The following is a 113,804-nucleotide window of genomic DNA, read 5'->3' on the forward strand; positions in this document are numbered from 1 at the left end:
GAAGAACAGGCCACCGATCACTTTGGTTTCCAGGCTGTATTTCAGGTCGCGCGGGTCGAAGTAGTCGTACTCGATGGCGTAGCCCGGACGCACGATGTGCGCGTTTTCCATACCGCGAATCGACTGCACGATCTGGATTTGCACATCGAACGGCAGCGAAGTGGAAATTCCGTTGGGGTACAGCTCGTGGGTGGTCAGGCCTTCGGGTTCGATAAAGACCTGGTGGCTTTCCTTGTCGGCAAAGCGGTGGATCTTGTCTTCGATCGACGGGCAATACCGCGGGCCAATGCCTTCGATCACCCCGGAATACATCGGCGAACGATCAAGGTTCGCGGCAATGATTTCGTGGGTACGGGCGTTGGTGTGGGTAATCCAGCAGCTGACCTGTTTCGGGTGCTGTTCTTTGGAACCCATGAACGACATGACCGGGATCGGCGTGTCGCCGGCTTGCTCGGTCATCATCGAGAAATCCACAGAACGCCCATCAATGCGTGGCGGGGTCCCGGTTTTCAAGCGGCCGACGCGCAGCGGTAGTTCACGCAGACGTTTTGCCAGGGCGATCGACGGCGGGTCACCGGCACGGCCACCGGAATAATTTTGCATACCGATGTGGATAAGTCCGCCCAGGAACGTGCCCGTGGTCAGTACGACCGAATCTGCATGAAAACGCAGACCCATTTGCGTAACAACACCGCGTACCTGGTCCTGCTCGACGATCAAGTCATCGGCGGCCTGCTGAAATATCCACAGGTTCGGCTGGTTTTCCAGGGTTTCGCGTACCGCAGCCTTGTACAGGATACGGTCGGCCTGAGCCCGGGTAGCACGTACGGCCGGGCCTTTACGGCTGTTGAGCACGCGAAATTGAATACCACCCTTGTCGGTGGCCATCGCCATTACCCCGCCAAGGGCATCGATTTCCTTGACCAGATGGCTTTTGCCAATCCCGCCAATTGCGGGGTTGCAACTCATGGCACCGAGGGTTTCCACGTTATGCGTCAGCAACAGGGTTTTTACACCCATGCGTGCTGACGCCAGTGCTGCCTCGGTACCGGCATGACCGCCGCCGATGACGATCACTTCAAAACGGGAAGGGAAATCCACCACGCACCTCGTGCCTGCTTATGTAGGTAATCAGGAATTGTTTGTTGAAAGGGTTTTAGAGCTTTGCGGGCAAGTATAGGGACTTAGGGCTTCCTAAAGAACCCTTTGCACAAAATTTAACCAGCTGTGGATGAATCACAGGCAATAGAAATTAAAAGAGAGAAATTTATTAAATCTTTGTTTTTATGTTTATTTATACTGAGCAACATTTCTGTGGATAGATCTCTACAGGCCTTTATTTACAATGTGTACAGAGATTCAAAACGTTGTGATCATCTGCCAATGAGGCCCTTGGATAAGTGCTTTAAGCCTGTGGGTTAAACGACTGGTTATCCACAGATGGGTTTTTACGCAGGTTTCACGCCCTGTTATCAACTGGGCACAGGAGCGGTTATTCACAGGGCTTAATCCACAGAAACGGCCGATTTCGTCCACGGCAAAGCTGGGAATTAATTCCGGGTGGGACGAAAACAGATCTATTGTGGGAAAACACTGGGCCAGTTAATAATAGCGATTATCATTAACCTGCCTTGTCGCGCCTATGCCTCCCTCCTCACATACCGCAGCGGTCCAGCACATCTATGAACAGCACCATTCGTGGTTGCGCGGATGGCTCAAGGGAAAATTGCATAACGCCAGCGATGCAGCCGATGTGGCCCACGACACGTTCGTGCGCATGCTCGGTGGACGACATGCGGCGCAGATCCTCGAACCACGGGACTATCTGGCCACCATCGCCAGGGGCCTGGTGATTGATCGGTATCGCCGGCATGCCATCGAGCAGGCCTACAGGCAGACCCTGGCAGAGCGTCCTGAAGCCACGGCTATCAGTGAGGAAGACAAGGCAATCATCATCGAAACCCTGGTGGCTGTGGATAAAGCGCTGTCTGGGCTGGGTGAGCGTGCACGGCGAATTTTCGTGCTCGCACAGATTGAAGGGCTGACTTATCAACAGATCGCCGATCTACTGCAGGTATCGCTGACCACGGTGAAGAAACACATGATCCGTGCCCTCACCGAGTGCTCCCTGATCATGGCCAGCCGGTAATGGTCAGCCCTGACCGCAAGACGTTCGAGGTCGCTGCCAGTTGGTATGTGCAATTCCAGTCGCAATCACCGACGCCCGCACAACATCAAGCCTGGCAGCAGTGGCTTAATCATGACCCGTCCCACCAGGCGGCTTGGGACCAGATGGAGCAGTTGCAACGCAGCCTCGGTGGCCTGCCCCCGGATCTCACACGCCGCGCGTTATCCACCACGCAACAGCGGCGCCAGGTACTCAAGTGGATGCTGGTGCTTGGCGGCAGTGGCTACCTGGGCTGGAACGTCCAGCAACATACGTCGTTGGGTAACGCATGGGCTGATTACCGCACGTCGGTGGGCCAGAGGCGGCGCATCGAGTTGGCGGATGGCACGCAGATCAATCTCAATACTCATACCGCTATCGATGTGGCCTTTGATGGGCACCAACGTTTGATCCGTCTGCGCGAGGGTGAAGTACTTATCCACACCGGCACACGGGGTGGGCACTTACCGTTTTATGTAGAAACTCACCAAGGCCGCGTCCAGGCGCTGGGCACTCGGTTTACTGTGCGCCAACTGCCGGACGCCACGCGGGTGGGCGTCTTGGAAGAACGGGTTGAGATATCCCCCGGCGACCAACCCGAACTTCGCCGCACTATTGGCGCGGCTGAGAGCGCAGAGTTTGATCGGCGCAATGTGCGCCCTGCCCAGCGATATGGCGGTGTACAGGCCGCCTGGGTCGATGGCCAACTGATCGTGCTCGATGCTCGGCTGGGAGAAGTTATCGATGAGTTGGCGCGCTATCGGCCGGGCGTATTGCACTGCGACCCAGCCTCTGCGGGCCTACGCGTTTCCGGGACCTTCCGTCTGGACTCAACCGATGCCGTCCTCGCTAACCTGCAAGCGAGCCTGCCGATTCAAGTGAAATACTTTACGCGCTATTGGGTGTCGGTCACCCGGATCGGCTAATCGAAAAATAATCCACAGAGGGGTTATCTTTTTTTGACCTGGTGCGGCCCTACAGGTAATCACGACGCTACCTTCAGGGCTTACTCACCTATGCGCCTTCCCACCCCGCTCCGCAAACGACTTTCCTGCCATGGCATGACGTACGGTCTGCAGTTCATCACCGCTACGACCGGTGTGTTGTTATCCACCACCGTCATGGCCGCCAGCGCAACGCAACACTTTGCCATTGCCGCAGGCCCGCTGGACAACGCCTTGAGCCAGTTTGCCGCCAAGGCCAATGTGATTCTGTCCTTCTCGCCACAGCAAACGGCGCGTTTGAATACGCCAGGGCTGCAAGGTGACTATTCGGTGGACCAGGGCTTTGCGCTACTGTTGCAGAACTCGGACCTGCAGGCGGTCGCACAGGCTCCCGGCAGCTATGTATTACAGGCGGCACCTGCTGGCCAATTGACCTTGGCCCCTACCACCGTGAGCGCCTATCAACAGGGCGGCTTCAATCAAGAGATCGCCGGGGATGTAGGCTACAAGGCTCAGAACAGCCGGATCGGCACGAAGACCAGCACACCGCTGTCCGAGACCCCGCGTTCGGTGTCCGTTGTCACTGGCCAGCGTATCAAGGACCAGAAGTCCCAGACCCTGACAGAAGTGCTGGGCTACGTACCGGGAATCTTCGCCCCACCGTTCGCGGCGGGCGACGGCTTGGCAGGCGATCTGTTTTTCATACGCGGTTTCAACGCCACGGATTACGGTTACGGCCTGCTGCGAGATGGCCTGCGAGTTCAAGGCAATCGATACGACACCACCAGCGAACCCTACGGCCTGGAACGGGTCGAGATTTTCCGCGGTCCTTCTTCCCTGCTCTACGGTGAAAACGCACCCGGTGGCTTGGTTAATCTGGTGAGTAAACACCCGACTGCAACCCCGCAAGGCGAGGTGCAGGTGAGTTATGGTTCGAATAATCGACGCCAGTTGGCTGTGGATATCTCGGGCCCGCTCAACGACAGTGACACTGTCCTGGGCCGGGTGGTGATGCTGGGGCGTAAATCCGACACACAGATCGATCACGTCCCGGACGATCGTCTGTATATCGCGCCATCCCTGACCCTGAACTTCGACGACTACAACACCCTGACGCTGCTGGCCAACTACCAGAAAGACCATACCAACCTGGAACTTGGCCTACCCGCCGCCGGTACGCTGCTTACAAATCCCAACGGGAAGCTGTCCAAACACACCCTGCTGGGCAATCCGGACTGGAACACCTTTGAACGCGAAGCGTGGAGCACCGGCTATGAGTTCAGCCACAGCTTCAATGATGACTGGCAGTTCCGTCAGAACTCGCGCTATATGCAGTCACGCATCAACCGACACGAAACCTGGCCTGGATCATTGAATAACGGTGGCTTCGGCACCCGGCTGAACATGAACGCCTATGACCGCTACAACAAGTCGATGGTTTATTCCCTGGATAACCAGCTCGAAGGCAAGTTTCAGGTGGGCGGCCTGGAAAACACAGTGCTATTGGGCGCCAGCTATGACCGAACCTCGTTCAATCAAGACTGGGATGCGGGTTTCGCCGGCACCATCGATGTGTATAACCCAGTGTACCTGCGCGACCCGCTCACTCCCCTGGCAGTGCAAAACACTTTGCTTGAACAGCAGATGAAAGGGGTTTATGCACAGATCCAAAGCAAATACGAGCATTGGCTCTTTCTGCTCGGAGGCCGCCAGGATTGGGTCGACAGCGACTACCGTGACAAGGTCAAGCCATCGAGCAATATCAACTCACAGGATCGTAAATTCACTTACCAGGGCGGGGTGATGTACCAGTTCGACAACGGCCTTACGCCGTATGTCAGCTATTCCACCGCGTTTGTCCCCGTGCAGCAGATCTCCAACGCCGGCTCGCCGTTGAAACCGATCACCAGCAGCCAATACGAAGTGGGCGTTAAGTACGAACCGATCGGCTGGGATACGGCGATGACCGTGTCGGTGTATGACCTGCGCAAGCAGGACGATACCTACCTCGATGCCACCACCAACAGCTATCGCCAAGTCGGTGAAAGTCGCGCCAAGGGCGTGGAAGTCGAGGTCAACAGTAACATCAGCTCCAACTTCAACGTGACGGCAGCCTATACCTACACCGACGCCCGGATAACCAAGGATTCGGCCACTTCGCTGGTAGAAGGCCGTCAGATGACAGGCGTGCCGCGTAACCAGGCTTCGGTGTGGGGCAAATATCGCTTTCTCGACGGCCAACTCAAGGGTTTCTCCGTGGGCGGCGGGGTGCGCTATTTCGACAGTACCTTTTCCTACACCTCGCCTACGCTCTACGGGAAGCTGGACGCAGGTAGCGTCACCTTGGTGGATGCGGCACTGGGTTATCAGATCAACCCACACTGGTCGGTGGACCTGAACGCCAAGAACCTGTTCGACAAGGAATATGTATCCGGTTGCAACGATGCGGGGCGTTGCTATTGGGGCGACAGCCGTACCTTGCTCGGTACGGTGTCTTACAACTGGTAGACGGTGTGGATAACTCGGTTACTTGCCAATGCAAAAGCTGGAGAAAATCCGCCCCAGCAAATCATCCGAGCTGAAAGCGCCGGTGATTTCACCCAACAGCTGCTGCGCCTGACGCAGATCTTCAGCCAGCAGCTCCCCAGCCCCCGCCAAGGTCAGCTGGGCCCGCCCGTGCTCCAGGGCCGCGCTGGCATGACGCAACGCTTCCAGGTGCCTGCGCCGCGCACTGAAGCTACTTTCGGACGTCTGTTCGTAGCCCATGCAGGCTTTAAGGTGCTCGCGCAGCAACTCCAGACCGTCACCTGCCGATTTCGCGCTCAAGCTGATAGTGACGTGGCCATCTTCACTGGTTTCCAGGGCGATGGCTTCACCCGTAAGGTCGGCCTTGTTACGGATCAAGGTGACTTTGGCCGGGTCTGGCCGTTGTTCAAGAAATTCCGGCCACAAGGCAAAAGGATCCACAGCTTCCGGTGCAGTGGCATCCACTACCAGCAACACACGATCGGCTTCGCTGATCGCCTTGAGCGCACGTTCCACGCCGATCTTTTCCACCTGGTCGTCGGTGTCGCGCAGACCAGCGGTGTCGACCACGTGCAGCGGCATACCGTCTATGTGGATATGCTCGCGCAAGATATCCCGGGTAGTGCCGGCGATCTCGGTGACGATGGCCGCCTCGCGCCCTGCCAGAGCATTGAGCAGGCTGGATTTACCGGCATTTGGTCGGCCGGCAATCACCACCGTCATTCCATCGCGCAGCAAGGCGCCCTGCCCGGCTTCGCGCAGCACTGTGGATAACTCAGCGCGGACTTTATCCAGCATCGCCAATACGTGGCCATCCGCCAGGAAGTCGATTTCTTCTTCCGGAAAATCAATCGCGGCTTCGACGTAGATGCGCAGGCTGATCAGTTGCTCGGTCAAGTTATGCACACGCAGGGAAAAAGCCCCCTGCAACGAACGCAATGCGTTACGTGCAGCCTGTGCAGAACTGGCTTCGATCAAATCGGCGATAGCTTCGGCCTGGGCCAGGTCGAGCTTATCGTTCAAGAATGCGCGTTCGCTGAATTCCCCTGGTCTGGCCAGGCGGCAACCCAATTGCAAGCAGCGCTGCAGCAGCATGTCCAACACCACAGGACCACCGTGCCCTTGTAGTTCAAGGACATCTTCACCAGTGAACGAGTTAGGCCCTGGAAAATAGATGGCCAGCCCCTCGTCCAATACGCTGTGGTCGGCATCCAGGAACTGGCCGTAATGGGCATAACGGGGTTTCAGCTCCCGGCCGCTGATGGCCCTGGCTGCCACGCCCGCCAATGGCCCGGAAATTCGAACGATACCGACGCCGCCCCGACCTTGAGCGGTGGCGACAGCAGCGATGGTTTCACGAGGAGCGCTCATCAGCAGGTTCCAGAACAAAAGTGACGGAAAGCAAAACGCCCCACTAGGGGGCGTCTTGAGTGGTTATCCACAGAGTAAATTACGCCTCGGCTTTTTTGGTAGCCGCTTCGATTTTACGCGTGATGTACCACTGTTGAGAGATCGACAACACGTTGTTGACCACCCAGTACAGTACCAAGCCAGCAGGGAACCACAGGAAGAAGAAGGTGAAGATGATTGGCATCATTTTCATTACCTTGGCCTGCATCGGATCCGGCGGGGTTGGGTTCAGACGCTGCTGGATAAACATGGTCGCGCCCATGATGATCGGCAGGATAAAGAACGGGTCTTTGATCGACAGGTCAGTTATCCACAGCATGAACGGCGCCTGGCGCATTTCCACGCTTTCCAGGAGTACCCAGTAAAGCGAGAGGAACACCGGCATCTGTACCAGAATCGGCAAGCATCCACCCAGCGGGTTGATCTTCTCTTTCTTGTACAGCTCCATCATGGCCTGCGACATTTTCTGCCGGTCATCACCATGTTGTTCTTTCAGCGCGGCCAGTTTCGGAGCCACGGCACGCATACGCGCCATCGACTTGTAGCTGGCTGCCGACAGAGGGAAGAAAAGCCCTTTGATCAGCATGGTCAGGAAGATGATCGACCAGCCCCAGTTACCGACGATGCTGTGGATATGTTGCAACAGCCAGAAGATCGGCTGGGCAATGAACCACAGGAAGCCGTAGTCCACAGTCAATTCCAGGCCTGGGGACAACTCTTTCAGTACCGCCTGGCTTTTAGGGCCGGCGTACAGGGTAGCGCTGGTTTCAGCCTTGGCACCTGGAGCGACGGTCAACGCCGGGCCAGTGAAGCCAATGATGTAATTGCCCTGGCTGTCCTTGCGGGTTTGAACCAGGTTCGCGTCACCCTTGTTCGGAATCCAGGCGGTCACGAAATAGTGCTGCAGCCACGCTACCCAGCCACCTTGGACGGTTTCTTTCAGCGTGCCCTTGTCGATATCTTTCATCGACACTTTTTTGTACGGCTCGTTACTTGTCCACAGGGCGGCGCCCAGGTAAGTGGCGGTGCCGGTGGCGGTGCTGGAAGACGGATCGGAGCTGGCGTCACGCTTGAGCTGGGCAAACAGGTTGCCGCTCCAGGCTTTGTCGCTGGTGTTGTCGATCAGGTAAGTGACCTTCAAATCGTACAAACCGCGGGTAAAGCTGAAACGCTTGATGTAGTTGACACCGTCGAGGCTGAATTTCAGGTCGACGTTCAACTGGTTCTGGCCGTCTGCCAGTTGATAAGTCTTTTGTTCGGTCGAATAAACCGGACGACCGGTAGCACGTGCATCCGGACCATTGGTACCAGTCAGGCCGCTTTGTGCCAGATAAGTACGTTCACCGCCGTTATCAAACAGTTGGAACGGCACATCCGGATGGTCTTGGCGACGTGGATACAGCGGCAGCTTCAGCTGTGCGATATCACCACCCTGTGGGTCGATAGCCAACTCGAGCACATCCGTTTTCACGTGGATGAGGTCTTTGTTGGTGACCACTGGCGTTTCTAACGGGGCACTTGTCTCGCCATTCGCGCTGGGTACATCGGCACTCGCGGACGCATTGTTACCCAGCGGGGTGTCCGGAATAGCCGGCGCAGCCTGATTGGTAGCAACATTCTGAGTCGGCAGGGCAGCCTGACCGTAGTCCTGGTTCCATTTAAGGACCATGACATAGGACACGATTGCCAGGGCGACGATCAGGATTGTGCGTTTAATATCCATGATTACTCGGCCATCGAAGAAGAACGGGAGGTAGGGATAGGTGGAACCGGGTCATAACCACCGGGATTCCACGGATGACAGCGACCTAAACGACGAAAGGTCAGCCAGCCACCGCGCAGAAGACCATGATTTTCTATGGCCTCTAACGCGTAGCAGGAACAACTGGGGTAGAAACGACAGTGACTGGCCATCAGAGGACTAATGGCATAGCGATAAAACTGGATCGGAACGATTGCCAGTTTACGCATCAAGGCTGTCTACCCCTACAGTTTCGGTGCTGACTGCTGGTGCTGGCTTGTGGGTACGCGCCAAACGTTTCCAGAGCTTGCCGAAATGCTGAATCAATTCGGGGTTTTCTACATCACCCAAGCCTTTGCGCGCGACGATAACAATATCCCAACCAACCAGAGTGTCCTGGTGGAGGCGAAACGATTCGCGCATCAGACGCTTGAGGCGATTGCGCTCAACGGAGAGCTTTACGCTCTTCTTGCCGATCACCAACCCGAGACGGGGGTGATCAAGATCGTTGTTACGCGCAAGGAGCAGGAGATTTTTCCCCGGAACCTTGCCGGTGGGGGAGTCAAAGACTGCCTTGAAATGCCGGGGGGTTAGCAGACGCTTTTCCCGACTGAAGTCCTGACTCACCACCAGTACCGGATTATCAAACTGCCAGACGCGCACGACCTTTGGCGCGGCGACGCGACAGGACAGCACGGCCGTTCTTGGTAGCCATGCGAGCACGGAAGCCGTGAGTACGGGCGCGTTTGATGGTGCTTGGTTGGAAAGTACGTTTCATGGCGTTGTTACCTGGTTCGTCCACAACGGGCCGGAATGGCCCCCGTTTTAAGAGACCGGCGATTCTAGAGAAAGCAAGCCTCTAGGTCAATTTCCAACCAGCTTTTCCTTTAATTAGATGTCGACGGGGTCCTGACGCCCTTCTCCCCGTTTGGCTTCCATCCGACATGCCATAGATATAAAAATAAAGAAGGAAGTTATTTAAAGCTTTTCTGTAAAGCTTATAAAAGCTAGAGGCTTGATCATCTGTGGATAACTGCCTTTAGCCCTTGTTCCACGTGTTGTACAGAGAATGACAACACGGGGGAGAAGCAGTGCTCTGCCTGTGCTGCGCTATCGGATAAGCTGTGTGTGGAACCGGTAGTTATCCACAGGCTGGTTACCCACAGACTTTCGACCCCACTTGTACAACGAGCTCAGGTGGGTTTATCCACAGAGCTTATGCACAGACCACTGGTCGCATTTTTTGCGGTTAAGGCATTGATTTTGGGTGGCCTGTGAGCAACCTACATGTGGATAAGTGGACGGCTGGCCGCTACAATGGCGGCTGTTTTTGCCTCACCGGCTTTCAACTTAGGGGATATCCGTGTCAGTGGAACTTTGGCAGCAGTGCGTGGAGCTTTTGCGCGATGAGCTGCCTGCCCAGCAATTCAACACCTGGATCCGTCCGCTACAGGTCGAAGCCGAAGGCGACGAGTTGCGTGTCTATGCGCCCAATCGTTTTGTCCTCGACTGGGTCAACGAGAAGTACCTGAGCCGCGTTCTCGAATTGCTCGATGAACATGGCAACGGTCTGGCGCCTGCTCTCTCTTTGTTAATAGGCAGCAAGCGCAGCTCGGCTCCCCGCGCCGCGCCGAATGCGCCATTGGCCGCCGCCGCGTCGCAAGCCCAGGCCGCAGTGGCGCCTGTCGCCGCAGCACCTGCACCGGCAGCTGCGCCATCCAAGCCGTCCTCGCGCAAAAATGCGCCAGAGAATGAGGAGCCGTCCCGCGACAGCTTCGACCCGATGGCCGGTGCCAGCTCCCAACAGGCACCTGTGCGCTCCGAGCAACGTACTGTGCAGGTAGAAGGCGCGCTCAAGCACACCAGTTACCTGAACCGCACGTTTACCTTCGAGAACTTTGTCGAAGGCAAGTCCAACCAACTGGCCCGAGCGGCCGCCTGGCAGGTCGCCGATAATCCCAAGCATGGTTACAACCCGCTCTTCCTTTATGGCGGCGTGGGCTTGGGTAAGACGCACTTGATGCACGCCGTCGGTAACCACCTATTAAAGAAGAACCCGAATGCCAAGGTGGTTTACCTGCATTCGGAGCGCTTCGTGGCCGACATGGTCAAGGCCTTGCAGCTCAACGCCATCAACGAGTTCAAACGTTTCTACCGCTCCGTTGATGCCCTGTTGATCGATGACATTCAGTTCTTCGCCCGCAAGGAACGTTCCCAAGAGGAGTTCTTCCACACCTTCAACGCCCTGCTCGAAGGTGGCCAGCAGGTCATCTTGACCAGTGACCGTTATCCGAAGGAAATCGAAGGCCTGGAAGAACGTCTGAAGTCGCGTTTCGGCTGGGGCCTGACGGTTGCAGTCGAGCCACCGGAGTTGGAAACCCGTGTTGCGATCCTGATGAAGAAGGCCGACCAGGCTAAAGTCGATCTGCCGCACGATGCTGCGTTCTTCATCGCCCAACGCATCCGTTCCAACGTGCGTGAGCTGGAAGGCGCGCTCAAGCGGGTCATCGCCCACTCACACTTCATGGGCCGCGATATCACCATCGAGCTGATTCGCGAGTCCTTGAAAGACTTGTTGGCCTTGCAGGACAAGCTGGTGAGTGTGGATAACATCCAGCGCACCGTGGCCGAGTACTACAAGATCAAGATTTCCGACCTGCTGTCCAAGCGCCGTTCGCGCTCGGTCGCACGTCCACGCCAGGTTGCCATGGCCCTCTCCAAGGAGTTGACCAACCACAGCCTGCCGGAAATCGGTGATGTGTTCGGCGGACGCGACCACACCACGGTCTTGCACGCATGCCGCAAGATCAATGAACTTAAGGAATCCGACGCGGATATTCGCGAGGACTACAAGAACCTGCTGCGTACACTGACTACGTGATGACACCAGCGCAGCTTATTAAGGCAAGGGACTAGACCATGCATTTCACCATTCAACGCGAAGCCCTGTTGAAACCCCTGCAACTGGTCGCAGGCGTCGTCGAGCGCCGACAGACCTTGCCGGTGCTTTCCAACGTATTACTGGTGGTCGAGGGGCAACAGTTGTCCTTGACCGGTACCGACCTGGAAGTCGAACTGGTGGGTCGCGTCCAGCTCGAAGAGCCCGCCGAACCTGGCGAGATCACCGTGCCGGCGCGCAAGCTGATGGATATCTGCAAAAGCCTGCCCAACGATGCGCTGATCGACATCAAGGTGGATGAGCAGAAATTGGTGGTCAAGGCAGGCCGTAGCCGTTTCACCCTGTCGACCTTGCCGGCCAATGACTTTCCAACCGTGGAAGAAGGCCCGGGCTCGCTGACGTGCAGCCTGGAGCAAAGCAAGCTGCGTCGTTTGATCGAGCGCACCAGCTTCGCAATGGCCCAGCAGGACGTGCGTTACTACCTCAACGGTATGCTGCTGGAAGTCTCGGAAGGCATCATCCGTGCTGTAGCCACCGACGGTCACCGCCTGGCGATGTGCTCGATGCGTGCCGATATCGGTCAGCCGGATCGGCACCAGGTGATTGTTCCACGCAAAGGTATCCTTGAACTGGCGCGTTTGCTCACCGAGCCGGACGGCAACGTCAGCATCGTGTTGGGCCAGCACCACATTCGTGCCACCACCGGCGAGTTCACCTTCACCTCCAAGCTGGTCGACGGCAAGTTCCCGGACTACGAGCGTGTGTTGCCTAAAGGTGGCGACAAGCTGGTGGTCGGTGATCGTCAGGCCCTGCGTGAAGCCTTCAGCCGTACTGCGATTCTGTCCAACGAGAAGTACCGTGGTATTCGCCTGCAACTGGCCAACGGCCAACTGAAAATCCAGGCCAACAACCCGGAACAGGAAGAGGCGGAAGAAGAAGTGGGTGTCGACTACAACGGCGCATCGCTGGAAATCGGCTTTAACGTGAGCTACCTGTTGGACGTGCTGGGTGTCATGACCACCGAACAGGTTCGTCTGATCCTGTCGGACTCCAACAGCAGCGCCCTGGTGCAAGAATCTGACAACGACGACTCGGCTTACGTTGTCATGCCGATGCGTCTGTAATCATGCTCAGCAGAAGCTAGATGTCCCTTAGTCGCGTCTCGGTCACCGCGGTGCGCAATCTGCACCCGGTGACCTTCTCCCCTTCCCCCCGCATCAACATCCTCCATGGCGCCAACGGCAGTGGTAAAACCAGCGTGCTGGAAGCCATCCACCTGCTGGGGCTTGCGCGTTCTTTCCGCAGTGCGCGCCTGTTACCCGTGATCCAGTACGAACAATTGGCCTGCACCGTATTTGGCCAAGTGGAACTGGCTGAGGGCGGTCACAGCAGCCTGGGCATATCGCGTGATCGCGGTGGGGAATTTCAGATCCGAATCGACGGGCAAAATGCGCGCAGCGCAGCGCAACTGGCAGAGATCCTGCCGTTGCAACTGATCAACCCCGACAGCTTTCGATTGTTGGAGGGGGCCCCGAAAATTCGTCGGCAGTTTCTCGACTGGGGCGTGTTCCACGTGGAACCACGCTTCATGGCCACTTGGCAGCGCCTGCAGAAGGCCCTGCGGCAGCGGAACTCATGGCTGCGGCATGGTACACTTGACGCCGCTTCGCAAGCAGCCTGGGACCGTGAACTGTGCCTGGCCAGCGACGAAATAGATGAATACCGCCGCGCCTATATCAAAGCCTTGAAACCAGTCTTTGAGCAGACCTTGAGCGAGTTGTTGGACCTCGAGGGGCTGACGCTGAGTTATTACCGGGGTTGGGACAAAGAACGTGAGCTGAGTGCAGTGCTCGCAACGACCTTGCAACGGGATCAGCAAATCGGACACACCCAGGCCGGCCCCCAGCGCGCTGATTTGCGCCTTAGATTAGGTGCACACAATGCTGCGGATATCTTGTCCCGCGGCCAGCAGAAGTTGGTGGTCTGTGCATTGCGTATCGCGCAGGGCCATTTGGTTAGCCAGGCTCGACGCGGTCAGTGTATTTATTTGGTGGATGACTTGCCGTCAGAACTCGACGAGCAGCACCGCCGCTCGCTATGCCGCTTGTTGGAAGACTTACGCTGCCAGGTGTTTATCACCTGTGTAGACCACGAATTATTGAGGGAAGGCTGGCAGACGGAAACGCCAGTCGCTTTGTTCCACGTGGAACAAGGCCGTATCACCCAGACCCACGACCATCGGGAGTGAAGGCATGAGCGAAGAAAACACGTACGACTCGACCAGCATTAAAGTGCTGAAAGGTTTGGATGCCGTACGCAAACGTCCCGGTATGTACATTGGCGACACCGATGATGGTAGCGGTCTGCACCACATGGTGTTCGAGGTGGTCGATAACTCCATCGACGAAGCTCTGGCCGGTCACTGCGACGACATCAGCATTATCATCCACCCGGATGAATCCATCACCGTGCGTGACAACGGTCGTGGCATCCCGGTAGATGTGCACAAAGAAGAAGGCGTTTCGGCGGCAGAGGTCATCATGACCGTGCTCCACGCTGGCGGTAAGTTCGACGACAACTCCTATAAAGTATCCGGCGGTTTGCACGGTGTAGGTGTGTCGGTAGTGAACGCCCTGTCCGAAGAACTGATCCTTACTGTTCGCCGTAGCGGCAAGATTTGGGAGCAGACCTACGTCCATGGCGTACCACAGGAACCGATGAAAATCGTCGGTGACAGTGAAACCACCGGTACCCAGATCCACTTCAAGCCATCGGAAGAAACCTTCAAGAACATCCACTTCAGCTGGGACATCCTGGCCAAGCGGATTCGTGAACTGTCTTTCCTTAACTCCGGTGTCGGCATCGTCCTCAAGGATGAGCGCAGCGGCAAGGAAGAGCTGTTCAAGTACGAAGGTGGTCTTCGTGCGTTCGTTGAATACCTGAACACCAACAAGACCGCGGTCAATCAGGTGTTCCACTTCAACATCCAGCGTGAAGACGGCATCGGCGTGGAAATCGCCCTGCAGTGGAACGACAGCTTCAACGAGAACCTGTTGTGCTTCACCAACAACATTCCACAACGCGATGGCGGTACTCACCTGGTGGGTTTCCGTTCCGCGCTGACGCGTAACCTGAACACCTACATCGAAGCGGAAGGCTTGGCGAAGAAACATAAAGTCGCCACCACCGGTGACGATGCCCGTGAAGGCCTGACGGCGATTATCTCGGTCAAGGTACCGGATCCGAAGTTCAGCTCCCAGACCAAAGACAAGCTGGTGTCTTCCGAAGTGAAGACTGCGGTTGAACAGGAAATGGGCAAGTACTTCTCCGACTTCCTGTTGGAAAACCCGAACGAAGCCAAGCTGGTCGTCGGCAAGATGATCGATGCTGCACGCGCCCGTGAAGCCGCGCGGAAGGCCCGTGAAATGACCCGCCGCAAAGGCGCGCTGGATATCGCCGGCCTGCCAGGCAAATTGGCTGACTGCCAGGAGAAGGACCCTGCCCTCTCCGAACTGTACCTGGTGGAAGGTGACTCTGCTGGCGGTTCCGCCAAGCAGGGTCGTAACCGTCGCACCCAGGCCATCCTGCCGTTGAAGGGTAAGATCCTTAACGTTGAGAAGGCCCGCTTCGACAAGATGATTTCCTCCCAGGAAGTCGGCACCTTGATCACGGCGTTGGGCTGCGGTATTGGCCGCGATGAGTACAACATCGACAAGCTGCGCTACCACAACATCATCATCATGACCGATGCTGACGTCGACGGTTCGCACATCCGCACCCTGCTGCTGACCTTCTTCTTCCGTCAGTTGCCGGAGCTGATCGAGCGTGGCTACATCTACATCGCCCAGCCGCCGTTGTACAAAGTGAAAAAGGGCAAGCAAGAGCAATACATCAAAGACGACGACGCCATGGAAGAGTACATGACGCAGTCGGCCCTGGAAGATGCCAGCCTGCACTTGAATGACGAAGCGCCGGGTATCTCGGGTGAGTCGCTGGAGCGCCTGGTCAATGACTTCCGTATGGTCATGAAGACGCTCAAGCGTTTGTCGCGCCTGTACCCTCAGGAGCTGACCGAGCACTTCATCTACCTGCCAGCCGTGAGCCTGGAGCAGTTGGGCGATCACGTCGCCATGCAAGATTGGCTGGCCCAGTACGAAGTGCGCCTGCGTACTGTGGAGAAGTCTGGCCTGGTATACAAAGCCAGCCTGCGTGAAGACCGTGAGCGTAACGTATGGCTGCCGGAGGTCGAACTGATCTCCCACGGCCTGTCCAACTACGTCACCTTCAACCGCGACTTCTTCGGCAGCAACGACTACAAGACCGTAGTCACCCTCGGCGCTCAACTGAGCACCCTGCTGGACGACGGTGCTTACATTCAGCGTGGCGAACGCAAGAAGCAGGTCAAGGAGTTCAAGGAAGCCTTGGACTGGTTGATGGCGGAAAGCACCAAGCGTCATACCATCCAGCGCTATAAAGGTCTGGGCGAGATGAACCCTGATCAACTGTGGGAAACCACCATGGACCCTGCTCAACGTCGCATGCTGCGCGTGACCATCGAAGACGCCATTGGCGCAGACCAGATCTTCAACACCCTGATGGGTGATGCGGTCGAGCCTCGTCGTGACTTCATTGAGAGCAATGCCTTGGCGGTGTCTAACCTGGATTTCTGATCAGGCACATCAGCTAAAAACAAAAGGCCAACGCTTAGCGTTGGCCTTTTTTATTGGTCTGCAGACTCGAATTCTTAAATGCTCCACGTGGAACATCTGCGTACTCAACTTTGCGCGGCGGGTGTCACACTCTCCAACCGATACCCGTACCCATAGATCGTCAACAGCTGCCAACCGCGATCAGCTGTCAGCCCTAGCTTGTTACGCAGGCGGTAGATATGCGTGTCCAACGGCCGCGACGACACCATTTCTTCGTGGCTCCAGAATCGCTCATACAGGTACTCGCGAGACAACGGTCGGGCCAGGTTGGCAAATAGACAACTTGCCAAACGGTATTCTCGTTCTGTCAGGTTGATGGGTTTGCCCGCTCGGGTGACGGTCAGTTCGGCATCGTCGAACGTCAGATCGTTAAAGCTTTGCACTTCCTGGGTAGCCGACTTTTGCAAACCGTGGCGCCGCAGCACGGCGCTGACTCGGGCTTTGAGTTCGTTGGGCCGAAACGGCTTGCTGACATAATCATCCGCCCCACTATTCAACGCCGTTACGATGTCACTCTCGGCATCGCGACTGGTGAGCATGATCACGGCAGGGGGCGATTCCATGTGCTCGCGAGTCCAGCGCAATAACGCGATCCCGGAGATGTCCGGCAGTTGCCAGTCAAGAATCAGCAGGTCAAAGGTTTCCCGGCGTAGCTGGCGCAGCAGGTCTTCACCACGTTCGAAAAAATGCAGCGACCAAGGCTGTTCAGCCGGGCCGGGAATCTGTCGCAGTGTCTGTTCCACCCGTCGCAACTCCGCGGGTTCGTCATCCAGTATTGCGACACGCATGGGTGGGGTCCTTCCTACAAAAAACGAGAGCTTGGATAGGGGCACATGCTGTACAAATGCCGGCCTCTGAATCTGAATAATTATGGGCGGATTTTACGGTGCTCGTATCTCTCGATACGCTGAAAGCGCCGTAAACGCCACCCACTACGTCCTCAAAGAAAGATACCGGCTCCAGTCGGTCAGGAAAAGGGTCGGTGCCGATCGCCTCGCTGGTGCGTAATGCCTGCTTGAATGTGCGGTATCGTTCATTGCGCGGCCGCGGGAACTCCTCCAATGAGACCCAAATAAGCTTCACTGGTTTCAGAACACCGTATGCACTTCATCGCAACCCCATGGAGAGGGATCCTGGGCTTATGAAATCTTTACTCAATGACCATCGACTCCTTGGCAACCTTTTGGCGGTAGCCCTGTGAACCTATGGCGCAAAGCCGAGAAACGCCAACCTACTCAGGCGCAGCTTTTGTTTCATGGGCTGGTTCGTGAATGGCTGTTGATCGGTTTGGTGCTCCTGCCCTTCACCGCCTACTTATCCTTGAGCGCGGGGTTGGCACTCAACAATCCGCTCTATGACAGCCTGCGCCGCCTGACGCCGTTACCGGCAGATCCACGGATCGTTCTGGTGACCATTGATACGCCCAGCCTGGAAGCACTCGGCCCGTGGCCCTGGCCGCGCAGCGTGCATGCCGAGCTGATTGAACGCCTGAACGCCGCACGGCCAGCGGGCATTTTGTTTGACGTGATCTTCAGTGAGCCCGGCGACAATAATGACGACCAACAACTGGCCGATGCCGTCTGCAAAGCCGGCAATGTATTGCTGCCCATCGCCGGGGACAGCAGCGTCAGCCCCAAGGCCCAGGTAACGCCGTTGTCGCCACTGCTCAAGTGCGCCAAGGGCGTCGGGCACATCAACGTCGAAGCGGATAACGACGGAGTGGTGCGCAGCGTGTATCTACGTGAAGGCCCTCCGGGAAGCACACTTCCTCAGTTGGCGTGGCTGGCATTCGCCATGAGCGAGCACGCCGAGACGATGCCGGGCCTGCCGCAAGAGCCTACTGGAGGTCACTGGCACCAGGAACATGAAATCCGTGTGCCGTTCACTTCGGAACCAGACCATTTTCCCAGTGTGTCCTACGTCAGCGTATTGCGGGGCGAGGTACCTCCCGAGTCTCTGCGTGGTCGCCTGGTTCTGATCGGCGCCTCAGCCTATGGCATGGCCGATCGTTTCGTGACGCCGCTCTCTTCCACCGTAGGTACCACAGCGGGCGTTGAGATCCAGGCGGACGTACTGAATGGTTTATTGCAGGGCCGCAGCATCGTCGATTTGCCCGGCTGGCTGGCGGCGTTGCTGGCAACGTCCCTGGTGGCCCTGCTGTTGGGCCTTCTGCTTGTGCGCCCACGCTACGCCCTGTGGATGACCTTGGCAGGCATGGCCGTGGCTTTGCTGGGCTCATGGGCCTTATTGCGCCTGGGCCACTGGTGGAGCCCCGCAGCGTGCCTGATCGGTTTGTTGCTGAGTTACCTGATCTGGAATTGGCGACGTCTGAGCGTAATCCTCGCCTACTTTGGCTGGGAACTGGCACGCCTGGATAACGAACCCAAGGTGCTTCCGGAACGTCGTCGCGCGCCTGCCAGTAAGGGCGATGTGCTGCAAGGGCGGATCTTTGCCCTTGAACAAGCCGTCAGCCGTACCCGCGATACGCGGCGCTTTATGGCTGATGGCTTGGAGTGCCTGCCGGTAGCGACCCTGATTACCGATCCCCAGGGCAGTATCCTGTTGGCCAACCGCGTGGCCCGTGAAGTATTCGGCAATGACCTGGTCGGCGAAAACCTCGTCGAACAGCTCGCCGATCTGGGTTATCCCCCGCTGCATAATGGTGTACGCCCTGCCCTCTCGGCGTTGGAGCTGGTGGAGTTTCGCGATATCCACCAACGCAGTTTGCGCATGGAACTGGCCCCATTGCTGCCTGCCGAAGGGGATTTCGCCCTCGGCTGGTTGTTGAGCCTGACGGACCTGAGCAAGGAGCGTGAAGCCCAGCAGCATCGCGAGACGATGCTGCGTTTCCTTTCCCACGACCTGCGTGCGCCGCATTCAGCGATCCTCGCCCTGCTGGACGTGAACAACGAGGAGTCCCCGGTGTTTACTCAGATCGAACAGCAGGTACGGCGAGCCTTGAGTCTGACCGAATCCTTTGTGCAATTGGCCAAGGCTGAAGCGGACGGTTACCAGTTCCAGCCCACCCTGTTTGCCATGCTGGTGATGGACGCTTTTGATCAAGTGGCGGTGATTGCGCAGTTGAAGGGCATCCATTTGGTCCACGACCTGGATGAGGCGGATGAAGCCATGGTCTATGCCGACCAATCGCTGCTCACACGGGCATTGTTCAACGTGCTGGAGAATGCGATCAAATACTCCCCATCCGGCACCACCGTCAGGTTAAGGCATGGCAGTGCGCAAGGCTGGTTGGAATGCGGGATAAGTGATCAGGGGCCGGGGATTGCGCCGAAGGATCTACCGGAGTTGTTCAACCAATACCGACGTTTCGATTCGGCCCAGGGCAGTGAAGGTCTTGGGTTGGGCCTGACCATGGTCAAGGCGGTAGTAGAACGGCATGGAGGGCGGATCGTGTGCGAAAGTGAGCTAGGCAAGGGCTCGACGTTTATCCTGCTGCTGCCGCTATTGGAGGACTGAAAAAAGCGGCTTTTCTGCTGTGCATAAAAAACCGGTCACAAGGACCGGTTTTTTTATGAAGAAAAAACTTATGCACGTTTTTCTGAATTTTATGAGCTTCAGAAATATGTAAGTAAATCAGCTTGTTATGAAGCAAAAAAGCCAATTCGCCAACAAAGCGTACACAGGTTATCCACAGATGCTCAAACGGCCGGCGTCTCCACCACCACCGGTTCCGGAGGCAGGGAGCCCATGGCCCGTTGCTGCGCCTCATTCCACGCCGCAGCGCGGTCGTTCAGGGCGGCGATGGCACGTGGTCCTTCGCCTTCTGCGTACATCGGTTCGCCGATCACTACGGTGATAGTGCCTGGGCGTTTAGCCCAGCCAGTCTTGGGCCAGAACTTGCCGGCGTTATGCGCAATTGGCAGCACAGGCAGGTTGGCGTTGACCGCCAGGGCGGTACCACCCCGTGAGAACTTGCCCACGGTGCCGTAGGGCACCCGCGTGCCCTCCGGGAAGATCAGCACCCAGACGCCGTCCTTGAGCAACTCATCGCCCTTCTTGGCGACATGCTTGAGCGCAGCCTTGGGGTTGTCCCGGTCGATGGCGATCGGACGCAACATGGCCATGGCCCAGCCGAAGAATGGCACATACAGCAACTCGCGCTTGAGCACCTGGCTCAACGGCGAGAAATACGCAGAGAGGAAGAACGTCTCCCAAGTGCTCTGGTGGTTCGAGAGAATCACGCACGGCTGATCAGGAACGTTTTCAGCGCCCTTGACCTCGAAACGAATATTCAGGAACACCTTGCTCAGCCACAACGCGCAGCGGCACCAGTAGACGTTGATAAAGCGATAGCGCGCCTTGAAGGGCAGGAAGGGTGCAATAAAAAAGCTCAGGGTGCACCAGAGAAACGAACTGGTGCCCAGCAGCAGGTAAAAGAAAAAGGTTCTGATGGCCTGCAAGATCGACATGGCGGCATTTACCGTTGCGGGACACGGCCCGCCTGTTAAAAGCGCACTCCCGAACAGTCCTTGGTCAGGAAGTCGAGGGCGGCTAGTTGTTGATAAGTTCTGCGGCAACGGCCGCCAGATCGTCAAAAATCAAGGTGCCTACCGGCAGGTTTTTAGCCTGGGTCTTTTCGCCTTTTCCGGTTTTAACCAAAACTGGCTGAGAGTCGACGGCTTTGGCCGCCTCCAGGTCACCGACGCTGTCCCCGACGAACCATATCCCAGCCAAGGGCACCTTGTAATGTTCTGAAATAATTTTCAACATGCCAGGCTTGGGCTTGCGGCAATCGCAGCCTTCGTCCGGCCCGTGGGGGCAGTAGACCACCAGCCCCACCTCACCGCCCTGTTCGGCCACTAACGTGCGCAACCGCGCGTGCATGGCGTCCAGGGTGGCGATGTCGTAGTAACCGCGGGCGATGCCGGACTGGTTGGTGGCGATGGCCACTGTCCAGCCGGCTTTGCTCAACTGCGCGATGGCCTCGATCGAACCAGGCAGCGGGATCCACTCCTCCACCGACTTGATGTAAGCGTCGGAGTCATAGTTGATCACCCCGTCCCGATCGAGAATCAGCAGTTTCAACATGATCAGCCCAGTACGGAAATGTCGGCGATATTGATGAACAGGCCACGCAGACGCGCGAGCATGGCGTAACGGTTTTTTCGCACGCCTGCATCGTCGGCATTGATCATCACCGCTTCGAAGAACGCATCCACCGGCTCACGCAACGACGCCAGGCGCGCCAACGCTTGCGCGTAGTCACGCTCGGCGATCAGCGGCTTCACGGCGTTCTCTGCCTTGGCGATGGCCGAGTTCAGCGAGAACTCCTTGGCGTCGGCAAACAGGCTAGGGTCGACTTCGGCACTGCCGAGGTTATCGGCCTTGCTCAGCAGGTTCGACACGCGCTTGTTCACGGCGGCCAGGGCATCGGCTTCCGGCAGCTTGCGGAACGCTTGCACGGCTTGTACACGCTGGTCGAAGTCCAGTGCCGAACCCGGTTGCAGGGCACGTACCGACAGGTAGACGGAAACGTCCACGCCTTCGTCTTCGTAACGCGCACGCAGGCGGTCGAACACGAACTCCAGCACTTGCTCGGCCAGGCCGGCTTGCTTGACCTTGGTGCCGAACTGGCCGACGGCGAATACCACGGCCTGGGTCAGGTCGAGGTCCAGCTTCTTGTCGATCAGGATACGCAGCACGCCCAATGCCGCACGGCGCAGGGCATACGGGTCTTTGCTGCCGGTGGGCAGCATGCCGATACCGAAGATACCCACCAGCGTATCGAGCTTGTCGGCAATCGCCACAGCCGCACCCGTCAGGGTGCTCGGCAGTTCTGCACCGGCACCGCGCGGCATGTACTGCTCGTTCAGGGCCAGGGCGACATCGTCCGGCTCGCCGTCGTTGAGGGCGTAGTAGTAACCGGCAACACCTTGCATCTCAGGGAACTCGCCGACCATTTCGGTGGCCAGATCGCACTTGGACAGCAAGCCGGCACGCGCAGCCCATGCGGCATCACCGCCAATACGTGGGGCAATGTAGGCCGCCAGCTTGGACACACGCACGGCCTTGTCGTAGACGCTGCCGAGTTTTTCCTGGAACACCACGTTTTGCAGGCGCAGGTTGAAGTCTTCCAGCTTCTGCTTCTTGTCTTGCTTGAAGAAGAACTCGGCGTCGGTCAGGCGCGGGCGCACGACTTTTTCGTTACCGGCGATGATCTGCTGCGGGTCTTTGCTTTCGATGTTGGCCACGGTGATAAAACGCGGCAACAACTTACCGTCCACATCCAGCAGGCAGAAGTATTTCTGGTTGTCCTGCATCGTGGTGATCAAGGCTTCTTGCGGCACATCGAGGAAACGCTCTTCGAACGAGCACACCAGCGGCACCGGCCATTCCACCAGGGCGGTCACTTCGTCCAGCAGGCTTGGCGGCACGATGGCGGTGCCTTCCTGCAGACGGGCCAATTCTTCGGTGCGCTTGCTGATCAGCTCGCGACGCTCATTGGCGTCGGCCAGCACATAAGCAGCGCGCAGGTCGTTGAGGTAATTGGCCGGCGAAGTGATACGCACGCTTTCTGGATGATGGAAGCGGTGACCACGGGACTCACGACCGGCCTTCTGGGCGAGGATGGTGCAATCGATGACCTGATCACCGAGCAGCATCACCAGCCATTGGGTTGGGCGCACGAACTCTTCCTTGCGCGCACCCCAGCGCATGCGCTTGGGGATAGGCAGGTCGTTCAGGGAATCTTCAACGATTGTCGGCAACAGGCTGGCGGTCGGCTTGCCGGTGATGACCTGGCTGAAACGCAGTTTCGGGCCGCTCTGGTCGATCTCGCTCAACTCCACGCCACACTTCTTGGCAAAGCCAAGAGCGGCCTGTGTCGGGTTGCCTTCGGCGTCGAAAGCCGCCTGGCGCGGTGGGCCGTCCAGGTTGATGCTGCGGTCCGGCTGCTGGGTTTCCAGCGCGGTCAACAGTACCGCCAGGCGGCGTGGCGCGGCATAGACCTTCTTGGCTTGAAACTTCAGGCCAGCGGTCTGCAGGCCTTTTTCGATACCGGCCAGGAATGCATCGGCCAGGGTATTGAGGGCCTTGGGTGGCAGCTCTTCGGTGCCCAGTTCAACCAGGAAATCTTGAGCACTCATTGTGCAGCCTCCAGCTTAGCCAACACTTCATCACGCAAATCCGGGGTTGCCATCGGGAAGCCCAGCTTGGCGCGAGCCAGCAGGTAGGCTTGGGCGACGGAACGCGCCAGGGTGCGCACACGCAGTATGTATTGCTGGCGCGCAGTAACCGAAATGGCACGGCGGGCGTCCAGCAGGTTGAAGGTATGGGAGGCCTTCAACACCATTTCATAGCTTGGCAACGGCAGCGGCTGGTCGAGTTCGATCAGGCGCTTGGCTTCGCTTTCATAGAAGTCGAACAGTTCGAACAGTTTGTCGACGTTGGCGTGTTCGAAGTTGTAGGTGGACTGCTCCACCTCGTTCTGATGGAACACATCGCCGTAGGTCACCTTGCCGAACGGGCCGTCAGCCCATACCAGGTCGTAGACCGAGTCCACGCCTTGCAGGTACATGGCCAGGCGCTCAAGGCCATAGGTGATTTCGCCGGTGACCGGGTAGCACTCGATGCCGCCGGCTTGCTGGAAGTAGGTGAACTGCGTCACTTCCATGCCATTGAGCCAGACTTCCCAGCCCAGGCCCCAAGCGCCCAGGGTTGGCGATTCCCAGTTGTCTTCGACGAAACGAATGTCGTGCACCAGTGGGTCCAGGCCGACATGTTTCAGCGAGCCCAGGTACAGCTCCTGGAAGTTGTCCGGGTTGGGCTTCAATACCACCTGGAACTGGTAGTAGTGCTGCAGACGGTTCGGGTTTTCGCCGTAGCGGCCGTCAGTCGGGCGGCGACTGGGCTGCACATAAGCGGCGTTCCAGGTTTCCGGGCCGATGGCCCGCAGGAATGTAGCGGTGTGGAAAGTGCCGGCGCCTACTTCCATATCGTAGGGCTGAAGTACCACACAACCTTGCTCGGCCCAGTATTGCTGGAGGGCGAGGATCAAGTCTTGGAAGGTACGCACGGCTGGCGTAGGCTGGCTCACGAAATTCACCTGTTACTTGGGCTGCGATTTAAAGAGCGGGAGTATACCCGATTCGGCCCCGCCACCACTCCCTGGAGCCTTATGCCACGCTGCTTTTGGTGTTCTGAAGATCCGCTGTACATGGCTTATCACGATCAAGAGTGGGGAACGCCGCTGCGCGATGCGCAGGGTTTGTTCGAGTTGCTTTTGCTCGAAGGGTTCCAGGCAGGCCTGTCCTGGATCACCGTTTTACGCAAACGCGAGCATTATCGAAAGGTGTTGTTCGGCTTTGACGCGCAGCGTCTGGCGCAATTGAGCGATGAAGAAATCGAGGTGCTGATGCAGGACCCGGGCATCGTGCGCAATCGCTTGAAGCTCAACGCTACCCGGCGCAACGCCGCGGCCTGGCTGGCGCTGGAAGACCCGGTGGGGTTGCTGTGGTCGTTTGTCGGCGGCAAACCCAAGGTCAATCACTTCAAGGATCGCAGCGACGTCCCGGCGATCACGCCCGAAGCCCAAGCCATGAGCAAAGCCTTGAAAAAGGCCGGCTTCACTTTCGTCGGGCCGACCATCTGCTACGCCTTCATGCAGGCCTCGGGCATGGTCATGGACCACACCCAGGACTGCGACCGTTACGCGGACTTGGTCAACGCCGGTTAGAATGCCGGCTTTGCGCACCACACACGATCAGGAGTGAACTGTGGAAAAGTTTAAAGGCGCCTTGCTGGTAGGCGCTCTTCGGTTGTTTGCCCTGCTGCCCTGGCGCGCTGTACAAGCCGTCGGCACAGGGATCGGCTGGATCATGTGGAAAACCCCCAACCGTTCCCGCGATACGGTGCGGATCAACCTCTCCAAATGCTTCCCGGACATGGACCCGGCAGAGCGCGAGCGCCTGGTGGGCCGCAGCCTGATGGACATCGGCAAGTCCCTCACTGAAAGCGCCTGTGCGTGGATCTGGCCGGCGCAGCGCTCCATCGACCTGGTCCGCGAAGTCGAGGGCCTGGAAGTGCTGCACGAGGCCCTGGCTTCTGGCAAAGGCGTGGTGGGCATCACCAGCCACCTGGGCAACTGGGAAGTGTTGAATCACTTCTACTGCAGCCAGTGCAAACCGATCATTTTCTATCGCCCGCCCAAGCTCAAGGCCGTGGACGAGTTGCTGCGCAAGCAGCGCGTGCAGTTGGGCAACCGCGTGGCGGCTTCCACCAAGGAAGGCATTCTCAGCGTGATCAAGGAAGTGCGCAAAGGCGGCCAGGTGGGCATTCCTGCCGACCCGGAGCCGGCTGAGTCCGCCGGGATCTTCGTACCGTTTTTTGCCACCCAGGCGCTTACCAGCAAGTTCGTGCCGAACATGCTCGCGGGCCACAAGGCCGTGGGTGTATTCCTGCACGCCCTGCGCCTGCCGGACGGCTCGGGCTACAAGGTGATCCTGGAAGCGGCGCCGGAGGACATGTACAGCACCGACACCGCGACGTCCTGTGCGGCGATGAGCAAGGTAGTTGAGCGCTATGTAGGTGCTTACCCAAGCCAGTACATGTGGAGCATGAAGCGCTTCAAGAAACGCCCGCCGGGTGAGGCGCGGTGGTACTGACTCACCGCTGACCTCCAGCCCAATGGAGATCAAGTGTGGGAGCTGGCTTGCCTGCGATAGCATCACCTCGGAGTGCCTGATATACCGAGGTGTCTGCATCGCAGGCAAGCCAGCTCCCACAGATGATCTCCTCAGGTTTGGCGATCAAGTTTCTTCAGGAACACCGTCATTTCTTTTTCGGCCTGTTTGTCGCCATGGGCCTGGGCGGCTTCGATGCCCTTCTCCCATGCCAGGTGTGCTGCCGCGCGATCTTCCAATCCCAGCCGCGCCTTGCCCAACAACTTCCACGCCGCCGAATACTTCGGATCGAACTCGACGCATCGCTGCAAATGCTCGGCCGCCTTTGCGTTGTCCTTCAGGTCCAGATAACCCTTGCCCAGGCCAAAGCGCAGCAGCGAATTATCCACACCCTTGGCGAGCATTTTTTCCAGGGATTCGAGCATGACTGTGCGTCCTTTAGCTATATAGCGGTTTCGATATCGTCATCGCGGGCTCACACAATTTTCAAATCAGAAAAAGCTCAACCCCACGTGGAACAGCTTCTCCACATCGCGGATATGTTTCTTATCCACAAGGAACAAAATCACGTGGTCTCCGGTGGCAATCACCGTGTCGTCGTGGGCAATGATCACTTCTTCATCGCGAATGATCGCGCCAATGGTGGTACCGGGCGGCAGGCCGATATCGCGGATCGCCTTGCCAATCACTTTGCTGGACTTGGAGTCACCGTGGGCAATCGCCTCGATGGCTTCCGCTGCGCCACGGCGCAACGAGTGCACGCTGACAATGTCGCCACGGCGTACGTGGGCGAGCAAGGTACCGATGGTCGCCAACTGCGGGCTGATGGCAATGTCGATATCGCCGCCCTGGATCAGGTCCACATAGGCCGGGTTGTTGATGATGGTCATCACCTTCTTCGCCCCCAGCCGCTTGGCCAGCAAGGACGACATGATATTGGCTTCATCATCGTTGGTCAGGGCCAGGAAGATATCGGCGTCGGCGATGTTTTCTTCCATCAGCAGGTCACGGTCCGAGGCGCTGCCTTGCAGTACGACAGTGCTGTCGAGGGTATCGGACAAATGCCGGCACCGCGTCGGGCTCATCTCGATGATCTTCACCTGATAGCGGCTTTCGATGGCTTCGGCCAAACGCTCGCCAATCTGCCCACCGCCGGCGATGACGATGCGTTTGTAGCTCTCGTCGAGCCTGCGCATTTCGCTCATGACCGCACGAATGTTCGCCTTGGCGGCGATGAAAAACACTTCGTCGTCAGCCTCGATCACCGTATCGCCCTGGGGCAGGATCGGCCGGTCACGGCGGAAAATCGCGGCGACGCGGGTTTCCACATTCGGCATGTGCTCACGCAGCTGGCGCAATTGCTGGCCAACCAGCGGCCCGCCGTAATAGGCCTTCACGGCTACCAGTTGCGCTTTGCCTTCAGCGAAGTCGATAACCTGTAGCGCACCTGGAATTTCGATCAGGCGCTTGATGTAGTGGGTCACCACCTGTTCCGGGCTGATCAGGACGTCTACCGGGATGGCGTCGTTGTCGAACAGCCCGGCGCGGGTCAGGTAAGCCGCTTCGCGCACCCGAGCGATCTTGGTCGGGGTGTGGAACAGGGTGTGGGCGACCTGGCAGGCGACCATGTTGGTCTCGTCGCTGTTGGTCACAGCCACCAGCATGTCGGCATCGTCGGCACCGGCCTGGCGCAGCACCGTCGGAAACGACGCGCGGCCTTGCACCGTACGAATGTCCAGGCGGTCGCCCAGGTTGCGCAAGCGCTCGGCATCGGTGTCGACCACGGTAATGTCGTTGGCTTCACCGGCCAAATGTTCGGCCAGCGTGCCACCCACCTGCCCTGCTCCAAGGATGATGATTTTCATCCGGTCACTCCCTTAAAACCATTCAGCCGCGCACGGCGGCAATCTTGATCAGTTTGGCGTAGTAGAAGCCATCGTGCCCGCCTTCCTGCGCGAGCAGTTGGCGGCCGTGGGGCTGCTTGATGCCGGCGCTGGTGGCAAGGTCCAGTTCGCGCGCGCCGCTGGTGCGGGCGAGGAAGGCTTGGATGACCTCGGTATTTTCGGTGGGCAGCGTGGAGCAGGTGGCGTAAAGCAGGATGCCGCCGACTTCCAGAGTCGGCCACAGCGCGTCGAGCAGTTCGCCTTGCAACACCGCCAGGGCGGCGATGTCGTCGGGCTGGCGGGTCAGCTTGATGTCAGGATGACGGCGGATCACGCCGGTGGCGGAGCAAGGAGCGTCCAGCAGGATGCGCTGGAATGGCTTGCCGTCCCACCACGTCGCGGTGTCACGGCCGTCGGCGGCGATCAGGTCGGCGTTGAGGCCCAGGCGTGCAAGGTTTTCCCGCACACGCACCAGGCGCTTGGCCTCAAGGTCCACAGCCACCACACCGGCCAGTTCTTTTTCAACCTCAAGGATGTGACACGTCTTACCGCCTGGCGCGCAGCAGGCGTCGAGTACGCGCTGGCCTGGGGCCAAATCGAGCAGATCGGCAGCCAATTGCGCGGCCTCGTCCTGCACGCTGATCCAGCCTTCGGCAAAGCCCGGCAGGCTGCGTACATCGGCGGCGACTTCCAGCACGATACCGTCCGTGCTGTACACGCACGGGGTGGCGTTGATGGCCGCGTCGGCTAGTAATTGCAGGTATGCATCCCGGCTGTGGTGGCGACGGTTGACCCGCAGGATCATCGGCGGGTGCGCGTTGTTGGCCGCGCAGATAGCCTCCCATTGCTCGGGCCAAAAGGCCTTCAGGGATTTTTGCAGCCAGCGCGGGTGGGCGGTGCGCACCACCGGATCATGTTCCAGCTCGGCCAACAGCGTTTCGCTTTCACGCTGGGCGCGGCGCAGCACGGCATTGAGCAGCGCCTTGGCCCAGGGCTTTTTCAGCTTGTCGGCGCAACCGACGGTTTCACCGATAGCGGCGTGGGCCGGCACGCGGGTGTAGAGCAACTGGTAGAGACCCACCAGCAACAGCGCCTCGACATCCGCGTCCGCCGTTTTGAACGGTTTTTGCAGCAGCTTGGCGGCCAACGCAGACAACCGTGGCTGCCAACGGGCGGTGCCAAAGGCCAGGTCCTGGGTAAACCCGCGGTCGCGGTCTTCAACCTTATCCAACTGCGTGGGCAATGAACTGTTCAGCGAAGCCTTGCCGTTGAGCACGGCGGCGAGAGCCTTGGCGGCGGCCAGACGTGGGTTCATTGAGTGACCACTCCAAGCGTGGTGCCCAGAGCGAATTTCTCACGACGACTGTTGAACAAATCGCTGAAGTTCAGCGCCTTGCCGCCGGGCAATTGCAGACGCGTCAGGCACAGCGCCTGTTCACCGCAAGCCACCAACAGGCCGTCTTTGCTGGCGCCGATGATCTCGCCGGGAGCGCCTGCACCATCGGCCAGGGTCGCGGCCAACACTTTCAAAGCCTCGCCGTTCAGGGTGCTGTGGCAGATCGGCCACGGGTTGAAGGCACGTACCAGGCGCTCAAGCTCCACGGCTGGGCGGCTCCAGTCGATGCGTGCTTCGTCTTTGTTCAATTTGTGCGCGTAGGTGGCCAGGCTGTCGTCCTGTACCTCGCCTTCCAGTGTGCCGGCAGCCAGGCCGGCGATGGCCTGGATCACGGCGGGCGGCCCCAGTTCAGCGAGGCGGTCGTGCAGGCTGCCGCCGGTGTCTTGGGCGGTGATCGGTGTGGTGACTTTGAGCAGCATCGGCCCGGTATCCAGGCCGGCCTCCATGCGCATCACGGTCACGCCGCTTTCACTGTCGCCTGCTTCAACGGCGCGCTGAATCGGCGCCGCACCGCGCCAGCGTGGCAGCAGTGAAGCATGACTGTTGATGCAACCCAGGCGCGGGATATCCAGCACAGCCTGAGGCAGGATCAAACCGTAAGCCACCACCACCAGCAGGTCCGGCTTCAGCGCGGCCATTTCGGCCTGGGCGTCGGCGTTACGCAGGGTCGGCGGCTGCAGCACGGGAATGTTGTGCTCCAGCGCTAATTGCTTGACCGGGCTCGGCATCAGTTTTTGCCCGCGACCGGCCGGGCGATCCGGCTGGGTGTACACCGCGACGATGTCGTAAGGGCTGGCAAGCAGCGCCTTGAGGTGTTCGGCGGCAAATTCAGGAGTGCCGGCAAAAACAATGCGCAATGGCTCGGTCATGGGAGTTCTCGGTTAAAAAACAGTCACAAAAGAAAAAGGCTTGCCGCAGCAAGCCTTTGGAAGAAGGGCATCAGGCTTGCTGGCGATGCTTTTTTTCCAGCTTCTTCTTGATGCGGTCACGCTTGAGCGTGGACAGGTAATCGACAAACAGCTTGCCGTTGAGGTGGTCGCATTCATGCTGGATACACACCGCCAGCAGGCCTTCGGCAACCAGTTCGAAAGGCTTGCCGTCACGGTCCAGCGCCTTGATCTTCACGCGCAGCGGGCGTTCCACATTTTCGTAGAACTCCGGCACCGACAGGCAGCCTTCCTGGTATTCGCCCATCTCTTCGGTCAGCGGTTCGAACTCAGGGTTGATGTACACCCGAGGTTCGCTGCGATCTTCCGACAGGTCCATGACCACGACACGCAGATGCACGTTGACCTGGGTAGCGGCGAGGCCGATGCCCGGGGCTTCATACATTGTTTCAAACATGTCATCGACCAACTGACGAACCTTGTCGTCCACTACGGCCACCGGCTTGGCGATCGTGCGCAGGCGCGAGTCGGGAAATTCGAGGATGTTCAAAATAGCCATAAGCGTAATTGCTGCACATGTGAGGAAGAGACAAATCGGCGGTGGGATGGACCCATACGGCCGGTGTGAAACGCTCGGAAGCCGCGAAGGCCATGGCATTTCACGCGAACGCACATAATAAAGGAGATTCACCCCATGAGGAAATCGCTACTCGTCTTGCTGCTGTGGGCCCCGTTCGCCACGGCGTTGATTGCGCAACCTACTGAGCGCCTGGATCAGGCAGCGCAACAGGCCATCCAGCATTTTTTACTGCACAACCATATTTTTGACTCACCCCAGGACCTGGACAACGCGCCTTACATTATTGCGGCGCAAGGCGGGCGCGTGCTGGGTGCCAACGACGAGCGTGTGCATGCGCGCGGGCGTCTGGACCCGGCCCAGCCGAGCTACGGGATCTTTCGGCGAGGCAAGGCCTACACCGACCCCGTTACCCAGGAGTTACTCGGCATCAATGCCGACGACATCGGCACTGCGCGCTTTGTGCTTGCCGACAACCTCACCACCCTCGCAGTGCAACGGGTGACCCAGGAAATCCGCCCAGGCGACCGCTTGTTGCGCGCCGAGCCTCCCGTTGCTTTGGTCAGCCTGGAGCCCGCCAAACCTGCACCCTTGATTACAGGGCACATCATCGACATCCCCAAGGGCGTCACGCAGATTGGCGTGCTCGACGCTGTGACCCTGAACAAGGGCCGCCGCGATGGCCTGGTGGAGGGCCAACTGCTGACGGTGATCAAGGCTGGTGCCACCGTTCGAGACGCCCTCACCGGCACGCCCACACCACTTCCGGATGAGCGAGCCGGCACCCTTCTGGTGTTTCGCACCTACGAAAAGCTCAGCTATGCCCTGGTGCTCAGTGCTTCAAGGTCGTTGGCCGTGCAAGACCGTTTCGAGACGGCTCAACAAGCGCAATAAATAGCCTGCTAAATAAGTTACCAACAGAGTTATCCACAGCTTGTTCCGGTCAAGGATGATCATATGAATCCGATAAACAGTAGCGATATTTCCCCGGCAGAGCTGGAAGCCCGGCTACGCTTGCACAGGCTGCCAGAACTGGGGCCCAAGCGTTTTCACGTGTTGATCGAAGCCTTTGGTTGCGCTTCCAAGGCCCTGAGTGCTCCCGCCAGCGCCTGGCGTTCCCTCGGTTTGCCCGCCATCAGTGCCGAGGCCCGACGTAGCCCAAAAGTCCGTGACGGTGCCAGTGAGGCGTTAGCGTGGCTGGCGCGCCCGGCCCAGCATTTGCTGATGTGGGACCAACCAGAGTACCCGGCGTTGCTCGCGCAGATCGACGATGCGCCGCCGTTGTTATTCGTGGCGGGCGACCCCGGCATTCTGGAAAAACCACAGTTGGCCATGGTCGGAAGCCGGCGTGCCTCTCGCCCAGGTATGGACACGGCAGCGGCCTTTTCCCGCAGCCTGGCGAGCGCCGGTTTTGTCATCACCAGTGGGCTGGCGGTGGGCATTGACGGCGCAGCGCACCAGGCGGCATTGGACGTGGGCGGCCATACCATCGGCGTGCTTGGCACTGGCCTGGAAAATTTTTATCCACAGCGCCATCGCAAGCTTGCTGCGGCGATGATCGCCCAAGGCAGCGCCGTGGTTTCCGAGTTTCCGCTGGATACCGCGCCCCAGGCCGGTAATTTCCCACGGCGCAACCGGATTATCAGCGGGTTGTCGTTAGGCGTGCTGGTGGTGGAGGCCAGTATGTCCAGCGGCTCGCTGATCACCGCACGCCTGGCGGCGGAGCAAGGGCGTGAGGTGTACGCGATTCCGGGTTCTATCCACCACCCCGCCGCCAAGGGCTGTCATCAACTGATCCGTGATGGCGCGGTGCTGGTGGAAACCATCGAGCACATTCTTGAAGGCCTGCGCGGTTGGCAGCGGTTGCCCCCTGCTGCGCCGGTGCCCGTGACCCATCCGCTGGTGGCGCTGCTGCACGCGGCACCGCATAGCAGCGAAGCCTTGGCGATTGCCAGCGGCCGGCCGTTGTCCCAAGTGCTGGCCACCCTGACGGAGCTGGAGTTGGAGGGCCAGGTGATTTGCGAAAGCGGGCGCTGGCTGGCGCGGTGTCCGCTTTTGTAGTGGACGTTTTTGGCGCTAGGTTTTGTAACGAAGATCGGTAAACTGCCCAGAGCTTTAGTCCGGAGAGTAAACAATGGTCAACAGGTGGCGTGTGCTGGAAGCCGCACGGGAAATTCGCGCAGGCGCGGTGATCGCCTATCCGACCGAAGCGGTCTGGGGCCTGGGCTGCGACCCGTGGAACGAAGAAGCAGTGGATCGGCTGCTGGCGATCAAGAACCGCTCGGTCGACAAAGGCCTGATCCTGGTGGCGGACAATATTCGTCAGTTCGACTTTCTGTTTGAAGATTTCCCGGACACATGGATCGAACGCATGGCCAGCACCTGGCCAGGGCCGAATACCTGGCTGGTGCCCCATCAAGACTTGCTGCCCGAATGGATCACGGGTGTGCATGACACCGTAGCGTTGCGCGTCAGTGATCATCCGTTGGTGAGAGATTTGTGCGCCGAGGTCGGCCCGTTGATTTCCACCTCGGCCAACCCACAGGGCCGTCCGGCAGCCCGCACGCGGATTCGCGTGGAGCAGTATTTTCGCGGGCAAGTGGACCTGGTGTTGGGCGGCGCCTTGGGTGGGCGCAAGAACCCGAGCCTGATTCGGGACCTGGTGACGGGTGATGTGGTGCGCCCCTCCTAGGTGCAGCTCGTTCCCACGCTCTGCGTGGGAACGCCGCATTGGACGCTCTGCGTCCGCTTGTGACGCAGAGCGTCACGGTATGCATTCCCACGCAGAGCGTGGGTACGATCTTAAGGCAGCAGGATGGTCGATCCAGTCGTGCGCCGCCCCGACAACTCCGTCTGCGCTTTGGCCGCCTCTGCCAGCGAGTAGCGCTGGTTGATATCAATGCGCACCTTGCCACTTTTGATCATCGAAAACAGATCGTCCGCCATCGCCTGCAAGTTCGCCGGGTTGTTCGCGTAGGTCGCCAAAGTAGGCCGGGTCACGTACAGCGATCCTTTCGCCGACAGAATTCCCAGGTTCACCCCATCCACTGCACCCGACGCATTGCCGAAGCTCACCAACAAGCCCCGTGGCGACACGCTGTCGAGCGAGGTCAGCCAGGTGTCTTTGCCGACGCCGTCATATACCACCGGGCACTTCTTGCCGTCAGTCAATTCCAGTACGCGTTGTGCGACATCTTCCTTGCTGTAGTCGATGGTTTCCCAGGCGCCCAGCGATTTGGCCAAAGCGGCCTTTTCCGGGGAGCTGACCGTACCGATCAACTTCACGCCCAGGGCCTTGGCCCATTGGCAGGCCAGGGAACCCACGCCACCGGCGGCGGCGTGGAACAAAATGGTTTCACCGCCTTTGAGCTCATAGGTCTGGCGCAACAGGTATTGCACGGTCAGGCCTTTGAGCATGGCACCGGCGGCCTGTTCGAAGCTGATCTCATCCGGCAGGTGCACCAGGTTGGCGGCAGGCAACACATGCAGCTCGCTGTAGGCACCCAGCGGACCGCTGCCGTAGGCCACGCGGTCGCCAACTTTGAATTGGCTGACTTCACTGCCCACCGCGTCCACCACGCCAGCGCCTTCCGCACCCAGGCCCGATGGCAGGGCGGGCGGCGCGTAGAGACCGCTGCGGAAATAGGTGTCGATGAAGTTCAGGCCGATGGCCTCGTTGCGCACCCGAACCTGCTGTGGGCCAGGCTCCGCTGGCGTGTAGTCCACATATTCAAGTACTTCGGGGCCGCCATGGGCGCTGAACTGGATACGTTTGGCCATCTGCACTTCTCCTTGGGTTCGAATCTGCGTAGCCCCCTATCGGACTCCTAAGCTTGATCTTCGTCAACTGCTGCGCACCTAAGTGCAGTGGCATGTAGGCGCAGTGGTATCCTGTGCGCCCATTTGCCGCCGACGCCCCATGGGCCTCGCGTAGCTTTGCCCGATTCAAGGTGATGCCATGACTACCCGCACCGAGGCCGTTAAAGCCTACCTGCTTGACCTGCAAGACCGCATTTGCAGCGCCCTGGAAACCTTCGAGACGGACACTCGCTTTATCGAAGACGCCTGGACCCGGCCAGCCGGCGGTGGCGGTCGTACCCGTGTGATGGAAAACGGTTCGGTGATCGAAAAAGGCGGTGTCAACTTTTCCCACGTGTTCGGCAGCGGTCTGCCCCCGTCTGCCAGTGCCCATCGCCCTGAACTGGCGGGCCGTGGGTTTGAGGCCCTGGGTGTGTCGCTGGTGATCCATCCGCATAACCCTCATGTACCGACTTCCCACGCCAATGTGCGGTTTTTCATCGCTGAAAAAGAAGGTGAAGAACCGGTGTGGTGGTTCGGTGGTGGCTTCGATCTCACCCCGTATTACGGCAATGAAGAAGACTGCATTCACTGGCACCGCGTGGCCGAGCAGGCCTGTGCACCGTTTGGCCCGGACGTGTACTCCCGCTACAAGGCCTGGTGTGACACCTACTTCCACATCAAGCACCGCAACGAGCCCCGTGGCATCGGTGGGCTGTTCTTCGATGACTTGAACGAGTGGGGCTTTGACACCTGCTTCGCCTTCATCCGCGCCATCGGCGATGCCTACATCGATGCCTACCTGCCGATTGTGCAGCGTCGCAAGGCCATGGCGTACACCGAGCAACAACGCCAGTTCCAGGAGTTCCGCCGGGGCCGCTACGTTGAGTTCAACCTGGTCTATGACCGTGGCACCCTGTTCGGCCTGCAATCGGGCGGGCGTACGGAGTCGATCCTGATGTCGCTGCCACCTCAGGTACGCTGGAGCTACGACTGGAAGGCCGAAGCCGGCAGCGAAGAGGCGCGCCTCACCGACTACTTCCTGCAAGACCGTGACTGGCTCGGCGTTGCCGCGCCCAAGGCGGCGGTGTGATGGACCGTTATGTTGTGTTCGGCAACCCCATCGGCCATAGCAAATCGCCGCTGATTCATCGTCTGTTCGCTGCCCAGACCGGCGAACAACTGGACTACAGCACGATGCTCGCGCCGTTGGAGGACTTCACCGCCTGTGCCCGTGAGTTCTTCCAACACGGCCGTGGCGCCAACGTGACCGTGCCGTTCAAGGAAGAGGCCTATCGCCTCGCCAATACCCTGACCGAACGTGCCCAGCGCGCCGGCGCCGTAAACACTTTGAGCAAATTGGCTGACGGCACGTTGTTGGGCGACAACACCGACGGCGCGGGCCTGGTGCGCGACTTGACGGTCAATGCCGGGCTGAGCCTGCAAGGTAAACGCATCCTGTTGTTGGGCGCCGGTGGCGCGGTACGCGGTGCGCTGGAGCCGTTGCTGGCGCAGCAACCCTCGTCGTTGATCATCGCCAACCGCACCGTGGAAAAGGCCGAGCGGCTGGCTGAGCTGTTCGATGACCTGGGCCCGGTGTCTGCCAGTGGTTTCGACTGGTTGCGTGAGCCGGTGGATGTGATCATCAATGCCACGTCGGCCAGCCTGTCAGGCGATGTACCGCCGATTGCCGGCAGCCTGATCGAGCCGGGCAAGACCTTCTGCTACGACATGATGTACGCCAAGGAACCCACCGCATTCTGCCGCTGGGCGAGCGAGCAAGGCGCGGCGGTGGCGATGGATGGCCTGGGCATGCTGGTGGAACAAGCGGCGGAAGCCTTCTTGCTGTGGCGCGGTGTGCGTCCGGATTCGGCGCCCGTACTGGCCGAACTGCGCCGGCAATTGGCCTGATCCCACACGCTGATGTGGGCACACTTAATGTGGGAGCTGGCTTGCCTGCGATAGCAATAGGTCAGTTACCCATGTGCTGGCTGATCCACCGCTATCGCAGGCAAGCCAGCTCCCACAGTTGATCGGGTTTAATCTTCGAAATGGAGGGGGCAGTTATCCGGCCCCTCCAGCTTCATCAATTCCTCGACCACCTGCGGCCTGGCCCCACGCAACGTCAAGCTACGGCCCAACCCCGCCAACCGCCGCGCCTCCTGGTGCAGCATCTCCACCCCGGAATAGTCGATAAAGTTGATCTGCTGCGCCTCGATCACCACCCGCTCACCCTGCAGACGTTGCAGGCGCACTTGCAGGTAATGGCTGGCGCCAAAAAAGATCGAGCCGCCCACCCGCAACACATCCGCTTCACCGTCGCGCCAGTGTTGCACCCGTGGCTGCGAGGTGCGCTTGAGGTAGAAAAACAGCGACGCCAGTACCCCGGCATAGATCGCCGTTTGCAGCTCCAGCAACAATGTGGCGACACAGGTCAGGCTCATCACCACAAACTCGGCGCGACTGACCCGGAACAGCGCACGAATGCCGCGGTGGTCCACCAGGCCCCAGCAGATCAGCAGGATACTCGCCGCCATGCTCGGGATCGGAATGTGCGCAATCAACGCTGCGCCAAATAACGCGAATAACGCCACCCACAGGGCCGAAAATACCCCCGCCAATGGCGAACAGGCACCCGCCTCATAACTGAGGCCCGAGCGGGTGAACGATCCGGCTGACAGGTAGCCGGAAAAAAATCCGCCCACGATGTTGGATAAACCCTGGGCGCGTACTTCCTGGTTGGCGTCGAGCAGTTGTTGCGAGCGGGCGGACAGCGAACGGGCAATCGACAGGCTGGTCACCAACCCCAGCATTCCCACCGCCACGGCACTGGGCAGCAGGCGCAGCACCAGATCCAGATCCATCGGCAACGGGCTGAACGGCGGCAGTTTGCCAATAAACGAACTGACCCGTGCCACATGCCCGAACATCGCCGGCAACAGCCATGCCGCCAGGCTGCCCAACACCAAGGCGATCAACAATGTCGGCCAACGTGGCACGAGGTACTTGAGCAGCATACCTGCCAGCAATGTACCCAGCCCCAGGGCCAGGGACGCGTGGTCCCACTCGCCACGATGGTCGATCAGCGCCAGCAGGCCATTGATAGCCGTGGCCTGGCTCGGTAAATCCAAGCCGAGCAGGTTGGGCAGTTGCCCCAAGGCGATCACTACGGCGGCACCCAGGGTGAAACCCAGCACCACCGAATGGGAGACAAAGTTCACCAACGCGCCGAAGCGCAGCAGGCCGAGCAACCATTGGAATACCCCGGCGAGGAAGGTCAGCAACAGGATGAGGGTGATGTAGTCCTGGGAGCCTGGCACGGCCAGTGGGCTGATGCTGGCGTAAAGCACGATGGAGATGGCGGCCGTGGGCCCGCAGATCAGGTGCCAGGACGAGCCCCACAGGCAGGCGATCAATACTGGGATGATGGCTGCGTAGAGCCCATATTCGGGTGGGAGACCGGCGATCAGTGCGTAGGCAATCGACTGCGGCAGCGCAAGCACAGCGCCGCTGAGGCCGACGATCGCGTCCCGGCCGACGCTGGCGCGGGTTTGGCGCGGCAGCCAGCGCAGGAAGGGCAAAAGTGTATGGCGGTTGGGCCGGGGCATCGCAGGCTCGGGTAAAGGGTTTTGGCAAGAGTATCAATGCATGGGTACTTGTGGGAGCTGGCTTGCCTGCGATGCTGGCGCCTCGGTGTGACAGGCATACCGGGGTGATGCTATCGCAGGCAAGCCAGCTCCCACAGGGTCGCCGGCAAGCGTCAGAGTGATCGTTCCCACGCTCTGCGTGGGAATGCTGCTCGGGACGCTCTGCGTCCGATTTTAACGTCAGAGTTTGGCTTTTACCGCTGGCAACGCCTCCTGGCCGTCCAGGGTTTTCACCCCCTCCAGCCATTGGTCCAGGACCGCCGGGTTGGCCTTGATCCACGTCTTCGCCGCCTGCGCATTGCTGACCTTGTTGTTCGCCACGTCAGCCATGATGCTGTTCTCCATGGCCTGGGTAAAACTCAGGTTGGTCAGCAGTTTGCCGACATTGGGGCACGCTTGTGCGTAACCCTTGCGAGTCAAGGTATAGACGCTGCCGGTGGCACCAAAGTACTGCTCGCCGCCCTTGAGGTAGCGCATTTTCAGTTGCACGTTCATCGGGTGCGGGGTCCAGCCGAGAAAGGTGATAAAACGCTGTTTCTTCACCGCTCGCGAGACCTCTGCGAGCATCGCCTGTTCGCTTGACTCGATCAGCTTCCACTGCCCAAGGTCGAAATCATTCTTCTTGATGATCTCCTGCAGCGAGATATTGGCTGGCGCGCCGGAGCCAATGCCGTAGATTTTCTTGTCGAACTTGTCGGCAAATTTATTCAGGTCGGCAAAGTCATGCACCCCGGCGTCCCACACATAGTCCGGCACGGCGAGGGTGAACTCGGTGCCCTCCAGGTTCTTCGCCAGTTGCACCACATCGCCGTTGGCCACGAACTTGTCGTAGAAGCCTTGCTGCGCCGGCATCCAGTTGCCGAGGAAGACATCCACCTGGCCGTCCTTGAGCCCGCCGAAGGTAATCGGCACCGCCAGGGTGTCGACCTTGGGTTGATAGCCCATGCCCGTCAGCAGGAAACTGGTGATAGCGTTGGTGGCGGCAATATCGCTCCAGCCTGGGTCGGCCATCTTTACCGTTTCGCAGCGCGTGTCTGCGTACACCTGGGCGCTGCTGAGCATCACCAAACTCAGTACCACGTTCAACTTTTGCATGGCCTTCCCTCTGTCTACTTATTGGTTTTGGCAGGGTTGTGGAAAACGTGCTTTGCGCTCCAGGTCATCAAGGTCGATATGGTTGCGCATGTACTGCTGACTGGCGTCTACCAGTGGCTGGTGATCCCAGCTCTTGAGCTTGCCATGGGTCAGCGCATCAAACACCAGGCGGCGACGGCGTTGGCTGGCGAGCACCTGTTGATGGATCGCCGGGATATCCCATTTAGCCCGCGCTTCACGCAAGAACGCCTCGAACAATGGCCGATGTTCAGCTGACTGGCTGAGGTTTTCCTGCTCGCTCGGGTCGTTGTGCACATCGAACAATAGGCAAGGATCGTCCTCGCTGTAGATGAATTTGTAGGCGCCCCGGCGAATCATCATCAATGGGCTGACGGTGCCTTCGGCCATGTATTCGCCAAACACTTCGTCATGCCCGCCCTGCCCCTGCAAGTGCGGGACCAGTGAGCGGCCGTCCAGCGGCAAGTGCGGGTCCAGTTCGCCGCCGGCCAATTCCACCAGGGTCGGCAACAAGTCGGCGGTCGACACGGCCTGGGTGACGCGGCCAGCGGCGAACTGCCCCGGCGCACTGATCAGCAGCGGCACGCGGGCGGCCATTTCAAACCAGTGCATTTTGTACCAGAGGCCGCGCTCGCCAAGCATGTCGCCGTGGTCGCCAGAGAAAATGATCAGGGTGTCGTCGGCCAGGCCGGTGTCTTCCAGGGTCTGCAGCAGCTTGCCGACGTTGCTGTCGATGTAGCTGCAGGCACCGAAGTAGGCGCGGCGGGCGTCGCGGATCTTATCCACAGGCAGCGGTTTGTCCCACAAGTCATAAACCTTGAGCAGCCGCTGGGAATGCGGGTCGAGGTCGGCCTGGGGCGGCGTCGCGGGCATTGGGATGTCGGTGTCTGCGTACAAGTCCCAGAACGGCTTGGGAATGGTGTAAGGGTCGTGGGGATGGGTCATCGACACCGTCAGGCAAAATGGCTGGTCACCTTCCTCACGGATATGGTCGAACAGATATTGCTGGGCCTTGAACACCACCTCTTCGTCGAAATCCAGCTGGTTGGTGCGTACACACGGACCGGCTTGCAGCACCGAGGACATGTTGTGATACCAGGTAGGGCGTACGTCTGGCTCATCCCAGCTCACCGCCCAGCCGTAGTCGGCGGGGTAGATGTCGCTGGTCAGGCGCTCCTCATAGCCGTGCAACTGGTCGGGGCCACAGAAATGCATCTTGCCCGACAGCGCGGTGCGGTAGCCGAGGCGGCGCAAGTAGTGGGCATAGGTCGGCACGTCGGCGGGGAAATCGGCGGCGTTGTCGTAGGCGCCGATCTTGCTCGGCAACTGGCCGCTGACCAAGGTGAAGCGCGACGGTGCGCACAACGGGCTGTTGCAATAGGCGGCGTCGAACACCACGCCTTGTGCCGCCAGGCGGCTGAGGTTGGGCAGCTTGATCGGGGAAGGCCCGTAGAACGGCAGCATCGGCGCGGCCATCTGATCGGCCATGATAAAAAGAATGTTCTTGCGCTTCATGGTTTCTCGGCATTCCATAGGCAGTGTTTATGCCAATGAGCATGCGGTCCATAAATTATGGGGTAAAGCCCATACGCAGCAATGACTAGGATAAGTTGAGCTTATGTATGAAGCGCTGGGTGACCTCTCTCTCGATTTGCTGCGCGCCTTTGAGGCGGCGGCGCGTCATCGCAGTTTCACCGCGGCCGCGATGGAGCTGGGTACCACCCAACCGGCGGTCAGCCAGCAAATCAAACGCCTTGAAGAGCAACTGGCGATCCGCCTCTTTGATCGCATTTACCGCGGCATCGAACTGACCGACGCCGGTGCCCTGCTGTTCGAGCATGTGCAGGGCGGCCTGCAGAATATCAACCAGGGGCTCGGCGCCATCACTCAACAAAGCCAGCATGAAGTGCTGCAAGTCGCCACCGACTTTGCCTTCGCCGCCTATTGGCTGATGCCGCGCTTGCATCGCTTTCACCAGGCCAACCCGCAGGTGGATGTCAGCCTGGTCACCAGTGAGCGCAACCACGCCACCCTGCGCAGCGATATTGATGTGGCGGTGCTGTTCGGCGATGGCCGTTTCAAGCAGGGCGAGAGCCTGTGGTTGTTCAATGAGGAAGTGTTCCCGGTGTGCAGCCCACAGTGGCTCAAGGAGCAGGTCGCGCCCCTGACGGTGCAGGCCTTGCAAGACTGCCCGTTGCTGCACCTGCGTCAGGAAAACAACAGCCAGTGGTTCGACTGGAACGGCGTGTTCCGCGAACTGGGTATCACGGCTGCGCCGACCCCTGGGCAATTGCGCTTTGACAACTACACCTTGCTAATCCAGGCCGCGATTGCCGGCCAGGGCGTCGCCATCGGCTGGCGCCACCTGGTGGATAACCTGCTGGAGCAGAATTGGCTGTGCCGGCCGATCAGCCACACGGTGACGTCGCGCTTGGGCTATTACGTGGTGCAGCCCCAGCGCAAACGCCGCGGACAGTTGGTGGACCGCTTTGTCGAGTGGCTGGTGGCGGAACAGGCCAACAGTGCGCACTCGTTGACCGGGCTGGCCCTGCCGTCGATTGCGGTCTAGGATCGGCGCACAGTGGAACCGGAGTCTGTCATGCAACGTATCAAGGGCTACCACGCCCATATCTACTTCGACGCCAGCACGATTGAGCAGGCGCGCACGCTCTGTGAAGACGCCGCCAAGTTGTTCCCGCTGCGCATGGGCCGCGTGCACGAGCGGCCCGTGGGCCCGCACCCGGATTGGAGTTGCCAGTTGGCGTTCGAGCCGGAATATATCGGCGTGGTGTTGCCGTGGCTGGCGCTGCATCGCAATGGTCTGGTGGTGTTCCTGCACCCTGAAACCGGTGACGACCTCAAGGACCACACCGATTACGCCATCTGGATGGGTGCGATGCGCGAACTGGACCTGTCTATTTTTTAGCCTTTCCTACCCGATAATCCTGCGTCTTTCCCTAAGTAAAAACAGGATGAGTTGTAGGATTAATCTTGTCTTGTCTCATTATATGGGATTGACATTTATATATTGAGATATTCCGCGCCCTAGGTTTATATTCGCCCATCTGCTTTTTTCAGCACCCACTCATTTCAGGTGAAGCGATGCAGGCGCAATTGATCGCGCTCGATTGGGGGACCAGCTCCCTTCGTGCTTACAAACTCGGCCCCGCGGGGGTTGTGCTGGAACAGCGCTCGCAAGCCTGGGGCATCATGCATTTGCCCACAGAGCCCCGGGAAATAGCCGGTGTGCTGTGCACTGAGGGCTTTGAACTGGCGTTCGATAGCGCCTGCGGCGATTGGCTTGATGCCCAGCCCGAGCTGCCGGTGATCGCTTGCGGCATGGTCGGCAGCGCACAGGGTTGGAGCGAGGCGGCCTATCGCAGCACGCCCGTGGATGTCGCCAGTCTCGGCCAGGCGTTGCATGGCATACGCAGCCTGCGCGGGGTGCAGGTGCATATCGTGCCGGGGGTGATCGAGCAAGTGGGTCTGCCCAATGTCATGCGTGGCGAAGAAACCCAAGTACTCGGCGTACTGCAAGGCCTTGGGCCCCAGGTGTTGATCGGCCTGCCCGGCAGCCATTCCAAGTGGGTCGAGGTGGTGGAAGGCCGCATTACCCATTTCGATACCTTCATGACTGGCGAAGTGTTTGCGGTGTTGAGCAAGCACAGCATCCTGGGGCGTACCCAACAAGCAAGCGAGCAGTTCCAGGCCGAGGCGTTTGATCGAGGCGTGCGCGTGGCGCTGTCCAACGATGGTCAGCGTGGCGTGCTTTCGACCCTGTTCAGTGCCCGTACCCTTGGGCTGACCGCGCAGCTGGCGTCCGACCAGCAACCCGATTACCTGTCTGGCCTGCTCATCGGCCATGAGCTCGCCGGCTTGCCAGATTCGGCCAAACATCAGCCGATCATCCTGGTCGGCGCTGCTGCACTTTGCGCCCGCTATCAACGCGCCCTCGCCCTTTGCGGATTTGCCCACGTCAGCCTGGCGCAAGAAGCCACTGAGCGTGGCCTGTGGCAACTGGCGCAAGCCGCCGGGCTCATTCGACCTGTACTGGAGGCCTGACATGCTCAAGCAAGCACTCGCACAAAACGGTTTGATCGCCATCCTGCGCGGCCTACGCCCCGACGAAGCCCAGGCGGTCGGCCAGGTGCTGTACGACGCGGGGTTTCGCGTGATCGAAGTGCCGCTCAACTCGCCAGACCCTTACACCAGCATCCGCATCCTGCGCGACAGCTTGCCCGCCGATTGCCTGATCGGTGCCGGCACGGTGTTGACGCCTGAGCAGGTCGAACAGGTCAAGGCCGCCGGAGGCCAGGTGATCGTCATGCCCCACAGCGATGCCAAGGTGCTGCGTGCCGCCAAAGCGGCGGGCCTGTACTTGTCGCCTGGGGTAGCCACGCCTACCGAAGCCTTTGCCGCACTGGCCGAAGGCGCCGATGTGTTGAAGCTGTTCCCGGCCGAGCAGATGGGCCCTTCAGTGATCAAGGCATGGCTGGCGGTATTGCCGGCGGGCACATTGCTGCTGCCGGTGGGCGGCATCACCCCGGACAACATGCAGGTGTTTACCGACGCCGGCGCCAAGGGCTTCGGATTGGGTTCCGGGCTGTTCAAGCCGGGCATGACAGTGGATCAGGTTGCGAGCCGTGCCCAGGCTTATGTCGCCGCCTGGAAAGCCCTGAGCTGAGAGCATATTCCGCGCCCACAGGCGCTGCATCTATAAGAGAGACAAGAGATGAAAATCACCAAACTGACGACCTTTATCGTTCCGCCGCGCTGGTGCTTCCTCAAGGTCGAAACCGACCAGGGTGTGACCGGCTGGGGCGAGCCGGTGGTCGAGGGCCGCGCTCACACGGTGGCCGCCGCCGTCGAAGAACTGTCCGACTACCTGATCGGCAAAGACCCTCGCAATATCGAAGATATCTGGACCGTGCTCTATCGCGGCGGCTTCTACCGAGGCGGCGCGGTGCATATGAGCGCCCTCGCCGGCATCGACCAGGCGTTGTGGGACATCAAGGGCAAGGCCCTCGGTGTATCGGTCAGCGATCTGCTGGGCGGCCAGGTGCGTGACAAGATCCGTGTGTACTCATGGATCGGCGGTGACCGCCCCGCCGATACTGCCCGTGCCGCCAAAGAGGCGGTGGCCCGTGGCTTTACAGCCGTGAAAATGAATGGCACCGAAGAATTGCAGTTTGTCGACAGCTTCGAAAAAGTCGACCTGGCCCTGGCCAACGTCGCTGCCGTGCGCGATGCGGTCGGCCCTAACGTGGGTATTGGCGTCGACTTCCATGGCCGCGTGCACAAGCCGATGGCCAAGGTGCTGATGAAAGAGCTCGACCCGTACAAACTGATGTTCATTGAAGAGCCGGTGCTCAGCGAAAACTACGAAGCGCTGAAAGAACTGGCGCCGCTGACCAGTACGCCGATCGCCTTGGGCGAGCGCCTGTTCTCGCGCTGGGATTTCAAGCGGGTGCTCAGCGAAGGCTACGTCGACATCATTCAGCCGGACGCCTCCCACGCCGGTGGGATTACCGAAACCCGCAAGATCGCCAACATGGCCGAAGCCTACGACGTGGCCCTGGCCCTGCACTGCCCGCTGGGCCCGATTGCCTTGGCGGCATGCCTGCAACTGGATGCGGTTTGCTACAACGCGTTTATCCAGGAGCAGAGCCTGGGTATTCACTACAATGAAAGCAACGATTTGCTCGACTACGTGCGAGACCCGGGCGTATTCGACTATGACCAGGGCTTTGTGAAGATCCCCAACGGCCCGGGGTTGGGCATTGAGATCAACGAGGAGTATGTGGTTGAGCGCGCGGCCATCGGCCATCGCTGGCGCAACCCGATCTGGCGCCATGCCGATGGCAGTTTTGCCGAGTGGTGATTTCCACCTGATTGAAACGCGCTAAAAAATGTGGGAGCTGGCTTGCCTGCGATGGCGGTGGGTCAGTCACTGCAGTGGTGCCATTCATGCCGCCATCGCAGGCAAGCCAGCTCCCACATTGAGCGCGTTCCTTCCTCAACAAATATAAAAAGAGGCACCCCCATGCACCCTGAATCCCTCACCGGGCAGGCTTCTTTAGTCACGCCTAGCAGAAAGCGCTTTTTCATCATGGTGCTGCTGTTTATCACCGTGGTCATCAACTATCTCGACCGTAGCAACCTGTCGATTGCCGCGCCCGCGCTGACCAGCGAGCTGGGGATCGACCCGGTGCAAGTCGGGCTGATTTTCTCTGCCTTCGGCTGGACGTACGCGGCCATGCAAATCCCGGGTGGCTGGCTGGTAGATCGGGTGCCGCCGCGCATTCTCTACACGGCCGCCCTGCTGCTGTGGTCGATTGCCACCGTGATGCTAGGTTTCGCCGCCAGCTTTATCGCGCTGTTCGTGCTGCGCATGGCCGTGGGCGCCTTGGAGGCGCCGGCCTATCCCATCAACAGCCGTGTGGTCACCACCTGGTTTCCCGAGCGCGAGCGTGCCACGGCTATCGGCGTCTATACCTCCGGGCAATTCGTCGGCCTGGCGTTCCTCACTCCGGTACTGGCGTGGCTGCAGCACCAGTACGGCTGGCACATGGTGTTTGTGGTGACCGGGGGCGTCGGCATCCTGTGGGCCGCGATCTGGTACGCGGTGTACCGCGAGCCCAAGGATTTCAAAGGCGCCAACGAAGCCGAAATCCAACTGATCCGCGACGGTGGCGGGCTGGTGGACATGCAGGCTAAAACCGTCAAGGCACCCTTCAGCTGGACCGACCTCGGCATCGTGCTGAGCAAACGCAAGCTGTGGGGCATCTACCTGGGCCAGTTTTGCCTGAACTCCACGCTGTGGTTCTTCCTGACCTGGTTCCCGACGTACCTGGTGAAATATCGCGGCATGGACTTTATCCAGTCTGGCTTGCTGGCCTCCTTGCCGTTCCTGGCCGCGTTTGTGGGCGTGCTGTGTTCGGGGGTGTTTTCCGATTGGCTGATTCGGCGTGGGGCGTCAGTGGGCTTTGCGCGCAAGTTGCCGATCATCAGCGGGCTGCTGATTTCCACGGCGATCATCGGGGCCAACTACGTGGACTCGACGGGGTGGGTCATCGCGTTTCTGGCGGTGGCGTTTTTCGGCAATGGCCTGGCGTCGATCACCTGGTCGTTGGTGTCGACCTTGGCGCCTGCCCGTCTGCTGGGGCTGACCGGCGGGGTGTTCAACTTCATTGGCAACCTGGCGGCGATTGCCACACCTATCGTGATTGGCTTTCTGGCCAGTGGCTCATCGTTTGCGCCGGCCATCACCTATATCGCGGTCTTGGCGTTGCTCGGTGCGCTTTCCTACATAGTGCTGGTCGGCAAAGTAGAGCGGATAGAACTGTAAAGAGGGCGACCTTCGGGTCGCCCTTTTTTCGTTCTACGGCACCGACATCTCGTTGCGAAATATATTGTGCGGGTCCCAGCGCTGCTTGGTACGGCGCAAGCGGCTTTCGATCATCAGATCGGGAAAGAAGATTTTGTACCACTGGGGGTTTTTGCCGTTGGCCGGGTTACCGCCTTTGTAAGTCATGTCGAGGTCGGGGTAATTGATGTAGCAGCCTTCGAACGCATCGTTGAGCGGCACGCCTTGAGCGTCGGCAAACGCGTTGAAGTACAGCCCTCGGATCCAGTCAGCATGGACTTGGTCCGCAGCGGCGCTGTCGCCGTGCCAGTAACATTGGGGTTGCCACTTGAGGAAGGACGAACGCTGGGCGGCCGACGACTCCTTGCGCACGGGCGCGCTGGCGGCGTTGATCTGGCCGCCGAAGGACTGGATCTGGATCAGGCTTTGTGTCAGGTGGTTGTCAGGGTCCGGCCAGGTCAAGGCCCGCCAGATGGCCTCTAATACGTGAGGGCTGAATTCACCTTTCTGATAGGCCGATTTATAGCGCCCACGCTGATTGTCTCCCGAACCATTCAATGTTTGCTGGCACGCCAGCCAATCCAGGCGCCGCGCCGCAGCCTGGGCGGATGACACTGAGTCGATGGGGCGCCCGCCGACTGTGCCAGGCGGCAAATGGACCACATGAAACGGCACCAGCGACTCGGTGGCAGGTAAGCCGATGGCCTTGAGTATCTTGTCGACAAAATCATCGAAGGGCGCAAGGTCGTTCAGCTCACCCTCCTTGTCCACATAATGGATGCCCAGGGTGATATTGCCTGTGTGCTCGTGGCGCATTTCCAGTTTGGTCGCCAGGCCCCAGGTGTCCGGGTTGTTCTGATGGCTGGCAAACCATAGCTGGTAAGCCGCCAGCAGATTGTTCAGTGCATCCTGGGTCAGTACTGACCAACCCCATTCCAACACCAGCCACAGTACTTCTTTGGGGGCCGGTGGCAGGTCTTCGAAGTAATAGCTGGTAATAATGCCGAATTGCCCACCCCCCGCACCGCAGCACGCGGCGAACAGGTCCAATTCGTCCTGTTGGGTGCTGTCCCGGCTGACATGGCGCGGTTCGAGCTCTTTGCCTTGGCTGTCAGGCACCAGGATATCGACCCCACTGAGCCAGTCACACACCAGTCCATACTTGCGCGACAGCAGCCCGTAGCCGCCACCACAAATGTGCCCGCCCAGGCCCACTGAGTAACATGAGCCGCCGGGCAGGGTCTTGTTGGCCTGCTTGTACAACGCGCTATAGCTGTCCCAGACCTGGCTGCCGGCCTCTAGGCGAAAGCGGTAGCGAAAGGGCTGCGTCGGGCTCAGCTCTGAGCCGATTTGCCCGCTGGCGTCGTACACCTCTCGGTTCAGCGCGCTGATATCCAGGATCGACAGCACCTCATTCGGGCTGTCGGGCATCTTGTTGGCGACAAACCCTTCGTAGCAATGACCGCCGCTGCGTACGGTGATGCGCCCATTGGGCAGGGCCAATGCCTGGGCGGCGGCGTCCATGATGTCTTGCGGGCTGCGGCACAGGTAAATCAGATTGGCGCCCTTGGTCGACGACTGGCCCTGCACGTTTCCCAAGGGCCAGCGCAGGTTGAAGCCTTTTTGTAGGGCTGAGTGACGACGGTCTGAAACCGTGACGAGATCAAATGCCATGATGTACTCCTTAAAGAGACAAGAATGACTTCTGATGCGGCTAACTTAACGACCGAGGGGCAAGGACTGCAGGACTTGCGAAGGTGGTTAGACGGCAAAGGGCACGAAGTGCGATAAAAAAGGAGGTGGGCGACATGCCCACCTCCTTTGAAGCCTAGCGTATGAGCTGCGGTCGTTGTGCAGTTTACTTGCGTGCGTTGCGAACACCTTCCGACAGCGCCGCGCACAGGGTCAGTACGCCATCAATGGCTTGCTGGTCGTTCTTGGCCGTGGCGATGTGATCGATCAGCGCCGAACCCACTACCACCCCGTCTGCCAGGCGTGCGATGGCCGCTGCCTGGTCCGGTGTGCGGATACCAAAGCCGATGCTGATCGGCAGGTCGGTATGACGGCGCAGGCGGGTCACGGCTTCTTCGACGTGTTCCAGAGTGGCGGCGCCCGCCCCGGTGACACCGGCGACCGACACGTAATACACAAACCCGGAGCTGCCATTGAGCACAGTAGGCAGGCGCACATCATCGGTGGTCGGCGTGGTCAGGCGGATAAAGTCGATGCCTGCGGCCTGGGCCGGGTCGCACAGCTCGCCGTTGTGCTCGGGGGGCATGTCCACCACGATCAGGCCGTCGACGCCAGCTGCCTTGGCATCGGCAATGAACTGCGACACGCCATATTTATGGATCGGGTTGAAATAGCCCATCAACACCAGCGGCGTGTCGTTGTTGTCCTGGCGGAACTCGCGAACCATCTGCAGGGTTTTCAACAGGTTCTGTTTGGCAGCCAGCGCGCGGATATTGGCCAGTTGAATGGCCGGGCCGTCGGCCATCGGGTCGGTGAAGGGCATGCCCAGTTCGATGACGTCGGCGCCAGCGGCCGGCAAGCCCTTGAGGATCGCCAGCGAGGTGTCATAGCCGGGGTCGCCAGCGGTGACGAAGGTCACCAGGGCGGCGCGGTTTTGTTCTTTAAGTTGCGCAAAGCGCGTTTGCAGGCGGCTCATCAGTGTTTCTCCTGCTTGGACTGTTCCATATGGTGCATCACGGTCTGCATGTCTTTGTCGCCACGGCCCGAGAGATTGACCACCATCAGATGATCCTTGGGCAAGTTTGGCGCGCGCTTGAATACTTCAGCCAGGGCATGGGCGCTTTCCAGGGCAGGAATGATCCCTTCCAGGCGGCAGCATTTGTGGAAGGCTTCCAGGGCTTCGTCGTCCGTTACCGAGGTGTATTGGACGCGGCCAATGTCATGCAACCAGGCGTGTTCCGGGCCGATGCCGGGGTAGTCCAGGCCTGCGGAAATCGAGTGGGCGTCGATGATCTGGCCGTCGTCGTCCTGCAGCAGGAAGGTGCGATTGCCGTGCAGCACGCCCGGGACGCCGCCGTTGAGGCTGGCGGCGTGCTTGCCGGTTTCGATGCCATGGCCTGCGGCTTCAACGCCGATGATCTCGACGCTGGTGTCATCCAGGAACGGGTGGAACAGGCCCATGGCGTTGGAACCGCCGCCGATGCACGCCACCAGGCTGTCCGGCAGGCGGCCTTCCTGGGCTTGCAGCTGGGTGCGGGTTTCCTTGCCGATCACTGCCTGGAAGTCGCGCACCATCGCCGGGTATGGGTGTGGGCCGGCCACGGTGCCGATCAGGTAGAAGGTGCTGTCGACGTTGGTGACCCAGTCGCGCAGGGCTTCGTTCATGGCGTCTTTGAGGGTGCCGGTGCCGGCGACCACGGGGATGACCTCGGCGCCCAGCAGCTTCATGCGAAACACGTTGGCCTGCTGGCGCTCGATGTCGGTGGTGCCCATGTAGATCACGCATTGCAGGCCAAAGCGCGCCGCCACAGTTGCGGTGGCCACGCCGTGCATGCCGGCGCCGGTCTCGGCGATGATGCGTTTTTTGCCCATGCGCCGGGCCAGCAGGATCTGGCCGATGCAGTTGTTGATCTTGTGCGCGCCGGTGTGGTTGAGCTCTTCACGCTTGAGGTAGATCTTGGCGCCGCCGCAGAACTCGGTGAGGCGTTCGGCAAAGTACAGCGGGCTTGGGCGTCCGACATAATCGCGCTGAAAGTAGGCCAATTCTTCGTTAAACGCCGGATCTACCTTCGCCGCTTCGTATTCACGGGCCAGGTCGAGAATCAACGGCATCAGGGTTTCAGCGACGTAGCGGCCGCCGAACGCACCAAACAGGCCGTTGGCGTCGGGGCCGTTGCGTAGATCGGTCTGGGACTGAGTCATGGGACGCTCCAGGAAAGAATGTGTTTAAAGGCAATGACGGTCACTCTACTCGTGACGCCCTGGCCTGAAAACCGATAAGATCGCCGTAACCTGTCAGGAAAACTCACAAATGAGTCGTGATCTCCCGCCCCTTAATGCCCTGCGCGCTTTTGAAGCCACTGCTCGCCTTAACAGCGTCAGCCAGGCTGCGCAGCTATTGCACGTGACCCACGGTGCGGTCAGCCGGCAGTTGAAAGTACTGGAGGAGCATTTGGGCGTGAGCCTGTTCGTCAAGGATGGACGCGGCCTTAAACTCACAGATGCTGGCGTCAGGCTACGAGATGCCAGCAGCGAGGCTTTTGAGCGGTTGCGCGACGTGTGCGCCGAACTCACCCAACGCGGCGCTGATGCGCCCTTCGTTCTTGGCTGTTCAGGCAGCTTGCTGGCTCGTTGGTTTATCCCTCGGCTGGGGCGGTTGAATGCCGACTTGCCGGATTTACGCCTGCACCTGTCGGCGGGCGAAGGCGATCTGGACCCGCGCCGTCCGGGGCTGGATGCCCTGCTGGTATTCGCTGAGCCGCCTTGGCCGGCGGACATGCAAGTGTATGAACTGGCCAGCGAGCGTATCGGCCCGGTCTTGAGCCCCCGCTTCGCCGGTTTTGAACACCTGCGTCAGGCCCCAGCGTCGGAACTGCTGGAGCAACCCTTGCTTCACACCACGTCAAGGCCGCAAGCCTGGCCCAGTTGGGCACGGCAACACGGCATCGAACCCGGTGCGCTGAAGCTCGGCCAGGGGTTTGAGCATTTGTATTATTTACTGGAAGCGGCGGTTGCCGGCTTGGGAGTGGCAATTGCGCCAGAACCGCTGGTGGCAGAGGACCTGCGAGCGGGTCGCCTGGTGGCGCCGTGGGGGTTCAGTGAAACCCCGGCGCACCTGGCGTTGTGGCTACCCAAGCGCGCCGCAGACGGGCGCGCCGGGCAGTTGGCGCAATGGCTCAAGGCTGAGCTGTTGCGTCAACCGGTGTAACCGGTCAATCAGTCACCGCGCTTGCACAGCAGGTAAGCCGCCAGCAGGCCCAGCGCGCCCACGGCGACGCCAGCGGTCGTCCATGGGTGCTCTTGTGCGTAGTCACGGGTGGCAGCGCTGGTTTCGCGGATTTTGACTTTGCTTTCTTCGTAGGCGTCGCTGATCAGATGGCGAGAGTGCTTGAGCGCGTTCTCGGCATTGCTCTTCAAGGCCTTCAGCGTTTTGCGCGACTCATCGGACGCGTCGTCCTTGAGGCTCTCCAGAGATTTGAGCAGGCTCGAAATCTCGGCTTCCATGCTTTCCAGCGACGCTTTGCGTAAAGAAGTGTTGGCCATGTGGACATCTCCTGAAGTGATTGAGTGGCGTGTGTAGATACCGACTGCGCCGGTTTCAGAAAGTGCAGTAATTCTGAACTTTCGCCTCCCAACGGTCGCCTGAAGCAGTACGCACATTCGCTGCTAGTCTTGATTGACGACCTAAAGACGACCTAAAGGAGAAACGCCATGAGTGATCATCACACGTACAAGAAAGTCGAACTGGTAGGCTCTTCCACCACCAGCATCGAAGACGCGATCAACAATGCTCTGGCCGAAGCCAACAAGAGCATCAAGCATCTGGAGTGGTTTGAGGTGACCGAAACCCGTGGTCACATCAAGGATGGCAAGGCTGCGCACTTCCAGGTCACGCTCAAAGTGGGATTTCGCATTGCCAGTAGTTGATCGGCAGAGTTGAACTTTGCCCGCTGGCCGATTGCCATAACCTGCGCTACAAACAACGGGTGCCGACGCGATGAGCGTCGGCACGCTCTTTTTGATCAGCGCAAGGAAAGTAACGGATGAAGAAGTTTCTGTTAGCGGTAGGGTTGTTGAGCATTGCGGGTACCGCTATGGCGGCGGGCAAGCCTTGTGAAGAGCTGAAAAGCGAAATCGCAGCGAAAATCGACGCCAAGGGTGCTTCGGGGTATTCGCTGGAAGTGGTGGACAAAGGTGCTACGCCAAGTGACCACACAGTAGTTGGCACCTGCGAAGGTGGCACCAAGGAAATTGCCTACAAGCGCGGCTAACCTCGTGCTGTATAAGCGACGCACCTGTGGCGAGGGAGCTTGCTCCCGCTGGGCTGCGTAGCGGCCCCAAAAAAATGGGAGCGCTGCGCACTCCAGCGGGAGCAAGCTCCCTCGCCACAGGTATATCGTTTTACCATTCAGCCCTTCATCACTTGTGCAAGCAGCTCGTAAGAATGAATCCGGTCTGCGTGCTCATACAGGTCACTGGTAAAAATCAGCTCATCGGCACCGGTCTGCTCGATCAACACCTCCAACTTGCCGCGAATCTTCGCGGGGCTACCCACCATGGCCAGCCCGAGGAAGCTGCCCACCGCGTCTTCTTCATGGGGCAACCACAGGCCGTCCATGGTTTTTACAGGAGGGCGCTGCACCAGACTCTGGCCGCGCATCAACGCCAGAATACGCTGGTACACCGAGGTGGCCAGGTAATCGGCCTGCTCATCGGTGTCCGCGGCCACCAGCGGAATGCCGAGCATCACGTAGGGCTTGTCCAGCACCGCCGAAGGCTTGAAGTGATTGCGGTACACGCGAATTGCTTCGTGCATCAGGCGCGGCGCGAAATGGGAGGCGAAGGCGTAAGGCAAGCCACGCTCACCGGCCAATTGCGCGCTGAACAGGCTTGAACCCAGCAGCCACACTGGCACATTGGTGCCGGTGCCCGGTACCGCGATAACCCGTTGGTCGGGCGTACGCGGGCCCAGGTAGGCCATCAGCTCGGCCACATCTTCGGGGAAGTCATCGGCACTGCCGGAGCGTTCACGGCGCAGGGCGCGGGCGGTCATCTGGTCTGAACCGGGCGCACGCCCCAGGCCCAGGTCAATACGACCGGGGTAGAGGCTTTCAAGGGTGCCGAACTGCTCGGCGATCACCAGTGGCGCGTGGTTAGGCAGCATCACCCCGCCGGAACCCACCCGAATGGTCGAGGTGCCGCCTGCCAGGTAACCGAGCAGTACCGAGGTGGCCGAACTGGCGATACCGTCCATATTGTGGTGCTCGGCTACCCAGAAACGGTGGTAGCCGAACTTCTCCACATGCTGGGCCAGGTCCAGGGAATTACGCAGGGACTGCGCCGGGTTGCCGTCGGCGCGCACGGGCACGAGGTCAAGGGTCGAGAATTTTACGTCGGACAGCGATTTCATAAGCCTGCTTCTCCAATGGGGGCGCAGGCTTTCTATACGAACCAAAACCTGCCGCTTCATGTGCATGCTCTATGCAATGAGGGCATATACCCGAGATTCAATAGGTAGATCTGAAATTTCCTACTAGATTGCTAGGTTTCTCTTACGAATGAACTTTGTTTTGACGTCTATCCTCAGAACCCTTACCGACGCAAAACCACCGTTCGAGGAGAAAGCTATGAGTATCGTTAAAAAGGCATCCGCGCATTGGGAAGGCGACCTGAAGACTGGCCTGGGCTCCATTTCCACCGAAACCGGCGTGCTGCGCGAAGCGCCCTACGGCTTCAAGGCCCGCTTCGAGGGCGGCAAGGGTACCAACCCTGAAGAATTGATCGGCGCGGCTCACGCCGGCTGTTTCTCCATGGCGTTTTCCATGATTCTCGGCGACGCCGGGCTGAAGGCTGACAGCATCGACACCCAGGCCGAAGTGACCCTGGACCAGGTCGAGGGCGGCTTTGCGATTACAGCAGTGCATCTGATCCTGAAGGCCAAAATTCCAGGCGCGAGCCAGGCGCAGTTCGATGAACTGAGCAAAAAGGCCAAGGAAGGGTGCCCGGTGTCCAAGGTGCTGAATGCAACCATCACCTTGGATGCCACGCTGATCAACTGACACAGCAGTCATCTTATGTGGGAGCGGGCTTGCTCGCGAATGCAGTGGATCAGCCGATATCTTCGGTGACTGATACTGCGTATTCGCGAGCAAGCCCGCTCTCACATTTTTGGTGCTGCGTTAAATTAGAACTCGTGTTTGCAAAATGTGGTCGAATAGCCCATGCAGCCTAGGCGCACACTCGTGCGCAGCGCATTCAGGGAGCTCCACACATGAAACGTTTTGCCTTGGCAATCATCTGCGGTGTATTGGCCACTTCGGCCGTGGCCGCGCCAAAAGATTGTGAAGAGCTCAGGAAAGAAATCGAAGTGAAGATCCAGGCCAAGGCGATTCCGTCCTACACCCTGGAAATCATCACCGCCGAAGAAGCCAAGAACCATGACGAAGCCATGATTGTCGGCTCATGCGAAAACGGCACCAAGCGCATCATCTATCAAAAGAACAATGACTGACTCAGATGCAGTTCACGCTGCGCTCTTCGGCCAGTAGCTGGCGGGTTGAGTCGTACAGCCGGATGTTGGGCGTGAACGCCAGTGAGCGCCCTTCCAGCACATAGCGCTGGCCGGCCTGAAAGTGGTCGTACTGCAGCGTCATGAAGCAGGTGCGATACATCATCTGGCTGAGGCCACCCAGGCCGCCGCCGGCGGGCACTTCAAAGTCAAAGCGCACCATTAGCTCGTGAGGGCCGGGAGGCATTTGAAAAAAGCGCCCGTCGTCGAGGTTTTTCCCGTCAAGGCGCTGAGCCATTACCAACTTGGAACCCGGGGTGGGCGTGGTGAAATCGACCCAGGCCTGCTGCGGGTCCACGGGGGGGATGGGGGTCGAGGCGCAAGCGCTGAGGAATACAGCGGCGACGGGAAGCAAGAGCTGGCGCATGGCAGGTACTCAACACGAGAAGAGGCTTGAGTATAAACATGCCATGCCGTGGAAAAATCCCCTGCAAGCGCGATAGTCTGGCGAACCCATCATCCAGGAGCAGTCAGGGCATGATCAGACGTTTTCTTCCAGGGCTGATGGCTGTGCTGCTCAGCGGCTGCTCCAGTGTCAGTTATTACAGCCAGTTGGCGAGTGGCCAGTGGCAGCTGTTGCGGGCCCGGGAGCCGGTTGCCGAGGTCATCGCCGACCCTGCTCGCCGGCCAGCGCTGCGCGAGCATCTGGCTCAATCGCAGAAAGCCCGAACCTTTGCCAGTGAACACCTGCATCTGCCTGACAACCAAAGTTACCGGCTCTATGCCGATATCGGCCGACCCTATGTGGTCTGGAATGTCTTCGCCACGCAGGAATTTTCCCTGTCGCCACAGAACCATTGCTTTCCCATCGCCGGTTGCGTCGCCTATCGCGGCTACTACAACCAGGGCGCGGCGCGGGGCGAGGCGGCGCTGTTGCGGCGACAGGGCATGGATGTGTCGATCGGTGGCGTGGAGGCCTATTCCACCCTGGGCTGGTTCAACGACCCGATCATGAGCTCGATGATGAGCTGGGGCGATGAGCGCCTTGCCACGCTGATTTTCCATGAGCTGGCCCACCAGCGCTTCTACGTGAAGGATGACACCGAGTTCAACGAGTCCTATGCCAGTTTTGTCGAGCAGGAGGGCACGCGCCAATGGCGTGCGGCGCGGGGCCTGGCGCCTATCGGCGATGCGGCGTTGAAGCAACGCGATCAATTTATCCGGCTGATTCTCGATACCCGCAAACGTCTGGAGGCGTTGTACGCGCAGCCGTTGGCAGCGGACGCGATGCGCCGGGCCAAAGCGGCGCAATTCGAGCAGTTGCGCAGCGAATACCGGCACCTGCGTGATAGCCAATGGGGTGGTGACAAGCGTTATGACGCCTGGATCAACCAGCCGATGAATAACGCGCGGCTTTTGCCGTTTGGGTTGTATGACCAATGGGTGCCGGCGTTTGCGGCGTTGTTTGCGCGGGAAGGCGGGGATTGGATTAGGTTTTATGCGGCGGTGGAGCGGTTGGGTGGGTTGCCGGTGGAGCAGCGTAAAGCGGCGTTGAGGCAGTTGGAGAAGGTGGGTCGTTAGGGCCTCTTCGCGGTCTCAAGGACGCTGCAAAAACGCCTGATGCATCTGGTCCAACGTCTCGAAATGCCAGGTCGGTGCCTCGGCACTCAGTTCTTCAAAACTACCAAACCCATACCCCACGGCAGCCGAATCCAGCCCATTACTGCGTGCCCCGATCAGGTCATGCTTGCGATCACCGATCATCAAGGTGGTGGCCGGGTCCAGCCGTTCCTCACGCATCAAATGCGCGATCAACTCGACCTTGTTGGTACGCGTGCCGTCCAGTTCGCTGCCGTAGATCACCTTGAAGTGCTTGGCAAAATCGAAATGCCGTGCAATCTCGCGGGCAAATTCCCACGGTTTGGAGGTGGCGATGTACAGCTGGCGCCCTTGGCTGTTCAGCTCTTCCAATAGCGCCATGACGCCGTCGAACACCCGGTTTTCATACAGGCCGGTGACCTTGAAGCGCTCACGGTAGAAATTCACCGCCTCCCATGCCTTGGCCTCGTCGAAGGCGTAAAACTGCATGAACGCCTGCAGCAAGGGCGGGCCGATGAAGTGTTCGAGCTTGGTCAGGTCGGGCTCATCAATGCCCAGCTTGGCCAGGGCGTACTGGATCGAACGCGTGATGCCCTCGCGCGGGTCGGTGAGCGTGCCGTCCAGGTCGAAGAGGACCGTTGGGTGGTTGAGGGTCATTGATCGAATCCTTCTGCCAGGTGCAGGTCCTTGAGCTTCACGTAGTTCGCAGCGCTGTAGGTGAAAAAGGCACGCTCCTTGTCCGTCAGCGCGCGGACCTGTTTAACCGGGCTGCCCACGTACAGGAAGCCGCTGTCGAGTTTCTTGCCAGGCGGCACCAGGCTGCCGGCGCCGATGATCACGTCGTCTTCGACCACGGCACCGTCCATCACAATGCTGCCCATGCCGATCAGTACACGGTTGCCGACGGTGCAGCCATGCAGCATGACCTTATGGGCGATGGTCACATCGTCGCCGATCAGCAACGGGAAACCCTCAGGATTGAACGGCCCGGCATGGGTAATGTGCAGCACGCAGCCGTCTTGCACGCTGGTGCGCGCACCGATGCGGATGCGGTGCATGTCGCCGCGAATCACCGTCAGCGGCCAAACCGAGCTGTCAGTGCCGATTTCGACATCGCCGATCACCACCGCCGAAATATCGACAAACGCCCCGGCGCCGAGGGTTGGCGTGTGGTTCTGATAGGTGCGAAGGGTCACGATAGCCTCTCTCTCTTCTGCTGATAGCTGCGGTGGGTGTTGATTGTAATTAAGATGGCCCCATCTTTGTTCTACATGTTTCTTCAGCCAAGGTGCCCACCGTGAGCGCGAACAACCCTCTTTTGCAGTCCTACGACCTGCCGCCGTTCTCGGCGATCCGTGCCGAGCACGTCCAGCCGGCCATCGAACAGATCCTCGCCGACAACCGCGTGGCAATCGCAGAGATCCTGCAAAGCCAGGGTAAAAATCCGACGTGGGCCGGCTTGGTCCTGGCCATGGATGAACTCAATGATCGCCTCGGCGCGGCCTGGAGCCCGGTCAGCCATCTCAATGCCGTGTGCAACAGCGCCGAACTGCGCGAAGCCTACGAGGCGTGCCTGCCGGCATTGAGCGCCTACTCCACCGAAATGGGCCAGAACCGTGAGCTGTTCCAGGCCTTCGAAGCCCTGGCCAACAGCCCGGAAGCTGCCGGTTTCGATGTGGCACAAAAAACCATTCTGGAACACTCCCTGCGTGACTTCCGCCTGTCGGGTATCGACTTGCCGCCGGAGCAGCAAAAACGCTACGCCGAGGTGCAGAGCAAGCTGTCCGAGTTGGGCAGCAAATTCTCCAACCAGTTGCTGGACGCTACCCAGGCCTGGACCAAGCACGTCACTGATGAGGCGACACTTGCCGGCCTGACCGATTCGGCCAAGGCGCAAATGGCTGCCGCCGCCCAGGCCAAGGGCCTCGACGGCTGGCTGATCACGTTGGAATTCCCCAGCTACTACGCCGTCATGACCTACGCCCAGGACCGTGCCCTGCGTGAAGAGGTGTACGCCGCCTACTGCACCCGTGCGTCGGACCAAGGCCCGAATGCCGGTCAGAACGATAACGGCCCGGTGATGGAGCAGATCCTCGACCTGCGTCAGGAACTGGCCCAATTGTTGGGTTATGCGTCGTTCTCCGAGTTGAGCCTGGCCACCAAGATGGCCGAATCCAGCGATCAGGTGCTGAGCTTCCTGCGCGACCTGGCCAAGCGCAGCAAGCCGTTTGCCGCCCAGGACCTGCAGCAACTCAAGGCCTACGCCGCCGAGCAAAGCTGCGCCGACCTGCAGAGCTGGGACAGCGGTTTCTACGGCGAAAAACTGCGTGAGCAGCGTTACAGCGTGTCCCAGGAAGCCCTGCGCGCCTACTTCCCCATCGACAAAGTGCTGGGCGGCCTGTTTGCCATTGTGCAGCGCCTGTACGGCATCGAGATCGCTGAGCTTAAAGGCTTCGACACCTGGCACCCGGATGTGCGCTTGTTCGAGATCAAGGAGAACGGCGAGCACGTCGGACGCTTCTTCTTCGACCTGTATGCCCGCGCCAACAAGCGTGGCGGTGCCTGGATGGACGGTGCCCGTGACCGCCGCCGTACCCTTGATGGCGTGCTGCAAAGCCCCGTGGCCAACCTGGTGTGCAACTTCACCCCGGCCGACAGGGGCAAGCCTGCACTGCTGACCCACGATGAAGTCACCACCCTGTTCCACGAATTCGGCCACGGCCTGCATCACCTGCTCACCCGCGTGGAGCACGCCGGCGTATCCGGTATCAACGGTGTGGCGTGGGACGCGGTGGAACTGCCGAGCCAATTCATGGAGAACTGGTGCTGGGAGCCTGAAGGCCTGGCGCTGATCTCCGGCCACTACGAAACCGGCGAGCCCCTGCCCCAGGACCTGCTGGAAAAAATGCTCGCGGCGAAAAACTTCCAGTCCGGTCTGATGATGGTGCGTCAGCTGGAGTTCTCGCTGTTCGACTTTGAACTGCACGCCACCCATGGCGATGGTCGCAGCGTGGCCCAGGTACTTGAAGGCGTGCGCGATGAAGTCTCGGTCATGCGCCCACCGGCCTACAACCGCTTCCCCAACAGCTTCGCTCACATCTTTGCCGGTGGTTATGCGGCGGGTTACTACAGCTACAAATGGGCGGAAGTGTTGTCGGCGGACGCGTTCTCCAAGTTTGAGGAAGACGGCGTGCTCAACGCCCAGACCGGGCGTGCCTTCCGTGAAGCCATCCTTGCCCGTGGCGGCTCCCAGGCGCCGATGGTGCTGTTCGTCGATTTCCGCGGCCGCGCGCCGTCGATTGACGCACTCTTGCGCCACAGCGGCCTGAGTGAGGACGCAGCAGCATGAGTGAAGGGCCTGTGATCACCAAAAAGCAATTTATCGCCGGGGCGGTCTGCCCGGCGTGCAGCGAGCCGGACAAGTTGAAGATGTGGACCGAAGACAGCGTGCCGCACCGCGAATGCGTGGCCTGCGGGTATACCGATACGCTGAATGATCAAGGCCTGTCGGTGCCCAAGGAATTGGGCACTAGGGTCAATACCACCGCGTTGAAAGCGCCGGCGGATCCTAAAGTGCAGGCAGTGCAGTTCTTCCCGAACCCGAAGCTGAAAAAAGACTAAGCCGGCACTCACTGTAGGAGCGAGCTTGCTCGCGAAGAACTCAACAGCGCGGCGTTTACCCAGGAAAACGCGCGTTATCGTTAACGTTCTTCGCGAGCACGCTCGCTCCTACAATTTTTTTCTTCCTTACCCGTTGTGGTGATCCAGCCTTTCATTGAGCACAACGCAAAGGCGCTGGTGCTGCAATCCCCATTCGCCAAAGCTGCGCGCAACTTGTCGACATCGGCTTTCATCATGTAGCGAACGCCATCCTTGAAACCATTGCTGCTGCCAAAGCCGCCCAAGGTCATTTCGTTCAGCGCGTCCTCCTTGCTCCACCCTTGAACCACCACACGATACATCGCTGCCATCAGGCCGGTGCGGTCGGCGCCGTGCTTGCAATGCATCAACACCGGGCCATCGGCCTCTGCTGCCTGAATTGCTCTGATTGCCGCCAGCACGTCGGCATCGTCGACGTGGTTGGTGCGATAGCTCAACTGCACCTGTTTGATATCAGAGGATTGGAGCCACTGCGTATCAGATTCTGGCAAGAAGTTGATGACCGTAACGATCTTGAGTTTTTGCAATAACGGCAGCGCACGTCCATCCGGCAATGCGCTGCGATAGAGCGTGGGTGTCATCTGGTGCAGGTTGTATTGGTTACCCACCGGCTGGGCCCACTCCGGCGAGCGGATCGACGCAGCCTCATCGGCTTGTACGGTGCTGAACAGGCTCATGAGCGCCAGGCCGAGAACGAGGAGTAAGCGTGTGTTGAACATGAACGTCGTGACCGAGCTAGGAAGTGGCTGATGGGCTGCAGATTCACTGAAAGCGGGTCAATACGGCGTGAGGTCCGTGTCAAAGAATCGTGATGCTTGCGATCTGATCCGGTGTTTTTGTCACCGAATCGACGCCTCTGAATTCTTAGCCTGCTATCATTTGTAACGAATGTTTGCCATTGTGCTGTGTGTGCTTGGATCCAATTAGCGGCAAAGCCTTCACGCTGCTCCCAGAAGCGGCGGATAAACCCGTGACCACATGATGAGGTGTACCTATGTCTGATCAAGATCAAGACAACCCCCGGCGTGACTTTTTACGCAAATCCTTGACCTTGATCCCGGTGGTCACGGTTGCCAGCACCGGCCTTGGCGGTTCGATGTTGATGGCCACTCCGGAACCGGCCCAGGCCGAGCCGGCCAAACCCGCGGTCAGCGACAAAGCCTACGAGCCAAGTTATTTCACGGCCGAGGAATGGGCGTTTATCAACGCCGCCGTCGAGCGCTTGATTCCCGCTGACGCCCAGGGACCCGGTGCCTTGGAAGCTGGCGCACCGGAATACATCGACCGCCAGATGAACACCCCTTACGCCAGTGGCGCCCTGTGGTTCATGCAAGGCCCGTTCAACGCTGATGCGGCGCCGGAGATGGGCTGGCAAAGTAAATTGGTACCCAAGGAGATCTATCGCCTCGGCATTGCTGCTACGGATGCGTGGTCGAAAGCGTTCAACGGTAAGGCTTTTGCTGCGCAAGACAGCGCTACCCGAGACGATATGCTGCGACGCCTGGAGGCTGGCGGCAGTGAAGTCGCTGCGCACTTCGACGCGGTGCCGCCCAAGATGTTCTTCAACCTTTTGCTGCAAAACACCAAGGAAGGCTTCTTCTGCGACCCTATCCACGGCGGTAATAAAGGCATGGTCGGCTGGACCATGATCGGCTTTCCCGGCGCCCGCGCCGATTTCATGGATTGGGTGGAACGCAACGAGCAATACCCCTTCCCGGCTGTTTCCATTCGCGGCGAGAGGGCGTAAACGTGGCGACCATCATGAAGAAAGTGGATGCAGTGATTGTGGGCTTCGGCTGGACGGGCGCGATCATGGCCAAAGAGCTGACAGAAGCGGGCCTCAACGTGGTAGCGCTGGAGCGCGGCCCGATGCAGGACACTTATCCAGACGGCAACTATCCCCAGGTCATCGACGAATTGACCTACAGCGTGCGTAAGAAGCTGTTCCAGGACATCTCCAAAGAAACGGTGACCATTCGCCACAGCGTGAATGACGTCGCCCTGCCCAATCGTCAGTTGGGCGCGTTCTTGCCGGGTAATGGCGTTGGTGGTGCGGGGCTGCACTGGTCGGGCGTGCATTTTCGCGTTGATCCAATTGAGCTGCGCATGCGCAGCCATTACGAAGAGCGCTACGGGAAGAACTTCATTCCCAAGGACATGACCATCCAGGACTTCGGCGTCAGCTATGAAGAGCTGGAGCCGTTTTTCGATTATGCGGAAAAAGTCTTTGGCACCTCCGGGCAAGCCTGGACGGTCAAGGGCCAACTGGTCGGCGAAGGCCGTGGCGGCAACCCCTACGCGCCGGATCGATCCAACCCGTTTCCGCTTGCGGCGCAGAAAAATACCGTCTCCGCCCAGCTGTTTCAGAAAGCGGCGACCGACGTAGGTTACAAACCTTACAACCTGCCTTCGGCCAACACGTCGGGGCCGTACACCAACCCCTACGGTGCGCAGATGGGCCCGTGCAACTTCTGCGGTTTTTGCAGTGGCTACGTGTGCTACATGTATTCCAAAGCATCGCCAAACGTGAACATCCTGCCGGCCTTGCGCCAGGTGCCCAACTTCGAGCTGCGGCCCAATTCCCACGTGCTCAAGGTCAACCTCGACAGCACCAAGAAGAAAGCCACCGGCGTGACCTACATCGACGCCCAGGGCCGCGAATGTGAACAACCGGCCGACCTGGTGATTCTTGGCGCATTCCAGTTCCATAACGTGCGCCTGATGCTGCTGTCGGGCATCGGCAAGCCCTACGACCCGATTACCAACGAGGGTGTGGTAGGCCGCAACTTCGCCTACCAGAACATGGGCACCATCAAGGCGTTCTTCGACAAGGACACCCACACCAACAACTTTATCGGCGCGGGCGGCAATGGCGTGGCCATCGACGACTTCAACGCCGACAACTTTGACCATGGCCCCCATGGCTTTGTGGGGGGGTCGCCGATGTGGGTCAACCAGGCGGGCAGCCGGCCGATTGCCGGTACGTCCAACCCGCCGGGCACGCCGGCGTGGGGCAGTGCCTGGAAGCGCGCCACCGCCGATTACTACACCCATCAAGTCTCAATGGATTCCCACGGTGCCCATCAGTCCTACCGGAGCAACTACCTGGATCTGGACCCGGTTTACCGCGATGCCTACGGCCTGCCGCTGCTGCGCATGACCTTCGACTGGCAAGAAAACGACATCAAGATGAACCGCTTCATGATGGAAAAAATGGGCAAAGTGGCCCAGGCCATGAACCCCAAGGCCATCGCCGTGCTGGGTAAAAAGGTCGGTGAGCATTTCAATACCGCCTCCTACCAGACCACCCACCTCAACGGTGGCGCGATCATGGGCACCGACCCGAAAACCAGTGCGTTGAACCGCTACTTGCAGAGCTGGGATGTACACAACGTCTTTGTCCCTGGTGCTTCCGCTTTCCCACAAGGCTTGGGCTACAACCCTACCGGCCTGGTGGCAGCGTTGACCTATTGGTCGGCACGAGCGATTCGCGAGCAGTACCTCAAAAACCCCGGCCCGCTGGTTCAGGCATAAGGAGCGATGACCATGAAAGCACTCGTTATCGCCTCCCTGGCGCTGTTCAGCAGCTGCTCGATCAGCGCCGCCGAAACCGATCTGATCAAGCAGGGTGAATACCTGGCGCGCGCCGGCGACTGCGTCGCCTGCCACACCGCCAAGGGTGGAAAGCCCTTCGCTGGCGGCCTGCCGATGGAAACGCCCATTGGCGTGATCTACTCCACCAACATCACCCCGGACAAGACCGGTCTGGGCGACTACAGCTTCGAGGATTTCGACAAGGCCGTGCGCCATGGCGTCGCCAAGAACGGTAGTACGCTTTACCCGGCGATGCCCTACCCGTCTTACGCACGTGTCAGCGACAGCGATATGCAAGCGCTGTATGCGTACTTCATGAAGGGGGTCGAACCGGTTGCCCAGGAAAACAAGGACAGCGATATTCCCTGGCCCCTGAGCATGCGTTGGCCGTTGGCGGCCTGGCGCTGGATGTTTGCCCCGGCAGTCGAGGCGCATCAGCCGCAAGCCGCTGCCGACCCGGTGATCGATCGCGGTGCCTACCTGGTGGAAGGTCTCGGACATTGCGGCGCCTGCCATACGCCGCGTGCCCTGACCATGCAGGAAAAAGCCCTGAGTGCCACGGACGGCAGCGCCTTCCTCTCTGGCAGTGCGCCGTTGGAAGGCTGGATTGCCAAAAGCCTGCGCGGCGACCACAAGGACGGTCTCGGCAGCTGGAGCGAGGAACAGTTGGTGCAGTTCCTCAAGACCGGTCGCAGCGACCGCAGTGCGGTGTTCGGCGGCATGAGTGATGTGGTCGTGCACAGCATGCAGTACATGTCCCAAGAGGACCTGACCGCTATCGCCCGTTACCTCAAGAGCCTGCCGGCTGTCGATCCCAAGGATCAGCCGCACCAGTACGACAAACAGGTAGCGCAAGCGTTGTGGAAGGGGGACGACAGCAAGCCGGGTGCGTCGGTGTACATCGACAACTGCGCGGCCTGCCACCGTACCGACGGCCATGGCTATACGCGGGTGTTCCCGGCGCTGGCGGGCAACCCGGTGTTGCAGACGGCAGATGCCACGTCGTTGATCAACATTGTGTTGAACGGCGGCACCTTGCCGGCCACCCATGCGGCGCCGTCAACCTTCACCATGCCGGCGTTTGCCTGGCGTCTGTCGGACCAGGAAATGGCGGATGTGGTCAGTTTTATCCGTGGCAGTTGGGGCAACCAGGGCGCACCGGTAAAGGCGAGCGATGTGGCGGATCTGCGCAAAAACGATCTGCACACCACCTCGGGCGATGACCTGGGGCAGGTGACGCAAAAGCACTGATAAGTTCGCTGGCCGCCCAACGGCACTGGTCAGAAGTTCCGCGTCTCGATACTGTATATAAAAACAGTATCGAGGCGTTTTCATGTCTACTGCGCTGCCGCCCCGTGGCCGGGGTACGGCCACCAACCTGCACAATCGCTTTGCACCCACCGTCAGCGTGGCCGAGGACGACGGTTGGTACCAGGAAGTGCCGCCGACCCAAGGCACCGAAGTGCGTATCGAAACGGCCAAGACCATCATCACCCGCAACACCTCCCCGGACTTGCCGTTCGATCGGTCCATCAATCCGTATCGCGGTTGTGAACATGGTTGCATCTACTGCTATGCACGGCCCAGCCATGCCTATTGGGACATGTCGCCCGGGCTGGACTTTGAAACCAGATTGATTGCCAAGAGCAACGCGGCCGATGTGCTGGAACAGCAGTTGTCGAAGCCGGGCTACGTGTGTGCGCCGATCAACCTGGGCTCCAATACCGATCCGTACCAGCCAATCGAGCGCGAGTACCGGATCACCCGGCAAACCCTTGAAGTACTACTGCGCTACCGCCACCCGGTGACTATCATCACCAAGGGCTCGCTGATCCTGCGCGACCTCGACCTGCTGACCGAGTTGGCCCGCCAGCGGCTGGTGGCGGTGATGATCAGCCTCACCAGCCTGGACGATGAGCTCAAGCGCATCCTGGAACCGCGCACCGCAGCGCCCAAAGCACGGCTGCGGGCGATTCGGGTAATGCGCGACGCGGGTATCCCGGTGGGCGTGCTGTGCTCGCCAATGATCCCGATGATCAACGACAGCGAGCTGGAGAGCCTGCTTACCGAAGCTCACGCGGCCGGCGCACAAAGCGCGGCGTATATGATGCTGCGCCTGCCGTTGGAGGTGGCGCCGTTGTTCGAGGAGTGGCTGGCGGCCCATTACCCCCAGCGAGCCGCCCATGTGATGAGCCTGGTGCGTCAAGTACGCGGGGGTGAGGTGTATGACAGCCGGTTTGGCGTGCGTATGCGCGGTGAAGGGCCGTTTGCCGATTTGCTGGCGCAGCGTTTCAGCAAGGCGATCAAGCGTCTGGGGCTGAATCGGCGGGAAGGGTTCAACCTTGATTGCACGGCGTTTTGCCCACCGGGCAGGCAGATGGCTTTGTTGTAGACTGATGGAGAGGTGTGCATCTCTGCTGTAGGAATAGTCGCGTTTTGACATCACTGAAACCCGCGTTCTAGAGCGGTTCATTCAGTTTGAGTTAAGTTTCGACGGTTACCTTGTTCAGCGAGTGACTGATGAGTCGGCGGCCTGGCCGGTGCTTGTTTTACAACTATTTCACCGCCATGGCGTCGAACTGACCTGAACCCTCCCCTGCATTGATCAAGAGGATGAATCATGAGTGACAAGGATAAACAGCCGTTGGCTGCGTCGGCTTCAGCCCCTCAGGTGGCGGAATCCGCCGATGCAGCGCTGCAGCATATCGTTGACGGCTTTTTGCATTTCCATCACGACGTCTTCCCCCAGCAGGAAGAACTCTTCAAGAAACTCGCCACCGCCCAGAGCCCACGGGCGATGTTCATCACCTGCGCCGACTCGCGTATCGTGCCCGAGCTGATCACCCAAAGCTCCCCAGGCGACCTGTTCGTGACCCGTAACGTCGGTAACGTGGTGCCGCCTTACGGCCAGATGAACGGTGGTGTTTCCACCGCTATCGAGTACGCGGTGCTCGCCCTTGGCGTACAGCACATCATCGTGTGCGGGCATTCGGACTGCGGCGCCATGCGTGCGGTGCTCAACCCCGACAGCCTGGAGAAGATGCCAACGGTCAAGGCCTGGTTGCGTCACGCCGAGGTCGCCAAGACCATGGTCCATGACAACTGCGACTGCGCCAACGAAGGCGAGAGCATGGCGGTGCTGACCGAAGAAAACGTCATCGCCCAACTGCAACATTTGCGCACCCACCCTTCCGTGGCTTCGCGCATGGCCAATGGTCATTTGTTTATCCATGGTTGGATCTACAACATCGAGACCAGCGAAATTCGGGCCTACGATGCGGACAAAGCGGCGTTCCGACCGCTGAACGGCACCGAGCCGATCCCTTCAGCGACGCCTAAAGCGCGCTTCTAAAACACTTCCCTGCCGGGTAATGCGGTGGCTGCCATGGATGCAGCCAGGCTTTACCGCGCCCGGCGAATGCCTCGGGAGAGTCATCATGCGTGCTGCTCAATTGAAAGCTGTATTGCCACGGGAGCTGCTCGCCTCGGTGGTTGTTTTTCTGGTCGCCTTGCCACTGTGCATGGGCATCGCGATTGCGTCCGGCATGCCGCCGGCCAAAGGCCTGATCACTGGCATCATCGGCGGCTTGGTGGTGGGCTGGTTGGCCGGCTCGCCGCTGCAAGTCAGCGGCCCGGCGGCGGGTCTGGCGGTACTGGTGTTCGAACTGGTGCGCCAGCACGGCATGCTGATGCTGGGGCCGATCCTGTTGCTGGCCGGCTTCCTGCAATTGGTGGCCGGGCGTTTGCGCCTGGGCTGCTGGTTTCGCGTCACCGCGCCGGCGGTGGTCTACGGCATGTTGGCCGGTATTGGCGTGTTGATCGTGCTGTCGCAGATCCATGTGATGCTCGACGGCGCGCCCAAGCCGTCAGGGCTGGATAACCTCGCAGGCTTCCCGGCAGCGCTGGCTGAAGCGATTCCTACCTTCGGCGGCGGCCTCGGCTGGCAGGCTGGCGTACTCGGCCTGTCGACGATGTTGGTGATGTACCTGTGGGACAAATTCCGCCCGCAACAACTGCGGTTTGTGCCTGGCGCGTTGCTTGGCGTGGGCCTGGCCACTGTCGCCAGCCTAGTGCTGGCGTTGCAGGTCAAGCGAGTGGAAGTCCCGGAAAACCTGGCGGACGCTATCGACTGGCTGCGCCCCAGCGACCTGCTGAACCTGGCAGATCCACAGCTTTTGATCGCGGCATTCGCCGTGGCGTTTATTGCCAGTGCCGAAACCCTGCTGTCTGCCGCAGCGGTGGACCGCATGCACAGTGGTCAACGTTCCGATTTCGACAAGGAATTGTCGGCCCAAGGCGTGGGCAACATGCTCTGCGGCCTGGTGGGTGCATTGCCAATGACCGGCGTGATCGTACGCAGCTCGGCTAACGTCCAGGCTGGTGCTACCACGCGTCTGTCGGCGATGTTCCATGGCCTGTGGTTGCTGGGTTTCGTGCTTTTGCTGTCGAGCGTGCTGCAGAGCATTCCGGTCGCGAGCCTGGCGGGTGTGCTGGTATACACCGGGATCAAGCTGGTAGACGTCAAGGCGTTCAAGGCGCTGGGGCGCTATGGGCGGATGCCGATGTTCACCTATGCGGCCACCGCGCTGGCAATCATCTTTACCGATTTGCTGACCGGCGTGCTGGTGGGCTTCGGGCTCACATTGCTCAAGTTGGCCTTCAAGGCCTCGCGCCTGAAAGTCAGCCTGATCGACCTGCCCCAGGAAGGTGAGATGGAGCTGCGTTTGACGGGGGCGGCGACCTTTCTGAAGGTGCCGGCGTTGACTCAGGTGTTGTCGGCGGTGCCTGCGGGGACCACCCTGCATGTGCCGTTGAGCAACTTGAGTTACATCGACCACTCTTGCCTGGAGTTGCTGGAAGAATGGGGCCGGGCCAATGCGGCCAAGGGCTCGACGTTGGTGATCGAGGCGCGTGGGTTGAAGCGTCGGCTGGAAGGTCGGGTGCGAACGACAGTGGGGATCGGCTCAGCGCCTGCCTGACCCTTCAAAAAACTGTGGGAGCCGGGCTTGCCCGGCTCCCACATTGAATCCCTATCGGATCTGAAGTCTATGCCGGCTGATCCAGCGACAGCTCAACCCCAAGCTGGCGCGACAGGCATGGCCAGCGCTTCCAGGACGCTTCGGTCTGCGGGCTCTTGAGCTGTTCGCGATAGGCCTCGACCGACTCCAGCGCAAAGCTTTCCTCGTTAAGCATCTCATCCACCGCCAGGTGCACGGCTTCATCCAATTGGTTGGCGAAGTCTTCACCGATCAGTTGATGGGCGATCACGTTGGCCACGGTGGTATCCGCTGGAATCAACGGCTGGCCAAAATGCTTGATATACAGATCGTTCACTTCTTCGACCAGGCGATGCGCCAGGTAGGCCTCATCCAGCAGGCCATCAAGGCCGTCGTGGCCGGCCAGAATCGCTGGCGGCTGCAGGAAGAAATGTTCAGCGATTTTCAGTACCGGTTTGATCTGGCTTTCAATCCCGGCCTCACGGGCCACGTCATTGGCGGCGTCGAGCAAATCAGGAACCAGGTCGATGTAAGCGGTCACAAAACGGGTCATGACCATGTTGCGATCACCGTCAGCCAGGGCGATGGACGAATGCAGGTGCGGCACTTGTTTTTTCAGCTGGCTGACGAGCTGGCCGGTGCTGGCTTCGTGTTGATGGGCACGGGAAATCTGCTCGCGCAATGCGGCGGTGTTCATGAGGGCTCCAGTGAAGCAGGCGTAGGAAAAGGGAGAAGATAAGGTAGTTCGTTTATACGAGCGCCTAAGACGCATTTGTCATAATTATTTCATGGTTATAGGCAGGGGTTATATCGAAATGCCATCGTTCGTCGGATAAACGATTCCGCTGCCTATTTTACGGGCTCCGTCTGTCTGTTTCTATTCATTTGCCCCCACACATTGCGGGGTTGCTACGGCTGTCTATACTCGATTTTGTACGCAATTAGCTGATGACGCCCAACTGCATGACGCAGGCAAGGCTTGGCGGTTGTAAGCAGTATGGAAGCCGCTCCCTTCGCCGCAGGTGCAAACCGGCGGGATAACAAGAAACATAAAGGGGAACCCGCAATGACGCGACATCCACACGTTTGGATGGGCCTCCTGTTGTGGTCGGTATTCGGCCAGGCGCACGCCGCCTGGACTACGAATATGGCGCCAGGGGCTACTGAAGTCAGCCACGCTGTGTTTGACCTGCACATGACCATTTTCTGGATCTGTGTGGTGATCGGCATCGTCGTGTTTGGCGCGATGTTCTGGTCGATGATCCTGCACCGTCGGTCCACGGGCCAGGTAGCGGCCAAGTTCCACGAAAGCACCACCGTGGAAATCCTCTGGACCGTGGTGCCCTTGCTGATCCTGGTGGCCATGGCTATTCCGGCCACCAAGACCCTGATCAACATCTACGACAGCAGTGAGTCGGATATCGATATCCAGGTCACCGGCTATCAGTGGAAGTGGCACTACAAATACCTGGGTCAGGATGTGGAGTTCTTCAGCAACCTGGCCACCCCCGCCGAGCAGATCCATAACCAGGCCACCAAGGGTGAGCACTACCTGTTGGAAGTCGACCAGCCGCTGGTATTGCCGGTGGGCGCCAAGGTGCGCTTTCTGGTGACCGCTGCCGATGTGATCCACTCCTGGTGGGTGCCGGCCTTTGCGGTCAAGCGCGATGCTATCCCTGGCTTCGTCAACGAGGCCTGGACCCGCGTCGAGAAGCCCGGCATCTACCGTGGTCAGTGCGCCGAACTGTGTGGCAAGGACCATGGCTTCATGCCCATCGTGGTGGAGGTCAAGTCCAAGGCCGACTACGACACCTGGCTGGGCGAGCGTAAGGAGGAGGCCGCCAAGCTCAAGGAGTTGACCTCCAAGGAATGGACACTGGACGAACTGGTGGCACGTGGCGACAAGGTCTATCACACCACTTGCGTGGCCTGTCACCAGGCTGAGGGCCAAGGTTTACCGCCGATGTTCCCGGCGCTCAAGGGCTCGAAAATCGCCACCGGACCGGCCAAAGACCATCTGAGCATCGTGTATCACGGCAAGCCCGGCACCGCGATGGCAGCTTTCGGCAAGCAGCTTTCGGAAGTGGATATTGCCGCTGTGGTGACCTATGAGCGTAACGCCTGGGGCAATAACAAAGGCGACATGGTCACGCCCAAAGACGTGCTGGCTCTGAAACAGGCCCAAAGCAAATGACGACTTTCATTGCCAATGCCCTGAATCGCCCCGCTCACTCGCACGCAGGAGAACGGCCATGAGCACTGTGATCGACCACGGTCATGCCGACCATGCCCACGGCCCCGCCAAAGGCTTGATGCGCTGGGTGCTGACCACCAACCACAAAGACATCGGCACCATGTACCTGTGGTTCGCCTTCACCATGTTCCTGCTCGGCGGCTCGTTCGCCATGGTGATCCGCGCCGAGTTGTTCCAGCCGGGCCTGCAGATCGTGCAGCCGGCGTTCTTCAACCAGATGACCACCATGCACGGGTTGATCATGGTGTTCGGCGCGGTGATGCCGGCGTTTGTCGGCCTGGCCAACTGGATGATCCCGTTGATGATCGGCGCGCCGGACATGGCCCTGCCGCGCATGAACAACTTCAGCTTCTGGCTGCTGCCGGCGGCGTTCCTGCTGCTGGTGTCCACCTTGTTCACACCCGGCGGCGGGCCGAATTTCGGCTGGACCTTCTACGCCCCGCTCTCCACCACCTACGCGCCGGAAAGCGTGACGTTCTTTATCTTTGCCATTCACCTGATGGGCATCAGTTCGATCATGGGGGCGATCAACGTGGTCGCCACCATCCTCAACCTGCGTGCCCCTGGCATGACCCTGATGAAGATGCCGCTGTTCGTGTGGACCTGGCTGATCACCGCGTTCCTGCTGATCGCGGTGATGCCGGTACTGGCGGGCTGCGTGACCATGATGCTGATGGATATCCACTTCGGCACCAGCTTCTTCAGCGCGGCCGGTGGTGGCGATCCCGTGCTGTTCCAGCATGTGTTCTGGTTCTTTGGGCATCCCGAGGTGTACATCATGATCCTGCCGGCCTTTGGCGCGGTCAGCTCGATCATCCCGACCTTCTCGCGCAAGCCGCTGTTCGGTTACACCTCGATGGTCTACGCCACCGCGAGCATCGCGTTCCTGTCGTTCATCGTGTGGGCGCACCACATGTTTGTGGTGGGCATTCCGCTGGTGGGTGAGCTGTTCTTCATGTACGCCACCTTGCTGATCGCCGTGCCTACGGGCGTGAAGGTGTTCAACTGGGTCAGCACCATGTGGCAAGGCTCACTGACGTTCGAGACGCCGATGTTGTTTGCGGTGGCCTTTGTGATCCTGTTCACCATCGGCGGCTTCTCCGGGCTGATGCTGGCGATTGCCCCGGCGGACTTCCAGTACCACGACACCTACTTTGTGGTGGCGCATTTCCATTACGTACTGGTGCCCGGCGCGATCTTCGGGATCTTCGCCTCGGCTTACTACTGGCTGCCGAAATGGACCGGCCACATGTACGACGAAACCTTGGGCAAGCTGCACTTCTGGTTGTCTTTCGTGGGCATGAACATGGCGTTCTTCCCCATGCACTTTGTGGGGCTGGCCGGTATGCCGCGCCGAGTGCCGGACTACAACCTGCAGTTCGCTGACTTCAATATGGTCTCGTCCATTGGTGCCTTCATGTTCGGCGCCACGCAGATCTTCTTCTTGTTCATTGTCATCAAGTGCATCCGTGGCGGCCCGCCTGCGCCGGCCAAGCCGTGGGATGGCGCCGAGGGCCTGGAATGGAGTGTGCCCTCGCCCGCGCCGTATCACACCTTCACCACGCCGCCGGAGGTCAAATGAAGCCCTCCCTATACTCCCCTTGTGGGGGCGGGCTTGCCCGCGATGGCGGTAGGTCAGGCGCTGAATCTACCAGCCCTCAGGCCCTCATCGCAGGCAAGCCAGCTCCCACAGAAAGTCCAAAGCCAGGTGGGCGCCATGGCTGACTCCGTCCCGCTCAAGCGCCTTGTCACCCGCCTGCTGATCCTGGTGCTGGCAATGTTCGCCTTCGGCTTCGCCCTGGTGCCGATCTACGACGTGATGTGCAAGGCGTTCGGCATCAACGGCAAGACCGCCGGGCAGTACGAGGGTGAGCAAATGGTTGACCCCTCGCGCCAGGTGCGGGTGCAGTTCCTGTCCACCAACGCCATCGATATGGTCTGGGAATTTCACTCCAAGGCCGATGAGATTGTGGTCAACCCCGGTGCAGTCAACGAGATGCTGTTCGTGGCCTACAACCCCACCGATAAGCCGATGACCGCACAGGCGATACCCAGTATTTCCCCGGCCGAAGCGGCGATGTACTTCCACAAGACCGAATGCTTCTGCTTCACCCAGCAAGTGTTGCAGCCCGGTGAGCGCATTGAGATGCCCGTACGTTTCATCGTCGACCGCGCGATGCCCAAGGATGTGAAGCATTTGACCCTGGCGTACACGCTGTTCGATATCACTGCGCGCCAGCCCCCCGTGGCCGTCAGGACCGGGGGCTAGCTACTGTTTGGCCCCTCAATCAGGAGAGCGAATACATGTCGACTCATGATACGTACTACGTACCAGCGCAAAGCAAATGGCCAATAATTGCCACGATTGGCCTGCTGGTCACCGTGTATGGCCTGGCCGTGTGGTTCAACGACTTGAAGGCCGCGCGCCCTGAATCCCACGGGCCGTGGATCTTTTTCGTCGGCGGTTTGCTGCTGGCCTACATGCTGTTTGGCTGGTTTGGCGCGGTGATCAAGGAAAGTCGCGCCGGGCTGTACAGCGCCCAGATGGACCGCTCGTTCCGCTGGGGCATGACCTGGTTCATCTTTTCGGAAGTGATGTTTTTCATCGCCTTTTTTGGTGCGCTGTTCTACGTGCGCGTCTGGGCTGGGCCTTGGTTGGCGGGCGAGGGGCCCAAGGGCATTGCGCACATGCTGTGGCCGAACTTCGAGTTTGCCTGGCCCCTGCTGAACAACCCCGACCCCAAGCTCTACCCAGCGCCCAAAGGCACCATCAGCCCCTGGGGCCTGCCATTGGTCAATACCATCCTGCTGGTGAGTTCCAGCGTGACCATCACCATTGCCCACCATGCCCTGCGCAAAGGCCATCGTGGTGCGCTGAAACTCTGGCTGGCGATCACCGTGCTGCTGGGCTTGGCGTTTCTCGGGTTCCAGGCCGAGGAATACATCCACGCCTACAAAGAGTTGGGCCTCACCCTGGGTTCAGGCGTGTACGGCGCGACGTTCTTCATGCTCACGGGCTTTCACGGCGCCCACGTGACCATCGGCACCATCATTCTGTTTGTGATGCTGATGCGTATCCTGCGCGGGCATTTCAATGCCGAGCACCAGTTCGGTTTTGAGGCGGCCAGTTGGTATTGGCACTTTGTGGACGTGGTGTGGATCGGGCTGTTTTTCTTTGTCTATGTGCTCTGACGCCGCTTACCACGGCGCATGAGAGACCAATTGGCCGCTGAAAAAGCCCCAGGCGATCAAGCCCACGGTGATCACGGCCAGGGTGACACGCACGGTCAAGGCAGTGACGAGGCGGTTGGAGTTGCCCTCGTCCTTGACCAGGAAGAACAAGCCACTGAACAGGCTCACGACGGTCGCGATCAGCATCAGGGCAATGGCGGCTTTGAGCATGGTCTGGCTCCGGGCTAATTGGGGAGGGGCGATGAGATCGAGTATAGCCAGTGCCATGCAACGCTTTCGTCCGGGCATCGCGCCGACGCTGGTGGTACTGGTGTTGCTGCCGTTGATGGTGGGCCTGGGGTTTTGGCAATTGTCCCGCGGGCACGAAAAGCAACTGTTGGTAGACCGTTATGCCGAGCGCCGCGCCGCCGAGCCGGTCAGCAGTGCGCAACTCAATGACATGGCTGATCCAGCCTTCCTTCGTGTTCACCTTCGCGGGCAACTGGATGGTGAACACAGCGTATTGCTGGATAACCGCATGCGTGACGGCAAGGCCGGTGTCGAGTTGCTGCAACCCTTTCATGATCAGGCCAGCGGCCTGTGGCTGTTGCTCAATCGCGGCTGGCTGCCCTGGCCGGACCGGCGTATCGCGCCCGCCTTTACTACTCCTGAACAGACGCTGAACCTCGACGCCTGGGTGTACGTCGCCCCCGGCGAGACCTTCCAACTGCATGCCGACCCGGCCAGCACGCAATGGCCGCGCCTGCTTACCGCACTGCACCCCGCCGCGCTGTGGGGCGAACTGGGGCGCAGTGGTTTTGCCTATGAGCTGCGTGCCGAAGCGGGCCCCGGTACCTACGAAACCAGCTGGCCCGTCGTCGCCATGGGCCCGGAAAAACACTTGGCCTACGCTGTGCAATGGTTCGCCATGGCCATGGCGTTGCTGGCGCTTTACCTCTACCTCGGATGGCATAACAAAAAGGAGAAGCCCCATGGGAGCGGCCATGAATCCACCCAGCACATCTGACACGCCTGATCGGCGCAAGGGGCGCTGGCAGCTGATTTTGATCCTGATGATGGTGATCGGCCCGATGGTGCTGGCCACCTTCATGTACAAATTGCAGTTCTGGGTGCCGGACAGCCGCAGCTATCACGGCGAACTGATCGGCAACGGCCAGACCCGCGCCGACATCGGCGTGCAGGCCGATGAACAGCGCTGGCAACTGCTGGTCACCGCCCCCGCTGCCTGTGCTGCCGATTGCCAGCAACTGGTGTACCTGGCGCGCCAGCTGCAGATCAGCCTTGGCCGTGATGCATCCCGTGCCAGCCATGCCCTGGCGGGTGCGCAACCGCTGAGCAGCGAATACGAGGCCAAGCTCAAAGCCGAATATCCACAGCTGCAGCGCTACCCGCTGGATGTGTCGACCTTTACCAGGAATGCTGCCGCGCCCGGCGATGCGCAACTGTGGATTGTCGACCCCCACGGCAATCTGGTGCTGCGCTACGACGCCAAGGTCAAGGGCAAGGACTTGCTCAACGATCTGCGCCTGCTGCTGAAACTGTCGAACATCGGATAAGGGCACCCTCATGGCCAAGCCTGGATTTCGCCTCGCGCTGTTTGCCACGTTACTGGCGTTGTTTGTCGTGCTGCTCGGCGCCTATACCCGCCTGACCCACGCCGGCCTCGGCTGCCCGGACTGGCCGGGCTGCTATGGCTTTATCAGCGTGCCGCAAAGCGAAGCCCAACTGGCCCATGCCGAGTTGCACTTTCCCGACACGCCGGTGGAGGCCGACAAAGGCTGGGCCGAGATGACCCATCGCTACTTCGCGGGCAGCCTGGGCCTGTTGATCGCGCTGCTGGCGGCGCGTTCGTGGCGTCATCGACGTGATCCGGGCCAGCCCGTGAAGCTACCGCTGTTCCTGCTGGCGGTGGTGTTCGCCCAAGCGGCGTTTGGCATGTGGACCGTGACCTTGAAGCTCTGGCCGCAAGTGGTCACAGGGCATCTTTTGGGCGGCTTTGCGACCTTGAGCCTGCTGTTTCTGCTGACCCTGCGGCTGTCCGGCGTATTGCCGGCGCTGGTCGTGCCCAAGCGCCTGCAATATTGGGCGACGGCGGGCCTGGTGCTGGTGATCGGGCAGATCGCCCTGGGCGGCTGGGTCAGTTCCAACTACGCCGCGGTGGCCTGTGTCGATTTGCCCACCTGCCACGGCCAATGGTGGCCGGCAGCGGACTTCGCCAATGGTTTTCACTTGACCCAGCACATCGGCCCCAATTACCTGGGGGGCCAGCTCGACAGCGAAGCGCGCACCGCCATCCACCTGACGCATCGCATCGGCGCCGTGCTGGTCACGCTGGTGCTGCTCGGGTTGGCCTGGCAACTGAGAGCAGTAGGGATGACGCGCCTGGCCGGCCTGCTGTTGATCGCCCTGGCTGCGCAGATCTGCCTGGGGGTGAGCAATGTGGCGTTCGGCTTGCCCCTGCCGGTGGCGGTCGCACACAACGCCGGCGGGGCAGCGTTGTTGTTGACGCTGGTGCTGGTCAATTATCACGCGCGCACCAGCCTGGTTCGGGTGCGTCACCCGCGCCTGTTCGGCTGGCGTTTTATCCCGCGCAAACAGGTGTCGGGCCTTATCACCCTAAAGGAGAGCCGCCATGGCGACTGTGATCGGCGCACGTCGCGACCGGGCGATCTGGCGTGACTATTTGGAGCTGACCAAGCCCAAAGTAGTGGTGCTGATGCTGATTACTTCGCTGGTGGGCATGTTCCTTGCCACCCGCGCCGGGGTGCCCTGGACAGTGCTGGTGTTCGGCAACCTCGGCATTGCCCTGTGTGCCGGCGGCGCGGCGGCGGTCAATCATGTAGTGGATCGACGGATTGATGCCGTGATGGCGCGCACTCACAAGCGGCCGATGGCTGAGGGGCGTGTCTCGCCGATGGCGGCGTTAGCGTTTGCGTTGTTCCTGGCGATTGCAGGATTGGCCCTGCTGCTGGCGTTCACCAACCCGCTGGCGGCCTGGTTGACCTTGGCTTCGCTGCTGGGTTATGCGGTGATCTACACCGGCTTTCTCAAGCGAGCGACGCCGCAGAATATTGTCATCGGCGGTCTGGCCGGTGCGGCGCCGCCGCTGCTGGGTTGGGTGGCTGTCACTGGGCATGTGAGTGCCGAGCCCTTGCTGCTGGTGCTGATCATCTTCGCCTGGACTCCGCCACACTTCTGGGCCCTGGCTATTCACCGCAAAGAGGAATACGCCATGGCCGACATCCCGATGCTGCCGGTCACCCATGGCGAGCACTACACCAAGGTGCATATCCTGCTGTACACCTTCGCCCTGCTGGCGGTGAGCCTGATGCCCTACGTTATCCACATGAGCGGGCTGCTCTACTTGGGCTTTGCGCTGGTATTGGGTGCGCGCTTTCTGCAATGGGCCTGGGTGTTGTACCGTGGCAGCCAGCCGCACGCGGCGATCAACACGTTCAAGTACTCTATCTGGTACTTGCTGCTGCTGTTTATCGCCCTGCTCGTAGACCACTACTTATTGTTGAACCTATGACTCGAACTCAAAAAACCGTCTTCATCCTCGTGGCCCTGGTGGCGTTGATCATGGGCCTGACCGTCAACAAAGTGCTCTCGGGCAAAGGCCAGGGCGACCCCACTGCGCTGATCGACGCCGGCATCATTCTGCTGCCGCAAAGCCGCCAGTTGCCAGCGGTGGCCATGACCGACCAGGAAGGCCAGCCGGTGGTGGTCAATGAGTTGAAGGGCAAGTGGAGCCTGCTGTTTTTCGGTTACACCTTCTGCCCGGATATCTGCCCGACCACCCTCGCCCAGCTTCGCCAGATCAAGAGCGAACTGCCCAAAGAGGCTGTGGATAAGTTGCAGGTGATCCTGGTGAGCGTCGATCCGAACCGCGATACCCCGGCGCAGCTCAAGCAGTACCTGGGTTACTTCGACCCACAGTTCCAAGGCCTGACTGGCGCTAACGTGGAGGATGTGCAGAAGGTTTCGAATGCGGTGAGCATTCCCTTCATTCCGGCGGATACCAGCAAGCCGAACTACACAGTCGACCACAGCGGTAATCTGGCACTGATCGGCCCGGATGGTACTCAGCGTGGGTTTATTCGTGCGCCATTGAACAACCAGAAGCTGGTGGCGCAGTTGCCGGGGTTGCTTCAGCGCAAGTGAGCACCTGATGATCGTTCCAACGCTCTGCGTGGGAATGCAGTTAGGGACGCTCTGCGTCCCCAAGCGTGACGCAGAGCGTCACAAGAGGCGTTCCCACGCGGAGCGTGGGAACGATCAGATCAGGAGAAATCAGAACGCCGGTTTGATCGCGCCTTTGTACTTCTCTTCGATGAATTTCTTCACTTCAGGCGTGTGCAGAGCTGCGACCAGCTTCTTCACCGCGTCCGCATCCTTGTTGTCTTCGCGGGTCACCAGGATGTTCACGTAAGGCGAATCGCTGCCTTCGATCACCAGGGCATCCTTGGATGGGTCCAGCTTGGCTTCCAGGGCGTAGTTGGTGTTGATCAGCGCCAGGTCGACCTGGGTCAGCACGCGCGGCAAGGTGGCGGCTTCCAGTTCGCGGAATTTCAGGTTTTTATCGTTGCCGGTGATGTCCTTGATGGTCGACAGGATGTTGGTCGGGTCCTTCAGGGTGATCAGGCCGTTCTTGGCCAGCAGCAACAGCGCACGGCCGCCGTTGGTGGCGTCGTTCGGGATCACCACGTTGGCGCCGTCAGGCAGGTCGGCCAGTTTTTTGTACTTGCTGGAGTAAGCGCCCAGAGGTTCCAGGTGCACAGCGCCGACGCTCACCAGGTGAGTGCCTTTGGCTTTGTTGAATTCATCCAGGTACGGCTGGTGCTGGAAGAAGTTGGCATCCAGGCGCTTTTCAGCCACCTGTACGTTCGGCTGCACATAGTCGGTGAAGACTTTGACCTTCAGGTCCACGCCTTCTTTGGCCAGGGCAGGCTTCACGAATTCGAGGATTTCGGCGTGAGGCACCGGCGAAGCAGCGACCGTAATAGTCTCGGCGTGCGCGGAAAACGCAGCCACGGCGGCGAAAGCAACCAGTAGTTTTTTCATCCAGCAAGCTCCTTGTTCGGGCATCTGCCGGCTGCGCGCCGGCAATGGCCGTTATTTACGAGAAAAGTGCACCACCAGCCGGTCGCCGACGGTTTGCAGAATTTGCACCAGAATCAACAGCATCACCACAGTGACCACCATCACATCGGTCTGGAAGCGCTGGTAGCCAAAACGGATTGCCAGGTCGCCCAGGCCGCCAGCACCGACCACACCAGCCATCGCGGTGTAGGAAACCAGTGTAATAGCCGTCACCGTAATCGCCGCGAAGATGCCAGGGCGGGCCTCGGGCAATAGGGCATTGGTGATGATCTGGCGGGTGGTGGCGCCCATGGCCTGGGTGGCTTCGATGATGCCACGGTCCACTTCGCGCAGTGCGGTTTCCACCAGGCGCGCAAAGAATGGCGTAGCGCCGACGACCAACGGTGGGATCGCACCGGCAACACCCAGCGACGTGCCGGTGATCAGTACCGTGAACGGAATCATCACGATCAACAGAATGATGAACGGCAGCGAGCGCAAGATATTCACGATCAGCGACAACAGCGCGTACAGGCCTTTTTGTTCGAACAGCTGGCGCGGGCTGGTCAGGAACAACAGCACGCCCAGAGGCAGACCCAGCAGCACGGTGAAGAACAGCGAGCCGAACAGCATGGTCATAGTGTCGCCGGTGGCGAGCCAGATTTCAGACCAGTCGATATTGGCGAAGAAACTCAGGAAAACGTCCATCAGCGCAGGACCTCCATGTGAACGTCGGCGGCGGTGAAGCGTGCGAACGCGGCTTCCATGTCACCGCCGGTGACGGCGAGGGTCAGTTGCCCGTAAGGGATGTCTTTGATGCGGTCGATACGACCGGCAAGAATGCTGTAGTCCACACCGGTTTCCCGTGCAACGGTACCCAGCAGTGGCGCGTAGGTCGCATCCCCTTGGAATGTCAGGCGCACGATACGGCCTGGCACATGGGCAAAGTCGTCGCGCTGCTCGCCTTCGTCCACCTGTTCGGCTTCTTGTACGAAGCGTTTGGTGGTCGGATGCTTGGGGTGCAGGAACACGTCGGCCACCGAGCCTTGCTCGACGATCACCCCGGCGTCCATCACGGCGACCTGGTCGCATACGCGGCGGATCACGTCCATTTCATGGGTGATCAACACGATGGTCAGGTTCAGCTCGCGGTTGATCTCGGCCAGCAGTTGCAGGACCGATGCCGTGGTTTGCGGGTCGAGGGCGCTGGTGGCTTCGTCGCACAGCAGGATTTTTGGCTTGGTCGCCAGGGCTCGGGCGATGCCGACGCGCTGTTTCTGGCCGCCGGACAACTGCGCCGGGTACTTCTTGGCGTGGTCCGACAAGCCGACGCGGGCGAGCAGCTCAGCCACACGCTGGTCGATTTCCTTGCGCGACAGTTCACCGGCGAGCGTCAGCGGCAGCGCGACGTTGTCGGCCACGGTCTTGGACGCCAGCAAGTTGAAGTGCTGGAAGATCATCCCGACCTGCTGGCGAAAGCGCCGCAGGCCGTTGGCGTCCAGCGCAGTGACTTCTTCGCCATCCACCTTGATCTGGCCGCCACTGGGCTCTTCCAGACGGTTGATCAGGCGCAACAGGGTGCTTTTACCGGCACCCGAGTGGCCAATCAGGCCAAACACCTGGCCGTTCTCGACGCGCAGGCTGGTGGGGTGCAGGGCGGGGATATCCTTACCGGCGACGCGGTAGGTTTTATGGACGTTTTGAAACTCGATCACGTAGCGAACCTTGTGGGGCGCATTGAAAAGGGATCAGCGGTTAGCCGGGCGCGCATTTTAGCCTGTCCGTATAGCGTTTCTTAGCATTTATTTCGTATTCATCCAGTCATTTGGCAATAACGCGATCAAAGGTCATAAAAAAGGAACGGTGCAAAACCCCGTCAGTCACTACTTAAGCAACTCGATTTCCCAGGTGCCGTGCCTGGGGTTTTGCTCAAACGAGCCGGGGACCGCTCTGGCCACTTTGAATAAGGAGTTTTGACTGATGAGTACCAAGAAGCCAGCCACCCCGCCGAAGAGTGAACTCGCGGGCACTGATACCCTGGACCGTGGCAACACCAACGCCAAGCTGCAGGCGTTGGAAGAATTCCGTTCCGATGCAACCGGCCAGGCCCTGCGCACCAACCAGGGCGTGAAAATTTCCGATAACCAGAACAGCCTGAAAGTCGGCGCTCGCGGCCCGTCGCTGCTGGAAGACTTCATCATGCGTGAAAAGATCACGCACTTCGACCATGAACGCATCCCTGAGCGCATCGTGCATGCCCGTGGTACGGGGGCCCATGGCTATTTCCAGAGTTACGGCGACCATTCGGCGCTGACCAAGGCAGGTTTCCTGCGCACGCCTGAGCATAAAACCCCGGTGTTCGCGCGTTTTTCCACGGTGCAGGGCCCGCGTGGCTCCGGCGACACCGTGCGTGACGTTCGCGGTTTTGCCGTGAAGTTCTTCACCGACGAAGGCAACTTCGACCTGGTGGGCAATAACATGCCGGTGTTCTTCATCCAGGATGCGATCAAATTTCCTGACTTCGTCCACGCGGTGAAACCCGAGCCTCATAACGAGATTCCTACCGGCGGTTCGGCCCACGATACGTTCTGGGACTTTGTTTCGCTGCAACCGGAATCCGCGCACATGGTGATCTGGGCCATGTCCGACCGCGCCATTCCAAAAAGCCTGCGCGCCATGCAGGGCTTTGGGGTACACACCTTCCGTTTGATCAATACCGAAGGTAAGTCCAGCTTCGTGAAGTTCCACTGGCGTCCAAAAGTCGGCACCTGCTCGCTGGTATGGGATGAGGCGCAAAAGCTGGCCGGTAAAGATACGGACTACCACCGTCGTGACCTGTGGGAAGCGATTGAAAGCGGCGATTACCCCGAGTGGGAGCTGGGCGTACAGATCGTGGCCGAAGAAGACGAGCACAAGTTTGATTTCGACTTGCTCGACCCGACCAAGATCATTCCAGAAGAACTGGTACCGATCACGCCGCTGGGCAAAATGGTGCTCAACCGTAACCCGGACAACTTCTTCGCTGAAGTCGAGCAGGTTGCGTTCTGCCCGGGCCACATCGTGCCGGGCATCGACTTCACCAACGACCCATTGCTGCAGGGCCGTCTGTTTTCCTACACCGATACCCAGATCAGCCGACTGGGCGGGCCGAACTTTCATGAGATTCCAATCAACCGGCCTGTCGTGCCTTTTCATAACGGCCAGCGCGACGCTCAGCATCGCACCGTGATTGATAAGGGTCGTGCGTCCTACGAGCCAAACTCTATTGATGGTGGTTGGCCGAAAGAAACCCCTGCTGGTCCTACCGATGGTGGCTTTGAGTCCTACTACGAGCGCGTCGATGCCAACAAAGTGCGTGAGCGCAGCGAATCCTTCGGTGACCATTTCTCCCAGGCGACGCTGTTCTACAACAGCATGAGCCACCACGAGAAAGAGCACATTATCGCGGCCTACAGTTTTGAGCTGGGCAAGGTGGAGCGCGAGTTCATCCGTGCGCGCCAGGTCAACGAGATCCTGGCCAATATCGACCTGGAGCTGGCCAAGCGCGTTGCGCAGAACCTCGGCTTGCCGGCGCCGACCAAGGGCACCGTGCCTGCCCGTGAAACGTCGTTGAAAGAATCGCCAGCCTTGAGCCAGGTGAACTTGCTGTCGGGCGATATCAAAACGCGCAAAGTGGCGATTCTGGCAGCCAACGGCGTTGATGGTGCGGCCATTGACGCGTTAAAAGCCGCGCTTGAAGCTGAAGGCGCCCATGCCAAGTTGCTGGGGCCTACTTCGGCGCCGGTGACCACCGCGCAGGGCAAGACGCTGCCGGTCGACGCCTCGATGGAAGGCATGCCGTCCATTGCCTTCGACGCAGTGTTTATCCCGGGTGGCAAAGAGTCCGTGAAGGCGCTGAGCGGTGATGGCGTGGCGTTGCATTACGCACTGGAAGCCTACAAACACCTGAAGGCGATTGCGGTAGCCAGCGATGTGAAGCCGTTGCTGGACCTGCTGAAACTGGAGGAGGATGCGGGGTTGATCGTGGGCGCGGATGCCAAGGCGTTCAAGGCCTTCTTTGCGGCCATTGCCCAGCATCGAGTGTGGGAGCGTGAGCCGAAATCCAAGGCGATTCCGGCTTAACTTATCGGTTGTTTGTTAGATCGTCATCGTAGGCAAGCCGGCTCTCACACTGTTCAAATGTGGGAGCTGGCTTGCCTGCGATGCTTTTAGTCCGCCTTGCGCGGAATCAGCACAACCTGCACCGGAATTTGTTTCAGGATTTGCCGGTGAATCTTCAGGTCATACCCCGAATCAATCCGCTTGACCCGCTTGGTCAGTAACGTGGCCAGCCACGGGTAATCCTGGGTGCGTGGCACCTGGATGCTGACGTCGCACTGGTAATTCACCACATCGGTGGCGATGGCGTCTAACTGATGGCGCATGTCTTCAACATCCGCAAGGTTCAGCGCCACGGTGGTGCTCGGCGCTGCCGGGTCGATGACCTTGGCGGCAGGCTTGGCCTCAGCGGCTTTCAACGCAGCTTCTGCCTGGTCCAATTCGGCTTTGCGCGCATGGCTGATGGCGCTGTTGACGCCACCGGTCAGCGCAGGGGCCTTGGGCATCAAAGCGCGGGCGCGGCTCAGGGCCGTGGCGGCAGCGTTGACGTCGCCTTTTTGCAGCACGATCTGGCTGCGTTGCAGGTAGGCTTCGGCCAATTGACGCTGGTAGGCCTCAAGTGCCGGGTCATTGGGCGATTGGGCCTGCAATGCAGCCAGCTGGTCTTCGGCGGTGGCCAATTCGCTGCTGGCCAGGTTTTGTTCCAGCTGCGCGATGGCCGCAGCCCGCGGATCCGGAGCCTGGGGGGCAGCGGGCGGCGTACTTTGGCAGGCGCCCAGCAGCAGTGAAAATGCGGCAAGGAGCAGATAACGGGAGGTGAACGGCTTCATTCCTGCGACTCTCTATTTGCGCAAAAAGCGAGCAAGTCTACACCCCTCGACGGGGCAGGACAAAACTCAGCAGAAACAGGGCGGCCGCCGTAACCACAATCGACGGCCCGGCCGGTGTGTCCTTGAACCAGGACAGCGCCAGGCCACCACACACTGCAAGCATCCCCAGGAGGCTGGCGCCAATCGCCATCTGCTCCGGAGAGCGAGCGTGGCGCTGGGCGGCGGCGGCTGGAATGATCAGCAGCGACGTGATCAACAATACGCCGACAATCTTCATCGCGACAGCAATCACCACGGCGATGAGCAACATCAAGGCCATACGCAGGCCTGCGACGGGCAAGCCTTCTACCTTGGCCAGTTCTTCATGCACGGTGATCGCCAGCAACGGGCGCCACAGGGCCACCAGCAACGCCAGCACCGCAGCGCTGCCGCCGAGGATCCAGGCCAGGTCGGTCGGGCTGATCGCCAGCAGGTCGCCGAACAGGTAGGCCATCAGATCGATGCGCACTTCATGCATGAAGCTCAGCACCACTAGGCCCAGAGACAAGGTACTGGGCGCGAGGATGCCCAGCAGGGTGTCGGAGGCCAGTGGCTGGCGTTGCTGCAGGGTCACCAGCAGCACGGCTAGCAGCAGGCAGCCGACGGTCACGGCGATGGCCGGGCTTACATCCAGCAGAAAGCCCATGGCCACGCCCAGCAAGGCGGCATGGGACAAGGTGTCGCCGAAATAGGCCATGCGTCGCCACACCACGAACGAGCCCAATGGGCCCGCCACCAGTGCCAAAGCCAAGCCTGCCAGCAGGGCGTAGAGCAGAAAATCAGCCATGCTTGCAGCTATCTCCATGAACGTGGGGGGTATCGACGACGGCGCCATGCAGGTCATGGGCGTGGTCATGGTGGTGATGGTAGATCGCCAGGCTCTGGGCGTTCTTGCCGAACAGTTCCACGAACGCCGGGTCGCCACTGACCTGTTCCGGGTGGCCGGAGCAGCACACGTGGCGGTTGAGGCAAACCACTTGGTCGGTGGTGCTCATGACCAGGTGCAAGTCGTGGGAGACCATCAGCACGCCGCAACCATGGCGGTCGCGCAGGCGGGTGATCAGGCTGTACAGCTCGGCCTGGCCGGCGACATCGACACCTTGCACGGGCTCATCGAGTACCAGCAGCTCGGGCTCGCGCAGCAAGGCGCGGGCCAGCAGCACGCGCTGCATTTCGCCGCCGGAAATACTTTGCACCGGGTTGTCGATGACGTGTTCGGCGCCGACTTCCTTAAGCGCAGCCTGGGCGCGGGTGCGGTCTACGCCAGGCACCAGGCGCAGGAAGCGCAATACGGAGAGCGGCAATGTCGGGTCCACATGCAGCTTTTGCGGCATATACCCCACGCGCAGCTTGGGCTTGCGCCAAACCGTGCCGCTGTGGGGCTTGAGCAGCCCGAGTACGGCGCGCACCAAGGTGGTCTTGCCAGCGCCGTTGGGGCCGATCAAGGTGACGATTTGACCCGGCTCCACGCTCAGTGCGATGTTTTCCAGCACGTTTTGCCCGGCGAACGTGACCCCGACCTGCTCCAGGCGGATTAACGCATTGCTCATTAAACCCCCTGGCAGCCGGCGCACAGGCCGACCACCTCGACCGTTTGCCCCTCGACTTTGAAGCCGACGTCGGCAGAGCTTTTGATTATGGCGTCGCTGATGCTTTTTTGTTCAAGCTCGATGGCGGCGTGGCACTCGCGGCAGATCAGGAACTGGCCCTGATGCGCGTGCTCCGGGTGGTTGCAACCGACAAAGGCGTTAAGCGAGGCGATACGGTGCACCAGGCCGTTTTCCAGCAGGAAATCCAACGCACGGTAAACGGTGGGCGGCGCGGCGCGGCGGCCGTCCTGCTCGCTGAGGACGCCCAGAATGTCGTACGCGCCCAAAGGCTTGTGGCTCTGCCACACTAGCTCCAGCACCCGGCGACGCAAGGCAGTCAGGCGCAAGCCTTTCTTTGCGCACAGGGTGTCGGCCTCTGACAATGCGGTGTGCACGCAGTGAGAGTGGTCGTGGGGACGGCTGGCAAGCGGTGTTTTAGGCATGAGCGGCGACAGATATTTGATAGAGACGTTATTATGTTACCCGTTCCTACGCCATCGAGTGGTCATCGTGTCCCGACTTTTTCCCGTTTTTGTCGTATTTGTCACCAGTTTGTTCGTTGCCGGTGCCGCTCAGGCCGAGGTCAAGGTACTGACGAGCATCAAGCCGTTGCAACTGATTGCCGCTGCCGTGCAGGACGGCGTGGCTGTTCCAGAGGTATTGCTGCCGCCGGGGGCGTCGCCGCACAACTTCGCTTTACGCCCATCCGACGTACGGCGTGTGCAGTCGGTGGACCTGCTGTACTGGATCGGGCCGGACATGGAAACGTTTTTGCCGCGTGTGCTCAAAGGCCGTACGGCGCCAACGGTGGCCGTGCAGGACCTGCCAGGCATGAAACTGCGCGTCTTCGGCGAAGATAGCCATTCACATGCCGATGAAGCCGACGAACATGATCACGATCACCGCCCAGGCAGTGTGGATGCGCACCTGTGGCTGTCCACGGTCAATGCACGTGTGATCGCCGCTCGGATGGCGGCCGATCTGAGCGCTGCCGACCCAGCCAATGCCGAGCGTTATCAGAGCAATGCGAAGGCCTTCGAAGAACGCCTGAACGCGCTGGATGCGCGCCTGAAGCAGCGTTTGGCGGGCGTTGATGGCAAACCTTATTTCGTGTTCCACGAAGCCTTTGATTACTTCGAAGAGGCGTACGGTTTGAAGCATGCTGGCGTGTTCAGCGTGGCCGCCGAAGTGCAGCCGGGCGCGCAGCACGTAGCGGCGATGCGCGCGCGTTTGCAGGAAGTGGGCAAGACTTGCGTGTTCAGCGAGCCGCCGTTGCGACCTCGCTTGGCCGAAACCCTGGTGGCCGGGTTGCCGGTGAAGTTGGCGGAATTGGATGCGTTGGGTGGCTATACGCCGGCTACCGCGCAGGGTTATGAGCAGGTGCTGGAAAAACTCGGCAATGATCTGGCCGGTTGCCTGGAGTCGCTCTGACAGGCAATACAAAACCCCTGTGGGAGCGGGCTTGCCCGCGATAGCGTTGGCTCAGTTGATACCGCTATCGTAGGCAAGCCAGCTCCCACATTGACCGAGTCGGTCTTTTAAAGCGCGAACGGCAGGTGGACCGTGACCTGTTGACGCTGCGCCAAGCGGTGCTCGAACTCAGCCGGGTCATGAATCAACACATCCTGCCCTGCAAATGATTCGGCCGCGATCAGCCGGGACAGCCAGAACCGTACGCACGCCACGCGCAGCATGGTCGGCCATAGCTCGGCTTCCTTCGCGGTAAACGCCCGTAGCCCCGCGTAAGCGCCCAGCAGCGCCCGGGCACGGTGACCGTCAATCACGCCATCGGCATCCGAGCACCAATCATTCAAGGCGATTGCCACGTCGTAGAGCATCGGCCCCGAACAGGCGTTGTAGAAGTCGATCAGGCCTGTCAGGTGCGTGCCTTCAAACATCGCGTTATCGCGAAACAGATCGGCGTGCACATTCGCCCGCGGCAGGCCGAGGATGTCAGCCTTGTGAGCGTCGATCTCGGCCAGCGCATCGCGCAACAGGCGTCGCTGGGCCTCGTTGAGGTGCGAAATAAGCTGCGCGCCCTCGCTGAGCATCCACGCCAGGCCGCGGTCGGTCTTGCGTTCAAGTACCTTTTCGCCCTGGGTGGCCAAGTGCAGGTGGCCGAGCAGTTCGCCAACCTGGGCGCAATGCTGCGCATTGGCCTCCTTGATGTGCTTGCCCGCCAGGCGCGGTTGCAGCAAGGCCGGTTTGCCCTTGAGTTCGCGCAAAGCGATGCCGTCGGTGGTACGCAGGGCGTACGGCACAGGCAGGTCGGCGTCGTGGAGCACGTCAAGCAGTTCGATGAAGAACGGCATTTCTGCCACCGGGCCACGCTCAACCAGGGTCAGGACGAACTCGCCCTGCTCCAGGCTGATAAAGAAATTGGTGTTTTCGCTGCCGGCGGCAATCCCCTGGAAATCAAGCAGGCGGCCGAGCCCGTAAGGGGCGAGAAAGGTTTCCAGCTCGGGCCGAGCCAGGGGGGTGAACACAGACATGGTTAAAACTGCCGTTACGGGCGCTGCGGTGGGCCGCGCCGGTTAAAATTAAGAAATCATTTCCATTCGAAGATCTTCCATGACGGGATCAGCATATCCGGCTGGTCAGAGCGGATGAAGTTCGCGTCGGTGCCGTCCGCACGTACCAGAAAGTACGGTGGTGCGCCCTTCGGGGTGACTTTGATTGCGTACAGAAAGCCGTTTTGGCGGTATTCCTGAATGGTTTTGTCGCCTTCCGTGCGAATGGTAACTTCCGGATCACCTCCAGGGGCACTGTCTGCCGCCGTGGCAGCCATCGGAGCGAGTGCAATCAAACCGGTCAACAGCAGGCGATTGAATGTACGCATGATAACCTTGTCCCTTTGTTTTCATTGGTCCGGCTATTCTAGCGCCTGACCCGCCGAAAAGGTTGATCCTGCTCATGAGCCAAGCGCCCCTCGTCCTGGTGGACGGTTCTTCTTATCTGTACCGCGCCTTCCACGCGCTGCCACCGCTGACCACCTCCAAAGGCCTGCCCACCGGTGCGGTCAAGGGCGTGTTGAACATGCTCAAAAGCCTGCGCAAGCAGTACCCGGACAGCCCATTTGCGGTGGTTTTCGACGCCAAGGGTGGGACGTTTCGCGATGAGATGTACGCCGAATACAAAGCCAACCGCCCGAGCATGCCCGATGACATGCGCCTGCAGATCGAGCCGCTGCATCAAAGCGTGATCGCTCTTGGCTTCCCGTTGCTGTGCGTCGAGGGCGTCGAGGCCGATGACGTGATCGGCACCCTGGCCCGCAGCAGCGCGGCCGCCAGCCGCCCGGTGGTGATCTCGACCGGTGACAAAGACATGGCGCAGCTGGTGGACGGCCACATTACCTTGGTCAACACCATGACCGGTAGCTCGATGGACATCGAGGGCGTTAAGGAGAAATTCGGCGTCGCTCCGGAGCAGATCATCGACTATCTGGCGTTGATGGGGGATTCGTCCGACAACATTCCCGGCGTTCCGGGCATTGGCCCCAAGACCGCCTCCGGCTTGCTGGTGGGAGTCAATGGCGGCCTCAAAGAGCTTTATGAGCAGCTGGATATTGTGCCGACCCTGCCTATCCGTGGGGCCAAGACCCTGCCGGCCAAGCTGGAGGAGCACAAGGAGATGGCATTCCTGTCCTATCAGTTGGCGACGATCAAGATCGATGTGCCGCTGGATATCGGGTTGGATGATTTGCACCTGATCGAACCGGATCGCGAAAAGCTGCTGGAGCTGTACACGCTGCTTGAGTTCAAGAGCTGGTATGACGAAATCCAGCGCGATGCCAAGCGTGTCGAGCTCAAATCGGCGAGCGAGGTTGCGCCGGCCGCCGAAATGCCGGTCGAGGCTGTTATATCAGTACCGGTAGAGGCGGTTTACACCACTATTCTGGACCAGGCTACCTTCGACGTGTGGCTGAAAAAACTCCACGATGCGCCGTTGTTTGCTTTCGACACCGAAACCACCGGCATCGACGCCCAGCAGGCGCAATTGGTCGGGGTCTCGTTTGCTGTGCAGCCCCATGAAGCCGCCTACATCCCGCTGACCCATTCCTATATCGGCGCGCCGGATCAATTGGATCGCGACACCGTGCTGCTGGCCCTGAAACCGCTGCTGGAAGACCCGACCAAACTCAAGGTGGGCCAGCACGCCAAGTTCGATATGAATATCCTGGCCAACTGCTCCATTGGCGGCGACCCTGCACAGGGCATTACTGTGCGCGGCATCGCCTTCGACACCATGCTCGAATCCTACGTGCTCAATTCCACCGCGACCCGGCACGATATGGACAGTCTGGCGAAGAAGTACCTGGACCACGACACGGTCAGCTTCCAGGACATCGCCGGCAAAGGGGCCAAGCAACTCACGTTCGATCAGATCGCCCTTGAGGAAGCCGGCCCCTACGCGGCCGAAGACGCCGATGTGACCTTGCGCCTGCATCAGCACTTGTACGCGCAACTGGCTGCGATCCCGAGCCTGGCCAGTGTGCTGACGGACATCGAGATCCCGCTGGTGCCGGTGCTGGCACGCATCGAGCGCCAGGGTGCACTGGTAGACAAGGACCTGCTTGGCATCCAGAGCATCGAGCTGGGTAACAAGATGGTCGAGCTGGAGCGCCAGGCGTACGAGATCGCCGGTGAAGAATTCAACCTGGGTTCGCCCAAGCAGCTCGGGGCGATCCTGTACGAGAAGCTCGGCATGCCGGTGCTGAAAAAAACCGGCAAGGGCCAGGCATCCACGGCTGAGGAAGTGTTGGCCAAACTGGCCGAAGATGATTTCCCGCTGCCCAAGGTTCTGATGCAGTACCGCAGCATGAGCAAGCTCAAAAGTACCTATACCGACCGCCTGCCGGAACAGATCAACCTGCGTACCGGGCGTATTCATACGTCTTACCATCAGGCCGTCGCGGCGACCGGGCGCTTGTCCTCCAGCGATCCGAACCTGCAGAACATCCCGGTGCGCACCGCCGAGGGGCGGCGCATTCGCCAGGCGTTTGTCGCGCCCAAGGGCTACAAGCTGCTGGCGGCGGACTATTCGCAGATCGAGCTGCGGATCATGGCGCATTTGTCCAAGGACGAAGGCTTGATGAACGCCTTCCGCAATGACCTGGACGTGCACACGGCCACGGCGGCCGAAGTGTTCAAGGTCGAGTTGAATGAGGTCACGTCCAACCAGCGCCGCAGCGCCAAGGCGATCAACTTTGGCCTGATTTACGGCATGGGCGCCCAGAAGCTGGGCAAGGACATCGGCGTCGATACCAAGACCGCCAAGGCTTACATCGATGTGTACTTCGCTCGCTATCCAGGGGTGCGCGAATATATGGAGCGCACCCGCGCCCAGGCGGCGGATCAGGGGTATGTCGAAACCTTCTTCGGGCGGCGCCTGTACTTGCCGGATATCAACTCCAACAAGCCCCAGGAGCGCGCGGCGGCCGAGCGCACAGCGATCAACGCGCCGATGCAGGGCACGGCGGCGGACATCATCAAGAAAGCCATGGTGCAGGTGGATAACTGGCTGACCGAGTCGAGCCTGGATGCAAAGGTCATCCTTCAGGTGCACGACGAATTGGTGCTGGAGGTGCGTGAAGACCTGGTCGCGCAGGTCAGCGAGAAGATTCGCGAGCATATGAGCGCGGCGGCTCAGTTGGACGTGCCTTTGGTGGTGGACGTAGGCGTAGGCGATAACTGGGACGAGGCGCACTGATTCTGCGGCTTTGCCATCATCGCGAGTGGTGGCGAAGCGGTTTAGAGCGCAAACGGGGGTCAGTTATTTCCAATAGTTTTTTGAGCCTGTCGGAACTTAACCTGTGAACTGCCACTCAGAGTTACTGAATGGGTGGTGAAGCCCTTCAATGCTCCTATGTTGTGTTAAGTGTTGGCAGATAATTCCGGACCCCGCCCTAGCGGTCCGGAACTTGAACCCCGAACTTCCCCTCCCCAAAAGAAGTCCGGGGTTTTTTTTGCCCGCAGAAAAGTTATTCGGCGACTTCTGCGCCCTTGTCCGCCAATTCCATCCAGCCGGCCAGTACGGTGTAGGCTTCTTCCAGGCCCATGCGCTTGGGGGCGGAGAACAGTTGAATCGTGATGGTATCGCCCCAGCCCTTACGGATTTCGGACTGCACTTTGAGCAGGGTGTTCTTGGCTGCGCCGTAGGTGAGCTTGTCGGCCTTGGTCAGCAAAATGTGCATCGGCATGCCGCTGGCGACAGCCCAGTCGAGCATCAGCAAGTCGAAGTCGGTCATTGGATGACGGATATCCATCATCAGAATCAAACCCTTCAAACTCTCGCGACCACCCAGGTAAGCCTCAAGGTGACGCTGCCAGTGCAGCTTCAGCGGGATAGGTACTTTTGCATAACCGTAGCCCGGCAGGTCGACCAGACGCCGATCATCGTCTAGCTTGAAGAAATTGAGTAGTTGCGTGCGGCCCGGGGTTTTCGAGGTGCGCGCCAGGCTGGCGTGAGTCAGGGTGTTCAGTGCGCTGGATTTACCGGCGTTGGAACGGCCGGCAAAGGCGACTTCAAAGCCCTCGTCATCGGGGCATTGGTCCACTTTGGCGGCGCTGAGCATGAAGGTGGACTGTTGGCACAGGCCGAGGATGGGGTTCTTGAGTTGCATGAGATTTCCGATGTGGGCGGTGCCGAGAAAGGGTGCGGCAAGCGGTGTCGTTTCCGTTTCAGTAGCGCCAGTATATAATGCCGCAGATTTTGTGTGTGCTTTGTCCCAGCGAAGGATGAGGTTCACGGGAGCGAAAGACCTTTATTGCGCATTAGAACGCAAAACGCTCTCAAACCCTGAATAGGTCGATGTATGGACCGACGGTTGCTCGCTTCTGCTGCCCTGATTCCGCTTTACGGCGTTCAGGCTACACAGGATCAACCGAGTTTGCATGGTCAGGCTGACGCCGTGCGTGACCCAGGGTTTCAAGGCAATGCCGCCGCGTGGTTTGTGCATGGACTGCAGTACTGAGGATTACCAGGCCGTCATTGATTTGATGGTGAGTAAACCCGGTAGATAACTCTTAAACCCTTAGCCGTAGTTGGATTAGCTGATGAACAAACTGATCGTGAGTCTGCTGTTGACCTTGGGCATCACAGGCGCTGCCGTCGCTGCAGAGGGCCCCGTCAAAGGTGATGCCACTGCCGGTCAAGCGAAGGCCGCCGTGTGTGGTGCCTGCCACGGGCCGGATGGTAACAGCCCGGCGCCGAACTTCCCCAAACTGGCCGGCCAGGGTGAACGCTACCTGAGCAAGCAGATGCACGACATCAAGGACGGCAAGCGCACGGTGCTGGAAATGACCGGCCTGCTGACCAATCTCAACGATCAGGACCTGGCGGACCTCGCGGCGTATTTTGCCAGCCAGAAGGGTAGCGTGGGAGCTGCCGATCCTAAATTGGTCGCCCGCGGAGAGCAGTTGTTCCGTGGCGGTAACCTGGAAAAAGGTTTGCCTGCCTGCACCGGTTGCCACTCGCCCAATGGCGCAGGCAACGCTGCCGCAGGCTTCCCGCACCTGAGCGGCCAGCACGCCACCTACATCGCCAAACAGTTGACCGACTTCCGCAAAGAAGAAGCCGGTCGGGCCAACGATGGGGACGCCATGACCATGCGCACCATCGCTCGCAAGCTGAGCGACGAAGACATCGCAGCCCTCTCCAGTTATATCCAGGGCCTGCACTGACGGGGCTGGGCGTTAACGCTCGATTAATCCCGCGATGCAAGCATAAAAAGGGTGGCTCAGGCCGCCCTTTTTTGTGGCCGCTGCCGTTACACTAACGAACTCATGTCCGCGTAGACCTGTCACAACAAAGGTCGCGTGAGGCGACTTTATTTGTCCAGGAGTAAAGCATGCGTAATCTGATCCTCAGCGCCGCTCTCGTCACTGCCAGCCTCTTCGGCATGACCGCTCAAGCTGCCGATGTGCCGCTTGAAGCCGGTAAAACCTATGTTGAACTGGCTAATCCGGTTCCGGTTGCGGTACCCGGCAAGATCGAGGTGGTGGAGCTGTTCTGGTACGGCTGCCCGCATTGCTACGCCTTCGAGCCGACTATCAACCCATGGGCTGAAAAGCTGCCCAAGGACGTTAACTTCCGTCGTATTCCTGCCATGTTCGGTGGCCCATGGGACGCCCACGGCCAACTGTTCCTGACCCTGGAAGCCATGGGTGTTGAGCACAAGGTCCACAACGCTGTCTTCGAGGCGATTCAGAAACAGGGCAAGCGCCTGACCAAGCCGGACGAAATGGCTGACTTCGTTGCTACTCAAGGTGTCGACAAGGACAAGTTCCTGGCGACCTTTAACTCCTTCGCTATCCAGGGCCAGATCAAACAGGCCAAGGAACTCGCGCAGAAGTACGGCGTGCAAGGCGTTCCAACTCTGATCGTCAACGGCAAATACCGTTTCGACCTGGGCAGCACCGGTGGTCCTGAAGCGACCCTCAACGTTGCTGACCAACTGATTGCCAAAGAACGCGCTGCCAAGTAAGGGGCTCGCCATGCGCCGCTGGGGTACCGAGCGTGTCGTTGGCCTGCATGAACCGCGGGTCAACGAGCATCACCTGGAGTCCACAGGCCTGCCGGCAGACAGCCGCTTGCGCCTGCTCAGTTTCAATATCCAGGTGGGCAACAGTACCGAGAAGTATCGGCACTACCTCACGCGTGGCTGGCAGCACCTGCTGCCCCACAAGGGGCGTACCGGTAACCTGCAGAAAATCGGCGACCTGCTCAGCGACTTCGACTTGGTCGCCCTGCAGGAAGCCGACGGCGGCAGCCTGCGCTCCGGCTATATCAACCAGGTGGAACACCTGGCTCAGCTGGGCGCCTTCCCGTACTGGTATCAGCAACTCAACCGCAACCTGGGGCGCCTGGCGCAGCACAGCAATGGCGTACTCAGCCGCCTCAAACCCACGGCTATTGAAGATCACCCCTTGCCAGGCCCCAAAGGGCGCGGGGCGATCCTTGTGCGTTTTGGCGAAGGCCCGGAAGCCTTGGTGGTGGTGATGATGCACCTGGCCCTCGGGGGGCGTACGCGCAACCTGCAACTGGCCTACGTGCGTGAATTGATTGGTAACTACAAGCACCAGGTGCTCATGGGTGACATGAACACCCATGCCAACGACCTGCTGCAGAATTCTCCGCTGCGCGACCTTGGGTTATTGGCGCCGCAAGTCGAAGCCACGTTTCCCAGCTGGCGCCCGCAGCGCTGTCTTGACCATATCCTGCTCAGCCCAAGCCTCACGCTGGAAAGTGTGCAGGTGCTGGCGCAGCCCATTTCCGATCACCTGCCGGTCGCGGTAGAGATTCGTCTGCCGGGTTCGCTCACGGCTGATGCATTACCCGCGTTGAGCCCAGGCCCTCGCGGACCCCTCGCATGAGCGACGACGCCCAGCGCTGGAAAGAGAAATACCTCCAGAGCATCGAGCAACAAGACAAACTCGAACGCCGCTGGGCCGCCCGCCTCGATTTGCTGCGCCGCGGGCTGGTGCGCAGCACGCTGGCCGCCGAAGGCACCGACCGCGCCGTCGATCAATGCATGAAGGAAATGCGCGATGTCGTGCGCACGGACGACATGGACGCTGCCCTCGCCGCTTTACTGCCACGCCTGGAAAAGGCCGTGCTGGATTCGGAGCAGCGCCGCGAAACCCGTGTCGACCAGATCAGCACCGCGCTCACCGCCTTGGTCACCCAACTGCAAAAGCTGCCGCTGCCTCGCGAGGTGGCTCGCCCGCTGAAAACCTTCGCCAAGCAACTCGATGGTCGCGTGGCGCAAGCGCGGGAGATACCGCTGCTGCTCAGTGAGCTGAGCAGCCTGCAGGGGCAGGCGCTGAATAATCTGGAGCCTGAAGGCGAACCCGCACGCCCAGGCCCGGGTCTGTTGCAACGCCTGTTCGGTAGTAAAGAGGCCGCCAGTGAAGCGCTCCCGGTTGACGCGGAGCCACTGCCGGCAGCGCAATTGGCACCGCCAAAGCCTGCAGCGCCCAAACCTGCGCCCGAACCGGAAGAACCTGCGCAATCGGAAGAATTGACCCAAGCCTTGCGTGCCTTTGCACCGCAGTCACCTACGCCCGTGGCCTTGAAGCCTGCGCCTGTTGCAGCGGCCGAAGGGCAAGAGGTCGCCAGCGACACGCCGTTATTCGACGCTCCAGAGCTGCCGTCGATTGCGGTGCCTGCGCAATTATCTGAACCCGACGTGCAGGCGCCTCCGGTTGCGGAGCCTGCTCAAGAAAGCGCACTCGCTGCCTTTATCGAACCGCCGCCGGCTCCAGTCGAAACGCCGGATGAGACCACCATCGGCAGCCTGTCGCTGCCCCCCGTGCTGGAAAGCCCCGAGCCCGACGAACTGCAACCGGACGGCACCTACGCCCTGCCCGATTCGCCTGAACCATCCTACAGTTCGGTGGCCAAGCACATTGAAGGCACTTTGCTTGGCCTGCTGGACGATCTTTCCCTGCCCGAACGTCACCAGCCCCAGGCCGAGGCAATGCGTGAGCGTCTCGCCCATGGTTTGAATTGGTACGAACTGCTGCCGATCCTGGATGACCTGGCCGTGCTGATGCTGGCGGTCACCGACAGTGGCCAGCATGAGTTCGAGGCTTATCTCAAGCAGCTCAACGAGCGTCTCGAGGCATTCCAGGGTCATCTGCAGGTCGCCAGCGAGGGCCACGCCGACAGCAGCCTGGCCGCGCGGGAGTTGGACACACAGATTCGCGAGCAGGTCGACGGCCTGCAAAGCAGCGTGCAGGACGCCGCCGACCTGGACAGCCTCAAGCAGGTGCTCGAAAGCCATCTTGAAGGCTTGCTCGGCACCATGGATGAACACCAGCAACAGCGTGACCTGCGCGAACAGGAAGTGGCCGCACGCCTCAAAGGTCTGGCTGAACGCGTGGCCCATATGGAACAGGAAGCCCAGGGCTACCGCGAGCACCTGGAGGTACAACGCCAGAAGGCCTTGCTCGATCCGCTCACCGGGTTGCCCAACCGTGCGGCGTGGAGCGAACGCCTCGATTACGAGGTCAACGCCTGGCATCAGCGGGGTAACAGCCTGTCGCTGGCCATGCTCGACCTGGACCACTTCAAGCGCATCAACGACGGCTACGGTCACCTGGCAGGGGACAAAGTCTTGAAGATCATCGCCAATGTGCTGAGCAAACGCCTGCGGCCGACTGACTTCATCGCGCGTTTCGGGGGTGAAGAGTTTGTGCTGCTAATGCCCGACTCAGCTTTGGCGGATGCGTTGGCCGTGGGTGAACTATTGCGTGAGGCCATTGCAGCGTGCCCGTTCCACTTCAAAGGTGAACCGGTAACGATCACGGTGTCCATGGGCGTGGCGCAGTTTCAGGCCGGCGAGCGCAGTGACCTGGCGCTCAAGCGTGCCGACGAGGCGCTCTACAGGGCAAAGGCTGCGGGACGTAATCAGGTGCAGGCGGCATAAAAGATGTTCCATTTTGTAATTTGACCGCCTGGCCATGAACCTTACGTTACACTGTTGCATTATCGTCTTTCAGTGTAATGCCTCTCGCCATGAAATCCTTGTATATCGCTTTAGTGTTTCTTCTGCTTGCCGGCTGCGCCAGCGGCCCGCGCCTGAACACCAGCCATCCCTCGGTCAACCACGACAACCGTGTGCAGTTCGTTGTAGTGCATTACACCTCCACCAACCTTGAACGTTCCCTGGCGCTGTTGACCCATGGCCAGGTCAGCAGCCATTACCTGATCGGCGACGACGCCTCCGGCACCATCTACAAGCTGGTGGATGAAAGCCAGCGCGCCTGGCACGCGGGGGAAAGCGAGTGGATGGGGCGCACCTGGCTCAATTCCAGCTCCATCGGCATAGAGATCGTCAACCCAGGGTTCAGCGATACCCCGACGGGGCGTGTGTGGTACCCATATTCCGAAGCGCAGGTGCAGTCGCTGATCGTGCTGCTCAAGGACATCAGCAAGCGCAATGGCATCGACCCCAAGAACATCATCGGGCACAGCGACATCGCCCCGCTGCGCAAGCTGGACCCAGGCCCTTTGTTCCCCTGGAAGCGCTTGGCCGCAGAAGGTCTGGCCGTGTGGCCGGATGCCCAGGCAGTGGCCCGGTTCCAGGTGCAGTACGCCGCGCAGTTGCCGAGCATTACCTGGTTCCAGGAAGAGCTGGCGCGCCTGGGCTATCAGACGCCGCAGACTGGCGAGTTGGACGTGGCCACGCGGCACGTCATCGCTGCGTTCCAGATGCGCTTTCGCCCGTCATTGTTTGACGGCACCCCAGATGCTGAAAGTGCCGCGATCCTGAGAGCCTTGAATCACCGCTGAAGGTGTAACAATGTTGGAGCGAGCTTGCTGTGGCGAGGGAGCTTGCTCCCGTTCGACAGCGAAGCTGGAGCCGGCTTTTTTGAGGGGCGCTTCGCACCCCAGCGCAAGCAAGCTTGCTCGCCATAGGGTTCTCGCTCCTACAGGGGCAATGCCATATAGAACTGCGTACCCTGCCCTGGCCGCGAGTACACACCCATGCGGCCGCCGTGCAATTGCACGATTTCCTTGCACAGTGCCAACCCCAGGCCCGCACCGCCTTTCTTGCGGCCCACCTGTACAAAGGGTTCGAAGATCCGCCCTTGCTGGCCGTAGGCAATGCCTTCGCCGTTATCCTCGACGCTGATAATCACCCGCTCGCCATGCCGTCGTGCCTGCAGACGAATCTGCCCGCCTTCGGCGGTGTGGCGCAGGGCATTGCCCAGCAGGTTGTCGAGCACCCGCTCCAGTTGCACTTGGTCGGCATATAGCCGTGGCAACTCAGGTTGGGCCTCCACCAGCAATTCAATGTGCTGGGCGTTCGCAGGCTCAGCAAATCGAGCCCGTGCGTGCTCCAGCAAGTCGGTGACATCGCACGTACCCAGGGTGAGTTTTTGCAGGCCGTTCTGGTAACGCGAGAAGTTGAGCAGGTCATTGATCAACTGCATCAGGCGCTGCATTTCTTCATTCACCGTATCCAGCAGGTCCGCCTCGCGGGAGTCAGGTGGGAACTTGGCCCGCTCTCGGAACAAGCCGAAGGCCATGTGCATGCCGGTAACCGGCGTGCGCAGCTCATGGGAGGCGCGCAATACGAACTCGCTGCGCACCCGTTCGAAGGCGCGCTGTTCAGTCACATCATGCAGCACCATCACGGCCCCGAGAATGTGCCCCTGTGTATGGCTAACCGGGGTCAGGCTGTAGGTCAGCAGGCGCAACTCACCCTCGACTTCCACCTCCAGATCGTCCGGGGCCCGCTCCAGGTTGCCGCCGCGCAGCACCAGTTGCAGCTGTTCATCCATTTCCGCACGACCCATGGCTTCGCCAAGACCTTGACCCAGCCGCTCCTCATCCCAGCCCAATTGGCGCTGCGCTACAGGGTTGAGGTGCTCCAGGCAGCCTTGGCGATCAATCATCAACAGGCCGTCATCGATACTGTCGAGCACCGCTTGCAGGCGCTGTTGGCCGGCCAGCAGCTCATCGATGTTAGTGGCCTGATGTTGGCGCAACGCTTCGGCCATGATGCCGAAGCGGCGGGTCAGCAGGTTCATTTCCGCTGCGGAGGAGATCGGCAGCGTGACTTCAAAGTCGCCCTGCCCGATCTTGTCGGCGGCCTTGGCCAGGGCCTCGATGGGACCACCGAAACGCCGGGCGATGCCATGGGCCGTGACGAAACCGATGATCAGCACCGCGAGCCCTACCAGCCCGAGCAGGCCCGCTATCAACAGGGCGCGCTCACGGGATTTATGCTCACTGGTACTGATATTTTCCAGGGCCCGCTTGTGGTCGGCGATCAAGCCGTTGCGCAGTATGTTGAAGGTCTCGGTGAGCTTTTCCTTGCTGCCCGCAGGCGGTGATGCCTGCTGGGATTGGTCAAACGCCTTGAGCAGATTCTGGTAATCCGAGCGTGCCTGGCTGAAACCATGGTTTTTGCCGTCGACCTGTTCATGGGCGATGCCCTGGTCCAACAGATCGAAATAATGCTGCTTTGAGGCTTGCAAGGCGTCTGGGTCGGGACGCTTCTCCAGCATCATGATCAACTGGTCGCCCAGGCTCTGACGCAACTTGAGCCCCAGGTCCAGGGTGATGAAATTACTGCGGATCAACGATTCCTGGGTCTTGGCCATTTGCATGACGCTGACCAAGCCCAGGACCAACCCCAGCAAAGCCACGGTAATCAAGGCTGAGATGCTCAGGAATAACCGGGTGCGCAGTTTCATCGCGAGCTTCATAAGGTCCTGTTCAAAGGTTGTACTGCTTGCGTTTGCGGTACAGCGTCGACGCATCGATGCCGAGTGTGCGGGCCGCTTGGTCCAATGTGTCGCTGGTCGCAAGTACGGCGCCGATATGAGCTTTCTCCAGCTCGTCAAGGCTCAAAGCCGACCCGATACGCGGTGCATTGTTGGCCGGTTGCTCAGCCATTCCCAGGTGGCTGATCTCAACCTTCTCCTGGGGGCAGATGATGCTGGCGCGTTCCACCACGTTGCGCAGTTCACGAATATTGCCGGGCCAGCGGTAGTTCAGTAGCGCTTCGCGGGCATTATCGCTGAAGCCGCGCGCCGGGCGTGCGTATTCCTTGACGAAGCGGGCAAGGAAGCGGTCAGCCAGGGTCAGGATGTCTTCACTGCGTTCGCGCAGCGGGGGCAGGTGCAAGGTGATGACATTCAGGCGGTAGAGCAAGTCTTCACGGAAGCGGCCATCGCGCACCATGTCTTCCAGGTTCAGGTTGGTGGCTGCGAGGATGCGCACATCGGCGCGGCGGGTGACCGGGTCGCCCACTCGCTCATACTCTTTGTCCTGGATAAACCGCAGCAACTTGGGTTGCAACGTGAGAGGGAAATCGCCGATCTCGTCGAGAAACAGCGTACCGCCGTCTGCCTGGTTCACTCGGCCCAAGGTGCTTTCGCTGGCGCCGGTGAACGCGCCACGGCTGTGGCCGAACAGTTCGCTTTCCATCAGTTCGGCGGTCAGTGAGGGGCAGTTGATGGTCACGCAGGACTTCTTCGAGCGTTTGCTCCATCCGTGTATAGCCCGGGCCAACTCACCTTTACCGGTGCCGGACTCGCCGAGAATCAAGATATTGGCGTCCGTCCCGGCCACCTGCCGCGCGGTTTCCAACACCACCATCATGGCCGGGCTATGGGAGTCCAGGCCGTCTTTGGGCTGGCGCACCTCGCCTTCCAGCGCTTCCAGCCGCGCAGAGAGCTGACGCACCTCCAGTTGCTTGGCCGTGGCCAGGCGCAGTTGGTCGGGGCTGCAAGGTTTGACCAGGTAGTCGGCGGCGCCAGCCTGGATGGCGTCCACGGCGGTATCCACGGCCGAATGGGCGGTCACAATCACCACGCGCATCCACGGAGCCTGCACGCGCATCTGGGCCAGCACGTCCAGGCCATTGTCCTCGCCCAGGCGCAGGTCGAGGAAGCACAGGTCGAACACCTGACGCTGCATCAGGGCATCGGCCTGTGCGGCGCTGTTCGCGGTGGCGACGGTGTAGCCCTCATCTTCCAGGCAATAGCGGAAGGTGCGCAGGATCGCGGATTCGTCATCCACTAAAAGAATGCGGCCTTGAAGTTCCTTGGCTGAATCCATCTGTCCCGCACTCCTTAACTATAAATGTGATGGTGTTTAGTCCCGGAATAATCGGGCAAGTTGCATGGTTTATTCTGATTCATAAAAGGCTTCTTCGTGCAGCTATCTGCGCGCCTTCCTACAGACGTGGTTTGCGGACATTTTCAGGACTTGTTGCTCTTCGATCCTTCGATGTGCGCGCCAGCTGTCTGGTTCCGCCCACTTGCCATCGTGCATTTCGCACGGCCTGCAAGGATGCATCGTGCAGGATGCTAGGCGATGTATCTATCTACCAAGTATAACCCTTTGATTTTGTTGTGTTTTATTTTGCAATAAAACTGGCATGCACTCTGCAATATCTCCCCCAAGAGCGTCATGAACGAATAATCAGAATGCGGGAGTAATGCAGCATGACTCGCCAAAGCCTCAGCCAATTGCGTGTATCGCCGCTGCGCTTGCAGCAGGGCCTGTTCGCCAGCCTGGCCTTGATGGTCACGTTGATTGCCGGCCAGCAGTTGCAGCATTGGCAGGAGCGTGCGCAGCCAGCCCCGCAATTTGAACGTCCCGTCATGACCCAGACCCATTTCCGTTCCATTGGCAGCGCCAGCGCCGATGTGACTGCCCCGCAATTGAGCCTGGTAGACCAGGGTTCCACCCTGGACGAACTGCCGGCCCATGACCGTTGGGTGTTCTAGGCAAAAAACGTCGCTCGTGTTGAGCGGCTGCACGGCATCACCGCTGTTACCCCTATAGAAGCATAAGGAGAATCACCATGTTGAGTTGGGCAATCACATTTCTGATCATCGCCATTGTGGCCGCAGTCCTGGGCTTCGGTGGTATCGCTGGCACCGCCACCGGCATCGCCAAGATCCTGTTTGTGGTCTTCCTGGTGATGTTTATCGCTTCGTTCTTCTTTGGTCGCAAAGGCCGAGGTTGAATATGGTCACCCTGCCTTTTAAAGCCCTTGCTGCCGCCCTGCTGTTGGGCGGCAGCGGCCTGGTCATGGCCGCCAACGACGGCCAATCCCGGGCTAACGAATTGCTCAGCGCGGATCCGCAGTACCGTGAAACCTGGCAAGACGTGGTGAAGAAAGAGGAACGCCTGCCCGAATGGGTGATGAACCTGTCGGGCACGGCCGAGCAAATGAATGCCGTTGAGGAAGATGGCGACAAGTACTTGGTCGGGCCGCTTTGCGAAACCGCAGATACCTGCGTGAACAAGCGCCTGATCGTTGCCTTCAGCCTCGACAAGGAAGATGCCTACGCCATGTTGGTGGAAGTCCCGGCGGGTTTGCCTGCGGACAAGTCCCCGACACGGCACGCCGATTACCGTTTCCTCGGTAAGCCGGACGAGGGTATGCAAAGGCTGCTGATGGAACAGCTCAAGAAAGATCCGAATTGGTACTAGGTTCCGTCTGACGGAGCCGGCGTCCATAGAAGGAAGCCCTTGTGCTTCTTTCTGTTTGCATCGCTCCTTGAGTGATGCATGACCAGGGGGCCGGGTTGCTCTGATCGATCAGGATCGGCGTGACCTACGGGTACAGGGAGTACCTGCGCAAGGGCCGGGTCAGGCGAAAAGCTGCGACGCAAGTTCACAAGACCTCAAGCTTGCTGAACTTGCGGCGGGCTTATGACTCTCATACCCGCGTTTCATGCCGCCTATAGCCGCAGTTTTGTTTTTTGCGTCTGGCCAACCATTACTGGGTATGTCGGCGTGACCATCTATCGAGAATTTTTCAATCGCGCTATAGGATCTTTCCGGCCCTAGGTGATGGATTTCTCAGACATTTCTGCCAGCCAATCGAAGTCGTCCAGTATCTCTGCGCGAGCCTGATTTGGCTGCTTAACGGCATATTCACCCGCTCGAATGGCGGATACGAACTGACCGTTTGGACAAATATTTTAAAAAAAAGCCATGCCGATTCGGCATAGGGTAGGCGTTTACGGCATTAGACGTCGCTCCCTTGCATGGGAATAGTTGCGCCTTTTTTCGCCTGCCAGTAAGCCATTTCGGCCAAGCTGCGGTGACCTTCCATGGAGGCAGATGCACACACTTTTTCGCTTTCGAGCGTTGCAGCTGGCGCATTTGCCGTAAGTCCACTTGAAGCAAGGGTAATGACATGAAGAAGGCAAAGCTAAGCCTCGCCTGGCAGATCCTCATCGGTTTGGTACTGGGCATTGCAATCGGTGCAGTACTCAACCATTTCAGTGCTGAAAAGGCCTGGTGGATCAGCAATGTGTTGCAGCCGGCGGGCGATATCTTTATCCGCCTGATCAAGATGATCGTGATCCCGATTGTGATTTCTTCGCTGATCGTCGGTATTGCCGGTGTAGGCGACGCGAAAAAGCTCGGTCGTATCGGCGTCAAAACCATCCTCTACTTCGAAATCGTCACCACCATCGCCATCGTGGTGGGCCTGTTGCTCGCCAACCTGTTCCACCCAGGCGCTGGCATCGACATGAGTACCCTGGGTACCGTCGATATCTCCAAGTACCAGGCGACTGCCGCCGAAGTGCAGCATGAACATGCGTTCATCGAAACCATCCTCAACCTGATCCCCTCGAACATCTTCGCCGCTGTTGCCCGTGGCGAGATGCTGCCGATCATCTTCTTCTCGGTGCTGTTCGGCCTGGGGCTGTCGAGCCTCAAGCCTGAGCTGCGCGAGCCGCTGGTGACCATGTTCCAGGGCGTGTCCGAGAGCATGTTCAAAGTCACCCACATGATCATGAAGTACGCGCCTATCGGTGTATTCGCGCTGATCGCGGTGACGGTCGCCAACTTCGGCTTCGCCTCGCTGCTGCCGCTGGCCAAGCTGGTGATCCTGGTTTACGTCGCGATCCTGTTCTTCGCCTTCGCGGTCCTGGGTTTGATCGCACGCCTGTTTGGCTTCTCGATCCTCAAGCTGATCCGCATCTTCAAAGATGAGTTGGTATTGGCTTACTCCACCGCCAGCTCCGAAACCGTGCTGCCGCGTGTGATCGAGAAGATGGAAGCCTACGGCGCGCCGAAAGCGATCTGCAGCTTCGTGGTGCCGACCGGCTATTCGTTCAACCTCGACGGTTCGACCCTGTACCAGAGCATCGCGGCCATCTTCATTGCCCAGCTGTATGGCATCGACCTGTCGATCGGCCAGCAACTGATGCTGGTACTGACCCTGATGGTGACCTCCAAAGGTATCGCCGGCGTGCCGGGCGTGTCCTTCGTGGTGTTGTTGGCGACGCTGGGCAGCGTGGGCATCCCACTGGAAGGCTTGGCGTTTATCGCCGGTGTCGACCGTGTGATGGACATGGCGCGTACCGCCCTGAACGTGATCGGCAATGCCTTGGCCGTACTGGTTATCTCCCGTTGGGAAGGCATGTACGACGACGCCAAGGGCGAGCGCTACTGGAATTCCCTGCCGCACTGGCGCAGCAAGGAAGCCCTGCCTACGGCACAAGCCACCCGTAGCTGATTGCAGATTGATCGAAAACAAACCCCGAGAAATTCCGGGGTTTGTCGTTTCTGCCAGCCCCGTTATCATTCGCCCCATCTTTCGGGGGATTTATCTGATGCTCAATGGCCTGTGGCTTGGCTTCTTTGTCGTGGCAATGGTGTCAGCGCTGGCGCAATGGCTGGTGGGCGGTAACGCCGGGATCTTCGCGGCGATGGTCGAAAGCATTTTCGCCATGGCCAAATTATCGGTGGAAGTCATGGTGCTGCTGTTCGGTACCCTGACGTTATGGCTGGGCTTTCTGCGGATCGCCGAAAAAGCCGGGATCGTCGATTGGCTGGCCAAGGCCCTCGGCCCGCTGTTTCGCCGCCTGATGCCGGAAGTGCCCGCCGGGCACCCCGCGATCGGTTTGATCACCCTCAACTTTGCCGCCAACGGCCTGGGCCTGGACAACGCCGCCACGCCCATCGGCCTGAAAGCCATGAAGGCGCTGCAAGAGCTCAACCCCATCCCCAATACGGCGACCAACGCTCAGATCCTGTTCCTGGTGCTCAACGCGTCCTCGCTGACGCTGTTGCCGGTGACCATCTTCATGTACCGCGCCCAGCAAGGCGCTGCGGACCCGACGCTGGTGTTCCTGCCGATCCTGCTGGCCACCAGCGCCTCGACGCTGGTGGGCCTGCTGTCGGTGGCGGTGATGCAGCGCCTGCGTTTGTGGGACCCGGTGGTGCTGGCCTATCTGATCCCCGGCGCGCTGGTACTGAGCGGCTTCATGGCGCTGCTGGCGACCCTGTCTGCCACAGCGCTGGCCGGTTTGTCGTCGATCCTGGGCAACCTCACGCTGTTTGGCTTGATCATGCTGTTTCTGGTGATCGGCGCGTTGCGCAAGGTCAAGGTGTACGAGGCATTCGTCGAAGGCGCCAAGGAAGGCTTCGACGTAGCCAAGAACCTACTGCCCTATCTGGTGGCGATGCTGTGTGCGGTTGGCGTGTTGCGTGCCTCGGGTGCCTTGGAGTTCGGCCTGGAAGGGATTCGCCATGTGGTGGCCTGGACTGGCCTGGATACGCGCTTTGTCGACGCTCTGCCGACCGCAATGGTCAAGCCGTTCTCCGGCAGTGCGGCACGGGCGATGCTGATCGAGACCATGCAGACCCAGGGTGTGGACAGCTTTGCAGCGTTGGTGGCGGCGACGATACAGGGCAGTACTGAAACCACGTTTTATGTGCTGGCCGTGTACTTCGGCTCGGTAGGCATCCAGCGGGCGCGGCATGCGGTGGGATGTGCGTTGTTCGCGGAGTTTGCTGGTGTGGTCGCGGCTATTTCGGTGTGCTACTGGTTTTTTGGTTAAGGCCACAATCGTTATCGCAGGCAAGCCAGCTCCCACATTTGACTGTGTTCACAAATCAAACTGTGGGAGCTGGCTTGCCTGCGATGAGGTCCTCAAGGTTTCAGTGCTGTATTGCCCTGACTGACTACCCAATCCACCACCTGCTTATTCAACCGATCCCCAGCCTGGCCAAAAGCAGCCACCACCGCTGGCACCTTGGCGTCACTCACCGGCTGCCTCACTTCAAACCGGCGGCTGGCGATAATCCTTTGATCACGCCCACGCACCAATCGCGCGTCGAGGCGAATCACCACTTCCACCGCTTTGCCTCGATACTCACTCTGAAACGCCTGCAACTGCCCGCCCAGTTCATAGTCGGCTTGCAGGTTGGTCTCGTCGGTACTCAACAACGTCACGCGCCCGTCGCGCTGGAAGCCATCCAGCAGGCGATTACGCAGCAGCACAGGCGCCGGGTCGCTCCAGCGTGAATTCGCGTAGTTGCTGATCAAGTTGCCATCTGGCACTACGGCGATGCGCGGGCTATCGAGAAACTCGCTGGTCTGCGGCTTGGTCACGCGCAGCGACCAACTCACCGGCGTGCCTTGGCTGGCCGGCTGGGTGGACGCCAGGCGGTACACGTCCGAAGGGTCCGGCTTGGGTAGGATCGAGCACGCGCTGACCAGTGCCAGGGCCATGGGGACGATCATGTGATACGCACGCTTCATGGCGTGAACTCCTTGTTCTTGTCGCTGCCCAGCAGGTAACCGCTGGGGTTGGCTTCCAGACGGCGGGAGATGGCGCGCAGCGAGCCGAGGGTTTCACGCAACTCGCGCACGGCTGGCGCCAGTTCGTTGAGGCCCTGCATGCCGCTGTTCACCGAGTCCTGGTTATTGGTCAGCAAGGTATTGATGGTGGCGGTGCTTTGCTCCAGGGATTTCATCGCCTGCTCGGCGCTGCCGAAGGCTTGCTTGCCTTGTTCACTGAGCAAACCATTGGCGCTGCGCATCAGCACGGTGGTTTGCTCCAGCGCCGCGCCCGCCTGTTTGCTCACCTGCATCAATTGCTGCATCACCACCTTGATGTCGCCGCGTTGCTCGGCAATGGCGCCGGTGGTTTGTTGCAGGTTATCCAAGGTGTTGCTCAGGCGTTCGACGTTTTCCCGCGAGAACAGGTGGTTGGCGTTGTGCAGCAGCAGGTTGACGCTGGTCATCAGGTCGTTGCTGTTATTGAGCAGGCGTGCGATAGGCGATGGCGATGCGATGATTTCCGGCAGGTTGCCGTCCTTGCCCTTGAGCTCCGGGCTCTGCGGGGTGCCGCCACTGAGCTGGATGATCGAGGTGCCGGTGATACCGGTCAGGGCCAGTTTGGCCTGGGTGTCTTCCTTGATTGGCGTTTGCCCGGCCAGGCGGATGCGCGCCAAGACGCGGCGTGGGTCTTTGGGGTCCAGGCGCAGGCTGATCACGTCGCCCACCTTGATGCCGCTGTACTGCACCGCACTGCCCTGGGACAGGCCGCTGACCGCTTCGTTGAAGATCACTTCGTAATCCTGGAAGGCGGTATCGACGCTGGACTTGGCCAGCCACAGGCCAAACAGCATGGCGCCGACCACCACAATTACGCTGAACAGTCCGATCATCACATGATGGGCTCGGGTTTCCATGTCATACCTCGTTGAGCGATTGAGCGGCATCCAATGCCGCGCGGCCCCGGGGGCCGTGGAAATATTCGTGAATCCAGGCGTCGTCCGTTTCCGAAACGACATCGATGGCGTCGGCCACCAGCACTTTCTTCTGCGCCAGCACCGCCACACGGTCGGTGATGGTGTACAGCGTGTCGAGGTCGTGGGTGACCAGGAACACACTCAAGCCCAGCGCATCGCGCAGGGTGAGGATCAGTTGGTCGAATTGCGCCGCGCCAATCGGGTCGAGACCGGCGGTGGGTTCGTCCAGGAACAGGATGTCCGGGTCCAAGGCCAGTGCGCGGGCCAGGGCCGCGCGCTTGATCATGCCGCCGGATAACGAGGCCGGGTATTTATCGGCCGCCGACAGCGGCAACCCCGCCAGGGCCAGCTTGACCGCCGCCAAGTGCTCGGCATCGGCGCGGCTGAGGCCGGCGTGCTCGATCAATGGCAGAGCCACGTTCTCGGTCACCGTCAGCGAGGAAAACAGCGCGCCCTTCTGGAACAGTACGCCAAAGCGGCGTTCTACCAGTGAGCGTTCATGTTCAGGCAGGCTCGGCAGGTTTTTGCCGAACACCCGCACTTCGCCTTCGCTGGGGCGCCGCAGGCCAACGATGCTGCGCAACAACACGGATTTACCGCTGCCAGAGCCCCCCACCACCGCCAGAATCTCGCCCTTGTACAAATCCAGGTCGAGGTTCTCATGCACGCTTTGGCTGCCAAAACGGTTGCACAGGCCACGCACTTCAATCACCGCCTCAGTGGGCGCACGGTGTAGACGACTCACCAGCCCATCTCCATGAAGAACATCGCCGCGACCGCATCCAGCACGATCACCACAAAGATCGATTGCACCACGCTGGACGTGGTGTGCGCGCCGACCGACTCGGCACTGCCGCTGACTTTAAAACCTTCCAGGCAACCAATGGCCGCGATCAAAAACGCAAAGATCGGCGCCTTCACCATGCCCACCAGAAAGTGCTGCACGCCAATGTCCGATTGCAGCAGCGAAAGAAACATCGCCGGCGAAATATCCAGGGCCACCGCACACACCACACCACCGCCGACGATCCCCGAGAGCATCGCCAGGAAGGTCAGCATCGGCAACGCCACCAGCAGCGCCAGCACGCGGGGCAATACCAACAGTTCCATAGGGTCCAGGCCCAGGGTGCGGATGGCATCGATTTCTTCGTTGGCCTTCATTGAACCGATTTGCGCGGTGAACGCACTGGCGGTACGGCCGGCGATGAGGATTGCGGTGAGCAATACGCCGAATTCACGCAGGAAGGAGAACGCCACCAGGTCCACGGTAAAGATCGTCGCGCCGAAGCTCTTGAGCACAGTGGCGCCGAGGAAGGCCACGACGGCGCCCACCAGAAAGGTCAGCAGCGCGACGATAGGCGCCGCATCCAGGCCCGTCTGTTCGATGTGGGCGACCATGGGCGTCAGGCGCCAGCGTTTGGGCCGCCAAATGCCGCGGGCGAAGGTTTCGAGGATCAGGCCGATAAAGCCCAACAGCTTCATTGCGTCTTGCCAGACCGTGTCTACTGCGCGGCCGATGCGGGCCAAGACTTGAATGCCGGCGGCCTCTTCCGGCTCTTTGATCGGTACGCAAAAGTCATTCAGGGAGCGGTAGACGGTCTTGAGCAGTGCACGGTCGGCGGCTGCCAGGGTGCAATCGGTCTGTTCGGCAGAGTGTTCGATGCGCGCAGGGCCCAGCAGCTCTACCAGCAGCGAGGCGCCGGCGGTATCCAGCGCGCCGAGGTCGTTGAGGTCAATGCGGGCGCCGGCGTCGTATTGGCCGTCGAGTGTGGCCGACAGCTTCTTCAGGTGAGCGTAGTGGGCCAGCGTCCAGTCGCCGGTAATCCGTAGCGAAGGCGGGGTGCTGGACGTATCAAGATGGGCCGCGCCGGCCGTCGTGCGAGTGGTCATAAGCTCCGAGCTTGTTTGGCTATCCACAATTGCTACGTAATAGCACGATCCGGCTTACTTTGGGTTGTCCACTTGTGCTGTGTCTATCACCTTGAAGCGCAGAACGCCGATGACCTGGCCGTCTTCGGTGAGCACCTGCACCTGCCAGCGCCCCACGGCATCACCTGGGAAATTCTGCTTGTGGGTCCAGGCGCGATAGCCCTCCTTGCGCCCACCATGGATGTCCAGGGCAATGCGGTCGACTTCCTGGCCGTTGAATTTCCACACATGGTAGATCCGCTCATCCAGCCCGCGTGGTGCGTTGATGGCGGTGTACGCATACAGCCCACCGCTGCGCAATTGGGCGGCGGTGACTTGCTTGAGGTCGTCGCCCGGCGTGCGGTCTTGCAGTTGGGTGCTGATGGCGACTTCGGTCATCCACAGGGTGGCGGGCGGTACCCAGCTGCGCAGGAACCAGCCGGCGCAGCCGATGGCGGCCGTTACCCCCAGCAGCATTGCCCAGCCCTTGAGGCTGCGCAGTGGCAGGCTGACGGCCAGGCTCGGGATCGACAAGACCATGGCCACGCCCAACGCCAGTTTGTAACTCTGGGCGGTGGTCAGGTGCATGATGATCGGCAGCGCGGTCAGCAACGCGGCGAATAGGGTCAGGGTGTGCAGGGCCAGGAACAGCGAGCGTTTGGGCGCCAGCCATTTGTAATACAGCGGGTCGATGATCGACACCAGCGCCGCTGCGCCGAGCAGGCCAGTGAACAACGATTGGCCGCTGTTCCAGGCGGTGGTGACGAAAAAGAAGGGCAGGACGAAAAACAGACTTTCCTGGTGAATCATCTGGGTGGCGTAGCGCAGCAGCGGTTCAGGGATCTCGCGATTGAAGACCTTGGTGAACAGTTGCGTAAAGCTGTTCTCCAGCATCAGCCACAACCAGCTCACCAGCATGATCACCGCGATCCAGCTGGCCATGCCCTGCTGGCGGTCTACCAGGATGAAGCTGCCCACCCCCGAGATGAAACCGCCGAGTGCAATCACCCCTGGGTAGCGCTTGATCAGTTCTATAACGCGCTGGATGAGGGGCGGCAAGTTCGGCATGGGCGGTTCACTGGTTGTGGGAAAAATCTCAGACAGAATAACGCCTTGGCCCGATATTCTGTGCCTCATTACTCAACAGGTTTGCGATAAAGCCTCAGGCCGATCAAACCAAGGATGATCAGGCCCAGTACGCCCGCACCGATCCAGGTCAAGGCGTCATAACTCAACAGCGGTTTTTCGATGCGCCAGTAGCCCGGCTGTTGGAACGCTTCGCGCATGGCCTGGTTGGTTTGCGCCAGGCTCACGGCCTTGATGCGCTTGACCGGGTCGCTGAAACGTCCATTGGAGTAGTCGCCGGCCGCACTCCAGTAATAGTCGGCCAGTGCGCTGTTGCCTTGCACTGCCCACGCTTGGCGGGCAATGGCGGCTTGTTGCAGGCGTGTGAATACCGTTGGGTCGAGGCCATCCTTGAGCAACTGGGCCTTGAGGTCTTGCAAGACCTGCTCGGCTTCAGGGAGGTTTTCTCGCTCAAGGTCGGCATTCAGGCTGAGGAACCCAACGCCGCCGAGCACTTCGCGTTCCACCCATGGGCCGTAGGACAAACCGTGCTTGAGGCGCAGTTGCCGGTACAGCGCCCAGTCGAGGTAGTCCTTGAGCAGGTTGTAGGTTTCATCGTGCTGGTCGTCCAGCACAGGCTCTGGGAACAGCCAGTGCAGCTTGGCGCCATCGCCCACCCAGCCGCGGATCAGGTCGCGGTGGCTGGCGGCGGTATGCTGGATTTCCGGGAGGGGGCGATGTTCGCTCGGCTCCACTGGGTCGAGTTGACCATAGGTGCGTTCCAGGTAGGCGGGCAGCAGTTTGTCGAGATCGCCGACGACGATCAGGGTCATGTTGTTCGGCGCGTACCATTCTTTGCGCAGCTTCTCCAACGAGTCGCGGGTGAGGTGGCTGACCTCGGCGCGTTCGGCGCACTTGAGGCCCAACTCCACGGCCAATTGGTTACTGGCGCTGTGACCGAGGTCCTGGCGATCCAGCAGGCGTTGCAAGTGTGAGTAATGGCCGCCGTCTTCGCGCTCCACCACCTGTTTGGCGGCGTTGATATGAGCGTCGGTCAGTTGCGTGCGCGTGAGGATTGCCAGCAGCAGGTCCAGTACTTTGCGTTGGTTCTGCGCGGGCGCCTCGATCACGAAGGTAGTGTCGGCGTTGCTAGTGTAGGCGTTCCACTCGCCGCCCAGGGCTTGCATGCGGTCTTCGAGGTCGCCTTCGCCGCCGCCGTCGATACCGCTGAACAGCAAGTGCTCGAACAAGTGCGGCAGTTCTTTTTCTTCGCAACCGAAGTCGTCCAGGCCCACCCCAACCACCAGGCGAATAGCCACGTGCCCACGCTCGGTGCCCGGTTTGAGCAGCAGTTGCAGGCCGTTGGGCAAGGTGTAGCCCTCGACTTGCAGGCGGTCAAAGGCAAAGGTGTGTACCGAGCCCAAGAGCAGGCAGGCGAGTAACAGGCGACGCATAACAAGCTTCCTGGCGAATGAGGTCCATTGTTAACTGACTTCGCTCGCGGGCGTACGTTCAGGGCGAATGGGTGATGTCGGCAATACTTTCTGCAGAGAGCGCGCCGGTGTCGGACGTTTCCAACACTACATAAGCACTGCTGCAAAACAACGAGTTCAAGCGTTTCATGTCGGCAATCAGTTCCAGATGCAGGGAGCTGGTTTCCAGGCTCTGCACGATCTTGCGCTGCAGGCGGCTGACATGGGCGTGGGCCAGGCGGCGTTCCTGGGCGCGGAAGCGGCGCTTTTCTCGCAGTAATTGACGGGCGCTTTCCGGGTCGCCGCTGAGAAACACCGACAGGCCCAGGCGCAGGTTGGCGATCAACTGGCTGTGCAGGCCGCTGAGTTCCTCCAGGCCCACTTCGGAAAATTGCCGGCGCTGCGAGGTCTTCTGTTGCTGGACCTTACGCAGCATGCGTTCGATCAGGTCACCCGCCAATTTCAAGTTGATCGACAGCTCAATGATCTCAGCCCAGCGGCGGTTGTCCTGTTCACTCAGGTCTTCACGGGGCATTTGCGCCAGGTAGAGTTTGATCGCGCTGTAGAGCGCTTCGACGTCATCGCTCAGGCTGCGCATTTCTTGGGTAACGGCGGTTTGATTGCCGCGCAGCACTTCCTGCATCGAAGTAAGCATATTGTCGATCAAGTCACCCAGGCGCAGGGTTTCGCGGGCAGCGTTCGCCAGGGCCAGGCTTGGGGTATTCAATGAGGCCAGGTCCAGATGGCGTGGCTTGGCCTTGCCATTGGTTTCGGGGCGTTCCGGCAGCAGCCATTCGCACAGGCGTGCCATGGGCCCGATGGTGGGCAACAGGATCAGGCAACGGCTGACGTTGTAGAGCAGGTGGAAGGTGATGACCATGCCCTGAACGCTGTAGTCCAGGCCGTCCATCCAGCCCACGAGCGGGTCAAGCACCGGAATGATCAGCAACAGACCGATCAATTTGTACAACAGGCTGCCCAGGGCCACTTGGCGACCGGCAGTGTTTTGCATGCTGGTGCTGAGAAAGGCCAGTACACCGCTGCCGATGTTGGCGCCGATCACCAGGCCGATGGCCACGTGCAAGCCGATCACGCCGGCACCGGCCAGGGTGGCAGTGAGCAATACCGCAGCGAGGCTGGAGTAGGAAATCATGGCGAACAGCGCGCCGACCAGGGCGTCCAGCAAGATATCGCCGGTCAGCGAAGCGAAGATGACTTTGACGCCCTGGGCATGGGTAATGGGCCCGGCGGCTTCGACGATCAATTGCAGCGCGAGGATGATCAGGCCCAGGCCGATCCCGACCCGGCCTAACTGTCCTGCCCGCGTCTGCTTGCGCGACAGGAAGAAAATCACCCCGAGGAAGATCAGCAGCGGCGACAGCCAGGACAAATCGAACGTCAGCACCCTCGCCATCAAGGCCGTACCGACGTCGGCGCCAAGCATGGTGGCCAAGGCCGGCGTGAGGCTCATCAGCCCTTGGCCGAC

At 60.0% G+C, this 113,804-nt stretch carries 105 protein-coding genes and 3 pseudogenes (2 of these 108 cut by a window edge); 58 read left to right on the forward strand and 50 right to left on the reverse strand.

Going from position 1 to position 113,804, the window contains the following annotated elements; genetic code table 11:
* Nucleotides 1–1,101, reverse strand: partial view of a tRNA uridine-5-carboxymethylaminomethyl(34) synthesis enzyme MnmG gene (gene mnmG, locus AC07S6_RS10310; RefSeq protein ID WP_014720591.1) — the 5' portion only. 792 nt of this gene lie to the left of the window's left edge; the window shows 1,101 of its 1,893 coding nt (coding positions 1–1,101); its start codon is at nt 1,099–1,101; the stop codon falls past the left edge of the window.
* A gap of 541 nt (nt 1,102–1,642) precedes the next feature.
* Here mnmG and AC07S6_RS10315 point away from each other — a divergent pair.
* The 3 genes from AC07S6_RS10315 (at nt 1,643) to AC07S6_RS10325 (ending at nt 5,619) form a co-directional block, all read left to right on the forward strand.
* Complete coding sequence (locus tag AC07S6_RS10315) at nt 1,643–2,149, forward strand: sigma-70 family RNA polymerase sigma factor (RefSeq protein WP_490615333.1); 507 nt, start codon at nt 1,643–1,645, stop codon at nt 2,147–2,149.
* On the forward strand, nt 2,149–3,093 hold the full coding sequence (locus AC07S6_RS10320; protein WP_495112252.1) for a FecR domain-containing protein: 945 nt from the start codon (nt 2,149–2,151) through the stop codon (nt 3,091–3,093). Before AC07S6_RS10315 ends, AC07S6_RS10320 begins: the two co-directional genes overlap by 1 nt.
* 90 nt (nt 3,094–3,183) lie before the next feature.
* Nucleotides 3,184–5,619 (forward strand): TonB-dependent siderophore receptor, encoded by a 2,436-nt coding sequence (locus AC07S6_RS10325; protein WP_495112253.1) that lies wholly within the window; start codon nt 3,184–3,186, stop codon nt 5,617–5,619.
* 18 nt (nt 5,620–5,637) lie between these two features.
* Here AC07S6_RS10325 and mnmE read toward each other — a convergent pair whose 3' ends face one another.
* The 5 genes from mnmE to rpmH all read right to left on the reverse strand — a co-directional run bounded on the left by mnmE (nt 5,638) and on the right by rpmH (nt 9,566).
* The gene (gene mnmE, locus AC07S6_RS10330) at nt 5,638–7,008 is read right to left on the reverse strand and encodes a tRNA uridine-5-carboxymethylaminomethyl(34) synthesis GTPase MnmE (RefSeq protein WP_490615336.1); all 1,371 of its coding nucleotides are present in this window, start codon (nt 7,006–7,008) and stop codon (nt 5,638–5,640) included.
* Between the two features lie 79 nt (nt 7,009–7,087).
* On the reverse strand, nt 7,088–8,770 hold the full coding sequence (gene yidC / locus AC07S6_RS10335) for a membrane protein insertase YidC (RefSeq protein ID WP_054898311.1): 1,683 nt from the start codon (nt 8,768–8,770) through the stop codon (nt 7,088–7,090).
* 2 nt (nt 8,771–8,772) lie between these two features.
* The gene (gene yidD / locus AC07S6_RS10340; RefSeq protein WP_019816912.1) at nt 8,773–9,018 is read right to left on the reverse strand and encodes a membrane protein insertion efficiency factor YidD; all 246 of its coding nucleotides are present in this window, start codon (nt 9,016–9,018) and stop codon (nt 8,773–8,775) included.
* Complete coding sequence (gene rnpA, locus AC07S6_RS10345) at nt 9,011–9,418, reverse strand: ribonuclease P protein component (protein WP_020302575.1); 408 nt, start codon at nt 9,416–9,418, stop codon at nt 9,011–9,013. Before rnpA ends, yidD begins: the two co-directional genes overlap by 8 nt.
* A 13-nt stretch (nt 9,419–9,431) precedes the next feature.
* Nucleotides 9,432–9,566, reverse strand: coding sequence for a 50S ribosomal protein L34 (gene rpmH, locus AC07S6_RS10350; RefSeq protein WP_003213577.1), 135 nt, complete (start codon nt 9,564–9,566; stop codon nt 9,432–9,434).
* A 585-nt stretch (nt 9,567–10,151) separates the two neighbouring features.
* Between rpmH and dnaA the strand changes: the two genes are divergently transcribed.
* From dnaA to gyrB, 4 genes are read left to right on the forward strand one after another with little or no spacing between them, the layout of a single operon-like run.
* Nucleotides 10,152–11,669, forward strand: coding sequence for a chromosomal replication initiator protein DnaA (dnaA, locus tag AC07S6_RS10355; RefSeq protein ID WP_105225256.1), 1,518 nt, complete (start codon nt 10,152–10,154; stop codon nt 11,667–11,669).
* Nucleotides 11,670–11,707: 38 nt separating this feature from the next.
* Nucleotides 11,708–12,811 carry a DNA polymerase III subunit beta gene (gene dnaN / locus AC07S6_RS10360; protein WP_003187250.1) on the forward strand — a complete coding sequence of 368 codons (1,104 nt, stop codon included), beginning with the start codon at nt 11,708–11,710 and terminating at the stop codon, nt 12,809–12,811.
* 20 nt (nt 12,812–12,831) lie between these two features.
* Nucleotides 12,832–13,935, forward strand: coding sequence for a DNA replication/repair protein RecF (gene recF / locus AC07S6_RS10365; RefSeq protein ID WP_495112254.1), 1,104 nt, complete (start codon nt 12,832–12,834; stop codon nt 13,933–13,935).
* A 4-nt stretch (nt 13,936–13,939) separates the two neighbouring features.
* Nucleotides 13,940–16,357 (forward strand): DNA topoisomerase (ATP-hydrolyzing) subunit B, encoded by a 2,418-nt coding sequence (gyrB, locus tag AC07S6_RS10370; protein WP_490615337.1) that lies wholly within the window; start codon nt 13,940–13,942, stop codon nt 16,355–16,357.
* 104 nt (nt 16,358–16,461) lie between these two features.
* Here gyrB and AC07S6_RS10375 read toward each other — a convergent pair whose 3' ends face one another.
* Nucleotides 16,462–17,184 carry a response regulator transcription factor gene (locus tag AC07S6_RS10375; RefSeq protein WP_073526337.1) on the reverse strand — a complete coding sequence of 241 codons (723 nt, stop codon included), beginning with the start codon at nt 17,182–17,184 and terminating at the stop codon, nt 16,462–16,464.
* A 409-nt stretch (nt 17,185–17,593) separates the two neighbouring features.
* Here AC07S6_RS10375 and AC07S6_RS10380 point away from each other — a divergent pair, with 409 nt between their 5' ends.
* Nucleotides 17,594–19,873 carry a CHASE2 domain-containing protein gene (locus tag AC07S6_RS10380; protein ID WP_495112255.1) on the forward strand — a complete coding sequence of 760 codons (2,280 nt, stop codon included), beginning with the start codon at nt 17,594–17,596 and terminating at the stop codon, nt 19,871–19,873.
* 182 nt (nt 19,874–20,055) lie between these two features.
* Here the strand turns inward: AC07S6_RS10380 and AC07S6_RS10385 are convergent, their stop codons facing one another.
* The 4 genes and pseudogenes from AC07S6_RS10385 to glyQ all read right to left on the reverse strand — a co-directional run bounded on the left by AC07S6_RS10385 (nt 20,056) and on the right by glyQ (nt 24,452).
* Nucleotides 20,056–20,826 (reverse strand): lysophospholipid acyltransferase family protein, encoded by a 771-nt coding sequence (locus tag AC07S6_RS10385; protein WP_003187258.1) that lies wholly within the window; start codon nt 20,824–20,826, stop codon nt 20,056–20,058.
* Between the two features lie 82 nt (nt 20,827–20,908).
* Nucleotides 20,909–21,463: pseudogene (gene gmhB / locus AC07S6_RS10390) on the reverse strand (D-glycero-beta-D-manno-heptose 1,7-bisphosphate 7-phosphatase); the annotation flags it as partial.
* The gene (gene glyS, locus AC07S6_RS10395) at nt 21,448–23,502 is read right to left on the reverse strand and encodes a glycine--tRNA ligase subunit beta (RefSeq protein ID WP_495112256.1); all 2,055 of its coding nucleotides are present in this window, start codon (nt 23,500–23,502) and stop codon (nt 21,448–21,450) included. The pseudogene gmhB and the gene glyS, both read right to left, overlap by 16 nt.
* On the reverse strand, nt 23,499–24,452 hold the full coding sequence (glyQ, locus tag AC07S6_RS10400; RefSeq protein ID WP_003187265.1) for a glycine--tRNA ligase subunit alpha: 954 nt from the start codon (nt 24,450–24,452) through the stop codon (nt 23,499–23,501). The genes glyS and glyQ overlap by 4 nt, the downstream gene beginning before the upstream one ends.
* Nucleotides 24,453–24,533: 81 nt before the next feature.
* Here glyQ and AC07S6_RS10405 point away from each other — a divergent pair, with 81 nt between their 5' ends.
* Both AC07S6_RS10405 and AC07S6_RS10410 read left to right on the forward strand, forming a co-directional pair.
* Complete coding sequence (locus tag AC07S6_RS10405) at nt 24,534–25,091, forward strand: DNA-3-methyladenine glycosylase I (RefSeq protein ID WP_054921016.1); 558 nt, start codon at nt 24,534–24,536, stop codon at nt 25,089–25,091.
* Between the two features lie 40 nt (nt 25,092–25,131).
* Nucleotides 25,132–26,019 (forward strand): lysophospholipid acyltransferase, encoded by an 888-nt coding sequence (locus AC07S6_RS10410; protein ID WP_014716285.1) that lies wholly within the window; start codon nt 25,132–25,134, stop codon nt 26,017–26,019.
* A 131-nt stretch (nt 26,020–26,150) separates the two neighbouring features.
* Here the strand turns inward: AC07S6_RS10410 and AC07S6_RS10415 are convergent, their stop codons facing one another.
* The 5 genes from AC07S6_RS10415 to def form a co-directional block, all read right to left on the reverse strand.
* Nucleotides 26,151–26,462 (reverse strand): tetratricopeptide repeat protein, encoded by a 312-nt coding sequence (locus AC07S6_RS10415; RefSeq protein ID WP_044270209.1) that lies wholly within the window; start codon nt 26,460–26,462, stop codon nt 26,151–26,153.
* A gap of 66 nt (nt 26,463–26,528) precedes the next feature.
* Complete coding sequence (trkA, locus tag AC07S6_RS10420) at nt 26,529–27,902, reverse strand: Trk system potassium transporter TrkA (protein WP_014716287.1); 1,374 nt, start codon at nt 27,900–27,902, stop codon at nt 26,529–26,531.
* A gap of 22 nt (nt 27,903–27,924) precedes the next feature.
* On the reverse strand, nt 27,925–29,235 hold the full coding sequence (gene rsmB / locus AC07S6_RS10425; protein WP_495112257.1) for a 16S rRNA (cytosine(967)-C(5))-methyltransferase RsmB: 1,311 nt from the start codon (nt 29,233–29,235) through the stop codon (nt 27,925–27,927).
* Nucleotides 29,232–30,185 carry a methionyl-tRNA formyltransferase gene (gene fmt, locus AC07S6_RS10430; RefSeq protein WP_495112258.1) on the reverse strand — a complete coding sequence of 318 codons (954 nt, stop codon included), beginning with the start codon at nt 30,183–30,185 and terminating at the stop codon, nt 29,232–29,234. Before fmt ends, rsmB begins: the two co-directional genes overlap by 4 nt.
* Before the next feature lie 70 nt (nt 30,186–30,255).
* Nucleotides 30,256–30,762 carry a peptide deformylase gene (gene def / locus AC07S6_RS10435; RefSeq protein ID WP_020301426.1) on the reverse strand — a complete coding sequence of 169 codons (507 nt, stop codon included), beginning with the start codon at nt 30,760–30,762 and terminating at the stop codon, nt 30,256–30,258.
* A gap of 135 nt (nt 30,763–30,897) precedes the next feature.
* Here def and AC07S6_RS10440 point away from each other — a divergent pair, with 135 nt between their 5' ends.
* The 3 genes from AC07S6_RS10440 (at nt 30,898) to tsaC (ending at nt 33,472) form a co-directional block, all read left to right on the forward strand.
* On the forward strand, nt 30,898–31,674 hold the full coding sequence (locus AC07S6_RS10440; RefSeq protein WP_495112259.1) for a peptidoglycan-binding protein: 777 nt from the start codon (nt 30,898–30,900) through the stop codon (nt 31,672–31,674).
* Nucleotides 31,675–31,737: 63 nt separating this feature from the next.
* A complete protein-coding gene (dprA, locus tag AC07S6_RS10445; RefSeq protein WP_020301424.1) occupies nt 31,738–32,841 on the forward strand; it encodes a DNA-processing protein DprA in 1,104 nt (367 codons plus the stop codon).
* 73 nt (nt 32,842–32,914) lie between these two features.
* On the forward strand, nt 32,915–33,472 hold the full coding sequence (tsaC, locus tag AC07S6_RS10450; protein WP_495112260.1) for an L-threonylcarbamoyladenylate synthase type 1 TsaC: 558 nt from the start codon (nt 32,915–32,917) through the stop codon (nt 33,470–33,472).
* Between the two features lie 110 nt (nt 33,473–33,582).
* On the opposite strand, the gene AC07S6_RS10455 is transcribed toward tsaC, so the two are convergent.
* Entirely contained in the window at nt 33,583–34,560 is a 978-nt protein-coding gene (locus tag AC07S6_RS10455) for a quinone oxidoreductase family protein (protein ID WP_014716293.1), read from the reverse strand.
* A 178-nt stretch (nt 34,561–34,738) separates the two neighbouring features.
* On the opposite strand from AC07S6_RS10455, the gene hemF reads away from it, so the two are divergent.
* Both hemF and aroE read left to right on the forward strand, forming a co-directional pair.
* Entirely contained in the window at nt 34,739–35,671 is a 933-nt protein-coding gene (gene hemF, locus AC07S6_RS10460) for an oxygen-dependent coproporphyrinogen oxidase (RefSeq protein WP_014716294.1), read from the forward strand.
* A complete protein-coding gene (gene aroE / locus AC07S6_RS10465) occupies nt 35,671–36,489 on the forward strand; it encodes a shikimate dehydrogenase (RefSeq protein ID WP_034129199.1) in 819 nt (272 codons plus the stop codon). The genes hemF and aroE overlap by 1 nt, the downstream gene beginning before the upstream one ends.
* A 128-nt stretch (nt 36,490–36,617) precedes the next feature.
* On the opposite strand, the gene AC07S6_RS10470 is transcribed toward aroE, so the two are convergent.
* From AC07S6_RS10470 to betC, 3 genes are all read right to left on the reverse strand, one after another.
* Entirely contained in the window at nt 36,618–38,186 is a 1,569-nt protein-coding gene (locus tag AC07S6_RS10470) for a SulP family inorganic anion transporter (RefSeq protein ID WP_019816916.1), read from the reverse strand.
* 219 nt (nt 38,187–38,405) lie between these two features.
* Nucleotides 38,406–39,320, reverse strand: a complete 915-nt coding sequence (choX, locus tag AC07S6_RS10475) for a choline ABC transporter substrate-binding protein (RefSeq protein WP_495112261.1) — start codon at nt 39,318–39,320, stop codon at nt 38,406–38,408.
* Between the two features lie 18 nt (nt 39,321–39,338).
* The gene (betC, locus tag AC07S6_RS10480) at nt 39,339–40,853 is read right to left on the reverse strand and encodes a choline-sulfatase (RefSeq protein ID WP_197880801.1); all 1,515 of its coding nucleotides are present in this window, start codon (nt 40,851–40,853) and stop codon (nt 39,339–39,341) included.
* A gap of 103 nt (nt 40,854–40,956) precedes the next feature.
* On the opposite strand from betC, the gene AC07S6_RS10485 reads away from it, so the two are divergent.
* From AC07S6_RS10485 to AC07S6_RS10510, 6 genes are all read left to right on the forward strand, one after another.
* Complete coding sequence (locus AC07S6_RS10485) at nt 40,957–41,907, forward strand: choline sulfate utilization transcriptional regulator (RefSeq protein ID WP_133633622.1); 951 nt, start codon at nt 40,957–40,959, stop codon at nt 41,905–41,907.
* 30 nt (nt 41,908–41,937) lie between these two features.
* A complete protein-coding gene (locus AC07S6_RS10490; RefSeq protein ID WP_014716300.1) occupies nt 41,938–42,264 on the forward strand; it encodes a DOPA 4,5-dioxygenase family protein in 327 nt (108 codons plus the stop codon).
* A 176-nt stretch (nt 42,265–42,440) separates the two neighbouring features.
* Nucleotides 42,441–43,400, forward strand: coding sequence for a 2-dehydro-3-deoxygalactonokinase (locus AC07S6_RS10495; protein WP_495112262.1), 960 nt, complete (start codon nt 42,441–42,443; stop codon nt 43,398–43,400).
* A gap of 1 nt (nt 43,401) precedes the next feature.
* Nucleotides 43,402–44,022 carry a 2-dehydro-3-deoxy-6-phosphogalactonate aldolase gene (locus AC07S6_RS10500; protein ID WP_133633623.1) on the forward strand — a complete coding sequence of 207 codons (621 nt, stop codon included), beginning with the start codon at nt 43,402–43,404 and terminating at the stop codon, nt 44,020–44,022.
* A 48-nt stretch (nt 44,023–44,070) separates the two neighbouring features.
* Entirely contained in the window at nt 44,071–45,219 is a 1,149-nt protein-coding gene (dgoD, locus tag AC07S6_RS10505; RefSeq protein WP_003187297.1) for a galactonate dehydratase, read from the forward strand.
* Between the two features lie 162 nt (nt 45,220–45,381).
* Complete coding sequence (locus tag AC07S6_RS10510) at nt 45,382–46,686, forward strand: MFS transporter (protein WP_495112263.1); 1,305 nt, start codon at nt 45,382–45,384, stop codon at nt 46,684–46,686.
* Between the two features lie 33 nt (nt 46,687–46,719).
* Here AC07S6_RS10510 and AC07S6_RS10515 read toward each other — a convergent pair whose 3' ends face one another.
* The 3 genes from AC07S6_RS10515 to trpB all read right to left on the reverse strand — a co-directional run bounded on the left by AC07S6_RS10515 (nt 46,720) and on the right by trpB (nt 50,598).
* Complete coding sequence (locus AC07S6_RS10515) at nt 46,720–48,378, reverse strand: FAD-binding oxidoreductase (protein ID WP_495112264.1); 1,659 nt, start codon at nt 48,376–48,378, stop codon at nt 46,720–46,722.
* A gap of 184 nt (nt 48,379–48,562) precedes the next feature.
* On the reverse strand, nt 48,563–49,372 hold the full coding sequence (gene trpA / locus AC07S6_RS10520; RefSeq protein ID WP_014716305.1) for a tryptophan synthase subunit alpha: 810 nt from the start codon (nt 49,370–49,372) through the stop codon (nt 48,563–48,565).
* Nucleotides 49,372–50,598 (reverse strand): tryptophan synthase subunit beta, encoded by a 1,227-nt coding sequence (gene trpB / locus AC07S6_RS10525; RefSeq protein WP_014716306.1) that lies wholly within the window; start codon nt 50,596–50,598, stop codon nt 49,372–49,374. Before trpB ends, trpA begins: the two co-directional genes overlap by 1 nt.
* Before the next feature lie 109 nt (nt 50,599–50,707).
* Between trpB and AC07S6_RS10530 the strand changes: the two genes are divergently transcribed.
* Nucleotides 50,708–51,604, forward strand: a complete 897-nt coding sequence (locus AC07S6_RS10530) for a LysR family transcriptional regulator (protein ID WP_019816921.1) — start codon at nt 50,708–50,710, stop codon at nt 51,602–51,604.
* Between the two features lie 8 nt (nt 51,605–51,612).
* Here the strand turns inward: AC07S6_RS10530 and AC07S6_RS10535 are convergent, their stop codons facing one another.
* Nucleotides 51,613–51,939: an ElaB/YgaM/YqjD family protein gene (locus tag AC07S6_RS10535; protein WP_003187304.1), complete on the reverse strand. Its 327-nt coding sequence runs from the start codon at nt 51,937–51,939 to the stop codon at nt 51,613–51,615.
* A gap of 168 nt (nt 51,940–52,107) precedes the next feature.
* Between AC07S6_RS10535 and AC07S6_RS10540 the strand changes: the two genes are divergently transcribed.
* Nucleotides 52,108–52,323 carry a dodecin gene (locus tag AC07S6_RS10540; RefSeq protein WP_005783406.1) on the forward strand — a complete coding sequence of 72 codons (216 nt, stop codon included), beginning with the start codon at nt 52,108–52,110 and terminating at the stop codon, nt 52,321–52,323.
* 116 nt (nt 52,324–52,439) lie between these two features.
* Nucleotides 52,440–52,667 carry a DUF1161 domain-containing protein gene (locus AC07S6_RS10545; protein ID WP_014716308.1) on the forward strand — a complete coding sequence of 76 codons (228 nt, stop codon included), beginning with the start codon at nt 52,440–52,442 and terminating at the stop codon, nt 52,665–52,667.
* Between the two features lie 137 nt (nt 52,668–52,804).
* On the opposite strand, the gene AC07S6_RS10550 is transcribed toward AC07S6_RS10545, so the two are convergent.
* Nucleotides 52,805–53,806, reverse strand: a complete 1,002-nt coding sequence (locus tag AC07S6_RS10550) for an LLM class flavin-dependent oxidoreductase (RefSeq protein ID WP_495112265.1) — start codon at nt 53,804–53,806, stop codon at nt 52,805–52,807.
* Nucleotides 53,807–54,023: 217 nt separating this feature from the next.
* On the opposite strand from AC07S6_RS10550, the gene AC07S6_RS10555 reads away from it, so the two are divergent.
* Together AC07S6_RS10555 and AC07S6_RS10560 are read left to right on the forward strand one after the other, a co-directional pair.
* Nucleotides 54,024–54,455, forward strand: a complete 432-nt coding sequence (locus AC07S6_RS10555; RefSeq protein ID WP_490614959.1) for an OsmC family protein — start codon at nt 54,024–54,026, stop codon at nt 54,453–54,455.
* Between the two features lie 212 nt (nt 54,456–54,667).
* Complete coding sequence (locus AC07S6_RS10560; protein ID WP_003187312.1) at nt 54,668–54,907, forward strand: DUF1161 domain-containing protein; 240 nt, start codon at nt 54,668–54,670, stop codon at nt 54,905–54,907.
* Nucleotide 54,908: 1 nt separating this feature from the next.
* Here AC07S6_RS10560 and AC07S6_RS10565 read toward each other — a convergent pair whose 3' ends face one another.
* Nucleotides 54,909–55,331: a PA0061/PA0062 family lipoprotein gene (locus AC07S6_RS10565; protein WP_034134140.1), complete on the reverse strand. Its 423-nt coding sequence runs from the start codon at nt 55,329–55,331 to the stop codon at nt 54,909–54,911.
* Nucleotides 55,332–55,441: 110 nt separating this feature from the next.
* Here AC07S6_RS10565 and AC07S6_RS10570 point away from each other — a divergent pair, with 110 nt between their 5' ends.
* Nucleotides 55,442–56,485, forward strand: coding sequence for an aminopeptidase (locus AC07S6_RS10570; protein ID WP_495112266.1), 1,044 nt, complete (start codon nt 55,442–55,444; stop codon nt 56,483–56,485).
* A 15-nt stretch (nt 56,486–56,500) separates the two neighbouring features.
* Here the strand turns inward: AC07S6_RS10570 and AC07S6_RS10575 are convergent, their stop codons facing one another.
* Both AC07S6_RS10575 and AC07S6_RS10580 read right to left on the reverse strand, forming a co-directional pair.
* Nucleotides 56,501–57,160, reverse strand: coding sequence for an HAD family hydrolase (locus AC07S6_RS10575; RefSeq protein ID WP_495112267.1), 660 nt, complete (start codon nt 57,158–57,160; stop codon nt 56,501–56,503).
* Complete coding sequence (locus AC07S6_RS10580; protein WP_057975185.1) at nt 57,157–57,699, reverse strand: gamma carbonic anhydrase family protein; 543 nt, start codon at nt 57,697–57,699, stop codon at nt 57,157–57,159. The genes AC07S6_RS10575 and AC07S6_RS10580 overlap by 4 nt, the downstream gene beginning before the upstream one ends.
* 101 nt (nt 57,700–57,800) lie before the next feature.
* Between AC07S6_RS10580 and prlC the strand changes: the two genes are divergently transcribed.
* Nucleotides 57,801–59,852: an oligopeptidase A gene (prlC, locus tag AC07S6_RS10585; protein WP_495112268.1), complete on the forward strand. Its 2,052-nt coding sequence runs from the start codon at nt 57,801–57,803 to the stop codon at nt 59,850–59,852.
* The gene (locus tag AC07S6_RS10590; RefSeq protein ID WP_020301415.1) at nt 59,849–60,124 is read left to right on the forward strand and encodes a YheV family putative zinc ribbon protein; all 276 of its coding nucleotides are present in this window, start codon (nt 59,849–59,851) and stop codon (nt 60,122–60,124) included. The genes prlC and AC07S6_RS10590 overlap by 4 nt, the downstream gene beginning before the upstream one ends.
* A gap of 80 nt (nt 60,125–60,204) precedes the next feature.
* Here the strand turns inward: AC07S6_RS10590 and AC07S6_RS10595 are convergent, their stop codons facing one another.
* Nucleotides 60,205–60,882 (reverse strand): dual specificity protein phosphatase family protein, encoded by a 678-nt coding sequence (locus tag AC07S6_RS10595; protein ID WP_495112269.1) that lies wholly within the window; start codon nt 60,880–60,882, stop codon nt 60,205–60,207.
* 275 nt (nt 60,883–61,157) lie between these two features.
* Here AC07S6_RS10595 and AC07S6_RS10600 point away from each other — a divergent pair, with 275 nt between their 5' ends.
* The 6 genes from AC07S6_RS10600 to AC07S6_RS10625 all read left to right on the forward strand — a co-directional run bounded on the left by AC07S6_RS10600 (nt 61,158) and on the right by AC07S6_RS10625 (nt 68,736).
* The gene (locus AC07S6_RS10600) at nt 61,158–61,910 is read left to right on the forward strand and encodes a gluconate 2-dehydrogenase subunit 3 family protein (RefSeq protein WP_003187325.1); all 753 of its coding nucleotides are present in this window, start codon (nt 61,158–61,160) and stop codon (nt 61,908–61,910) included.
* 2 nt (nt 61,911–61,912) lie between these two features.
* The gene (locus AC07S6_RS10605) at nt 61,913–63,697 is read left to right on the forward strand and encodes a GMC family oxidoreductase (protein WP_014716318.1); all 1,785 of its coding nucleotides are present in this window, start codon (nt 61,913–61,915) and stop codon (nt 63,695–63,697) included.
* A gap of 12 nt (nt 63,698–63,709) precedes the next feature.
* Nucleotides 63,710–65,008: a c-type cytochrome gene (locus AC07S6_RS10610; RefSeq protein ID WP_495112270.1), complete on the forward strand. Its 1,299-nt coding sequence runs from the start codon at nt 63,710–63,712 to the stop codon at nt 65,006–65,008.
* Between the two features lie 82 nt (nt 65,009–65,090).
* The gene (locus tag AC07S6_RS10615; RefSeq protein WP_495112271.1) at nt 65,091–66,149 is read left to right on the forward strand and encodes a PA0069 family radical SAM protein; all 1,059 of its coding nucleotides are present in this window, start codon (nt 65,091–65,093) and stop codon (nt 66,147–66,149) included.
* Nucleotides 66,150–66,377: 228 nt separating this feature from the next.
* A complete protein-coding gene (locus tag AC07S6_RS10620; RefSeq protein ID WP_003187331.1) occupies nt 66,378–67,109 on the forward strand; it encodes a carbonic anhydrase in 732 nt (243 codons plus the stop codon).
* 85 nt (nt 67,110–67,194) lie between these two features.
* On the forward strand, nt 67,195–68,736 hold the full coding sequence (locus tag AC07S6_RS10625; protein ID WP_014716321.1) for a SulP family inorganic anion transporter: 1,542 nt from the start codon (nt 67,195–67,197) through the stop codon (nt 68,734–68,736).
* Between the two features lie 67 nt (nt 68,737–68,803).
* On the opposite strand, the gene AC07S6_RS10630 is transcribed toward AC07S6_RS10625, so the two are convergent.
* A complete protein-coding gene (locus tag AC07S6_RS10630; RefSeq protein ID WP_003187334.1) occupies nt 68,804–69,451 on the reverse strand; it encodes a hypothetical protein in 648 nt (215 codons plus the stop codon).
* Nucleotides 69,452–69,820: 369 nt separating this feature from the next.
* Here AC07S6_RS10630 and coxB point away from each other — a divergent pair, with 369 nt between their 5' ends.
* The 4 genes from coxB (at nt 69,821) to AC07S6_RS10650 (ending at nt 74,200) form a co-directional block, all read left to right on the forward strand.
* Nucleotides 69,821–70,948 (forward strand): cytochrome c oxidase subunit II, encoded by a 1,128-nt coding sequence (gene coxB / locus AC07S6_RS10635; protein ID WP_014716323.1) that lies wholly within the window; start codon nt 69,821–69,823, stop codon nt 70,946–70,948.
* A 58-nt stretch (nt 70,949–71,006) separates the two neighbouring features.
* Nucleotides 71,007–72,590 carry a cytochrome c oxidase subunit I gene (gene ctaD, locus AC07S6_RS10640; protein ID WP_003187339.1) on the forward strand — a complete coding sequence of 528 codons (1,584 nt, stop codon included), beginning with the start codon at nt 71,007–71,009 and terminating at the stop codon, nt 72,588–72,590.
* A 135-nt stretch (nt 72,591–72,725) separates the two neighbouring features.
* Entirely contained in the window at nt 72,726–73,277 is a 552-nt protein-coding gene (locus AC07S6_RS10645) for a cytochrome c oxidase assembly protein (RefSeq protein WP_003187340.1), read from the forward strand.
* 35 nt (nt 73,278–73,312) lie between these two features.
* Nucleotides 73,313–74,200, forward strand: coding sequence for a cytochrome c oxidase subunit 3 (locus AC07S6_RS10650; protein ID WP_003187344.1), 888 nt, complete (start codon nt 73,313–73,315; stop codon nt 74,198–74,200).
* A gap of 6 nt (nt 74,201–74,206) precedes the next feature.
* Here AC07S6_RS10650 and AC07S6_RS10655 read toward each other — a convergent pair whose 3' ends face one another.
* Nucleotides 74,207–74,410: a twin transmembrane helix small protein gene (locus tag AC07S6_RS10655; protein WP_003187345.1), complete on the reverse strand. Its 204-nt coding sequence runs from the start codon at nt 74,408–74,410 to the stop codon at nt 74,207–74,209.
* Nucleotides 74,411–74,441: 31 nt separating this feature from the next.
* Between AC07S6_RS10655 and AC07S6_RS10660 the strand changes: the two genes are divergently transcribed.
* From AC07S6_RS10660 to AC07S6_RS10680, 5 genes and pseudogenes are all read left to right on the forward strand, one after another.
* Nucleotides 74,442–75,206 (forward strand): SURF1 family protein, encoded by a 765-nt coding sequence (locus tag AC07S6_RS10660; protein ID WP_495112272.1) that lies wholly within the window; start codon nt 74,442–74,444, stop codon nt 75,204–75,206.
* The gene (locus AC07S6_RS10665) at nt 75,172–75,756 is read left to right on the forward strand and encodes a PA_0111/PP_0108 family redox-active disulfide protein (RefSeq protein WP_495112273.1); all 585 of its coding nucleotides are present in this window, start codon (nt 75,172–75,174) and stop codon (nt 75,754–75,756) included. Before AC07S6_RS10660 ends, AC07S6_RS10665 begins: the two co-directional genes overlap by 35 nt.
* Nucleotides 75,757–75,766: 10 nt before the next feature.
* Nucleotides 75,767–76,845 (forward strand): annotated as a pseudogene (locus AC07S6_RS10670) (COX15/CtaA family protein).
* A complete protein-coding gene (gene cyoE / locus AC07S6_RS10675) occupies nt 76,833–77,732 on the forward strand; it encodes a heme o synthase (RefSeq protein ID WP_034129227.1) in 900 nt (299 codons plus the stop codon). The pseudogene AC07S6_RS10670 and the gene cyoE overlap by 13 nt, the downstream one beginning before the upstream one ends.
* Nucleotides 77,729–78,364 carry an SCO family protein gene (locus tag AC07S6_RS10680; RefSeq protein WP_034129228.1) on the forward strand — a complete coding sequence of 212 codons (636 nt, stop codon included), beginning with the start codon at nt 77,729–77,731 and terminating at the stop codon, nt 78,362–78,364. Before cyoE ends, AC07S6_RS10680 begins: the two co-directional genes overlap by 4 nt.
* 129 nt (nt 78,365–78,493) lie before the next feature.
* Here AC07S6_RS10680 and AC07S6_RS10685 read toward each other — a convergent pair whose 3' ends face one another.
* From AC07S6_RS10685 to AC07S6_RS10695, 3 genes are read right to left on the reverse strand one after another with little or no spacing between them, the layout of a single operon-like run.
* Nucleotides 78,494–79,264 (reverse strand): MetQ/NlpA family ABC transporter substrate-binding protein, encoded by a 771-nt coding sequence (locus AC07S6_RS10685; RefSeq protein WP_003187353.1) that lies wholly within the window; start codon nt 79,262–79,264, stop codon nt 78,494–78,496.
* Between the two features lie 51 nt (nt 79,265–79,315).
* Nucleotides 79,316–79,990 carry a methionine ABC transporter permease gene (locus AC07S6_RS10690; RefSeq protein ID WP_003187354.1) on the reverse strand — a complete coding sequence of 225 codons (675 nt, stop codon included), beginning with the start codon at nt 79,988–79,990 and terminating at the stop codon, nt 79,316–79,318.
* A complete protein-coding gene (locus AC07S6_RS10695) occupies nt 79,990–80,997 on the reverse strand; it encodes a methionine ABC transporter ATP-binding protein (protein WP_034129230.1) in 1,008 nt (335 codons plus the stop codon). Before AC07S6_RS10695 ends, AC07S6_RS10690 begins: the two co-directional genes overlap by 1 nt.
* Nucleotides 80,998–81,262: 265 nt before the next feature.
* Here AC07S6_RS10695 and katE point away from each other — a divergent pair, with 265 nt between their 5' ends.
* Nucleotides 81,263–83,404, forward strand: a complete 2,142-nt coding sequence (gene katE, locus AC07S6_RS10700) for a catalase HPII (protein WP_495112274.1) — start codon at nt 81,263–81,265, stop codon at nt 83,402–83,404.
* A gap of 86 nt (nt 83,405–83,490) precedes the next feature.
* Here the strand turns inward: katE and AC07S6_RS10705 are convergent, their stop codons facing one another.
* From AC07S6_RS10705 to zur, 4 genes are read right to left on the reverse strand one after another with little or no spacing between them, the layout of a single operon-like run.
* Complete coding sequence (locus AC07S6_RS10705; RefSeq protein WP_495112275.1) at nt 83,491–84,210, reverse strand: PA5502 family lipoprotein; 720 nt, start codon at nt 84,208–84,210, stop codon at nt 83,491–83,493.
* A gap of 37 nt (nt 84,211–84,247) precedes the next feature.
* Entirely contained in the window at nt 84,248–85,036 is a 789-nt protein-coding gene (znuB, locus tag AC07S6_RS10710; protein ID WP_014716335.1) for a zinc ABC transporter permease subunit ZnuB, read from the reverse strand.
* Complete coding sequence (gene znuC, locus AC07S6_RS10715) at nt 85,029–85,799, reverse strand: zinc ABC transporter ATP-binding protein ZnuC (RefSeq protein WP_072435321.1); 771 nt, start codon at nt 85,797–85,799, stop codon at nt 85,029–85,031. Before znuC ends, znuB begins: the two co-directional genes overlap by 8 nt.
* Nucleotides 85,799–86,281: a zinc uptake transcriptional repressor Zur gene (zur, locus tag AC07S6_RS10720; RefSeq protein WP_014716336.1), complete on the reverse strand. Its 483-nt coding sequence runs from the start codon at nt 86,279–86,281 to the stop codon at nt 85,799–85,801. The genes znuC and zur overlap by 1 nt, the downstream gene beginning before the upstream one ends.
* Before the next feature lie 58 nt (nt 86,282–86,339).
* Here zur and AC07S6_RS10725 point away from each other — a divergent pair, with 58 nt between their 5' ends.
* On the forward strand, nt 86,340–87,269 hold the full coding sequence (locus AC07S6_RS10725) for a zinc ABC transporter substrate-binding protein (protein WP_034129234.1): 930 nt from the start codon (nt 86,340–86,342) through the stop codon (nt 87,267–87,269).
* A 107-nt stretch (nt 87,270–87,376) separates the two neighbouring features.
* On the opposite strand, the gene AC07S6_RS10730 is transcribed toward AC07S6_RS10725, so the two are convergent.
* Entirely contained in the window at nt 87,377–88,330 is a 954-nt protein-coding gene (locus tag AC07S6_RS10730) for a homoserine kinase (RefSeq protein WP_495112276.1), read from the reverse strand.
* Between the two features lie 56 nt (nt 88,331–88,386).
* Nucleotides 88,387–88,677 (reverse strand): DUF2782 domain-containing protein, encoded by a 291-nt coding sequence (locus AC07S6_RS10735; protein WP_014716338.1) that lies wholly within the window; start codon nt 88,675–88,677, stop codon nt 88,387–88,389.
* Nucleotides 88,678–88,751: 74 nt separating this feature from the next.
* On the opposite strand from AC07S6_RS10735, the gene polA reads away from it, so the two are divergent.
* Entirely contained in the window at nt 88,752–91,547 is a 2,796-nt protein-coding gene (polA, locus tag AC07S6_RS10740; protein WP_495112277.1) for a DNA polymerase I, read from the forward strand.
* A gap of 271 nt (nt 91,548–91,818) precedes the next feature.
* Here the strand turns inward: polA and yihA are convergent, their stop codons facing one another.
* The gene (gene yihA / locus AC07S6_RS10745) at nt 91,819–92,460 is read right to left on the reverse strand and encodes a ribosome biogenesis GTP-binding protein YihA/YsxC (RefSeq protein ID WP_197880779.1); all 642 of its coding nucleotides are present in this window, start codon (nt 92,458–92,460) and stop codon (nt 91,819–91,821) included.
* A 192-nt stretch (nt 92,461–92,652) separates the two neighbouring features.
* Between yihA and AC07S6_RS10750 the strand changes: the two are divergent.
* The 6 genes and pseudogenes from AC07S6_RS10750 (at nt 92,653) to AC07S6_RS10775 (ending at nt 98,135) form a co-directional block, all read left to right on the forward strand.
* A pseudogene (locus AC07S6_RS10750) lies at nt 92,653–92,860 on the forward strand (cytochrome).
* Between the two features lie 33 nt (nt 92,861–92,893).
* Complete coding sequence (locus tag AC07S6_RS10755) at nt 92,894–93,520, forward strand: c-type cytochrome (protein ID WP_014716340.1); 627 nt, start codon at nt 92,894–92,896, stop codon at nt 93,518–93,520.
* Nucleotides 93,521–93,687: 167 nt separating this feature from the next.
* Entirely contained in the window at nt 93,688–94,323 is a 636-nt protein-coding gene (gene dsbA / locus AC07S6_RS10760) for a thiol:disulfide interchange protein DsbA (protein ID WP_003187375.1), read from the forward strand.
* A gap of 10 nt (nt 94,324–94,333) precedes the next feature.
* Nucleotides 94,334–95,212, forward strand: coding sequence for an endonuclease/exonuclease/phosphatase family protein (locus AC07S6_RS10765; protein WP_197900076.1), 879 nt, complete (start codon nt 94,334–94,336; stop codon nt 95,210–95,212).
* Nucleotides 95,209–97,269 carry a GGDEF domain-containing protein gene (locus AC07S6_RS10770; RefSeq protein WP_495112278.1) on the forward strand — a complete coding sequence of 687 codons (2,061 nt, stop codon included), beginning with the start codon at nt 95,209–95,211 and terminating at the stop codon, nt 97,267–97,269. Before AC07S6_RS10765 ends, AC07S6_RS10770 begins: the two co-directional genes overlap by 4 nt.
* An 89-nt stretch (nt 97,270–97,358) precedes the next feature.
* Nucleotides 97,359–98,135: an N-acetylmuramoyl-L-alanine amidase gene (locus tag AC07S6_RS10775; protein WP_495112279.1), complete on the forward strand. Its 777-nt coding sequence runs from the start codon at nt 97,359–97,361 to the stop codon at nt 98,133–98,135.
* A gap of 137 nt (nt 98,136–98,272) precedes the next feature.
* On the opposite strand, the gene AC07S6_RS10780 is transcribed toward AC07S6_RS10775, so the two are convergent.
* Complete coding sequence (locus AC07S6_RS10780) at nt 98,273–100,060, reverse strand: ATP-binding protein (protein WP_197880776.1); 1,788 nt, start codon at nt 100,058–100,060, stop codon at nt 98,273–98,275.
* A 10-nt stretch (nt 100,061–100,070) separates the two neighbouring features.
* Entirely contained in the window at nt 100,071–101,417 is a 1,347-nt protein-coding gene (gene algB / locus AC07S6_RS10785) for a sigma-54-dependent response regulator transcription factor AlgB (RefSeq protein WP_034129241.1), read from the reverse strand.
* Nucleotides 101,418–101,806: 389 nt separating this feature from the next.
* Between algB and AC07S6_RS10790 the strand changes: the two genes are divergently transcribed.
* The 5 genes from AC07S6_RS10790 to AC07S6_RS10810 all read left to right on the forward strand — a co-directional run bounded on the left by AC07S6_RS10790 (nt 101,807) and on the right by AC07S6_RS10810 (nt 106,174).
* Nucleotides 101,807–102,091, forward strand: coding sequence for a hypothetical protein (locus AC07S6_RS10790; RefSeq protein ID WP_020301400.1), 285 nt, complete (start codon nt 101,807–101,809; stop codon nt 102,089–102,091).
* 77 nt (nt 102,092–102,168) lie between these two features.
* On the forward strand, nt 102,169–102,333 hold the full coding sequence (locus AC07S6_RS10795; RefSeq protein ID WP_003187386.1) for a DUF1328 domain-containing protein: 165 nt from the start codon (nt 102,169–102,171) through the stop codon (nt 102,331–102,333).
* Nucleotides 102,334–102,335: 2 nt separating this feature from the next.
* Entirely contained in the window at nt 102,336–102,803 is a 468-nt protein-coding gene (locus AC07S6_RS10800) for an inhibitor of vertebrate lysozyme family protein (protein ID WP_495112280.1), read from the forward strand.
* 712 nt (nt 102,804–103,515) lie between these two features.
* A complete protein-coding gene (gltP, locus tag AC07S6_RS10805; RefSeq protein WP_003187390.1) occupies nt 103,516–104,847 on the forward strand; it encodes a glutamate/aspartate:proton symporter GltP in 1,332 nt (443 codons plus the stop codon).
* Nucleotides 104,848–104,944: 97 nt separating this feature from the next.
* Nucleotides 104,945–106,174, forward strand: a complete 1,230-nt coding sequence (locus tag AC07S6_RS10810; protein WP_495112281.1) for a nucleoside recognition domain-containing protein — start codon at nt 104,945–104,947, stop codon at nt 106,172–106,174.
* Between the two features lie 92 nt (nt 106,175–106,266).
* Here AC07S6_RS10810 and AC07S6_RS10815 read toward each other — a convergent pair whose 3' ends face one another.
* The 7 genes from AC07S6_RS10815 to AC07S6_RS10845 all read right to left on the reverse strand — a co-directional run.
* Nucleotides 106,267–106,878 carry an ABC-type transport auxiliary lipoprotein family protein gene (locus AC07S6_RS10815; RefSeq protein ID WP_197880773.1) on the reverse strand — a complete coding sequence of 204 codons (612 nt, stop codon included), beginning with the start codon at nt 106,876–106,878 and terminating at the stop codon, nt 106,267–106,269.
* Nucleotides 106,875–107,813: an MlaD family protein gene (locus AC07S6_RS10820; protein ID WP_003187394.1), complete on the reverse strand. Its 939-nt coding sequence runs from the start codon at nt 107,811–107,813 to the stop codon at nt 106,875–106,877. Before AC07S6_RS10820 ends, AC07S6_RS10815 begins: the two co-directional genes overlap by 4 nt.
* A gap of 1 nt (nt 107,814) precedes the next feature.
* A complete protein-coding gene (locus tag AC07S6_RS10825) occupies nt 107,815–108,618 on the reverse strand; it encodes an ABC transporter ATP-binding protein (RefSeq protein WP_014716351.1) in 804 nt (267 codons plus the stop codon).
* On the reverse strand, nt 108,615–109,763 hold the full coding sequence (locus AC07S6_RS10830; protein ID WP_495112282.1) for an ABC transporter permease: 1,149 nt from the start codon (nt 109,761–109,763) through the stop codon (nt 108,615–108,617). The genes AC07S6_RS10825 and AC07S6_RS10830 overlap by 4 nt, the downstream gene beginning before the upstream one ends.
* A gap of 54 nt (nt 109,764–109,817) precedes the next feature.
* Entirely contained in the window at nt 109,818–110,849 is a 1,032-nt protein-coding gene (locus tag AC07S6_RS10835) for a DUF5924 family protein (protein WP_181125154.1), read from the reverse strand.
* Between the two features lie 68 nt (nt 110,850–110,917).
* Nucleotides 110,918–112,300, reverse strand: coding sequence for a M16 family metallopeptidase (locus AC07S6_RS10840; protein WP_495112283.1), 1,383 nt, complete (start codon nt 112,298–112,300; stop codon nt 110,918–110,920).
* Nucleotides 112,301–112,358: 58 nt separating this feature from the next.
* Nucleotides 112,359–113,804, reverse strand: the 3' portion of a protein-coding gene (locus AC07S6_RS10845) for a Na/Pi cotransporter family protein (RefSeq protein ID WP_003187402.1). 213 nt of this gene lie beyond the right edge of the window; the window shows 1,446 of its 1,659 coding nt (coding positions 214–1,659); its start codon lies beyond the right edge, outside the window; it ends in the stop codon at nt 112,359–112,361.

The sequence above is a fragment of the Pseudomonas sp. GW821-FHT07B01 genome (genome assembly GCF_059419065.1).

Coding starts and splice junctions, on each gene's coding strand:
- AC07S6_RS10625 (WP_014716321.1), top strand. CDS start 67,195: ATGCGTGCTGCTCAATTGAAAGCTGTATTGCCACGGGAGCTGCTCGCC.
- fmt (WP_495112258.1), bottom strand. CDS start 30,185: ATGACCGAGCCATTGCGCATTGTTTTTGCCGGCACTCCTGAATTTGCC.
- AC07S6_RS10590 (WP_020301415.1), top strand. CDS start 59,849: ATGAGTGAAGGGCCTGTGATCACCAAAAAGCAATTTATCGCCGGGGCG.
- AC07S6_RS10665 (WP_495112273.1), top strand. CDS start 75,172: ATGGGAGCGGCCATGAATCCACCCAGCACATCTGACACGCCTGATCGG.
- rsmB (WP_495112257.1), bottom strand. CDS start 29,235: ATGAACCCACGTCTGGCCGCCGCCAAGGCTCTCGCCGCCGTGCTCAAC.
- AC07S6_RS10705 (WP_495112275.1), bottom strand. CDS start 84,210: ATGAAGCCGTTCACCTCCCGTTATCTGCTCCTTGCCGCATTTTCACTG.
- AC07S6_RS10730 (WP_495112276.1), bottom strand. CDS start 88,330: ATGTCTGTGTTCACCCCCCTGGCTCGGCCCGAGCTGGAAACCTTTCTC.
- AC07S6_RS10600 (WP_003187325.1), top strand. CDS start 61,158: ATGTCTGATCAAGATCAAGACAACCCCCGGCGTGACTTTTTACGCAAA.
- AC07S6_RS10690 (WP_003187354.1), bottom strand. CDS start 79,990: ATGGACGTTTTCCTGAGTTTCTTCGCCAATATCGACTGGTCTGAAATC.
- AC07S6_RS10820 (WP_003187394.1), bottom strand. CDS start 107,813: ATGGAAACCCGAGCCCATCATGTGATGATCGGACTGTTCAGCGTAATT.
- AC07S6_RS10485 (WP_133633622.1), top strand. CDS start 40,957: ATGTATGAAGCGCTGGGTGACCTCTCTCTCGATTTGCTGCGCGCCTTT.
- yidC (WP_054898311.1), bottom strand. CDS start 8,770: ATGGATATTAAACGCACAATCCTGATCGTCGCCCTGGCAATCGTGTCC.
- AC07S6_RS10540 (WP_005783406.1), top strand. CDS start 52,108: ATGAGTGATCATCACACGTACAAGAAAGTCGAACTGGTAGGCTCTTCC.
- zur (WP_014716336.1), bottom strand. CDS start 86,281: ATGCCTAAAACACCGCTTGCCAGCCGTCCCCACGACCACTCTCACTGC.
- AC07S6_RS10620 (WP_003187331.1), top strand. CDS start 66,378: ATGAGTGACAAGGATAAACAGCCGTTGGCTGCGTCGGCTTCAGCCCCT.
- yidD (WP_019816912.1), bottom strand. CDS start 9,018: ATGCGTAAACTGGCAATCGTTCCGATCCAGTTTTATCGCTATGCCATT.
- cyoE (WP_034129227.1), top strand. CDS start 76,833: ATGGCGACTGTGATCGGCGCACGTCGCGACCGGGCGATCTGGCGTGAC.
- AC07S6_RS10795 (WP_003187386.1), top strand. CDS start 102,169: ATGTTGAGTTGGGCAATCACATTTCTGATCATCGCCATTGTGGCCGCA.
- AC07S6_RS10500 (WP_133633623.1), top strand. CDS start 43,402: ATGCTCAAGCAAGCACTCGCACAAAACGGTTTGATCGCCATCCTGCGC.
- AC07S6_RS10840 (WP_495112283.1), bottom strand. CDS start 112,300: ATGCGTCGCCTGTTACTCGCCTGCCTGCTCTTGGGCTCGGTACACACC.
- AC07S6_RS10560 (WP_003187312.1), top strand. CDS start 54,668: ATGAAACGTTTTGCCTTGGCAATCATCTGCGGTGTATTGGCCACTTCG.
- betC (WP_197880801.1), bottom strand. CDS start 40,853: ATGAAGCGCAAGAACATTCTTTTTATCATGGCCGATCAGATGGCCGCG.
- gyrB (WP_490615337.1), top strand. CDS start 13,940: ATGAGCGAAGAAAACACGTACGACTCGACCAGCATTAAAGTGCTGAAA.
- dsbA (WP_003187375.1), top strand. CDS start 93,688: ATGCGTAATCTGATCCTCAGCGCCGCTCTCGTCACTGCCAGCCTCTTC.
- AC07S6_RS10660 (WP_495112272.1), top strand. CDS start 74,442: ATGAGATCGAGTATAGCCAGTGCCATGCAACGCTTTCGTCCGGGCATC.
- aroE (WP_034129199.1), top strand. CDS start 35,671: ATGGACCGTTATGTTGTGTTCGGCAACCCCATCGGCCATAGCAAATCG.
- AC07S6_RS10530 (WP_019816921.1), top strand. CDS start 50,708: ATGAGTCGTGATCTCCCGCCCCTTAATGCCCTGCGCGCTTTTGAAGCC.
- ctaD (WP_003187339.1), top strand. CDS start 71,007: ATGAGCACTGTGATCGACCACGGTCATGCCGACCATGCCCACGGCCCC.
- tsaC (WP_495112260.1), top strand. CDS start 32,915: ATGGTCAACAGGTGGCGTGTGCTGGAAGCCGCACGGGAAATTCGCGCA.
- AC07S6_RS10495 (WP_495112262.1), top strand. CDS start 42,441: ATGCAGGCGCAATTGATCGCGCTCGATTGGGGGACCAGCTCCCTTCGT.
- recF (WP_495112254.1), top strand. CDS start 12,832: ATGTCCCTTAGTCGCGTCTCGGTCACCGCGGTGCGCAATCTGCACCCG.
- AC07S6_RS10415 (WP_044270209.1), bottom strand. CDS start 26,462: ATGCTCGAATCCCTGGAAAAAATGCTCGCCAAGGGTGTGGATAATTCG.
- znuC (WP_072435321.1), bottom strand. CDS start 85,799: ATGAGCAATGCGTTAATCCGCCTGGAGCAGGTCGGGGTCACGTTCGCC.
- rpmH (WP_003213577.1), bottom strand. CDS start 9,566: ATGAAACGTACTTTCCAACCAAGCACCATCAAACGCGCCCGTACTCAC.
- trkA (WP_014716287.1), bottom strand. CDS start 27,902: ATGAAAATCATCATCCTTGGAGCAGGGCAGGTGGGTGGCACGCTGGCC.
- hemF (WP_014716294.1), top strand. CDS start 34,739: ATGACTACCCGCACCGAGGCCGTTAAAGCCTACCTGCTTGACCTGCAA.
- AC07S6_RS10610 (WP_495112270.1), top strand. CDS start 63,710: ATGAAAGCACTCGTTATCGCCTCCCTGGCGCTGTTCAGCAGCTGCTCG.
- AC07S6_RS10770 (WP_495112278.1), top strand. CDS start 95,209: ATGAGCGACGACGCCCAGCGCTGGAAAGAGAAATACCTCCAGAGCATC.
- AC07S6_RS10575 (WP_495112267.1), bottom strand. CDS start 57,160: ATGACCCTCAACCACCCAACGGTCCTCTTCGACCTGGACGGCACGCTC.
- AC07S6_RS10680 (WP_034129228.1), top strand. CDS start 77,729: ATGACTCGAACTCAAAAAACCGTCTTCATCCTCGTGGCCCTGGTGGCG.
- AC07S6_RS10595 (WP_495112269.1), bottom strand. CDS start 60,882: ATGTTCAACACACGCTTACTCCTCGTTCTCGGCCTGGCGCTCATGAGC.
- trpB (WP_014716306.1), bottom strand. CDS start 50,598: ATGACTCAGTCCCAGACCGATCTACGCAACGGCCCCGACGCCAACGGC.
- AC07S6_RS10550 (WP_495112265.1), bottom strand. CDS start 53,806: ATGAAATCGCTGTCCGACGTAAAATTCTCGACCCTTGACCTCGTGCCC.
- AC07S6_RS10470 (WP_019816916.1), bottom strand. CDS start 38,186: ATGCCCCGGCCCAACCGCCATACACTTTTGCCCTTCCTGCGCTGGCTG.
- AC07S6_RS10515 (WP_495112264.1), bottom strand. CDS start 48,378: ATGGCATTTGATCTCGTCACGGTTTCAGACCGTCGTCACTCAGCCCTA.
- AC07S6_RS10775 (WP_495112279.1), top strand. CDS start 97,359: ATGAAATCCTTGTATATCGCTTTAGTGTTTCTTCTGCTTGCCGGCTGC.
- AC07S6_RS10790 (WP_020301400.1), top strand. CDS start 101,807: ATGACTCGCCAAAGCCTCAGCCAATTGCGTGTATCGCCGCTGCGCTTG.
- AC07S6_RS10765 (WP_197900076.1), top strand. CDS start 94,334: ATGCGCCGCTGGGGTACCGAGCGTGTCGTTGGCCTGCATGAACCGCGG.
- AC07S6_RS10655 (WP_003187345.1), bottom strand. CDS start 74,410: ATGCTCAAAGCCGCCATTGCCCTGATGCTGATCGCGACCGTCGTGAGC.
- AC07S6_RS10755 (WP_014716340.1), top strand. CDS start 92,894: ATGAACAAACTGATCGTGAGTCTGCTGTTGACCTTGGGCATCACAGGC.
- AC07S6_RS10440 (WP_495112259.1), top strand. CDS start 30,898: ATGAGGAAATCGCTACTCGTCTTGCTGCTGTGGGCCCCGTTCGCCACG.
- AC07S6_RS10315 (WP_490615333.1), top strand. CDS start 1,643: ATGCCTCCCTCCTCACATACCGCAGCGGTCCAGCACATCTATGAACAG.
- yihA (WP_197880779.1), bottom strand. CDS start 92,460: ATGCAACTCAAGAACCCCATCCTCGGCCTGTGCCAACAGTCCACCTTC.
- AC07S6_RS10780 (WP_197880776.1), bottom strand. CDS start 100,060: ATGAAGCTCGCGATGAAACTGCGCACCCGGTTATTCCTGAGCATCTCA.
- trpA (WP_014716305.1), bottom strand. CDS start 49,372: ATGAGCCGCCTGCAAACGCGCTTTGCGCAACTTAAAGAACAAAACCGC.
- AC07S6_RS10455 (WP_014716293.1), bottom strand. CDS start 34,560: ATGGCCAAACGTATCCAGTTCAGCGCCCATGGCGGCCCCGAAGTACTT.
- mnmE (WP_490615336.1), bottom strand. CDS start 7,008: ATGAGCGCTCCTCGTGAAACCATCGCTGCTGTCGCCACCGCTCAAGGT.
- AC07S6_RS10320 (WP_495112252.1), top strand. CDS start 2,149: ATGGTCAGCCCTGACCGCAAGACGTTCGAGGTCGCTGCCAGTTGGTAT.
- choX (WP_495112261.1), bottom strand. CDS start 39,320: ATGCAAAAGTTGAACGTGGTACTGAGTTTGGTGATGCTCAGCAGCGCC.
- AC07S6_RS10565 (WP_034134140.1), bottom strand. CDS start 55,331: ATGCGCCAGCTCTTGCTTCCCGTCGCCGCTGTATTCCTCAGCGCTTGC.
- coxB (WP_014716323.1), top strand. CDS start 69,821: ATGACGCGACATCCACACGTTTGGATGGGCCTCCTGTTGTGGTCGGTA.
- AC07S6_RS10645 (WP_003187340.1), top strand. CDS start 72,726: ATGGCTGACTCCGTCCCGCTCAAGCGCCTTGTCACCCGCCTGCTGATC.
- AC07S6_RS10835 (WP_181125154.1), bottom strand. CDS start 110,849: ATGCCGAACTTGCCGCCCCTCATCCAGCGCGTTATAGAACTGATCAAG.
- algB (WP_034129241.1), bottom strand. CDS start 101,417: ATGGATTCAGCCAAGGAACTTCAAGGCCGCATTCTTTTAGTGGATGAC.
- AC07S6_RS10555 (WP_490614959.1), top strand. CDS start 54,024: ATGAGTATCGTTAAAAAGGCATCCGCGCATTGGGAAGGCGACCTGAAG.
- AC07S6_RS10615 (WP_495112271.1), top strand. CDS start 65,091: ATGTCTACTGCGCTGCCGCCCCGTGGCCGGGGTACGGCCACCAACCTG.
- AC07S6_RS10490 (WP_014716300.1), top strand. CDS start 41,938: ATGCAACGTATCAAGGGCTACCACGCCCATATCTACTTCGACGCCAGC.
- katE (WP_495112274.1), top strand. CDS start 81,263: ATGAGTACCAAGAAGCCAGCCACCCCGCCGAAGAGTGAACTCGCGGGC.
- AC07S6_RS10535 (WP_003187304.1), bottom strand. CDS start 51,939: ATGGCCAACACTTCTTTACGCAAAGCGTCGCTGGAAAGCATGGAAGCC.
- AC07S6_RS10545 (WP_014716308.1), top strand. CDS start 52,440: ATGAAGAAGTTTCTGTTAGCGGTAGGGTTGTTGAGCATTGCGGGTACC.
- znuB (WP_014716335.1), bottom strand. CDS start 85,036: ATGGCTGATTTTCTGCTCTACGCCCTGCTGGCAGGCTTGGCTTTGGCA.
- AC07S6_RS10385 (WP_003187258.1), bottom strand. CDS start 20,826: ATGTCGATCTTGCAGGCCATCAGAACCTTTTTCTTTTACCTGCTGCTG.
- polA (WP_495112277.1), top strand. CDS start 88,752: ATGAGCCAAGCGCCCCTCGTCCTGGTGGACGGTTCTTCTTATCTGTAC.
- AC07S6_RS10510 (WP_495112263.1), top strand. CDS start 45,382: ATGCACCCTGAATCCCTCACCGGGCAGGCTTCTTTAGTCACGCCTAGC.
- AC07S6_RS10815 (WP_197880773.1), bottom strand. CDS start 106,878: ATGAAGCGTGCGTATCACATGATCGTCCCCATGGCCCTGGCACTGGTC.
- AC07S6_RS10830 (WP_495112282.1), bottom strand. CDS start 109,763: ATGACCACTCGCACGACGGCCGGCGCGGCCCATCTTGATACGTCCAGC.
- AC07S6_RS10405 (WP_054921016.1), top strand. CDS start 24,534: ATGCCACGCTGCTTTTGGTGTTCTGAAGATCCGCTGTACATGGCTTAT.
- dnaN (WP_003187250.1), top strand. CDS start 11,708: ATGCATTTCACCATTCAACGCGAAGCCCTGTTGAAACCCCTGCAACTG.
- gltP (WP_003187390.1), top strand. CDS start 103,516: ATGAAGAAGGCAAAGCTAAGCCTCGCCTGGCAGATCCTCATCGGTTTG.
- AC07S6_RS10375 (WP_073526337.1), bottom strand. CDS start 17,184: ATGCGTGTCGCAATACTGGATGACGAACCCGCGGAGTTGCGACGGGTG.
- AC07S6_RS10810 (WP_495112281.1), top strand. CDS start 104,945: ATGCTCAATGGCCTGTGGCTTGGCTTCTTTGTCGTGGCAATGGTGTCA.
- def (WP_020301426.1), bottom strand. CDS start 30,762: ATGGCTATTTTGAACATCCTCGAATTTCCCGACTCGCGCCTGCGCACG.
- AC07S6_RS10325 (WP_495112253.1), top strand. CDS start 3,184: ATGCGCCTTCCCACCCCGCTCCGCAAACGACTTTCCTGCCATGGCATG.
- glyS (WP_495112256.1), bottom strand. CDS start 23,502: ATGAGTGCTCAAGATTTCCTGGTTGAACTGGGCACCGAAGAGCTGCCA.
- AC07S6_RS10630 (WP_003187334.1), bottom strand. CDS start 69,451: ATGAACACCGCCGCATTGCGCGAGCAGATTTCCCGTGCCCATCAACAC.
- AC07S6_RS10650 (WP_003187344.1), top strand. CDS start 73,313: ATGTCGACTCATGATACGTACTACGTACCAGCGCAAAGCAAATGGCCA.
- dgoD (WP_003187297.1), top strand. CDS start 44,071: ATGAAAATCACCAAACTGACGACCTTTATCGTTCCGCCGCGCTGGTGC.
- AC07S6_RS10685 (WP_003187353.1), bottom strand. CDS start 79,264: ATGAAAAAACTACTGGTTGCTTTCGCCGCCGTGGCTGCGTTTTCCGCG.
- AC07S6_RS10735 (WP_014716338.1), bottom strand. CDS start 88,677: ATGCGTACATTCAATCGCCTGCTGTTGACCGGTTTGATTGCACTCGCT.
- dprA (WP_020301424.1), top strand. CDS start 31,738: ATGAATCCGATAAACAGTAGCGATATTTCCCCGGCAGAGCTGGAAGCC.
- AC07S6_RS10570 (WP_495112266.1), top strand. CDS start 55,442: ATGATCAGACGTTTTCTTCCAGGGCTGATGGCTGTGCTGCTCAGCGGC.
- AC07S6_RS10800 (WP_495112280.1), top strand. CDS start 102,336: ATGGTCACCCTGCCTTTTAAAGCCCTTGCTGCCGCCCTGCTGTTGGGC.